This window comes from Streptomyces sp. DSM 15324, assembly GCF_001514285.1.
GTDB lineage: Bacteria > Actinomycetota > Actinomycetes > Streptomycetales > Streptomycetaceae > Streptomyces.
Window position 1 is genome coordinate 454,972 of the sequence record NZ_KQ949023.1, and the last position, 115,343, is coordinate 570,314.

Below are 115,343 nucleotides of genomic sequence, written 5' to 3' on the forward strand. Positions count from 1 at the left end.
CATCGACTACGCCGAGCAGAGCGACTTCGAGTTCGACGCCCAGCTGCGCGCCTCCCACAAGGAGGGCATCGAGAAGGTCGGCCAGGACGTCGGCACCCCGGTGATCGCCGTCCCCGGCCCGGACGGCGAGCAGATCGCCTTCTTCGGCCCGGTCGTCACCCCCGCCCCGAAGGGCGAGGAGGCCGCCCGCCTCTGGGACGGCACCGTCGCGGTCGCCTCGGTCCCCGGTTTCTACGAGATCAAGCGCACCCGTACCAAGGGCCCCGACTTCAGCAACCTCTGACGGCTCCCGCGCGGAACCCGCCCCCGCGAGCAGCCCTCGCGGGGGCACCAGCGCCTCGCAGGGGTGAGACGGGCAGAAAAGCCCAGTGGGCGGCCCCTCCGCCGCCGCGGAGGGGCCGCCCACGATCCGGACGCGTCCGGTACGCAGCGTGTCTAGGCCGCTACGGCCGTGTAGTGCGCGGCACTGCCCTCGATCGAGTGGCTCTCCTTCCCGTCGACGCCCACCGGCACGTCTCCCGCGGCCGTCACCCGGTGCAGCCGGCGCGGCGCGCCGTCGTAGTTGTCGATGGCGTAGTGCTGGGTGATCCGGTTGTCGAAGATGACGAGCTGGTTCTTCGACCAGCGGTGGCGCAGGACGTTCTCGGGCCGGGTCACGTACGACTGGAGCAGATCGAGGATCTTGCGGGACTCGGCCACCGACAGCCCCACGATCCGCTGGGCGAACCCGCCGATGAACAGCCCGCGCTCACCGGTCAGCGGGTGGACGCGGACCACCGGGTGGACCGTGCGGTACTTGATGGAGGTGAACTGGGCGCGGGCGGCGGCCTGGGCCTCGTCGACGGCCTCGTCGGGCACCGCGTAGTCGTAGTCGTTGGTGTGCTCGGCCCACAGGGTGTCGGCCAGCAGCCGCAGCGGCTCGGGCAGGTCGCGGTAGGCGGCCGCGGAGTTGGCGATCAGCGTCTCGCCGCCGTACGGCGGGACGGTCAGGCTGCGCAGGGTCGTGGCCTGGGGCGGGTTCAGGACGAAGGTCACGTCGGTGTGCCAGTGGTTGGCGGCCCGGCCGCGCTCGCTGTCCACGGGCAGCACGTTCGGGGCGCCGTCGACCGAGGCCACGGTCGGGTGGGCGGTGGTGACCTCGCCGAAGTGCCGGACGAAGGCCTGGTGGGTCTCGTCGTCGAGGTCCACCTCGTCGAAGACCAGCGCCTTGTGGACGTTGAGCGCCTCCCGCAGGGCGGCGTAGGTCTCCTCGTCGAGGGGCTTGGAGATGTCGACGCCGAGGACGTGGGCGCCGATGTGGGCGGTGACCTTGCGGATGTCGAGCGTCATGGTGGTGTCCTCTCAGACCAGGGCGGGTGTCTTGACGTACTGGTTGGCGGGGCGCGGCAGGCCGTAGCGTGCGCGCAGGGTCTGGCGGGGGCCGTACTCCGTGCGGAGCAGACCGCGGGCGCGCAGCAGGGGGACGACCTGGTCGACGAAGGCGGTCAGGCCGGAGGGCAGCACCGCGGGCATGATGTTGAAGCCGTCGGCGGCACCCCGGGTGAACCAGGTCTCGATCGTGTCGGCGACCTGCTCGGGCGTGCCGGCGAAGGTGAGGTGCCCGCGCCCGCCGCCGAGCCGTCCGATCAGCTGCCGTACGGTCAGCCGCTCCCGGCGGGCCAGCTCCACGACCAGGGTGTAGCGGCTCTTGGCGCCCTCGACCGCGTCCTCGGAGGGCAGCTCCGCCGGCAGTTCCGCGTCCAGCTCCAGCGACCCGGGCGGCAGCTGGAGCAGCCGCTCCAGGTTGGCCACCCCGTGCCGGTGGACGATGTGGTCCTCCAGCAGCTGCTCGTTCGCCCGGGCCTCCGCCTCCGTGGAGCCGAGCACCGGCACGATGCCCGGCAGCACCTTGAGGTGCCGGGGGTCGCGGCCGGCCGCCGCCGTGCGCGCCTTGAGGTCGGCGTAGAAGGCCTGCGCGTCGGTGAGCGTCTGCTGCGCGGTGAACACCGCCTCCGCGTACCGGGCCGCGAACGCCTTGCCGTCCTCGGAGGACCCGGCCTGCACCAGCAGCGGGTACCCCTGCGGGGTGCGCGGGACGTTGAGGGCGCCCTCCACGCCGAAGTACGTCCCCCGGTGCCGGGGCGGATGGATCTTGGCGTCGTCGCCCCACACCCCGGACGCCTTGTCGGCGAGGATCGTGTCGTCCTCCCAGCTGTCCCAGAGCTTCAGCGCCACGTCCACGAACTCGGCGGCCCGCGCGTACCGCTCGGCGTGCGCGGGCTCCGCGTCCAGGCCGAAGTTGCGGGCGGCCTCCGCGCCCGCCGTGGTGACGATGTTCCAGCCCGCCCGGCCGCCGCTGATGATGTCCAGCGAGGCGAACGTGCGGGCCAGGTTGTAGGGGGAGTTGTAGGACGTCGAGGCGGTCGCGATCAGCCCGATGTGCCGGGTCGCCGTGGCCAGCGCGGTGAGCAGCGTCAGCGGCTCCAGCGCCCCGGCCGGGCGCTGCGCGACACTGCTCCACAGCTGCGGCCCGTCGGCCAGGAAGAGGGAGTCGAAGGTGCCGCGCTCGGCGGTCCGCGCGAGCTCGACGTAGTGGTCCAGCTCCACGTGGGCGTGCGGGTCGCTCTCCGGGAGCCGCCAGGACGCCTCGTGGTGCCCGGTGTTCATCAGGAACGCGTTCAGGTGCAGCTTTCTCGAACTCACTGGTGGTCCTCCGTGACGCCCAGCGCGGCCAGCAGCCGCTCGCGGTACTCCCCCAGCAGCGGATCGCGGTACGAGCGCGGATGGGGTCGGTCGATGGTCAGGTCGAGGCCGATCCGGCCTCGGTCGAGGACGAGGACCCGGTCGGCGAGCACGATCGCCTCGTCCACGTCGTGGGTGACGAGCAGCACGGACGGGCTGTGCCGCTTCCACAGCTGGCGCAGCAGGGCGTGCATCTTGATCCGGGTGAGCGCGTCCAGCGCCCCGAACGGCTCGTCGGCCAGCAGGAGTTCGGGCTCCCGGACCAGTGAGCGGGCGAGTGCGGCACGCTGTGCCTCGCCGCCGGACAGCTCGTTCGGCCAGGCCCGCTCGCGGCCGGCGAGCCCCACCTCGGCGAGGGCGGCCCGTCCCTTCTCCTCGCCGGCCGTCCCCAGCAGGACGTTGTCCAGCACCCGGCGCCAGGGCAGCAGCCGGGCGTCCTGGAAGACCACCGACACCCGCTCGGGCGCCGTCAGTTCGCCGCTGCCGGCGACCTCGTGATCCAGGCCCGCGACCGCCCGCAGCAGGGTGGACTTGCCGGAGCCGCTGTGGCCGAGCAGGGCGACGAACTGTCCGGCGGGGATGTCCAGGTCGATGCCGTCGAGGACGGTCCGTCCGCCGAAGGACCGGGTCAGGCCCTGCAACCGTACGGCGGGACGGGTCAGTTGCTCAGTGTGCGGCGCCATGACAGCACCCTCCGTTCGACGAGACGGACCGCGCTGTCGGAGACCAGGCCGAACACGCCGTAGATCAGCAGGCCGACCAGGATGACGTCCGACCGGCCGTAGTTCTGGGCCTGGAACATCAGGTAGCCGAGGCCGCTGGTGGCGTTGATCTGCTCCAGGACCACCAGGCCGAGCCAGGATCCGGTGACGCCGAGCCGGAGTCCCACGAAGAATCCGGGCAGGGCGCCGGGGATCACGATCTGCCGGACGAACTGGAGCCTGGACAGCCCCTGCACCTCGGCGAGTTCGACGAACCGGTGGTCGATGCCGGACAGCGCGGCGTGCGTGTTCAGATAGATCGGGATGTAGACGACGATCGCGATGATCGCGATCTTGAAGGTCTCGCCGATGCCCAGCCACAGGATGAACAGCGGGATCAGCCCGAGCACCGGGATCGCCCGGTTGAGCTGCACGGTCCCGTCGATCAGCGCCTCGCCGGTCCGGCTGAGCCCGGACGCGAGGGCCAGCGCCACTCCGGCGGTCAGCCCGATCGCGAAGCCGTACCCGGCGCGTTCGAGGGAGGTGAGGACATCGGTGGGCAGGGTCCCGTCGGTCCACAGCCGGGCGCCGGTCGCGAGGACGGTCCAGGGCGCCGGGATCGCGCCGGGGTCGAGCCGGCCGGCGGCGGAGGCGGCGGCCCACAGGGCCACCAGCAGGAGGGGCCCGGCGAGCCGGGCGGCGGGCAGGCGTTTGCCGGGGGCGAGGCTGCGGCGCCGACGGCGCGGCTGCTCGACGGCCACGGCGACGGGGGCGGCCGTGCCCAGCGTGGTGGTGGTCATGGCGGTCAGCTCCGGTACTCGGCGGGTACGGACTTCGCGGCGATGCCCTCGAAGCGGTGGTCGAAGAGGGAGGAGACGTCGAACTTCTTCACGAAGCCGCCCTCGGCGAGCAGATCGGCGGTCTCCTGCTCCCAGGCGATCGCCTCGTCCCAACGGGGCGGGAACAGCGGCTTGTTGGCGAGATCGGAGATCGACTTGGCCTGGGCGGAGGTCAGGTTCTGCGTCTTGACGTAGAACTCCTCGTTCCAGATGTCGGGGTGCTCGTACTGCCACACCTGGCCCTCGGCCCACTGCGGGATGTACGCGGCGATCGCGGCCGCCTTCGCCCTGTCGTTCAGCACCGACACCGGCGCCCACAGCAGGTTCAGCAGGTCGACGACGTCGGTGGTGATCGAGCGGGCCCCCTTGGAGCCGTACTGCTGGAGGTAGGCGGGGGCCTGGCTGTTGGCGAGCGGGGCGATGTCGACCTGGCCGGACTGGAGTGCGGTCAGGAACTGGTTGCTGGTCAGCGGGACCAGCGTGACCTCGTCGTACGCCAGACCGGCCTTCTTCAGCGCCCGCAGCAGGACGACACCCTGCGCCTGGCCCTGCGAGAACGCCAGCTTCTTCCCCTTGAAGTCCGCGACGGTGCGGATGTCGCTGCCGGGCCTGGTGGCGAAGAGATAGTTCGGCTTCCGGGTGATGTTGATCGCGACGATCTTCGCGTCATAACCCTGGTAATGCGCCTGGATCGGTGGGATGCCCGCGTTGTTCGCCAGGTCCAGGGATTTCGCCCGGAACGCGTTGATGACATCCGGCCCGGCCCCGATGTTCACCCAGCTCGACACCGTGAACGGCAGGTCGGGCAGTTTCGCCAGCTTGAACTGGAGCTGTTGCGCGTTCAGGTACGAGGCGATCTTCAGGCTGGTGCCGGCGGGCACCTTCGTGGCGAGCGGGGCCGTGGCGGCGCCCTTGCCGGCGGTGGCGGCACTGCTCTCGGCGCAGCCGCTGAGCCCGGCGACACCGGCGGCGGCACCGAGCAGCGAGGTGAGGAACAGGCGGCGGTCGAAGCTCGAAGGCATGGGAGTACCCCTTGGGGAAAGCGGTGAAAAATGGCATGCGGAATTCCACGGACGGAAAGGGGAACTCACGCGGGAAGGCAGCAGGAAAAGCTGCGGTAAAAGCCGGGCGGGAAACGCAGGCGGAAGGGCGCGCTCCCGGCGCACCGGGGCGTCAGCAACAGAGAGTGCGACAGCTCATGGAATCATCGTCCGTTCCGCGTGCGATGTCTGTCAACATTCGGAGTTTCTGAATTAATTCGGGACGGGTGACGCGGTGAGCGGATCCCGGTACAGCACGTCGAGGGCCACCGCGCCGCCCGCCACGGCCAGCACGGCGTCCCCGAAGCTCGTCGGCACCACACTCGCGGCCCGCTCCGCCCCCACCTCCGCCCGCAGCGCGGCGAGGCAGTCCTCCCGGTACAGCACGCCCACCTCGGTGACGACGACCCGCTCCGGGTTGAGGACGTCCAGCAGCAGCCCCGCCGCCCGTCCCGTCATCCGGGCACGCTCCCGCAGCAGCCGGACCGCCTCCGCGTTCCCCGCCCCGGCCGCGGCGAGCACCGCCATCGGGTTCACCCCGTCCACTACCCCCGCCTCCCGGGCCCGCCGGCACAGCGTCCGCTCGCTCAGCTCGACCTGGAGGCAGCCGGTCCGGCCGCAGGAGCACGGCTCGGTGCCGCCGGCCAGCGGCAGGTGCGCGACGGCCCCCGCCTGGGAACGGGGGCCGTGGTGCACCTCGTCATGGGTGGCGAACGCGGCGTCGACGACGTTCCCCACGAACAGATGCAGCACGCTGCGGCTGCCGCGCACCCGCCCGAACAGCCGCTCCGCGTTCACCAACGCCCGCGCGTGCCCGTCCACATGGACCGGCAGCCCGGTGTGCGCGCCGAGCAGCTCCCGCACCGGCACCTCGCGCCAGCCGAGCAGCGGATGCTCCACGACGGTTCCCGAGTCCCGGTCCACCCAGCCGCCGACGGCGACCCCGACCCCCAGCGGCCGGCTGTCCGCCGCCTGTGCGAGCAGCCCCGCCAGCCCCTCGGCGGCCCGCTCCAGCACCTCGTACGGCTCGGTGCCGCGGTGCTTGACCTCCCGGCGGGCCAGCACCCGTCCGCGCAGATCGAGCAGCGCGACTGTGGTGTACGGCACGGCCACGTGCACCCCGCCGACCACGAACCGCGACGCGTCCAGGTCGACGGGGACGTGCGGCCGGCCGGCCCCGTTGCTGCGCCGGGGTGCGGCCGACTCCCGGATCAGGCCGAGGGCTGTGAGCCGGGTGCAGTGGTCGGTGACGGTGGCCGGGGACAGCCCGGTCAGCCGGGCGATGGTGGAGCGGGCGACCGGTCCGTGCTCCAGCACGGATCGCAGGATCACACTGGCGCTGGTGCGCCGCCGGTCGCTGTCGGCGACACGGGGGACGGGGGACTCGCGGGGGGCGGGGGGTGCCGCGGTGCGGGGCATGGTTGACCGTCCTCGGGAACGGGGCCGACACGTCTCGGAAGCCGAGGCGGGTCGGGGCCCGCCTCAGACCGGGCGGCGACAGGTGGCCGTGCCCTGGCGTCGCAGGTCGACGTAGCGACGCGACGTGAGGTTCAGGGACTGGGCGGCAACCATGGCTGGAAGGGTAGGGCAGGAAAGGCGAATCCGACCAGAGCACTAGGATTGCTTTGGTGAGTGTTCACAATCCGTCGACCAGGTGCCGGGTGAGCGAAACCTCGCCACCTCAGTGATCGTCGTCACGCCCGGGCCGGTGTAGCGGACATCCTTTGTGAAGATCCCATCAAGCTTCCGTCGCCCTCTTTGTCGACCGCTGACGGTGGGCGGCCCGGGACCGCTGGGATAGCGTCACTCCGTCCCCAACCTCCCCTCCTCTCCGCGGAGTCCCCATGAGCACCGCCGCCGCCAGCGCCAGCCCCGGACGGGTCCTCGCCGACCTCCTGCCCGCGTCCCGCGTCCGTGACGTCGCGCTCGTGCTCGGCGGAGCCGCGCTCACCGGCCTCGCGGCCCAGATCGCGGTGCCCGTCCCCGGCTCCCCGGTCCCGGTGACCGGCCAGACCTTCGCCGCGCTCCTCGTCGGCACCTCCCTCGGCGCCCGCCGCGGCGTCTTTGCACTCGTGCTGTACGCGCTGGCCGGCCTCGCCGGTGTCCCGTGGTTCGCGGACGGCTCCGCCGGCCTCTCCGTCTCCTTCGGCTACATCCTCGGCATGGTCCTCGCGTCCGCCGCCGTGGGTGCCCTGGCCCGCCGGGGCGCGGACCGCAGCGTGTGGCGCACCGCGGGAGCCATGCTGATCGGCGAGGCGATCATCTACGCCGTCGGCGTCCCCTACCTCGCCTACGCGGCCGGCATCCCCTTCGCCACCGCGGTCTCCGTCGGCCTCACCCCCTTCCTCGTCGGCGACGCGGTCAAGGCGCTGCTGGCGATGGGCCTGCTGCCCACGGCCTGGAAGTACGCCGACCGCTGACGCTGCACGCCTTCGCCGGGTGCTGGACGCCCGGCCGGTGCCGACGCTCCCCGACCCGCGCCCCGCGTGGCCCCACCCGGCCCGAGGTGTCTGCGCGGACGCCGGGTCGGCTGGCGGGGGTCCGAGGCCCCGGACACGCGAGCGGGTACGGCCGCCTCCGGTCCTCCGCCGCCTCCCGGCGGAGGGGACGGATCCTGGCCGGGACAAGGGGCCCACAGGGTGTTTCGAAAATCCCGTGCGGCGCCCGCGCCCCGGCGCCGCCCCCTCGGCCGCCGTCGACCGCGAGGTCCCCTGACTTGCGGGAGGGCGAGCGCGGCCCCCCGGCGACCCGCATGACACACTCGTCCCATGCGCGTGTATCTCGGCTCGGACCATGCCGGCTTCGAACTCAAGAACCACCTCGTCGAATGGCTCAGGGCGGCGGGCCACGACCCGGTCGACTGCGGCCCCCACATCTACGACGCCCAGGACGACTACCCGCCCTTCTGCCTGCGCGCCGCGGAGCGCACGGCCGCGGACAAGGACTCCCTCGGCATCGTGATCGGCGGCTCCGGAAACGGCGAGCAGATCGCCGCGAACAAGGTGAAGGGCGTCCGTGCGGCCCTCGCCTGGAGCGAGGAGACCGCGTCCCTCGGCCGCCAGCACAACGACGCCAACGTCGTCGCCGTAGGCGCCCGGATGCACACCACGGACGAGGCCACGAAGTTCGTCGAGACCTTCCTCGCCACCCCGTTCTCGGGCGACGAGCGCCACATCCGCCGCATCGACATGCTGGCCGACTACGAGACGACGGGCGACCTCCCGGCGATCCCGGCCCACCACCCGCAGCAGGACTGACAGCAGGACCGAGCCCGGCAGGCGGCGGGGGAGGGGGCCGGCTCCGAGGCCCCCTCCCCTCCCACCGGGGAAGGACACGGCGACCGTGCCAGAGGGGCACACGATCCACCGGCTGGCGCTGGACTACGGTGAGCGGTTCCGCGGCACGGCACCCCGGGTGACCAGTCCCCAGGGCAAGTTCTCCGACGCCGCCGCGCTCCTGGACGGCGCCGAACTCACCGGCACCGAAGCCCACGGCAAGCACCTCTTCCTCGGCTTCCGCGACGACGAGTGGATCCACATCCACCTCGGTCTCTTCGGCAAGGTCGCCTTCGGCCCGGCCCCCGCGCCCCCGCCCACCGACACCGTCCGCCTCCGCCTCGCGCACACCACCGCCTACGTCGACCTGCGCGGCCCCACGACCTGCGCCCTCGTCACGGATGCCGAGAAGCAGGCCATACACGCCCGCCTCGGGCCCGACCCCCTCCGCCCCGACGCCGACCCCGCCACGGCGTACGCCCGCGTCTCCCGCAGCCGTACGACGATCGCCGCGCTCCTCATGGACCAGAAGGTCATCGCCGGCGTCGGCAACGTCTACCGCGCCGAGGTCCTCTTCCGGCACCGCATCGACCCGTACCGCCCCGGCCGGGACGTCACCCCCGCCGAATGGGACGCGATCTGGGCCGACCTGGTCGCCCTCATGCGCGAGGGCGTCCGCAACAACCGCATCGACACCGTCCGCCCCGAGCACACCCCCGAGGCGATGGGCCGCCCGCCGCGCGTCGACGACCACGGCGGCGAGGTGTACGTCTACCGCCGGGCCACCCTGCCCTGCCACCTCTGCGGCGACGGGATCCGCACCGCCGACCTCGCCGCCCGCAACCTCTTCTGGTGCCCCACCTGCCAGCAGGACTGACGACCGGCGCGGCCGGCGGAGCCTGCGGGACGGGCCGGACGCGGCCTCAGAAGCCGTGCGGCAGCCAGGGCGCCACCGCCGACCCGAACCCCGCGGCCGCCGCCGCCAGCGCCCCCTCCCGCAGCTCACGCACCCGGCCGGCCGCCCCGAGCGCGGCCAGGCTCACCCCGCCCAGATACGCCGCCCCCAGCTCCCGCACCGACAGGGCCAGGTCGGCGGCGTCCGTCGTACGTTCACAGACCGCGCCCTCGGGATCGCCGGAGAGCCGCCAACGCCCCGCGTTCCACGGGCAGAACGCGTCCTCGACCTCCAGCACCACGTCCACCGGCGCCTGGTAGGTCCGCGCCTGGAGCGCCGCGCCCAGGTCCACCAGCCGCACGTACAACTGGTCCCGCACCCGCAGCCCGCACCGGCGGATGTCGGACACCTGGTACTGCCACGCCTCGTCCAGCGGGCGCCCCCGTACCTTCAGCGAGCTCGTCAGGTCGATCCCGAACAGGAACCGCCACAGCGCCGCCTGCGACAGCGGGTCCAGCGCCGCGAGGTCCTGGAGCTGCACCTCGCCGTTGTGCCCGCTGTCCGTGTACCGCGGCTGCACCCGGAACCGGACGTAACCGCTGACGCGCCCCTCCCGCTCCGCGAGCACGCACTGCAGAGGCGACGCCCCGTCCCCGGTCTGCGCCCCCAGCACCGCCACCTCCTCCCAGCCGGGCCGCCGGTCGAGCATCCCGGGCCGCAGGGCCACCGTGCGCGCGTACACCGCCTCGCAGGCGTCCAGCGTGGCGCGCGGATCGGCGTACGTCAGCCGTACGTCGTCCGTACCCTCCGGTACGGACAGCCGGACCCGGCCGGTGTCGATCTCGGCGTGCAGACCGAAGGTCGCCGCCGCGTAGCCGAACCGGCCGTAGATCTCCGGCTCCGAGGCCGTCAGGACGGCGAGCGGCTCGCCCCAGGCCCGGACGTCGTCCAGCTGACGCCGCATCATCGACGTCAGCAGCCCGCGCCGCCGGTGCGTGGCGCTCACCCCGACCATCGTCACGCCCGCCGCCGGCACCGAGGCCCCGCCCGGCACGGTCAGCCGGAAGTCGAACGCCCCCGCCGTGCCGACGAGCTCCCCGCCGTCCCAGGCGCCCACGGACCGCTCGCAGGAGGTGAGCCGCCGCCACAGCTCCCGCTCCTCGGCCTGCTCCGGGACCCCGCCGAAGGCGCGCAGCAGGACGTCGTACCACCGGTCCCAGTCCTCGGCGCGCAGCACGCGCAGCTCGGCCCCCGGGGCCTTCGCAGCGTCAGAAGAGGTCGCGCGGCCCGTGGACCGTGGCGTCGTCGTCCCAGTCGTCATGCGTCCATGCCTAGCAGCCCGATGCGGGACGAGCCAGGGAATTTCTCCCTCCGTGCCACGTCAGCGCTTTCCATGAAGTTCACTGTGAAGTTGAACCTCGGACGGGGGACAAGTGGGACCTCCCGTGCCAAGCGGTGGGTTGGATGGATAGGGTCCCGAACTAATGGCAGAAGGACGACAGCGGCGCGCGGAAGCCGAGACGTTGACGGCCCGGTTGAAGCACTTGATGCACCGGGTCCGCACCGGCGTGCGCCGAAGCGCCGTCGACTACTTCCGCGGCGACGGTTCGGACTGGATCGCGCTGGCCTTCCTGCTGCTCACCGTCCCGCTGATCGCGGCCACCACCCTCGCCAACTCGGTGTGGTGCTCACCGGCCGCGCTCGTCCTGCCGATCGTCGCCGGCGGTCTGCTGCTGCGCCCGTCCAGCCTGCTCGGGCTGTACGCGGCGGCCGCCACCGCGCTGATCGTCGAGTCCGTGCAGCTCGGCCCCTACACCCAGGGGCCCTCCCGGGTCACCCCGGGCGTGGTCCTGGTCGTGGCCGCATGCGGTTTCTTCGGCCTGCTCATCGCCCAGTTCCGCAGCCGGGTCGGCGTGCCCTGGAGACGCGGCGGCACCATGCTCTTCGACCTGCGCGAACGCATCCGGGTGCAGAGCAAGCTGCCGAAGCTGCCGCACGGCTGGCACCGCGAGATGGCCCTGCGCCCGGCCGGCGGGCAGTCCTTCTCCGGCGACTTCGTCGTCGCGGCCCGCACCAACGGCGGCCGCACCATGGAGGTCGTCCTGACCGACGTCTCCGGCAAGGGCATGGACGCGGGCTCCCGCGCCCTGCTCCTGTCGGGCGCCTTCGGCGGCCTCCTCGGCTCCCTGCCCCCGCACGCCTTCCTCCCGGCGGCCAACGGCTACCTCCTCCGCCAGGACTGGGACGAGGGCTTCGCCACCTCCATCCACCTGGTCCTGGACCTCGACTCCGGCGACTACGAGCTCTACTCGGCCGGACACCCGCCGGGCCTCCAGCTCAGCGCGGGCAGCGGCCGCTGGGAGGAGAAGGCCGCCGAGGGGCCGTTGCTGGGCGTCTACGAGGGCGCCCAGTTCGACCCCGTGAAGGGCTCCCTGCGCCCCGGTGACGTCCTGATGCTCTTCACCGACGGCCTGGTGGAGACCTCGGACCGCGACATCGTCGAGGGCATCGACCGCCTCACCGGCGAGGCGGACCGCTATGTCGCCGGCGGCTTCCAGGGCGCGGCGTGGCACCTCATCGAGGCGGTCGCGAAGGACGTCAACGACGACCGGGCCCTGCTCCTGGTGTGCCGCGAAGGCCCGACGGCGGCGGCCCCGACGGCGCATCCGGTCCCCTGACCCTCCGTTTGTGCCACCCCTGTAACTCCTGCCGCTTCGCGATTGCACTGGCGTTCGAGGACTTGGTACAGATGGAGGTGCGTACGGTCACGGACGGGACGGACGGACCCCACCGGGGGAGGCGGTTTCGACATGAAGTTCGACATGGGTGCGCAGACGCTGTCGACGTTGCAGCGTGATTCGCGTGGGTCGAGTGATGATCTGGGTTCGCTGATCAGGCAGTTGGTGCAGGCCGCGACGCCGTTGGAGGGGAAGTTCAACGGTGCGGGCCGGGTGATGTTCGATCAGTTCAAGGCGCGCGCGGATGAGATCACGAACGACTTGAACGCGTCCTTGTCGGCGATCCTGGGTGGTCAGTCGGGGATGGACTCGGCGTTCTCGTCGGGTGACCAGGAGCAGGGTGACAACGCGCGGCAGCAGATGTCCGCGGCGAACTTCGACGCGGCGCGGTTCGGCGCTCGCTGAATCCCGAGGGGAAGTGGTTCGTTTCGGGATGAACCGGCCTGTGTGTCCCCATGTGTTGGTCACGGACTTGTGGTGGCTCTGTGGGGATGGCCACCCTCGATTGCACGGGCAATCGGTCAGTTGATAGCAATGACTCTGCGCGCAGTGCGCGTGAGGTGAGACGAGTGAGCCGAACGGGGGCCTTCATGAAGTTCGACATGGGTGCGCAGACGCTGTCGACGTTGCAACGTGATTCGCGTGGGTCGAGTGATGATCTGGGTTCGTTGATCAAGCAGTTGGTGCAGGCCGCGACGCCGTTGGAGGGGAAGTTCAACGGCACGGGCCGGGTGATGTTCGATCAGTTCAAGGCGCGCGCGGACCAGATCGCCGGCGACCTGAACGCCTCCCTCTCCGCCATCCTGGGCGGTCAGTCGGGGATGGACTCGGCGTTCTCGTCCGGTGACCAGGAGCAGGGTGACAACGCGCGGCAGCAGATGTCGGCGGCGAACTTCGACGCTGCGCGGTTCGGCGCTCGCTGAGGTTCGCACGTCCGGTTCGGTCGGGTTCTTTCTTCTTTCCACGGGGAGTGTGTGATGGCTGGTGCGGGTTCGGATCGTCGGTCGTACGACACGGGTGCGTCTGCGGACGCGCAGGGGAACATCCAGGCGGTGGTGGCGCGGCTGGAGGAGGTCATCGGTCAGCGTGACCGTCAGGTGAAGGCGGCGATGGCGGACTTCACGGCGGACGGGGTGGCCGAGGAGTATCACGGCAAGGAGCAGCGGTGGAACCTCGCGTCGAATGAGGTGCGGAACATCATCAGTCTGCTGAAGTCGACGCTGGAGCAGAACGACGGTACGGCGCAGTCGACGATCCAGCGCGCGAAGGCCGCCGTCGACAACATCGGCTGAGGCAGTCGTCGGGCAGGGAACGGGGGTTGACGGATGCCGGGCTGGGACCTGCAGCCGCAGGGTATTTCGGGTGTGGTGAAGACGACGGGGGAGACCGCGTCGCACTTGCAGAAGCACGCGACCGCTTTCGGTGAGCACCTGACGTCGGCGGCGTCGAGTGCCGGGACGATCTCGGCGGATGCGCCGGCCGCGGGTGGTGAGCAGGCGCAGGGCGGCCTGGTGGCCCTTGCGCTGTCGCAGTACGCGGAACGCGCGTCGAAGGATCTGTCCTTCGTCGCGGCGCGCGCCGGCAAGTCGCTCCAGGGCGTGGTGGACGCGACGACCGCGTACCTGAACGGCGACGAGCAGATGGCGCTGGAGGCGCAGCGCAACACGCTGAAGGCGCCGAAGCCGGACATGCCGGGGACGGGCAAGGCGTGATCAAGCCCGAGCAGATCCCCCAGTTCACCGGCGACCTGGCGCAGTTGGAGCTGGACCACGCGCGTCTGAAGAAGGACGCCGGGAACGTCCGGGACACCGGCAAGGACGTCAACACCCAGTTCCAGGGCCTGTCGGCGTTCTACAAGGCACCCGAGGCCGAGCAGCTCTTCGGCACCACCAAGCCGGTGCAGGACCGGGCGGACGATTTCGCGACGGACCTGGAGACGGTGTCGTCGGCCCTGTCGTCGTATGCGACGGAGATCCGTCCCCTGGTCTCGAAGCTGCGGGAGCTGAAGACGCAGGCGACCACGTTCGTCGCGTCGGTGAAGGACGACGACGAGTGGGAGTACGACGAGGACAAGGTCGACGAGCACAACCGGCTCCGGGACGACATCACGGCGACGGTGGCGGCGTTCTGGGCGGCGGAGCGGACCTGCCACAACAAGATCACCGGGATCTGGGGCGGGACCCAGATGGTCGCGGGGGACGGCTCCGAACGCAAGGACCAGTACGGCTTCAACGCCGCGGACCTGAAGAACGCGAAGCTTCCCTGGGGTGACCCGGTGGAGGAGAAGCACCACTGGTACGAGGTCGGCCACTGGGTGAAGTCGTTCGTGTGGGACGGCCTGATCGTGGACGGCATCTGGGGCACCATCAAGGGCCTGGGCACGCTGGTGGGCTTCGGCGGCTGGGACGCGATGGGCCAGGCATGGAAGGGCCTCGCCCAGCTCGCGACCGGCCTCGCGCTGGCCTCCATCCCCGGCGTGGGCACCGCGTTCTGGCTCATCCCCGACGACAAGCTTCCCTCCTGGATCCGTGACTCGCGGACCGCGATGAAGGAGACCGGCAAGGCGCTGGTGGCGTGGGACGAGTGGGGCAAGAACCCCGGCCGGGCGGCCGGCGCGGTCACCTTCAACGTCCTGACGACGGTCTTCACCGGCGGCGCGGGCGGCGCCGCGGCGGGAGCGGGCAAGGCGGGCGCGGTCGCCAAGGCGCTGTCGATCGCGGGCAAGGCGGGTCGCGTGATCGACCCGATGACGTACGTCGCCAAGGGCGCGGGCGCGGGCCTGTCGAAGATCGGCGACATCGCCAAGGGGCTGAAGGGCCTCGGCAAGATCGAGATGCCCACACTGCCGGACGGCTCGGTCCACCTTCCCGACGGCCGTCTGCTGGATCCGAACGGCAACCTCGTCTCGCCCGACGGCACCATCGACACCACGCCGGTCCCGCACGAGTCCGTACCGGCGTCGTACCAGACCCCCTCCGGGCTCCCGTCCCACTGGACGATCCAGACCCCGGACGCGACACCCTCGTACGCGGCCCATACGGCCGACAGCGGCTCGTACGCCGGGGCGCACGCGACGAGCGACGGGATCCACGGGGGTACCCCGCACCCCACGGCGGCCACGGGGTCGTACACCGGCGGCGTCCCCGCGACGGGCGACGGGATCCATGGCGGCATCCCGCACTCCACGGGGGCCACGGGGTCGTACACCGGCGGCCTGCACGCCACCTCGGACGGCATCCACGGCGGCATCCCGCACAGCACGGGCGACGCGGTCTCGACGGGCGCGCACGCCGGTACGACCCCGTCGGCCTGGTACCACGACACGGCGGCGACCGGCGCGGCACACGACGTGCCGACCACGACCCCGCACGACACCGCCCCGCACACGGGCGGCCACGACACCCCCGCCGCCCACCCGCACGACGGCTCGCACGGCGCCGGTCACGACGGAACCGGTCACGACGGCGCGGGGCACGCGGACGACGCGGCGCACACCGGCGACCACGCGGGCGCCTGGGACCACGTGGACGCCGGCGACGGGGGCCTGGACGCCGCCGGTCACCACGTCCCCGACACCCCTGTCGTTCCGGGCCACTCGGGCACGGACCTGCCGGGACATCCCGGGGCCGGGGAGCCGTTCGAGTACAAGCCGGTCATGTCGGCGGACGAGTTCGACAGCCTCTCCACCGACGCGGAGAAGCACGCGGCGGCCGCAGCGGAGCTGGAGCGGGGCACGAATCCCTGGCCGAGCAGCAGCGACACCGCGGGGCAGACGTACGGCGACGCATACTGGAACGACTTCCTGGACCACCTCGAACCCGAGCCGAGGGCGGCACTGCGCAAGTACAGCGACTTCTACTACACGTCCATCAACGGCCAACTACGGGCCGGCATGGGGCTCGAGGACTCCATCTCCAAGATCGTCGACGACATGGACAAGGTCATGGGAACCCGGCCCGTGCCGGAGGACATCATGGTCGTACGCGGCACGGGAGTCGATCACCTGCCCATCCGGCACGAGATGGAAATGCAGGGCCGCGAATTCTCGGACGCCGGCTACACGTCGACGTCCCTCGGTTCGACCCCGGCGTTCGAGCACAAACCGGTGATCATGCATCTGCGCGTGCCCAAGGGCACACCCGCCCTCTGGATCGACCACATCTCCGCCAACCCCGGAGAGCGGGAACTGCTGCTCGCCAAGGGTACGACGTACAAGGTGACGCGCGTCTTCTTGGACGAGGCCGGGAAGTGGCAGGTCTACGGCGAGGTGCTGCCGAGGGCGACGCCGTAGCCTTCCTCCTGGACGACCAAGACATTGAGGAATGTGGATTTCATGAGCAGTGAGCAGCAGCCTGCCCCCTCTCGCTTCGAGGAGGACATGCACTTCACGGAGCAGCCGGGCGGTCCGGCGCGCTACCGGGACTGGACCGAGAAGCCGGTGCGGTACTTCACGGTCGTGGACAAGGAGAGCGGCGCGGTCCTCGGGTACCTCTGGGCCGGTGACGAGGACGACGCCGCCGCCTTCGAACCGCGACGGGCCGGGGGGCCGCGAGCGGTGAACGAGAGCGGCTTCTGGATCCGTCGACTGCGCAGCGCCAAGGAGCGGGGGCTGCTGCCGTCCCAGGCACTCGCCGAGTTGGCGGCCGACCCGGAGCCCGCCGGCAGGGGCCGCGTCCTGCCGGACTCCCTCACCGACGCGCCCAACGCCGCCGCGGTCGACGCCCTGGCCAAGGGTGACTAGCGAACAACCTCGTGTGAACCCGCGCTTGGCCGAGGACCTGCCGTTCACCGAGGTGGACGCCGCTCCGAGGTACAACCGGCAGACCGGTGGGCCGGTGACGCACCTGAGCGTCGCCGACAGGACGGGCACGGTGATCGGGTACGTGTGGGCGAACGACACGGACGACGCCGCCGGTTGGGTGGTGCCGCCCGGACTCCCGTCCGCCGCCGTCAACGCCGGTGGACCATGGGTGCGGGCTCTGCGCGACGGCAAGGCACGGGATCTCGCGCCGACCGCTCTGCTGGCGGAGCTGGCGCGAGGCGCCGAGGACGGCGAGCACAGCCACGTCGTGCCGGACTCTCTCACCGAGGCCCCGTCCCTCGTTGCGCTGAAGGAGCGGGCCGCGGTGGCCGAACCCGTGCCGGTCAACCCCCGCTTCGACGACGACATGCATCTCCACCTCGTCGCGCCGGGGCCGCCGCGGTACCGGACCGGGACGGACGGGCCCGTGCGGTACATCACGGTGGTCGACAAGCAGGGTGGCGCGGTCCTCGGCCATGTGTGGGCGAGCGACGAGGACGACGCCGCCGCATGGAAACCCCGGCAGGCGGCCGGAAACCGGGCGCTTGCCGAGGGCGGTCACTGGCACGCCCGTCTGGAGGAGGCCAAGGGGCGGGGCGTTCCGCCGTCCCAGGCCCTCGCGGAGATGCTGTCCCGCCCGGAGGGCAACCGCGGCCGGGTCCTGCCGGGTTCGCTCGCCGATGCCCCGAACGCGAACGCCGTCACGTCCCTCGCCGAGGGCGGCCCGGACCCACGGGTGAGCGCCCCCGCGGCCCCCGAACGACCCACGGAGAATCCCCACCCCATGACCACCCCGCCCCCCGGCAACCCCTACGCCACCCCCGCCCCCCAGGCCGTCCCCAACCCGTATGCGCAGCCGGGCGGTCACCTGCAGCCGGGCGGTCACCCGCAGCCGGGCGGTCACCCGCAGCCGGGCGGTCACCCGCACGCGGGCGGTGTGCCGCAGCAGGCCGGGCCGTACGGGTATCCGGCCCCGCACGGCGGGCAGGGCTACGCCGCCTACCCGGGGCACCCCCAACCTCCCGCCCCCACCTGCATGTTCTGCGCGGGCGCCCCCGCCGTGCACGTCACCTTCCGGGCCCATCGCGGGCTCCTGATCCTGATGACCTTCGGGAAGCAGAGCGGGATGATGTGTGCGACCTGCGGGATCGCGGTGTACCGGGAGTTGACCACGCGGACGTTGTGGCAGGGGTGGTGGAGCCCGTTCTCGCTGTTCCTGTTCACGCCGTTCACGCTCGTCCACAACCTCGTCGTCGCCCGCAAGGTGAAGAAGCTGCAGGCCCCGGCGCCCGGGCAGCACGGGCCCCAGGTCGACCCCGGAGTGCCCGTCCACCGGCGGCCGTTGGCGTATGTCGCGTTCGTCCCGGTGCTCTGGGTGCTGTTCATGATCGTGACGGGTCTGACGCAGGGCTCCTGACGGGGACCGCCGGGGCATACGACCCGCACCCCGGGTGTACGCCCCCGCCTCCCGTGCCTTATGTTGCACGGGCAAAGTAAGGGGGAATTTGCATGCTGCACCACGGGCACGACCCGAGGCGCGCGCCGTGACGATGAGTCTCGCCGAGATCGAGGCCGTCGCGTGCGCCGCGCACGCCGGGCAGACGGACAAGGCAGGGCGGCCGTACACCGAGCATCTGCGGGCCGTCGCCGAGGGCGTCCGCGCCCGGGGCGGCGGTGCGGAGCTGATCGCCGCGGGCTGGTTGCACGACGCCGTCGAGGACCGGGCGCTGAGCGAGGAGTGGCTGCACGAGGCCGACCTCGACGCACGCACCAAGGACGTCGTCCTCGCCGTGACCAAGCGGGCGGGCGAACCGCCCGAGGCCTACGCGCGGCGGATCCTGGCCACGCCCGGCGCCCGGCTCGTCAAGGCGGCCGACCTCGCGCACAACGCCGACCCGGACCGTCTCGCCGTTCTCGACGAGGCGACCCGCGCCCGGCTGGAGCGGAAGTACAGCGCCATGAGGCAGTACCTCGGCCTCACCCCGCACGACTGACGGCACACCACAGAAGCTACGCACAGGACGACGACGAATGGCACGGGACTACGACAGCCAACTCCTCGAGTCGGTGGCGGTGCGGCGGCGCCGGATGCGTGACGCGCTGCTGTTCGGCGCGCAGCGCGGCCGGCGCACGCTGGACGAACGGCTCGGCAAGGTGTTCGCGGGCATAGCGATCGCGGCCGTGCTCTGCGCCGGCTGCGTCGGCTGGTCCTTCCTGCAGGCCACGCTGGCCAAGCAGAAGGCCGAGCAGGAGAAGCAGCAACAGCGGCAGGAGCAGCTCTACGATCCCGCGAGCAGCAGCCCGTCCACAGGCGCGAGTGGGGAGAAGCGGTGAAGAGGACGAGCATGGGTGTCGGATGCACGGCACATCGGCCGGATGGCCGGAAAGACGCGATGATAGGTTCCGGTGAGTGGTGAGCACTGCGACGACGTCTCGGACCCAACTCAGCCGTATCACCCTGATCGGTGAACGGCGGCGCGCCGACCTCGTACTTCCGTCGGACACGCCCATCGGCCAACTGCTCCCCGACATACTGCGGTTGCTCGACGACCGGGTCGCGTCCCGGCCGACCACCCGCCAACTGGTCACCTCCGACGGCTCGGTGCTGCCGAACGACGCCACGCTGTCCTCGGCCCAGGTCGCCGACGGCGCCGTGCTCCAGCTCGTCCGGGCGCACGCCGCGCCCCCCGCGCCCGTCGTGCACGACGTCACCGACCTCGTCGCCGACGATCTCGACCTGCACGCCTGGCGCTGGCGCCCGGCCGCCCGCCGGGTCAGCGCCGGGGTCGCCACCGTCGTCTTCGCCGTGGCCGCCGCCGTCCTGGCCCGGCGCGAGTTCGCACCGGCGTCCGTCGCCACCGCGCTCGCCGTCACCACCGCGGTGTTCCTGCTGGCCGGCGCCGCCGTCGCGAAGATCGGCGACGGCAACCGGGGCCTGGCGACCGCGCTGCTGGCCGCCTCCGGCGGACTCGGCCTGCTCACCGCGTGGACCGCGGCCGACGCCCACGACTGGTCCGGCGAGGCCCGCCTCGCCGGTGTCGTCGCCGCGGCCGTCCTCACCCTGGTGCTGCTCGCCTACTTCTCGCCGCTCGGCCGGGGCGGGCTCATCGGCGCCGGGGCGGCCGTCGGCATGGCCGCCGTGTGGGAGGCCGTCGCCGCCGTACAGGACCGTCCGGACCGGCTCGGCGCCGTGATGACCGTGTTCTCCGTGGTGCTGCTCGGGCTGCTGCCCCGGCTCGCGCTGATGGCCTCCGGGCTCACCGGACTGGACGACAAGCGGTCCTCGGGGGTGTCGGTGAGCCGGCACCAGGTCTCCAACGCGCTCGCCGCGACCCACCGCGGCCTGGCGCTCGCCACCGTCGTCACGGCCGCCTCGGCCGCCGCCGGCGGCTGGCTGCTGACCACCGCCGACCGGCCGAGCGTCTGGACGGTGACCCTGGCCTCGCTCACCGCCGTGGTGCTGCTGTCCCGGGCCCGGGCCTTCCCGCTGGCCGCGGAGGTCGTGGCGCTGTTCACGGCGGCCGGCGTCCTCGTCGTACGGCTCGCCGTGCTCTGGCTGGACCACGCCGGCGGCGCCGGCGCGCTGGCCCTGCTGGGGGCCGCCGCGCTGCTGCCGCTGCTGGTCCTCGCGATCGAACCGCCCGAGCACGTCCGGATCCGGCTGCGGCGACTGGCCGATCTCGTCGAGTCCCTCGGGGTGATCGGTCTGTTCCCGCTGGCCGTCGGGGTGTTCGGCATCTACGGGCAACTGCTCGACAAGTTCTGAGGTCTGGGAGAAGGGCGACATGCCGAGCGGTGAGAACTGGCAGAACGACGTGCTGCGCGACCTGAGGGGCGGCGGACCGGGGGGTCCCGGGCCCGGCGTACCCGCGCAGCAGCCCGCGGCGGACAGCGCCCGGGCACCCGGCCCGCAGGCCGAGAACCCGGGCTACGGCTACCCGCCCCAGCAGTCCCAGCAGTCCCAGCAGCATCAACCGCAGCCCGCCTACGGCTATCCCCCCCAGCACCAGCACCAGCACCAGCACCAGCAGCCGCAGCCGTACCCGGAGCAGCCCTCGCAGCAGCAGCCGCAGCCGTACGCCGAACAGCCCGCCCCCGCCCCCCAGCGCACCCCCCGCCGCGCCGCCCCCGACACCCGCCCCGTCGTCGACAAGCGGCTCGCCGCCACCGGGCTCAAGCCGCGGCACGGCGAGCCCTTCGCCGCCCGCGCCCTGCGCGCCGTACGCCGGACCGTCTCGTCCTCCGCCGCGCGCGAGGTCGCCGAGACCACCGCGACCGCCGAGACGCTCCAGCGGACGGTCACCACCGGCCGCCAGATCGCCGTGACCTCCATCCGCGGCGGCTCCGGCAAGACCACCGTCGCCGCGCTGCTGGGCGCGACCTACGCCCACTACCGCCAGGACCCGGTGCTCCTCGTCGAGGCGGACCCGGCGCTCGGCTCGCTGCCGCTCAGGCTCGGCGCGGAGAGCCTGCGCTGGACCACCGGCGACCTCGCCGCCCTGGTCGAGCCGCAGATGTCGCTGCTCGACATCACCGGCTACCTCGTCCAGCTCCCGGAGAACGCCTGGCTGCTGCCCGGCAGCCAGGGTCAGGTGGGCGCGATGCTCGACACCCGCGGCTACGAGCGGGTCATGGTGTCGCTGCGCCGCTACTTCGGGGTGACCGTCGTCGACTGCGAGACGCTGCCCGCCGAGGTGGCCCGTACCGCGCTGTCCGCCGCGCAGGCCCGGGTGCTCACCGCGCCCGCCACCCTGGAGGGCGTCGCCAGCACCCGCTCGGTGCTGGAGTGGATGCGCGGACTGCCCCGCGACATCACCACCACGACCGTCGTCGTCCTCACCGAGACGTCCCCGCACCCCGGCCTCGACCTGGACAAGGCCGCCGAGCAGCTCAAGGCGACCGGGGCGAGCGTCCGCGTCCTGCCGTACGACCGCCATCTCGCGGCCGGCGGCGCCATCCGCACCGATCTGCTCGCCCGCCCGACCCGGCAGGCCGTCACCCGGCTGGCCGCCGAGGTCTTCGAACTGTCCCAGAAGCGCCGTTGACCTCCCTCGACCGGACCCCTCGAAAGGCCCCCTCGCAGGGAACCCCGAAGGACAGACGATGAGTACCCGACTGATCCACCGCCCGGCGCGCACCACCCGCCCGCCGGCCGCCTCCGAGCCGCGCACCATAGAGGCCCCGCCCAACCTGCCCGAGGGCAAGGCGGGTTCCATCGCCACCTCGCTGCTGCCCGTCGCCGGCGTGATGTCCTCCGTCGTGATGATGACGGTCGTGCGCAACAGCCAGTTCGCCGGGCTCGGCGCGATCATCCTCGTCGTCACCCTGGTCGGCTCCCTCACCCTGGTCTTCTCCCAGCGCGGCAAGGCCCAGCGCACCCGTCGCACCCAGCGCGAGGCCTACCTCGCCTATCTGGAGGACCTGCGCGAGGAGCTCAGCAAGGAGGAGCGGGAGCGCGCCGAGACCGCGCAGGTGCTCAACCCGCCGCCGGACGCGCTGTACGACATCGTCCGCGACCCGGCGCGGCTGTGGGAGCGCCGCCGCGTCGACGGCGACTTCCTGCGGGTGCGGGTCGGCACCGGCGAGATGCCGGTCCGGGACCTGAAGGTGGGCCAGCAGGGCTCCTCGGTGCTGACCCCGCCGGACCGGTTCATGCTGAACGAGGCGTCCGCGCTGATGTCCCGCTTCCGCACCGGCACCGACCTGCCGCTCACCGTGCCGCTGGACCGCGTCGGCAACATCAGTGTCGTCGGCGCCCGCGAGGACACCCTGCGGGTCGCCCGCGCGCTGCTCGTCCAGGCCGCCGCCACGCACGCACCCGACGACGTGGCGTTCGCGCTCGCCGCGCCCGGCGACCGGATCGCCGACTGGGAATGGGCGAAGTGGCTGCCCCACCTCCTCGACCCCGAGCAGTACGACGGCCCCGTCGCCGCCCGCCGGATCGCGCCCTCCGTGCCCCAGCTGGCCCGGCGGATCGGCCCCGAGCTGCGCCGCCGCGCCTCCTTCGCGGCCGAGGTGCGCCGTGGCCTGTCCGGCAAGGACGCCCTCGGTATGACCTCCCGGCTGCTCGTCGTCGCCGACGCGCACGGCGACGACGCCGTCGACCTGCCCCGCCCCGACGACGCCGTCGGCCTGCGGGAGATGGGTGTCACCATCCTGCACCTGCTCGACGAACGGGTGCAGGAGCCCGGCAGCGTCGGCGTGCGGATCACCGTCGACGGCGAGCGGATCGCCATCGAGGACCTGCGCGAGGAGGAGCCGATCGGCGCCCACGGCACGGTCGACGAGATCGGCGTCCCGTTCGCCGAGGGCTTCGCCCGGATGCTCGCCCCGCTCAGGCTGTCCGCCGACTCGATGGCCGCCGACGCCCCGCTCTCCGGCCCGGTCGACTTCGCCGAACTCCTCGGCATCGAGGACGTGGCCGACCTCGACCTGACCCGGCTGTGGGCGCCGCGCGGCGAACGCGCCTTCCTGCGCGTGCCCATCGGCGTCAGCGACTCCCACGAACCCGTCCTGCTCGACCTGAAGGAGTCCTCCGAGCTGGGCATGGGCCCGCACGGCCTATGTGTCGGCGCCACCGGCTCCGGCAAGTCCGAACTGCTGCGCACCCTGGTGCTCGCCCTCGTCGCCACGCACCCGCCGGAGGACCTCGCCATGGTCCTCGTCGACTACAAGGGCGGCGCGACCTTCGCCCCCTTCGCCGGCCTCCCGCACGTGGCCGGCGTCATCACCAACCTGGAGAACCAGGCAGGGCTCGTCGAACGCGTCCACGCCTCCCTGGCCGGCGAGGTCAAGCGCCGCCAGCAGGTCCTCAAGGACGCCGGGAACGTCGCCGACATCGGCCACTACGCCGCCCTGCGCGCCGAGAAGCGCCCCGATCTCGACCCGCTGCCGCACCTCTTCGTGGTCATCGACGAGTTCGGCGAACTCCTCACCGCCAAGCCCGACTTCATCGACCTGTTCCTCTCCATCGGCCGCATCGGCCGCTCGATCGGCGTGCACCTGCTGCTGTCCAGCCAGCGCATCGAGGGCGGCAAGCTCAAGGGCCTCGACACCTACCTGTCGTACCGGCTCGGCCTGCGTACCTTCTCCGCCGACGAGTCCCGCACGGTCCTCGACACCACCGACGCCTTCCACCTGCCGCCGCTGCCCGGCTTCGGCTACCTCAAGGTCGACACCAGCCACTACGAGCGCTTCAAGGCCGGCTACGTCTCCGGCGCCTACAGCGGCCCGGTGCGCCGCGAGCAGGAGGACACCGGCCCGCTCGCCCTGGAGTACGAGGCCTACAACACCCTCGGCCAGGAGGAGGGCGCCGCCCCGCAGGAGCCGCAGATGCGGCGCCGGGAGACCGGGCCCACCGAGATGGGCGTCATGGTCCAGCAGATCGAGGGCGCCGGCGCCCGCCCCGTACGCCAGATCTGGCTGCCCCCGCTGCCCGAGGCGATCGCCCTCGACAAGGTGGCCGGTCCCCTCGAGGTCGGCCCGCGCGGCACCCAGCTCGCCAAACGGCGCGGACCGCTCCAGGTGCCGTTGGGCGTCCTCGACGACCCCACCAAGCAGTGGCAGGGCCAGTGGTACCTGGACCTCACCATGGCGGGCGGCCACGCGGCGGTCATCGGCGGCCCGCAGTCCGGCAAGACCACCCTGCTGCGCACCCTCGCCCTCTCCCTGGCGCTCACCCACACCCCGCAGGAGGTCGGCGTCTACGGCCTCGACCTGGTCGGCGGCGGACTCCAGGCGCTCGCCGGGCTCCCGCACGTCGGCGGGGTCGCCGGCCGTGCCGACCGGGAGCGCGCCGCCCGCACCATCGACTCCGTGCGCGGCATGCTCGACCAGCGCGAGGAACTCTTCCGCGTCCACACCATCGACTCGCTGGAGCAGCTGCGCACCCTGCGCGCCGCGGGCCGCCTCCCCGAGCTGGCCTCCACCGAGATCGTGCTGCTCATCGACGGCTTCGGCGCGCTGCGCGACGACTTCGAGGAACTGGACGACGCGGTCGTCGACATCCTCAAGCGCGGCGGCGGCTACGGCATCCACGTCGTCGCGGGCATGCTCCGCTGGAACGACGTCCGCATCGCGACCCAGTCCCAGTTCGGCACCCGCGTCGAGCTGCGCCTGAACGACCCGAGCGAGTCCAGCATCGAACGCAAGCTCGCCCAGACCCTCGCGCCCGACGAGAAGGGCCGGGTCCTCACCGACGGCAAACTGTTCGCCCAGGTCGCGCTGCCCCGCACCGACGGTCTGGCCGACACCGCCGACCTCGGCGCGGTCCTGGAGCGTGCCGCCCGGACGATCCGGGCCACCTGGACCGGCGAGGTCGCCCAGCCCGTACGGGTCCTCCCGCACCTCCTCGAACCGCACATGCTGCCCGGCCCGTCCGCCGAACCCCGCCGGGTCGCCGTCGGCCTGGACCAGACCCACCTGGCGCCGGTCCTGCTCGACCTGTTCCACCACGACCAGCACCTGCTGATCATGGGCGACAGCGAATGCGGCAAGACCAACCTGCTCAAGGTGATCGCCCAGGGCCTGATCGAGCGCTACGGCGACGACGAGCTGGTCTTCGGCATCATGGACCCGCGGCGCGGGCTGCGCGGCGCGATCCCGGAGGAGTACCGGGGCGGCTACGCCTACAACGCCAAGCTCGCCGCCGGCCTCGCCGCGGGCATCGTCACCGAACTCGACAAACGGCTGCCCGACGAGAGCACGGACGCCTCCGACCTGGAGCCCGGCAGCTTCTCGGGCCCGCGGATCGTGATCCTGGTCGACGACTACGACGTCCTCACCACCGCCGGGCAGCAGCCCCTCGCCCCCTTCCTCCCGTACATCCCCTCGGCCCAGGACATCGGTCTGCACTTCGTCCTGACCCGACGGGTCGCGGGCGCCTCCCGCGGTCTGTACGAGCCGCTGCTGATGGGCCTGCGCGAGTCCGGTGCGGCGGCGCTGGTGATGTCCGGCGACCGCAGCGAGGGCCAGCTCTTCACCGGTGTCTACGCCTCCCAGCAGCCGCCCGGCCGCGGTGTGCTGGTCCGCAGGGGCGAGCCGAACCGACTGATCCAGACCGTCCACGCGGGGACGAGGTAGAGGGACCCATGACGAAGGACGTCGTCGCGCTCACGAAGAAGATGCCCGACCCGCTCAGCGTGATCGCCGGCCTGCTCTCGGGCGGCCCCGACACCCTGGTCGGCGCGGAGGAGGACGGGGCGCTGGTCCGGCTGCACGACGAGCAGGGCCGCCCCCTGCTCTCGGTGGAGGCCCCGCTGCTCGTCCAGGTCAGGGGAGAGGCCCGGCGGCTCCTCGGCGCCGACGAACCGGAGGTCCCGTACTGGTGGACCGAGGCCCGCGCCACCACCGGGGTGCGCGAGGCGGAGGCCCTGGCCGGCACGTTCGCGGCTCGGGTCGCGACCCTGGTCGGCGGCACCGCCTGGCCCCCGGAGGCCGCGTCCTCCCTCGCCGTGGTGAACACCGAGGGGATGACCGCCGTCCCCGTACCGGCCGCCGCGCAGCCCGCCGTCGACGTGCTCACCGACAAGGTGGCCGTGGTCATCCAGGACCGCCCGGTGGTGGCGATGACGGCCTGGCTCGCGGACACCTTCCGCGCCGCCGCCGAAGCCGAGCTCGGCCTGCAGATCGTGACGCCGGCCGGCACCCGGCTCTCCCCGGCGGTCCGGGGAGCGCTGCCCGGCTGGCCCTCGCGCTGGGTGGTGCAGGACGAGGGGTGCGGCTACTACGACGGCCTGTCCGGCGCGGTCCTCACGTGGGCGAACGGCGCGTTCGTGACGGTCGGGTCCCCGGAGGCGACCCCCGAGGACCCGCGCACCCCGGTCGCCGAGTCCTTCACCCACGAGATCGCCGACTCCGGCGAGCGCCAGCTCGCGATCTCCTTCCGCTGTGTCCACCCGGCCGACGACCGGCTGGTCCTCGGCGGCGCCCTGGAGGCGGTCTGGCGCGAGATCACCGGTGAGCCGCCGGCCGGCTGGGGCACCGAGGAACCCGCCAACCTGCCCTGGTCGCTGCGCCAGGTGACGGACGTGGCGTTCGAGCGCGCACCGGCGCCGACCTGGCTGGTGGTCGTCGGCACCCCGGAGCGCCCGGCGCTGGCGACGGTCCGGGTCTCCCGTACGAAGGGGGGCGTGGAGGAGGACGTCACGCTGGCCTTCGGCTACGGCCCCGGCGAGACCGTCCCCACGGACGCCTCGATCATGAGGGCGGCGGAGATCCTGGCCACCCGCCACGACCTGCAGTCGATGCTGGTCCAGGTCCGCAGGGCCCGCCGCGACCTCGCTGTCCCGCCCCGCTTCGAGGGCCCGGGAGTCCCGTACGCCTTCGTCCTCGGCGCCGAGGAGGTCCGTACGATGCCCGGCGACCGGGCCAGGCGTACGCCCCTGCGCCAGAAACCCCGCGAGCTGGGTCCGAAGACCCGGCCGGCCCTCTACTACCCGTTCCCGGGCAACCCGTCGGACCTGTCGGGCTGGAAGGACTTCGAGGAACTGATGAGGCACCTGAAGGGCTGAGGAGACCCTGAGAAGACCCTGAGAAGACCCGTACCTCAGGCGGACGCCTTCCCTCTCTCCCGGGCGCCCCGCAGGGGATCCTCCCGGAACGCCCACTCCATCCGGGGCTCGATCACCACCCGGAACACCCGCCGCACGGGCGAGGTGCACAACAGCGTGACGGCCACGGCGATCAGGACACTGACGGCGATCTCCCCGACATGCCGGTGCAGCCAGGGGTGGTCGAACCACCCCCGGTACTCCGCTGCCTTGAGCAGGAACCCGTGCAGCAGATAGCCGTACAGCGTCCCCGCCCCGAGCGAGGTGAACCACAGCGTCCGCCCCGGCACCCAGGAGAGGAAACCGGCGGTCAGCACCAACGAGCATCCGAACAGCGCGAGTTGCATGACGGGCCCGACCCACCACGGAGCGCCCAGCTCCTGGGCGGAGTCACGGTGGTAGAACCACGCCGCGTTCATCCGCGGCACCGCCCACCAGGCGAAGCCCAGCGCGAGGACGAACACCGGCACGGCCGCGACACGCACCGAACGGCGCCGCACCAGCCGGACGTGCTCGGCCCGCAGACACAGCCCCAGCACGAAGAACGGCAGGAACTGCAGCACCCGCTGCAGATCGAGGTCGTCCCCGATGCCGGGGCTGACGGACGCCAGCACGGCGATGCCGAGCGCGACCGGCAGCGGATGGCGCAGGGTCTTCCACAGCGGAGTGGTCAGCCGCCAGATGAACAGCGCGATCAGGAACCAGGTCAGGTAGTAGGGCTCGAGGAGACTGATCTCCTGGCCGGGGCTGTGATCGCCGTAGCGCTTGAAGAGCGAGTAGCCGGTCTCGAACACGACGTACGGTACGACGAGCCCGGTGACCAGCCGCTTCACCCGGCTCGGGCTCGCGTCGAAACTCCGGGAGAAGTACCCGGAGACGATGATGAACGCCGGCATGTGGAAGGCGTACACGACCAGGTACGCCGCCTGGAGCAGTCGGCTGTCGCCCTTGAGGGGCTCCCAGGCGTGGGCCACGGCCACCAGCACGATCGCCAGGTACTTGGCGTTGTCGAAGAACGCGTCACGCCGGCCCGACGGCCGCTGCGACGGTCGCCCGGCGGATCTGTCCGGGGCCGGGCGGTGCTGGTCGTTCCGGTTCTGGGACGAGCGCGGGCTCCGAACGAGAGACGAGACGGCGTGGAACATTTGAGGCACCCTAGTGCCGCTCGTGCGTATGCGTAAAACATCGCAGGTCATTCTCGTAAGGACGCAAGCGGTCCGCCGATCACACCGCTCGTCTGCCCGAGATGTCATGATTCATACCGACTAAAAGGCGCATAACGCCCTGCCGCGTGCGGGTGTTGACGTGCTGTCGGCCCTCATTGCGAAATAGCCGCGCCCATGGTGGGTGGAGAGGGAAACGATCTCCCGCAATTCCCGTGCGGGGCGCGCCTCGAATTACCGCGCGGCACAACCGTTCCCGAACGGTCACCGCGATGATGCGTCACGGGCCGCATGGGAAGCCCGTGTTGGTGGCACGATGGTCTCGGGAGTGCGGACCAATCGAGGGTGTGTGATCAGTCGTGGCGATTTCACTGTCAGTGGTGCTGCTGTTGGCCATCATCCTGGTGGTGCTGATCCGAGGAGGCAGCATCAAGGCGGGCCCCGCCATAGTCGCCATCCTCTTCGGCTTCTTCCTCGCCTCCAGCGGCATGGCGCCGTCGATCAACCGGTTCCTCAACTCGCTGGCCGACACCATCAACTCGATCAGCTTCTGAGGCCGCGGCGGCTACGGACGGCGGTAACCGTCACTCTGGGTCGGCGAGGTGCCGTGCATCGACATCGCGTTGTAGGAGACGCGGTCGTGGTGCGCCCGCAGCCGGCGGTCCTGCTCGATGAGGAGCCCGTCCGCGTTCTCGGTGGCGCGGTTCCCCCGGCGCAGCAGCTTGACGATCAGGAAGACCGCCAGCGCGATCATGACCCCGAACACGACCCCCAGCTCGACCACCGCAACCCCCGTCCGCGCGCGACCCACTCCCGCGCCCCACGGTAGCGGCGACGCCGGGGCGCACTGAAGACGCGGGGAACGAATCAAGCCACCGGCCCGGTCGGTCACCACCGGCCCGGTCGGTCACCGATCCGGCAGGGGCATGCCACCCGTCACGGTGATCATGAATGATGGGCACATGGATCCTCGATTAAGCCGCATCGTCGGCACAGTGCTCCTGCTGCTCGGCATCACCGTCGTGCTCTGGCGGGCCCTCGGCAGCCCCCGGGACTGGGAGGGCGACATGAGACTGCTCCGCAGCGCCCTCATGCTGGGGGCCCTCGGGGTGATCGGCCTCAGCGCACGACTGATCTTCCCCGGCACCCGGAGCGAGGCACCGGACGACACGTCCGAGAAGGCCGACAGCTGACGGCGCCCCCGCCCGGACCCCGGGAACGACCGAAGGCCCAGGGAGAGGATTCCGACCTCTCGCCTGGGCCTTCGGCGTGAAGAGCGGGCGACGGGAATCGAACCCGCGTAGCTAGTTTGGAAGACTAGGGCTCTACCATTGAGCTACGCCCGCACAGCGCGCGCCGCAGGTCAGCGGACCACGGCACTGCACGCATCGTAGCGGGTCGACGCCGCCGCCCGCACATCCCTTCCCGGTGCGCGCCCCCGCCCGCTCCCCGTGCTCCGCAAATGCGGCGGTCAGGCGGCCTGCGGGCATGTACCCTACGTGTCGCACCAGACGGGGTGTGGCGCAGCTTGGTAGCGCGTCCGCTTTGGGAGCGGAAGGCCGTGGGTTCAAATCCCGCCACCCCGACCACCTGCGCGATCACCCGCGCCGTCCACCTGTGTGATCACCCGCGCCGTCCACCTGTGTGATCACACCCCGTGCCTGGCCAGTGATCGACTTTTGGGCGGTTCACCCGCTGCGGTTACTATGCAAGCTGCGCGCTCGTGTGTCCCGGCCCACCCGGCCGGTGAAACCTCCCGGGCGGCGAATCGCCGGGCCTGTCGGGCTCCGGCGAACCCCAAGAAGTCAGCCACAAGGAGACCGAACCGTGAAGAGCGCCGTGGAGACCCTGAACCCGACCCGGGTTCGGCTCACTGTCGAGGTGCCCTTCGAGGAGCTCAAGGACAGCCTCGACGCGGCGTACAAGAAGATCAACCAGCAGGTCACGGTGAAGGGCTTCCGCAAGGGCAAGATCCCGGCCCGGGTCATCGACCAGCGGTTCGGCCGCGGTGCGGTCCTGGAGGAGGCGGTCAACGACGCGCTTCCGAAGTTCTACACCGAGGCGGTCAACGAGGCGGAGATCGACGTCCTCGGCCAGCCCGAGGTCGACATCACGGAGCTGAAGGACGGCGAGACGCTGAACTTCACCGCCGAGGTCGACGTGCGCCCCGCCCTGGAGCTTCCCGAGGACTTCTCCTCGATCGAGGTCGAGGTCGACGCCGTCGAGGTCGACGACGAGGACATCGACAAGTCGGTCGAGCAGCTCCGTGAGCGCTTCGCCTCCACCTCCCCGGTCGAGCGCGCCGCCGAGGACGGCGACGTCGTGACCGTGGACCTCGAGGCCAAGGTCGACGGCGAGGTCCTGGAGGACGGCGTCGCCAACGGCGTCTCCTACACCATCGGCTCCGGCGAGCTGCTCGACGGCATCGACGACGCCGTGAAGGGCCTTCAGGCCGGTGGCGAGGCCACCTTCACCTCCGAGCTCAAGGGCGGCTCCGCGGCCGGCAAGGAGGCCGAGGTCACCGTCAAGGTCACCCAGGTCGCCGCTCGCGAACTGCCCGAGCTGGACGACGAGTTCGCGCAGCTCGCCTCCGAGTTCGACACCCTGGAGGAGCTGCGCGCGGACAGCCGCAAGCGCCTCGAGAACATGAAGCAGTACGACCAGGCCACGCAGGCCCAGGAGCGCGTCCTGGAGAAGCTGCTGGAGCTCGTCGAGGTGCCCGTCCCCGAGAAGCTCCTCGAGGACGAGATCAACACCCGCAAGCACAACCTGGAGCACCACCAGCTCGGCCAGATGGGCCTGACCCTCGACAAGTACCTGGAGATCCAGGGCAAGACCGTCGAGGAGTTCGAGACCGAGACCCGCGAGGCCGCGGTCAAGGGCATCAAGACCCAGTTCGTCCTGGACGAGCTCGTCAAGCGCGAGAAGCTCAACGTGAACCAGGAGGAGCTCACCGAGCACCTCATGCGCCGCGCCGCCTCCTCCGGCATGTCCCCCGACCAGTTCGCCCAGGCGGTCGTCGAGGGCGGTCAGGTTCCGCTGCTCGTCGGCGAGGTCGCTCGCGGCAAGGCCCTGGCCACGGTCGTCGAGTCCGCCACGGTCAAGGACACCAACGGCGAGATCATCGACCTGGACGACGAGGACGAGGTCGAGGCCGCCACCGAGACGGTCGAGGCCGCCGAGGGTGCCGCCGAGACCGAGGCCGAGCCCGAGGCCGAGGGCGACGAGAAGGCCGACGCCTGATCCCCACCCCGCTTCGCTGTGACGGGCCCCGGAACCTTGTGTTCCGGGGCCCGTTCCGTTATTCGGGCGACTACGCGCCGCTACGCCCCCGGCGAACACCCACCTCTCCGGGATTCTCCGGCGGGACCCGCGCGTTAGGGTCCATGAATACGAGGGCAGGGGAGTCCCCGTTGCCCCCGGCAGTACACGTGAGACGGCCCGGCGCCGTCGTAAGACGAGCAGGTGGAGACGTGACGAATCTGATGCCCTACGCCGCCGGCGAGCCTTCCATCGGTGGTGGCCTCGGCGACCAGGTCTACAACCGGCTGCTCGGCGAGCGGATCATCTTCCTCGGCCAGCCGGTCGACGACGACATCGCGAACAAGATCACCGCACAGCTGCTGCTCCTTGCCGCGGACCCGGACAAGGACATCTACCTGTACATCAACAGCCCCGGCGGTTCGATCACGGCCGGCATGGCGATCTACGACACCATGCAGTTCATCAAGAACGACGTGGTGACCATCGCCATGGGCCTCGCCGCCTCGATGGGCCAGTTCCTGCTCAGCGCGGGCACCCCCGGCAAGCGCTTCGCGCTGCCGAACGCCGAGATCCTGATCCACCAGCCCTCCGCCGGCCTGGCCGGCTCGGCCTCGGACATCAAGATCCACGCCGAGCGGCTGCTGCACACCAAGAAGCGCATGGCCGAGCTCACCTCGCAGCACACCGGCCAGTCGGTCGAGCAGATCACCCGTGACTCGGACCGTGACCGCTGGTTCGACGCGTTCGAGGCCAAGGAGTACGGCCTCATCGACGACGTCATCCCCACGGCCGCCGGCATGCCGGGCGGCGGCGGTACCGGGGCGGCGTAGGAACACGACCGACGGCAGCGGTCCCCGCGGGTCCACGGCCGGCCGAGGCCCGGGTGATCCCCGGGACGCGGGTCGCACGCTCCCACCCCCCAGGTCGACGGAGACTTGTCGGGTGGCACGTGATCCCACCGGACCCCGCAGGTCCCTCCGGACCTCACCGGCCCCGGCAGCCCCGCGGCTCGCGGTCCGACGGGTCCGCCCGACGGCGGCCCGCGGCGCCCGGAGGGTCGCGCACCCCGCGGGGGCCGACCCGGAAGGGCACCGGTTCCGCAAGGGCCGGCGCGCCCCGCAAGGGCTCGCAGGTCCCGGAAGGACCATCGGCCCCGCAGGCGGCGGGTCCCGCGAGGGCACGGCAGGCCCGAAGGGCCCCAGGAGCCGCGTGAAGGCCTGCACGGGCCCCTCAGGGGTCACGAGGCACCCGCGGGAGCCCGTGGAACCCGCCAGGGCCCCCACGGAGTCCCGAGGCCCTCGTGAAGCCCGACAGGGCCCACGGGGTTCGCGGAGCCGACCGGGAACCAGCCGCAGTCGGCATCCGGTCTCGGTCGAGCGTCCGGCCCGCCGGGACCCCGCCCGCCCCGCCCGTGAGGACGCCGCCGTCGCCAGACCCAGAGGGACCCTGCCGTCAGAGTCCCGCCCGCCCCTCCCAGCCCACCGCCCCACCCTCTCTCCAGGAGACACCGTGAACGACTTCCCCGGCAGCGGCCTCTACGCCCGCACGGCGGCCGAGTACACCGGCCCCCGCGCCGAGTCCCGCTACGTCATCCCCCGCTTCGTCGAGCGCACCTCCCAGGGCATCCGCGAGTACGACCCGTACGCGAAGCTCTTCGAGGAGCGCGTGATCTTCCTCGGCGTGCAGATCGACGACGCCTCCGCCAACGACGTCATGGCGCAGCTGCTGTGCCTGGAGTCGATGGACCCCGACCGCGACATCTCGGTCTACATCAACAGCCCCGGTGGTTCCTTCACCGCGCTGACGGCCATCTACGACACGATGCAGTTCGTCAAGCCCGACATCCAGACGGTCTGCATGGGCCAGGCGGCCTCCGCCGCCGCGATCCTGCTGGCGGCCGGTACGCCGGGCAAGCGCATGGCCCTGCCGAACGCGCGCGTGCTGATCCACCAGCCGTACAGTGAGACGGGCCGCGGTCAGGTCTCCGACCTGGAGATCGCCGCCAACGAGATCCTCCGGATGCGCGCGCAGCTGGAGGAGATGCTGGCCAAGCACTCGACCACGCCGATCGAGAAGATCCGCGAGGACATCGAGCGCGACAAGATCCTCACGGCCGAGGACGCCCTGTCGTACGGCCTGATCGACCAGATCATCTCCACCCGGAAGATGAACAACAGCTCTCTGCGTTGACGCACAGGGCCCTCTCGTCCGTACCCCTTGGCACGGTGTGACACGGTCCACGCGGAAGTGAACCGTGCCAAGGGGGGCCCGAACGGGGGTCCCGGCAAGGTACCGTCGGAATAAGGCAGCACCAGGAGCCGCTGGATTCGAAAGTGTCCAGGCGTCTCCCAGGCGAAGGGGAAGCACACCGTGGCACGCATCGGTGACGGCGGCGATCTGCTCAAGTGCTCGTTCTGCGGCAAGAGCCAGAAGCAGGTCAAGAAGCTCATCGCAGGGCCCGGTGTGTACATCTGCGACGAGTGCATCGATCTCTGCAACGAGATCATCGAGGAGGAACTCGCCGAGACGAGCGAGGTGCGCTGGGAGGAACTCCCCAAGCCCCGCGAGATCTACGAGTTCCTGGAGGGGTACGTCGTCGGCCAGGAGGCCGCGAAGAAGGCCCTCTCGGTCGCGGTGTACAACCACTACAAGCGGGTCCAGGCCGGTGAGAACGGCGGAGCCCAGGGCCGCGACGACGCCATCGAGTTGGCGAAGTCCAACATCCTTCTGCTCGGCCCCACGGGCTCGGGCAAGACCCTCCTCGCACAGACCCTCGCCCGCATGCTGAACGTGCCGTTCGCCATCGCCGACGCCACGGCGCTGACCGAGGCGGGGTACGTCGGCGAGGACGTCGAGAACATCCTCCTCAAGCTCATCCAGGCCGCCGACTACGACGTCAAGAAGGCCGAGACCGGGATCATCTACATCGATGAGATCGACAAGGTCGCCCGGAAGAGCGAAAACCCCTCCATCACGCGCGACGTGAGCGGCGAGGGCGTACAGCAGGCGCTGCTGAAGATCCTGGAGGGCACCACGGCCTCCGTCCCGCCGCAGGGCGGACGCAAGCACCCGCACCAGGAGTTCATCCAGATCGACACGACGAACGTGCTGTTCATCGTGGGCGGCGCCTTCGCGGGCCTGGAGAAGATCATCGAGTCCCGGGCCGGCGCCAAGGGCATCGGCTTCGGCGCGACGATCCGCTCCAAGCGCGAGCTGGAGGCCAAGGACCAGTTCGAGGACGTCATGCCCGAGGACCTGGTGAAGTTCGGCATGATCCCGGAGTTCATCGGCCGCCTCCCCGTCATCACCAGCGTCCACAACCTCGACCGCGAGGCCCTGCTCCAGATTCTGGTCGAGCCCCGCAACGCGCTGGTCAAGCAGTACGAGCGGCTGTTCGAACTCGACGGCGTGGAGCTGGACTTCGAGCGCGAGGCGCTGGAGGCCATCGCCGACCAGGCCATCCTCCGCCAGACCGGCGCCCGCGGTCTGCGCGCCATCATGGAGGAGGTGCTGATGTCGGTGATGTACGAGGTCCCGTCCCGCAAGGACGTGGCCCGCGTGGTCATCACGGCCGACGTCGTCCGCTCCAACGTCAACCCGACCCTGATCCCGCGCGAGCAGCGCGGCGGCCGGGGCCCGGGCGAGCAGAAGACGGCGTAAGGCAGAGACGGCACATGCGAGGGGGCCCCGGTCGACCGACCGGGGCCCCCTCGCATGTGCCGTCTCTGCCTTACGCCTTGACGCGGACCTCGTCGCGCAGCTTCTCGGTGATGTCGGCCGCCACGTCCTTGGTGACGCCCTTGGTGACGTCACCCGGCGAGACCATGGCGATGGTGCTGTAGTCGGCCCAGGCGCAGAACCAGTCGGTCTTCTTCTGCTTGGTCGCGAGGATCGTGCCGGCGGCCGCCTGGCACTTCATGACCGCGCCGTCCAGGTCGACCTCCTCGGCCTCGCCGAGGAGTTCGACGTTCGAACCGCTGCTGCTGGAGGAGCTCTGCGCGGAGGACTTCTTGAAGTTGGCGAAGAACGTGTCCAGCGCCTTCTCGGGGTCGGCGATCGAGCCGTACGCGCCGACGAAGGTGATGCCCTTGGCGGTGGCCATGGCGGTCGGGTCGGGCGCGGTGCTCGGGTCGGAGGGGTCGTAACCGCTCAGGTCGGCCGTGGAGTACATGCCGAGCACGGTCTTGCCGTCCTTGACACCGCTCTTCTCCAGATCGGACGCCGAGTCTTCACCGGCGTTCGCGCCGTCGTCGGAGACCCGCTTGTACTCGGAGAGCACGGTGGCCGGAGTGGTCAGTTTGTGGGCGCCGTCGTCCGTCAGGCCCCCCGAGCCGCCGTTCGTGCCGAGGACGAAGAACGCGCCCACGCCGATCGCCACGACCACCGCGACCGCGCCGAGGACGATGCCGACCTTCTTGCCGCCGCCCCCGCTGGGCGCGGGGGGCTGCGGGACGCCGTAGGGGGCCTGGCCGTACGGGGGCTGCTGGCCGTAGCCGGGGACGGTCGCCGGCTGGCCGTACGCCGGCTGCTGCCCGTAGGGCCCGGCCTGCGGGGGCTGCGCCGGGTAGCCGTAACCGGGCTGCGGGGCGGGGGGCTGCGCCGGGTAGCCGTAACCGGGCTGCGGGGCGGGGGGCTGCTGGGGGTAGCCGTAGCCGGGCTGGGGAGCCTGCGGGGGCTGGCCGTAGGGGCCGGGCTGCCCGCCGTAGGGTCCGGGCTGCTGGGGCTGCCCGCCGTACGGACCCGGCTGGTGCTGACTCATTCTGGGTTCCCCTCCAGATGCTTATGTGATTTTCACATCCTGGCTTAAACCTGATGCCTGCTCGGCGGCGGGGGCCCGACCGTTACACGGCAAACACGTTTCGGGACGGCCCCGTGACACCCCTAAACTGGCCCCGTGACCGAGAACGCTCATCAGCAGCCATCAGCGCCCCACACCGAACTGCCGACCCAGTACGCGCCGGCCGACGTAGAGGGGCCGCTGTACGAGCGCTGGGTGGAGCGGGGTTACTTCGAGGCGGACGAGAAGAGCGACAAGCCGCCGTACACCATCGTCATCCCGCCGCCGAACGTCACGGGCAGCCTGCACCTGGGCCATGCCTTCGAGCACACCCTCATCGACGCCCTCACCCGCCGCAAGCGCATGCAGGGCTTCGAGACGCTGTGGCAGCCCGGTATGGACCACGCCGGCATCGCCACCCAGAACGTCGTCGAGCGCGAGCTGGGCAAGGAGGGCAAGTCCCGCCACGACCTCGGCCGTGAGGCGTTCGTCGAGCGCGTCTGGCAGTGGAAGGGCGAGTCCGGCGGCCAGATCAGCGGCCAGATGCGCCGCCTCGGCGACGGGGTCGCCTGGTCCCGTGAGCGCTTCACCATGGACGAGGGCCTCTCCCAGGCCGTCCAGACCATCTTCAAGCGGCTCTACGACGACGAGCTGATCTACCGCGCCGAGCGCATCATCAACTGGTGCCCGCGCTGTCTCACCGCCATCTCGGACATCGAGGTCGAGTACCAGGACGACGACGGCGAGCTCGTCTCCATGAAGTACGGCGAGGGGGACGACACCATCGTCGTCGCCACCACCCGCGCCGAGACGATGCTCGGTGACACCGCCGTCGCCGTCCACCCCGACGACGAGCGCTACCGGCACCTGGTCGGCAAGGAGATCCGCCTGCCGCTGACCGACCGCTCCATCCCGGTCGTCGCCGACACCCACGTCGACCCGGAGTTCGGCACCGGCGCCGTCAAGGTGACCCCGGCGCACGACCCGAACGACTTCGAGATCGGCCAGCGCCACAACCTGCCGTCCCTCACCGTCATGGACGAGCACGCCGTCATCACGGCCCACGGCCCCTTCCAGGGCCTGGACCGGCTGGAGGCCCGCTCCGCCATCGTCGCCGCCCTGCGCGCCGAGGGCCGGATCGTCGCCGAGAAGCGGCCGTACGTCCACTCCGTCGGCCACTGCTCCCGCTGCAAGACGACGATCGAGCCGCGCCTGTCCATGCAGTGGTGGGTCAAGGTCGGCCCGCTCGCGAAGGCCGCCGGTGACGCGGTCCGCGACGGCCGCGTCAAGATCCACCCGCAGGAGATGGAGAAGCGGTACTTCGACTGGGTCGACAACCTCCACGACTGGTGCATCTCGCGGCAGTTGTGGTGGGGCCACCGCATCCCCGTCTGGTACGGCCCGAACGGCGAGGTCGTCTGCGTCGGCCCCGACGACGAGGCCCCGAGCGGCGAGGGCTGGCGCCAGGACACCGACGTCCTCGACACCTGGTTCTCCTCCGGCCTGTGGCCCTTCTCCACCCTCGGCTGGCCCGAACGGACCGAGTCGCTCGCGAAGTTCTACCCGAACTCCGTCCTGGTCACCGGCTACGACATCCTCTTCTTCTGGGTCGCCCGGATGATGATGTTCGGCCTGTACGCGATGGACGGCACCCCGCCGTTCCACACCATCGCCCTGCACGGCATGGTCCGCGACCAGTTCGGCAAGAAGATGTCCAAGTCCTTCGGCAACGCGGTCAATCCGCTCGACTGGATGGACAAGTACGGCTCCGACGCCCTCCGCTTCACCCTCGCGCGCGGCGCCAACCCGGGCGTCGACGTCCCGATCGGCGAGGACTGGGTCCAGGGCTCCCGCAACTTCGCCAACAAGATCTGGAACGCGACCCGCTTCGCCCTCATGAACGGCGCGACGGTGGACGGGCCCCTCCCGGACGCCTCCGCGATGTCGGCGACGGACCGCTGGATCCTCTCCCGCCTCAACTCGGTCGTCGCCGAGGTCGACGCGTTCTACGAGGACTTCCAGTTCGCCAAGCTCTCCGACGCCCTCTTCCACTTCGCGTGGGACGAGGTCTTCGACTGGTACGTCGAGCTGTCCAAGACGACGTTCCAGGCCGGCGGCGAGCCCGCGAAGGTCTCCCAGCGCGTCCTCGGCGAGGTCCTCGACGTCACCCTGAAGCTGCTGCACCCGGTGGTCCCGTTCGTCACCGAGACCCTCTGGACCACGCTGACCGGCGGCGAGTCGGTCGTCGTCGCCGACTGGCCGACCGACTCGGGCTTCCGGGACCCGGCCGCCGAACAGGAGATCGAGAGCCTCCAGTCGGTGATCACCGAGGTCCGCCGCTTCCGCGCCGACCAGGGCCTCCAGCCCGGCCAGCGCGTCCCGGCCCGGCTGACCCTGGAGGGCACGGCCCTGGCGCCCCACGAGGCCGCCATCCGCCAGCTGCTGCGCCTGCAGCCGGAGGGCGAGGCCTTCTCGGCCACCGCCACCCTCCCGGTGGCCGGCGCCACGGTCGCCCTGGACCTCTCCGGCACGATCGACGTGGCGGCCGAGCGCAAGCGCCTCGCGAAGGACCTCGCGGCGGCCGAGAAGGAGAAGGCCCAGGCCCACGCCAAGCTCGGCAACGAGGCGTTCCTGGCGAAGGCCCCGGACCAGGTGGTCGACAAGATCCGAGGCCGCCTGGCCAAGGCGGACGAGGACATCGCCCGTATCACCGCCCAGCTGGAGCGCCTGCCGGAGGCGTGAGCGCCCTGTAGGGGCGCGGGGAACTGCGCGACCAGCCATCATGTTCCCCGCGCCCTCAGGACGGGACCAGTCACCCTCCTCCATGGACACCGGCTTAGACTGAACCCCGTGAGCGACAGCGACTCCTTCGACGAGATCATCGAGGCCACGCAGACATCAGCCGCTGACGCGGCGGGCGAGCGCGACCCGGATCTCGCGGTCATCGAGGCCGGCAGCCGCACCCTCCGCACCCAGGGCGGAGCCCCGAGCGCCGACGTCCCGACCCGCCCCGAGGACCCCGAGGTCGACAAGGCGCTGCGCGCGGTCGAGGCCGATCTGGCCACCCGCTGGGGCGAGACCAAGCTGGAGCCGTCCGTCAGCCGGATCGCCGCGCTGATGGACGTCCTGGGCGAGCCGCAGCGGACGTACCCCTCGATCCACATCACGGGCACCAACGGCAAGACCTCCACCGCCCGCATGATCGAGGCCCTCCTCGGTGCCTTCGACCTGCGCACCGGCCGCTACACCTCCCCTCACGTGCAGTCCGTCACCGAGCGCATCAGCCTCGACGGCGCCCCGATCTCCGCCGAACGCTTCATCGAGACGTACGACGACATCAAGGCGTACGTCGAGATGGTCGACTCCCAGCAGGAGTACCGGCTCTCCTTCTTCGAGGTGCTGACCGGCATGGCGTACGCCGCCTTCGCGGACGCGCCGGTCGACGTCGCCGTCGTCGAGGTCGGCATGGGCGGCTCCTGGGACGCCACCAACGTCATCGACGGCGACGTCGCCGTGGTCACGCCCATCGACCTCGACCACACCGACCGGCTGGGGGAGACCCCGGGCGAGATCGCGGGCGAGAAGGGCGGGATCATCAAGCAGGACGCCACGGTCATCCTGGCCCAGCAGCCGGTCGACGCGGCCCAGGTCCTGCTGAAGAGGGCCGTCGAGGTCGACGCCACGGTGGCCCGGGAGGGCCTGGAGTTCGGTGTCGTGGCGCGCCAGGTCGCCGTCGGCGGACAGCTGGTCACCCTGCGCGGGCTGGGCGGCGAGTACCCCGAGGTGTACCTCCCGCTGCACGGCGAGCACCAGGCGCACAACGCGGCCGTCGCGCTCGCCGCCGTCGAGGCGTTCTTCGGCGTCGGCTCCCAGCGGCCCGAGCCGCTCGACATCGACGCCGTCCGCAAGGCCTTCGCGGCCGTGTCCTCGCCGGGCCGGCTGGAGGTCGTACGGCGCTCCCCGACCGTCGTCCTGGACGCCGCCCACAACCCGGCCGGCGCGCGGGTGACCGCCGACGCCGTCCGCGAGGCATTCGACTTCAGCCGGCTGATCGGCGTGGTCGGGGCGAGCGGCGACAAGAACGTCCGCGGGGTGCTGGAGGCCTTCGAGCCGATCTTCGCGGAGGTCGTCGTCACACAGAACTCCAGCCACCGCGCCATGGACGCCGACGAGCTGGCCGCGATCGCCGTGGAGGTGTTCGGCGACGAGCGCGTCCAGGTCGAGCCGCGGCTGCCGGACGCCCTGGAGGCGGCGATCACGCTCGCCGAGGAGGAGGGCGAGTTCGCCGGCGGCGGCGTGCTGGTCACCGGTTCCGTCATCACGGTCGGCGAGGCCCGGCTGCTCCTCGGGAAGGGCTGAACACCCCGCCATGCGTACGCTCTGTTCCTCGACCCTGATCGGCGAGTTCTTCATCATCGGATTCGCCGGTCTGGTCGCCATGAAGGACCCCGACCTGTCCATGACCACGGTGTGGACGGTGTGCGGGATCGCGATGTTCCTCAGCGTGCTGCTGTGTGCCGTGGTCACCCGGCCCGGCGGCGTGGCCCTCGGCTGGGCGCTCCAGATCGCGCTGGTCGCGTCCGGTTTCTTCGTCCCGATGATGTTCGTCGTCGGGGTCCTGTTCGCCGGCCTGTGGTGGGCCTCGGTGCACTATGGGCGCAAGGTCGACGAGGCGAGGGCGCGCTTCGCGGCACAGGCCGGGACCTGACCGCCGGTCCTGCTGACGCTGTGTGACAGGTTCACGGACAATCCCTGTAATCTCGTCCCACCGCACCCCGGCAGTAGTGCACCTCAGCAGTCCCTAAGGAGTCCCCCGTGAGCCAGCGCACCCTCGTCCTCCTCAAGCCCGACGCGGTCCGTCGCGGCCTGACCGGCGAGATCATCAGCCGTATCGAGCGCAAGGCGGGCTGGCGGATCACCGCGCTGGAGCTGCGCACCCTGGACCAGGACACGCTGGAGCAGCACTACGGCGAGCACAAGGGCAAGCCCTTCTACGAGCCGCTGGTGGAGTTCATGGCGTCCGGTCCGGTCGTCGCGCTGATCGTCGAGGGCGACCGGGTCATCGAGGGCGTGCGCGCGCTGGCCGGCCCGACCGACCCCATCGCGGCCGCTCCCGGCTCGATCCGCGGCGACTACGGCGTCATCGTCCGCGAGAACCTGATCCACGCCTCCGACTCCGAGGAGTCCTCCGAGCGCGAGATCAAGATCTTCTTCCCGGGTCGCGCGTAACCGTTCCGAGACGACCGGACGGGCGATCGAGGGAACGAGACTCCCCGAACGCCCGTCTCCGGAAGCGAACCCGCACAGCATCTGCTGACAATGGCCAAGACCCTTCCGCAGTGTCCGAGAAGGCGCGTCTACGATGGAAGCCTTCACGTCACCGCACCCACCTCGCCGACCTGAAAAGCCCTCAAAAGCTCAGGGAAGGCCAGTCGAATCCTGATGGGGAACTCAATGTCGTTCATCGGCCGTGACATGGCTGTCGACCTCGGGACCGCCAACACGCTGGTGTACGTCAGGGGTCGCGGGATCGTACTCAACGAGCCGTCCGTCGTCGCGATCAACACCAACACCGGTGGCATCCTCGCGGTCGGCGCCGAAGCGAAGAAGATGATCGGGCGCACGCCGGGCAACATCGTGGCCGTGCGGCCGCTGAAGGACGGCGTGATCGCCGACTTCGAGATCACCGAGCGGATGCTCCGCTACTTCATCCTGAAGATCCACAAGCGGCGGTATCTGGCTCGTCCGCGGGTCGTCGTCTGTGTGCCGTCGGGCATCACGGGCGTCGAGCGCCGCGCCGTCATCGAGGCGTCGACCCAGGCCGGCGCCCGTCAGGTGCACATCATCGAGGAGCCCATGGCCGCGGCCATCGGTTCCGGCCTGCCGGTCCACGAGGCCACGGGCAACATGGTGGTGGACATCGGCGGCGGCACCACGGAGGTCGCGGTCATCTCGCTCGGCGGCATCGTCACCGCCCAGTCCATCCGTGTCGCGGGCGACGAGCTGGACAACGCGATCATCCAGCACATCAAGAAGGAGTACAGCCTCCTGCTGGGTGAGCGCACGGCCGAGCAGATCAAGATCACCATCGGCTCGGCGTACGACCTCGACTCCGACGAGCACACCGAAATCCGTGGCCGGGACCTCGTTTCCGGGCTGCCCAAGACCGTCGTCATCTCGGCCGCCGAGGTGCGCAAGGCGATCGAGGAGCCCGTCAACGCGATCGTCGACGCCGTCAAGACCACGCTGGACAAGTGTCCGCCGGAGCTGTCCGGCGACATCATGGACCGCGGAATCGTTCTGACCGGCGGCGGAGCGCTGCTGCGCGGTCTGGACGAGCGGCTGCGCCGCGAGACGGGCATGCCGATCCACATCGCCGAGGACCCGCTGGACAGCGTGGCCCTCGGTTCCGGCAAATGCGTCGAGGAGTTCGAGGCGCTCCAGCAGGTTCTGGACGCCGCCCCCCGCAGATGACGTAACGCTTCGGTTCCGCCGTACGGGATGATCCCCTCTCGTACGGCGGATCGTTGACATTCCGGCATAAGCTCCCACAAAGCGCCCTTGGTCATCCTGGCCAGGGGCTACCCGAATTCCTGTAGAGATTTCCCTATCGAGGAAGGGCACGGCCGCCGCACGTGAGGGACACACGAGAGAGCCGGCTGCTCCTGGTGCTGCTGATCGCCATCGCGTTCGCACTGATCACGGTGGACATCCGCGGTGGTGAGGACTCCCCGGTCGACGGTGCCCGGCAGGCCGCGGCCGCGGTCTTCGGTCCGATCGAGGAGGGGGTGTCCTCGGCGGTGGACCCGGTCGGCAACGCCGTCTCGGCGGTCCGCGACTCCGGTGAGCGCCACGACCGGATGGCGCTGCTGGAGAAGGAGAACGCGGCCCTCAAGGCGAAGCTCGGCAGCGACGACCGCAACCGCAGCCGGCTCGCCCAGCTCGACAAGATGCTCAAGATCGCGGGCGAGGGCCAGTACGGCATCAAGGGCGCCGAGGTCATCGCGATCGGAGCGGCCCAGGGCTTCTCCTGGACGATCACCATCGACGTCGGCGCGAACGACGGCATCAAGCGCGACATGACCGTCCTCAACGGCGACGGGCTCGTCGGCCGGGTCACCACGGTCGGCCCGAACACCGCGACCGTGCTCCTCGCCAACGACCCCGACTTCACCGTCGGCACCCGCATGGAGGGCAACGACGAACTGGGCTTCGCCTCCGGACAGGGCGACAGCCCGCTGCGCGTCGAACTCCTCAACGGCAAGGCGGACGTGAAGAAGGGCGACCGTCTGGTCACCTTCGGCTCGCAGGCCGACAAGCCGTTCGTGCCCGGGGTCCCGGTCGGTGTGGTCTCCCGGGTCGACCCCTCCGGCGGCGACCTCACCCGCACCCTCTACGTCACGCCGTACGTCGGCTTCACCAAGCTGGACGTCGTCGGGGTGGTCGTCGAGACCCCGAAGAAGGACCCGCGCGACACCGTGCTCCCGGCCAAGCCCAAGCCGGTGCCCACCCCGACCGTCACCGTCACCGTGACCCCGAACGCCGACGGCCAGCAGCAAGAGCAGCAGTAGGAGCTGACAACCCCCATGCGCGTCAACCGGATCCTGCTCTCCGTCCCGCTGGTCGTCGTCGCCCTGGTGGTCCAGGTGAGCGTCCTCGCCCGCCTCCACCTCCCGGGCGCGGTCCCCGATCTGCTGCTCCTCACCGTCCTCGGCCTCGCCATGGTGTACGGCCATGTCGGCGGCGCCCTCATCGGCTTCGGCGCCGGCCTCCTCGCCGACCTCGCGCCGCCCGCCGACCATGCGGCCGGGCGCTACGCCCTGGTGCTGTGCGTGATCGGGTACCTCGCCGGGCTGGTCAAGCCGGAGACCGGGCAGATCAAGTCGGCCACCGGTCCGATGGCCGTGGTGGTCGCCGCCGCGGTCGGCTCCACCCTGCTGTACGCGGGCGTCGGCGCCCTCGTCGGCGACACGGCGGCCCGTCATGTCGGCCTGACCGGGCTGCTGTTCTCGGCCGCCCTGTACGACCTGCTGCTCGCCCCCTTCGTGGTCCCGGGCGTGATGTTCCTGGCCCGGCGGGCCGACAACGATCCGCTCGCGGAGACCAACTCGGCGGCCAAGGGCTCGGACATCTCCTCGGGCTGGCTGTCCTCCGGGACGGGCCTGAAGATCGGCGGCCAGCGCGGCGGCCTCAAGATGAGGGCCGCGAAGTCGCGGGCGACCCGGGCGGGGCGCATCAAGGGGGTCAAGCGGCTGTGAGCACCCAGGAGTTCACCCGAACGGGTCACTTTCGGCGGAACGCGGCCTCACAGGCCGATCGTTCATCATTCGTACGCACGGCCAGCCGCGCACATGTGTTCGCTCACTGAGAGGGGGAGGCAGCCGCAGTGACCAACATTCCCGAGACCGGCCGGACGCCACGCGTCCAGATCCGGCTCGTCGTGATCCAGATCCTCGTCCTCTCCCTCCTCGGCACCCTCGGCGGCCGGCTGTGGTACCTCCAGATCCGCGAGGGCGCGGCCTACGCCAAGGAGGCCTCCGGCAACCACGTCCAGCAGGTCGTCCAGCCCGCCGTGCGCGGCTCCATCCTGGACGCCCGCGGAGTGCCCCTCGCGGACAACGAGACACGGCTGGTGGTCTCCGCCTCCCGCACCGACCTCCTCAAGCAGCAGGACGACGGCAAGGCGGTCCTGACCAAGCTCGCGGGCGTCCTCGGCATGGACCCCGCCGAGGTGATGCAGAAGGTCCGGCTGTGCGACGCGAAGACCCCCCAGCCCTGCTGGAACGGCTCGCCCTACCAGCCGATCCCCATCACCGACGAGGCCACCGCCAAGCAGGCCCTGCAGATCCGTGAGCGCGCCGAGGACTTCCCCGGCATCACCGCCGAGCCGGAGGCCGTGCGCCGCTACCCCGCGCCCGGCAAGTCCAACACCGCCCAGGTCCTCGGCTACCTCTCGCCGGTCACCGACGACGAGATCACCAAGGCCCAGGACACCGACTCGCCCTACCTGCGGTCCGACCAGGTCGGCCGCTCCGGCCTGGAGCGCCAGTACGACAAACAGCTGCGCGGCAAGGCCGGCGTCACCCGCTACGAGGTCGACAACCTCGGCCGGGTCATCGGCCAGGCCGAGGCCACCCCGGCACAGCCCGGCTCCAACCTGGTCACCAGCATCGACTCCCGCGTCCAGCGCGTCGCCGAGTACGAACTGAACAACGCGATGAAGGTCGCCCGCCAGCAGTTCGACAAGATCACCGGCACCAACTACAAGGCCGACTCCGGCGCCGTCGTCGTGATGGAGGCCAAGACCGGCCGGATCGTCGCCATGGCCTCGGCGCCCACCTACGACCCGAACGTCTGGGTGGGCGGCATCTCCGCCAAGGACTACAAGAAGCTCACCGGGAAGAACTCCGACTACCCGCTGCTCAACCGGGCCATACAGGGTCAGGCCGCGCCCGGCTCGACGTTCAAGGTGGTCTCCACGGCCGCCGCGGTCGAGGCCGGTTACGTGTGGGACGGCGGCTACCCCTGCACCAGCTCGTACTCGGTGGGCGGCCAGGTCTTCAACAACTTCGAGGGCGAGAACTTCGGCCCGATCTCGCTCGGCCGGGCCCTTGAGGTCTCCTGCGACACCGTCTTCTACGCCCTCGCGGACCGCGAGTGGAAGAAGGACGGCGGCATCAACCCCAGGAAGGGTGAGCCGAAGGACTACTTCTACAAGGCGGCCCACCAGTTCGGCCTCGGCAAGGAGACCGGCGTCGACCTGCCGAACGAGGTCACCGGCCGGGTCCCGGACCGCCAGTGGAAGGAGTCCTACTGGAAGGCCAACAAGGGCGCCTGGTGCAAGTACGGCAAGAAGAACGGCACCTACGTCGAGAAGATCGCCTACGAGAACTGCCTCGAGGGCAACAAGATGCGTGAGGGCGACTCGATCAACTACTCCATCGGCCAGGGCGACACCCTCGTCACGCCGATCCAGGAGGCGGTGATCTACGGCGCCCTCGCCAACGGCGGCACCATGTACCAGCCGTCCATCGGCAAGGCCGTCGTCAGCCCCGACGGCAGGACCGTCACCGAGCTCAAGCCGAAGAAGACGGGCAGACTGCCCATCAGCAAGGCGACCCTGGCCGGCATGGACGACGCCCTCGCGGGCGTGGTCACCCGGGGTACGGCCGCCTGGAAGTTCGGCGGCTGGCCGCAGGACAAGATCGAGCTGCACGCCAAGACCGGTACCGCGGAGGTCTACGGCAAGCAGACCACGTCCTGGCTGGCCACCTACAGCAAGGACTACACGGTCATCATGACCATCGCCCAGGCCGGTACCGGTTCGGGCGCCTCCGGTGAGGCCGTGCGCCACATCTACAACGCCCTCTACGGCGTCTCCGCGGACGGCACGATCGACACGAAGAACGCCCTGCTGCCCACCCCGCAGAAGGCCCTGCCGGCCATCCAGACGGACGGCACGATCAAGTCCCCGAAGGTCGCCAAGGACCCGGCCAAGGACCAGCGCGCCAGCCAGGAGAAGGCCCCCGAGCCGGACGCCTCGCAGCCCGCCGCGACCACCGGGCAGAACACCACGAACCAGAACACCCGCAGACGACGACGGCGGCGACGGGACGGATGCGGGAAGGCCGCGGGCCGGCGGTCGGTCGGCAGGAGGTCGCTCGCATGACCGGTGTCAACAGCTTCTCCGTCTCCGGATACGGGCCCGAGCGGGCCGGCTGGACCCGGGTCCTCGCCCGTGACTCGCTGGCCCGCCGGCTGGACTGGCCGATACTGTTGTCGGCCGTCGCCCTCTCCCTGATCGGTTCGGTGCTGGTCTTCTCCGCGACCCGCAACCGCACCGAGATCAACCAGGGCGACCAGTACTACTTCCTGATCCGCCATCTGATGAACACCGGCATCGGGATCGCCCTGATGATCGGCACCATCTGGCTCGGCCACCGCACCCTGCGCAACGCGGTACCCGTCCTCTACGGCCTCTCGCTGCTCGGCATCCTGCTGGTGCTGACCCCGCTGGGCTCGACGGTCAACGGCGCGCACTCCTGGATCGTGTTCGGCGGCGGCTTCTCGCTCCAGCCCTCGGAGTTCGTGAAGATCACGATCATCCTGGGCATGTCGATGCTGCTCGCGGCCCGGGTCGACGCGGGCGACAAGATGTACCCCGACCACCGCACGGTCGTGCAGGCGCTCGGTCTCGCCGCCGTCCCGATGCTGATCGTGATGCTCATGCCCGACCTCGGGTCGGTCATGGTGATGGTGATGATCGTGCTCGGGGTGCTGCTCGCCTCCGGCGCGTCCAACCGCTGGGTCTTCGGCCTGCTCGGGGCGGGCGCGGCCGGCGCGGTCGCCGTCTGGCAGCTGCACATCCTCGACGAGTACCAGATCGCCCGCTTCGCCGCGTTCGCCAACCCCAGCCTCGATCCGGCCGGCGTCGGCTACAACACCAACCAGGCGCGCATCGCGATCGGATCCGGCGGGCTGACCGGTGCGGGCCTGTTCCACGGCTCGCAGACCACCGGCCAGTTCGTCCCCGAGCAGCAGACGGACTTCGTCTTCACCGTGGCGGGCGAGGAGCTGGGCTTCGTCGGCGCGGGTCTGATCATCGTGCTCCTCGGGGTGATCCTGTGGCGCGCCTGCCGTATCGCCCGCGAGACGACCGAGCTCTACGGCACGATCGTCGCCGCGGGAATCGTGGCGTGGTTCGCGTTCCAGTCGTTCGAGAACATCGGGATGACGCTCGGGATCATGCCGGTGACCGGTCTGCCCCTGCCGTTCGTGTCGTACGGCGGCTCGTCGATGTTCGCCGTGTGGGTGGCGATGGGGCTGTTGCAGTCGATCCGGGTGCAACGGCCGATGTCCGCCTGAACGAGGGTTTTCCAGCCGTTGGTCGTGAATTCAACGGAAGTTGACCCTGCCATCGCGGGCGGACTGCGACTAGATTCATTTCATGGCGGAGACGAAACGCGAGATCGAGCGCAAGTACGAATCCGACGACAGCGGCCTGCCCGACCTGACCGGCGTCGCCGGCGTGGCGAGCGTCCTGGACAAGGGCACCACCGAGCTGGACGCCACCTACTACGACACCTCCGACCTGCGCCTGGCCTCGGCCTCCATCACCCTGCGCCGCCGCACGGGCGGCTCCGACGCCGGCTGGCACCTGAAGCTTCCGGTCGGGCCCGGCGTCCGGGACGAGATCCGAGCCCCGCTCTCCGACACCGTCCCGGACGAGCTGGCCGCACTGGTGCGCTCCCGGGTGCGCGAGGGCCAGCTGGTGGCAGTGGTCCGGCTGCGCTCCGCACGGGACGTGAGGGACCTGGTGGACACCGAGGGGAGACTGCTCGCCGAGGCGAGCGTGGACACCGTACGGGCGGAGCGGCTGTTCGGCGGGCAGGGCAGCGCCCAGTGGAGCGAGATCGAGGTCGAGCTGGCCGACGACGGTCCCCCTGCCCTCCTCGACAAGGTGGAGAAACGGCTGCGCAAGGCTGGCGTACGGCCCTCGCGGTCGCCGTCGAAGCTGGCGCGGGCACTCGCGGAGACCAAGGGCGGACATCCGCGCCCCGTGGACGACGGCCCCGGCGAGCCCGTCACCGCCCTGGACCACGTCATGGCGTACGTCCGCGCCCAGCGCGACGCGATCGTCGCGCTGGACCCCGAGGTGCGCCAGGACGCCGAGGAGGCGGTGCACGACATGCGGGTCGCCACCCGGCGGCTGCGCAGCACCTTCCGCTCCTTCGGCAAGGTCCTCGACCGGGACGTCACCGACCCGGTCGCCGCCGAGCTGAAATGGCTGGCCGGCGAGCTGGGGGTGGGCCGCGACCACGAGGTGCTGGCCGAGCGCCTGACGGCGGCCTTCGACGAACTGCCGCCCACCCTGGTGGCCGGCCCGGTCCACAAACGGCTGAGGACATGGTCGAAGGCCGGGGAGAAGGGGTCGAGGCGCCGGCTGCTCGGGGTGCTGGACTCCGCGCGCTATCTGACGCTCCTCGACACCCTGGACGCGCTCGTCGCCGATCCGCCGGTGCGAAAGGCTGCCGGCAAGAAGCCGAAGAAGGTGCTGTCCAAGGCCGTGCGCAAGGACTTCGCGAAGGTGTCCGCGCTGATCGAGGAGGCCGTCGAGCAACAGCCGGGCGCGGACCGCGACCTCGCCCTGCACGAGGCCCGCAAGAAGGCCAAGCGCACACGGTACGCGGCGGAGACGTCCGTGCCCGCCCTCGGCCGTCCGGCGAAGGACCTGGTCAAGTCCATGAAGTCGCTCCAGAGCCTGCTCGGCGACCACCAGGACAGCGTGATGGCCCGGACGACCCTGCGCGAGCTGTCGGCCGTGGCCCACGCGGCGGGGGAGAACGGCTTCACGTACGGCGTGCTGTACGCCCGTGAGGAGCGGCGCGCCCAGCGGGTCGAGGAGGCGGTGCCGGGGCAGTGGAAGGAGACCAGCGGTTCGATGGAGGTTTAGAACGGTGCCGCTCGTGATTTTCGCGGGCGGGGGAGTGCTCCGGGCGCGTTAGGCTGGATGGCCACCCTGTCAGCTCACGAAGGTAACGCCGCGATGTCTGTCGAGTCGGTCTTCCCGCAGCTCGAAGCCTTGCTCCCGCACGTGCAGAAGCCGATCCAGTACGTCGGGGGCGAACTCAACTCCACGGTCAAGCCGTGGGAGTCCTGTGACGTCCGCTGGGCGCTCATGTACCCGGACGCCTACGAGGTAGGCCTGCCCAACCAGGGCGTCATGATCCTCTACGAGGTGCTCAACGAGCAGGAGGGCGTCCTCGCCGAGCGCACGTACAGCGTGTGGCCGGACCTGGAGGCGCTGATGCGGGAGCACGGCGTCCCGCAGTTCACGGTCGACAGCCACCGCCCGGTGAAGGCCTTCGACGTGTTCGGCCTGTCCTTCTCCACCGAGCTGGGCTACACCAACATGCTCACGGCCCTGGACCTGGCGGGCATCCCGCTGGAGTCCAAGGACCGCACGATCGACGACCCGATCGTCCTCGCGGGCGGCCACGCGGCCTTCAACCCCGAGCCGATCGCCGACTTCATCGACGCGGCGGTCATCGGCGACGGCGAGCAGGCCGTGCTCGACATGACGCGGATCATCAAGGAGTGGAAGGCCGAGGGCCGTCCCGGCGGCCGCGAGGAGGTCCTCTTCCGCCTCGCGAAGACCGGTGGCGTCTACATCCCGGCGTTCTACGACGTCGAGTACCTCCCCGACGGCCGTATCGCCCGCGTGGTCCCCAACAAGTCGGGCGTCCCGTGGCGTGTCTCCAAGCACACGGTCATGGACCTCGACGAGTGGCCGTACCCCAAGCAGCCCCTCGTCCCGCTCGCCGAGACGGTGCACGAGCGCATGTCGGTGGAGATCTTCCGCGGCTGCACGCGCGGCTGCCGCTTCTGCCAGGCCGGCATGATCACCCGCCCGGTGCGCGAGCGCTCGATCACGGGCATCGGCGAGATGGTGGAGAAGGGCCTGAAGGCGACGGGCTTCGAGGAGGTCGGTCTGCTGTCGCTGTCGAGTGCGGACCACTCGGAGATCGGCGACATCGCCAAGGGCCTCGCCGACCGCTACGAAGAGGACAAGATCGGCCTGTCCCTCCCCTCCACCCGCGTCGACGCCTTCAACGTCGACCTGGCGAACGAGCTGACCAGGAACGGCCGCCGGTCCGGCCTGACCTTCGCCCCCGAGGGCGGCTCGGAGCGGATGCGCAAGGTCATCAACAAGATGGTGTCGGAGGAGGACCTGATCCGCACCGTCGCCACCGCCTACGGCAACGGCTGGCGCCAGGTGAAGCTGTACTTCATGTGCGGCCTGCCGACGGAGACGGACGACGACGTCCTCCAGATCGCCGACATGGCGATGAACGTGATCGCCAAGGGCCGCGAGGTCTCCCGCTCCAACGACATCCGCTGCACGGTCTCGATCGGCGGCTTCGTCCCCAAGCCCCACACCCCCTTCCAGTGGGCCCCGCAGCTCTCGGCGGAGGAGACGGACGCGCGCCTGACCAAGCTCCGTGACAAGATCCGCGGCGACAAGAAGTACGGCCGTTCGATCGGCTTCCGCTACCACGACGGCAAGCCCGGCATCGTCGAGGGCCTGCTCTCCCGCGGCGACCGCCGCATCGGCGCCGTGATCCGCGCGGTCTACGAGGACGGCGGCCGCTTCGACGGCTGGCGCGAGCACTTCTCCTACGACCGCTGGATGGCCTGCGCCGACAAGGCCCTCGCCCCCTTCGGCGTGGACGTCGACTGGTACACCACCCGCGAGCGCACCTACGAGGAGGTCCTCCCCTGGGACCACCTGGACTCGGGCCTCGACAAGGACTGGCTCTGGGAGGACTGGCAGGACGCGCTCGACGAGACGGAGGTCGAGGACTGCCGCTGGACGCCGTGCTTCGACTGCGGCGTGTGCCCCGCCATGGACACGACAATCCAGATCGGCCCCACCGGCAAGAAGCTGCTGCCGCTGACGGTCAAGAAGGAGCCCGCGACCAGCGGACACACACACGGGCACGGACACTGAGGCGAGCGAGGAGGCGCCGCGACCGAGGAGGCCGCGGCGCCCGGTCTGCCCATGACTGAGGCGTCCGTCTCCGCCGTACCAGGCCTGGTCGTCTCCTTCTCGATCCTCGCCGCGCATGGCTGCCGGTCTGGCGGGTCGGCGTCGCCCGGCGGGCCGTCACGATCGATGCCGTCACCGGCGAGCGCGTCGTCGACGAGGGGTGACGGTCCTGGCGGCCGCTTCCCGGCCGTCAGGCCGGTGGACGCGACCGGTCCAGCTCGCTCCCGATCCCGTCCCGCAGCACGTCGTGGTGCGGACCCAGCCTGAAGCGCTCGTCGCTCCACCGGTCGCCCGGATACAGCCACACGGGCCTGCCCACCAGCTCGGCCGGCTCCCAGGCGAACCGTGGCCAGACGTGGGCGTGCAGGAACGGATCGGTGTTGCCCAGGATCTCCAGGTTGACCCGGCGGAAGGCGGGGTCGAGGCGTCGGCAGACCCGCTCCACGGCCTCTCCGAGCCGGTCCATGTCGGACAGGAATGACAGCCGCCTCGCCCTCGGCAGATCGGTCAGCCGCTGGACACCGGGTTCGTCCACGAGCAGAACCGAGTACCCCGGCAGGAACTGGACGTCGCCGATCACCGCGAACCCCGACTCGAGCCGCCGTATCACCGTCGGGTTCTCGCCCCGCAGGGCCGCCCCGATCCGATCCGTCCTCCAGTCATCCGTCATGACCGTCAACCTAAAGCCGGAGCGTGCCGGGCGGCGGGGAACCACCCGTGGCGGGTGAGGCCGGGGAAGGCATGCGCGGTGATGCTGCTGGAGGGGATCGGGGGACTCGGCGGCGAAGGGCGAGCGGGCGATGGGCGACGAGAGGGCCGAGCGGATCGCGGAGTTCGTCCGTCCGTTGCGGGTCGAGCCCGGCCGCAAGGTGCGGCTGGAGCAGGACTTCGACCCGCGGTACAAGGCGGGCATCCGCAGGAAGCGGGACGGCGTCGAGCTGCTGCGGAGCGGGGTCGAGCTGCTCGCCGACTACCAGCGGCGGCTGGCCGCGCAGGACACGCACGGGGTACTGGTCTGTCTCCAGGCGCTGGACGCCGGCGGCAAGGACGGCACGATCCGGCATGTGATGAGCGGCGTCAACCCGCAGGGCGTCCGGGTGGCCGGCTTCAAGGTGCCCTCCGACGACGAGCTCGACCACGACTTCCTCTGGCGCTACCACCGCGAACTGCCCCGGCGCGGCGAGATCGGCATCTTCAACCGGTCCCACTACGAAGAGGTCCTGGTGGTACGGGTGCACCCGGAGAACCTCCTGCGCCAGAAGCTGCCCGGCGCGGCCCGGGGTCCGGGCGTCTGGAAGCGGCGCTACCGGGAGATCAACGACTGGGAGCGCTACCTCACCGACAACGGCTTCACCATCGTCAAGATCTTCCTGAACCTGTCGAAGGAGGAACAGCGCACCCGTTTCCTCAAGCGCATCGACGTCCCCGAGCGGAACTGGAAGTTCTCGCCCGCCGACGTCCGTGAGCGCGCCCACTGGGACGACTACCAGAAGGCGTTCTCCAAGATGCTGTCGGCCACCAGCACCGCCTGGGCGCCCTGGTACGTCATCCCCGCCGACCGGAAGTGGTTCGCGCGGGTGTGTGTGAGCGCGGTGCTGGCCCACACCCTGATCGGCATCGACCCCCGCTACCCGGAGGTCGGCGGCGAGACCCGGCGCGAGCTGGCCGAGGTCAAGCGCGAGCTGGAGCGCCAGGCCCCCGAGGGCGAGCCGGCCGACCCCTTCGCCGCGAAGGAAACGGGCGAGGGAAAGGCCGAGGGGAAGGCCAAGGGAAAGGCAAAGGGGAGGGGCAAGGGAAGGGGCAGGGGCAAGGCCGCGGGCAAGGGTAGGGGCGGGAAGCATGGGGGGCGGGCATGAGCGCCCCGGCTCGCGTCCCGCAGCCGCAGCCCCGGCCGCGGGTGGCAGGCGATCGGTCCTGGTACGCGCTGCCCCCGGACGAGGTCGCCTCGGCCCTCGGGGCCGAGCCCGAGCGGGGGCTGTCCGCCGACCGGGCGGCCGAGCTGCTCCGGGCGAACGGCCCGAACGCGCTGCCGGAGGAACAGCCGGTGCCGGGCTGGCGCCGCTTCCTCGCCCAGTACAGCAGCTACATGCAGATCGTCCTGGTGGCCGCCGCGGCGGTCTCCCTCGCGATCAAGGAGTGGAGCACCGGCGTCCTGCTCCTGGTGCTCACGGTCCTCAACGCGGTCGTCGGGATGCGGCAGGAGGGCAAGGCGGAGAGCGCCATGAACGCCCTCAAGTCGATGATGAGGGCGACCGCGCGGGTGCGCCGGGACGGGGCGGAGTCGGAGATACCGGCCGAGGAGGTCGTCGTCGGTGACGTGGTGCTGCTCGCGGCGGGCGACGAGGTGCCGGCCGACGGGCGGATCGTCACCGCGAACGCCCTCCAGATCGACGAGTCCGCGCTGACCGGCGAGAGCGTGCCCGCGGTGAAGGACCCCGGGACGCTCACCGGCGCGGATCTGCCCCCCGGGGACCGCACGAACATGGCGTTCATGAACACCCCCGTCACCCACGGCAGCGCGACGGTGATCGTCACGGCCACCGGGGCCGACACCGAACTCGGCCGTATCTCGGGGATGCTGTCGAGCACCACCCGGGAGGCCTCCCCGCTGACCCGGGAGCTGGACCGGCTCACCCTGTGGATCGCGGGGACGGCCGGGCTGACGATGATCGTGATGTTCGTGCTGGGGCGCGGCCGCGGTACGGCGTGGGACGCGCTGTTCGTGAGCGCGGTCTCGCTGGCCATCGCCGCCATCCCGGAGGCGCTGCCGACGGTGACGCAGACGATCCTGTCGATCGGCGCGGTCGACCTCGCCCAGCGCGAGGCCATCGTCAAGGACCTGCCGTCGGTGGAGTCGCTGGGGTTCACCTCGGCGATCAACTCCGACAAGACCGGCACGCTCACCATGAACCAGATGACCGTGGTGGAAGTGCTCGATCCCGGTGACCGCTACACCGTCTCCGGCACCGGGTACGGCCTGGAGGGCAGGATCAGTCACCCCGTCGGCTCGGCGCCCGACATGGAGGAGGCGATCCTGCCGTACCTGGTCGCCAACGACGCCGCACTCGTCGGGGGCGCGGTGGTCGGCGACCCCACCGAGGGCGCGCTGCTGGTGCTCGGGCACAAGGCCGGCCTGGACATCGACGCCACCCGGGAGCGGCTGCCCCGGCTGGCCACGCTGCCCTTCGACCCGTCGTACAAGCTGATGGCCACCTTCAACCGGGCGACGGACGAGACGGGCCGCCCCGTCGTGCGCTGCTTCGTGAAGGGGGCGGCGCCCGCGGTGATCGGCCGGGCCGCGACGGCGCTCTCGGGCGGGAAGGCGGTGCCGTGGGACGAGGACGCCGGGGCGCGGGCGCAGACCCACATCGAGCGCATGGGCGGGGAGGGCCTGCGGGTGATGGCGGCTGCGCGCCGGGACCTCGACCCGGCGGACTTCGACGCCGACGGCGACCTCCTCGGGTACGTCACCGAGGTGCAGATGACCAGCCTGGTCGGCATGGTCGACCCGCCCCGCGAGGAGTCCCGGGCCGCGGTGGCCGACGCCCAGGCGGCCCACATCCGGGTGCGGATGGTCACCGGCGACGACGTCGTCACGGGGGCCGCCATCGCCCGGCAGCTCGGCATCGAGGGCGAGGCCGTGCTCGGCGCCGACTTCGCCGCGCTGCCGGAGGAGGAGCGGCTGGCGCGGATCGACGACATCGGCGTGGTCGGGCGGGTCGCCCCCGAGCACAAGGTGCTGCTCGCCGACACGCTGAAGGCGAAGGGGCATGTGGTGGCGATGACCGGGGACGGCGTCAACGACGCTCCGGCCATCAAGGCCGCCGATGTAGGGATCGCCATGGGGTCGGGCACCGAGGTCGCCAAGAACGCCGGCCGCGTGGTGCTGTCCGACGACAACTTCGCGACGATCGTCTTCGCCGTCGAACAGGGCCGCAAGATCTACGACAACCTCACCAAGTACATCCGGTTCGTGCTGGTGCTGCTGGTCGTGTTCGTGCTGACCTTCCTCGGCGCGACGCTGTTCGACATCGCCGCGGGGGAGCCGTTCACCCCGGCGCAGGTCCTGTGGATCCATTTCTTCGTCAACGCCGCCTTCGGTTTCGCGCTGGGCTTCGACCGCCAGAGCCCGGGACTCATGGCGCGCCGGCCCCGCCCGCGCGGCGAACCGGTGCTGACCACAGGGGTGATGGTCACCGTCGGGCTGTCCGGGCTGGCGATCACGGTCGGCCTGCTCTGTCTGATCCAGCTCGGCACCTCGCGCTTCGACAGCGTCGAGATCGGCCAGTCCATGGCGTTCACGTCCTTCGCTCTGTGTCTGATCGTGGCCGCGCTGGAGTGCCGCAGCGAGACGGAGACCGTGCTCACCACCGCCAGCTTCGACAGCAGGCAGATGAACATCGCGATGTTCGTGGAGTTCGTGCTTGCCGTGCTGGTGACCCAGATGGACGGCTTCCAGCGGCTCCTCGGGACGACCGACCTCGACCTGGAGCAGTTCGGCTGGTCGCTGCTGCCCGCGGTGGCCCTGCTGGCGCTGTGGGAGCTGGGCAAGGCCCTGGTCAGGCGCATCCGCGCCTGACATCGACCCCGCCCAACTCAGAAAGCCCACTCAGAAAGCCCAACTCAGAAAAGCACAACTCAGAAAGCACCACTCAGAAAGGTGATCCCGCCATGGCAACTGCATCCGAGACCCCTGTCCTCGACACGCTCGCCGCCATGACCATCGACTCCGTCGAGCGTTGTCACATGGACGACCGGACGCTCATCCTGACCCGTATCGCGGCCCTGGTGGCCGTCGATGCGCCGGCCATTTCGTACCTGGCGCACATCGACCCGGCGGTCAAGGCCGAACTGACCGTCGAGGAGCTCCAGGACGTCCTCGTCGCGATCGCGCCCGTCGTGGGCAGCGCGCGCGTGATGTCGGCGGCCGGCCACATCGCGCAGGCCTTCGGCGTCGCCATCGAGCTGGCCGAGGCCGAGGCGGAAGCCATCGCCACCGCCGAGGCGCAGAGCCGCGGCACGTCCTGAACTGCGCACGCCGGTCACACTTTTGTCGTCCGTCCGGCTGATGCGGTGCATCCGGTGAGCGGTCCGCGGCGTCTACACCTGTATGGACCTGCAGAAACCGCCCGCCGAGCCGCGTCAGCCGGAGGGATGTCTCGTCGTCGCGATCCGGCTGCCCGTGCGGATCGTGGTGCTCGTGCTGGTCGTGCCCGTGCGGATGGCCTGGGACGCGCTGGTCGTCACCGGCCGCTTCCTGCGGGACACCCTGCTCCGGCCCCTGGGCCGGGCCCTGCTCCGGCTGGGGAAGGTCCTGGTGATCGCCCCCGCCGTCGCCCTTCACCGGTACGTCCTCACCCCGCTCGGCCAGGCCGCCCGGTGGCTGGCCGAGGGGGTCGCGGCGGGGCTCGCCCGGCTGTACGCGCGCGTGCTGACGCCCGTGGGGCACGCGGTGGTGTGGCTGGTGCGGTACGGGATCGTCCTGCCGGTGCTGTGGACCGTGCGGTACGCGGTCGTCGTACCCGTGCGGTGGCTCGTCCGGTACCTGGTCGTCGTCCCGGCGCGGTGGGCGTACGCGTGGATCCTCGCCCCTGTCGGACGGGCCGCCGCCTGGTGCGCGGTCGGGCTGTGGCGGCTGCTGGGACTGCTGGTCACGGGGCTCGGGACGGCCGTTTACTGGATCGCGCGGGTGCTGCTGGTGCTGCCCGCGCTCGCGCTGTGGCGCTGGGTGCTCGTCCCCGTCGGGCGCTTCCTCGGCGTCCTCGCCCGCGAGGTCGGGGACGCGCTCGGACACGCCTGGCGGATCGCGGGGCACCTCTCGCGCGCCGTCGGACGGTTCCTCGCGACCCTCTTCCGGTGGGTCGTCGTCGAGCCGGTGCGCCTGGTGTACCGGACCGTCCTCACCCCGGTCGGACACGCCGTGCGCGACGCCGTCCTGAAGCCCGCCGCGCAGGCCGCGCGCGCCGTCGGCCGGGCGACCCGGCAGGCCCTCGCCTCCGCGCGCGAGACGGCCCGGCAGACCCGGGCCGACGTACGGCGGCTGCTGTTCGGGGAGTCACGGGAGGGGGCCGTGCGGACCCGGGAGAGGGAAGCGGTGCTCCGGCGGGAACCGTCGCCGCTCGGCACACGTACTCTTGATAGCAGTACGACCGCTCTCACGAACCTCACGAAGGACTGAACGACACTGGGCAAGCGACAGCCCGAAGGCCCGCCGCCCGCACCCGCGGTGCAGCGCATCCGACTGCGCTACACCAAGCGCGGCCGCCTCCGGTTCACCAGCCACCGTGACTTCCAGCGTGCCTTCGAGCGCGCGCTGCGCCGTGCCGAGGTGCCGATGGCGTACTCGGCGGGGTTCACGCCGCACCCGAAGGTGTCGTACGCCAATGCCGCGCCCACCGGCACGGGCAGCGAGGCGGAGTACCTGGAGATCGCGCTCACCGCGGCGCGCGAACCGCAGACGCTGCGTGCGCTGCTCGACGAGTCGCTGCCCAGCGGGCTCGACATCGTCGACGCGGTCGAGGCCCGCACCTCGGGCCTCGCCGACCGGCTCACGGCCTCCGTGTGGGAGCTGCGGCTCGACGGAGTCGACCCGGCCGACGCCGAACGCGCCGTCCAGGCCTTCAACTCCGCCGGGTCCGTCGAGGTCCAGCGCATGACCAAGAACGGCGTGCGCACCTTCGACGCCCGCCCCGCGGTCGTCCGTCTCGAAACACAGAGTGATGCGGCTGATAGGCCGACCGACCGGGCCTGTGCGATACTGCGCCTGGTTGTTCGGCACGTGACGCCTGCCGTACGACCCGACGACGTCCTGTCCGGTCTCCGCGCCGTGGCCGACCTGGCGCCGCCGGTCCCCGCAGCGGTGACCAGGCTGGCGCAGGGGCTGCTCGATGAAGAGACCGGCGCCGTGACCGACCCGCTCGCGCCCGACCGCGAGGCAGCCGAGGCCCTCACAACGGCCTAGCGACTGCCGCCGCGAAGGCGTCGACGCACGGAAGGTTCCGCATCGGGACGGGCGTCGTAGCGCAGCCCTCGGACTCGGGAGCCACCTGGGTCGGGCGGCGCACCCACCAGAAGACTTTCGCCAGGCCGTCGCAACAGGGCTACGGAACCGGCGAGACAGGACACAGAGAGCTCCCGTGCGGCGGCCGCGCCCCGGACGGCGGCAGCGCGCAGGCGCGCGAGCCGCGGACGTCAACGGCGACCGATCCCTCGTGATCGGCGCCGGGCCCGGTGCGGCGCCCGGGAGCCTGACGGGAGACACACCCGCATGCTCGAACCGACCGAACCCACCCAGGGTTCCGAAGAACAGAACAACACCCCCAGCGACACCCTGCCGCCGCGTCGTCGGCGCCGTGCCGCTTCCCGCCCGGCCGGCCCGCCGAGCGGCGCCGCCGAGGCCCCGGCCGAGATCACCGCGCCGGCCATACCGGCCGTGGAGACCGCCGAGCAGCTGGCGGACGAGGTCGACGAGACCGAAGAGGTCGCCGTGACCGGCGCGACCGAGGAGGCCGTGGCGGAGAAGGCCGAGGAGGCCGCTCCCGCGCCCCGTGCCCGGCGTCGGGCCACCCGTCGGGCGTCGGCGCCCGCCGGTGCCCCGGCCGAGGCGGCCGAGGCCGCCGCTGAGACGGTGGTGCCGGTGACCGCTGCCGCCGATGCCGCCGAGGTGACCGAAGCCGCCGAGGTGGAGGCCGTGGCGGAGAAGGCCGAGGAGGCCGCTCCCGCGCCGCGTTCCCGGCGTCGGGCCACCCGTCGGGCGTCGGCGCCCGCCGGTGCCCCGGCTGCTGCCGAGGCGGCCGAGGCGGAGCCCGCGACCGAGCCCGTGACCGAGGTCGAAGCCGAGGTCGCCGCTCCCGCCGAGGCCGAGGTCGAGGCCGAGGAGGCCGCTCCCGCGCCGCGTTCCCGGCGTCGGGCCACCCGTCGGGCGTCGGCGCCCGCCGGCGCTCCGGCCGAGACCGCGGCCGGCGAGGAGACGGTCAGCGAGGAGACGGTGCAGACGGAGCCCTCCGCGGCCGAGGAGCCCGCCGAGGCCGCGCCCGCCGTCCCGGAGGTCGCCGAAGAGGCTGCCCCCGCGCCCCGTGCCCGGCGTCGTGCCACCCGCCGGGCGACCGCGCCCGCCGGTGCCGCCGCCGAGAGCGAGGCCGAGCCGGCCGTGACCGCCACGCCCGCGCCCGCTGCCGAGGCCGCCGTGACCGAGCCCGCCGCCGTCGAGGCGACGGCCCCTGCCGCCGCCCAGGCCCCGGCCGTCGATGCCACCCCCCGTACCCCGGCCGTCGCCGAGGCGCCCGCCGACGAGGAGACCGGTACCCGACGGGCCCGTCGGCGCGTCGTGCGCCGGGCCGCCGGCGGCTTCTCCGAGCCCGCGCCCGTGCGCAACGGCGAGGGCGACGCACCGCGTCGGCCCGCGCGACCCGCGGTCGCCGTGTTCCAGGCGCCCGTGTTCGCCGAGCCGCAGTTCCAGACGCCGCAGCGCGCCGCCGCCGAGGCTGCCGCCGCGTCCGCCGAGGAGCCGGTCGAGGCCGAGGAGACCGAGGAACTGCCCACCGAGGAGGTTCCCGCCGAGGAGCAGGCCAGCTCGCGCCGTCGCCGTCGTCGCCGGGGTGCCGCCTTCGCGGAGGAGACCGAGGCCGCCGAGCCGACCGTGACCGCCACGCCCGCGCCCGTCGCCGAGGCGCCGGACGAGACCGAGCCCGAGGAGGCCGACGAGGCCGCCGAGGACGGGGTCGAGGGCGACGAGGAGAGCGAGGAGACCGGTTCGCGCCGTCGCCGTCGCCGCGGTGGGCGTCGTCGCCGCCGGGGCGAGGCCGCCGACGGCGAGAGCGACGGCGTGGACGCCGAGTCCGACGAACTCGCCGCCGAGCAGGCCGCTCAGGACGCCGAGGACACGGCCGAGCAGACGGAAGAGGACGCCGAGGACGCCGAGGACGAGGCCGGCGGGTCCACCGCGGGCAGCCGTCGCCGGCGCCGCCGCCGTCGTCGCGCCGGAGACAGCGGCACCGACACCGAGCCGGGCGACGGCGACCCCGAGCGCACCGTCGTCAAGGTCCGGGAGCCGCGCAAGCCCGCCGAGCCGTCCGACGAAGTGCAGTCCATCAAGGGCTCCACGCGTCTGGAGGCCAAGAAGCAGCGCCGCCGCGAAGGCCGCGAGCAGGGCCGCCGACGCGTCCCGATCATCACCGAGGCCGAGTTCCTGGCCCGCCGCGAGGCCGTCGAGCGCGTGATGGTCGTCCGCCAGAGCGGCGAGCGCACCCAGATCGGCGTCCTGGAGGACGGCGTGCTCGTCGAGCACTACGTCAACAAGGAGCAGTCGACCTCGTACGTCGGCAACGTCTACCTGGGTAAGGTCCAGAACGTCCTGCCGTCGATGGAGGCCGCCTTCATCGACATCGGCAAGGGCCGCAACGCCGTCCTGTACGCCGGTGAGGTCAACTTCGAGGCGCTCGGCATGGCCAACGGGCCGCGCCGTATCGAGTCCGCGCTGAAGTCCGGGCAGTCCGTCCTCGTCCAGGTGACCAAGGACCCGATCGGGCACAAGGGCGCTCGGCTGACCAGCCAGGTCTCCCTCCCGGGCCGCTACCTCGTGTACGTCCCCGAGGGCTCGATGACCGGCATCAGCCGCAAGCTGCCCGACACCGAGCGGGCCCGGCTGAAGACGATCCTGAAGAAGATCGTCCCCGAGGACGCGGGCGTGATCGTGCGCACCGCCGCCGAGGGCGCGAGCGAGGACGAGCTGCGCCGTGACGTCGAGCGCCTCCAGTCGCAGTGGGAGGACATCCAGAAGAAGTCCAGGAACGGCGGCGGCTCGAACGCCCCGTCGCTGCTGTACGGCGAGCCGGACATGACCGTCCGGGTCGTCCGCGACATCTTCAACGAGGACTTCTCCAAGGTCGTCGTCAGCGGCGACGAAGCCTGGTCGACCATCCACGGATACGTCTCGCACGTCGCGCCCGACCTGGCCGAGCGGCTGTCGAAGTGGACCTCCGAGGTCGACGTCTTCGCCACCTACCGGATCGACGAGCAGCTCGCCAAGGCGCTGGACCGCAAGGTCTGGCTGCCCAGCGGCGGTTCGCTGGTGATCGACCGGACCGAGGCGATGGTCGTCGTCGACGTCAACACCGGCAAGTTCACCGGTCAGGGCGGCAACCTCGAGGAGACGGTCACCAGGAACAACCTGGAGGCGGCCGAGGAGATCGTGCGCCAGCTGCGGCTGCGCGACCTCGGCGGCATCATCGTGATCGACTTCATCGACATGGTGCTGGAGTCCAACCGGGACCTGGTGCTGCGCCGACTGCTGGAGTGCCTGGGCCGCGACCGTACGAAGCACCAGGTCGCCGAGGTGACCTCGCTGGGCCTCGTGCAGATGACCCGCAAGCGGGTGGGCCAGGGTCTGCTGGAGTCCTTCTCCGAGACCTGCGTCCACTGCAACGGCCGCGGTGTCATCGTCCACATGGAGCAGCCGACCTCCGTCGGTGGCGGCGGCAAGCGCAGGAAGCGCGGCCGGGGCGGCGACGCCCACGAGCACGAGGCCGTGGCCGTCGAGACCGCCGAGCCGCTGGTGGACGTCGAGGAGGAGACCGAGAGCGAGGCCGAGGTCGCCGCCGAGGTGGCCGAGCCGCTCGTGCTGACGCCCCCGGAGTTCGCCCCCGACGAGGAGCTGTACAGCAGCGTCGCCGAGGCGGAGGCCGCGGCCACGCGTGGGCGGGGCCGTCGCAGGACGAGCCGCCGGGCGTCCGCTCCGGCCGGTGCGCCGAGGGGTGCCGGGCGCCGGGGCCGTGGCGAGGTGTTCGCCGCGGAGGAGCCGGCCGAGCAGCTCGTCGAGGAGGCTCCCGTCCGGACGCCCGTCGAGGCGCCTGTCGAGACGCCCGTCGAGGAGCTCGCGGAGGTGCCCACCGCGCAGGACGTGACCGCCGAGGCGGAGGCCGCGCGTCCGGTGCGGCCGGCCGAGACGCTCGCCGCACAGGCCGAGCCGGTCGCGGTGGAGGACCCGGTCGTCGAGGCCCCCGTCGCCGAGACGCCCGCTGCCGAGGAGGCCGCGCCCAAGGGCCGTACCCGTCGTCGCGCCACCCGCAAGGTGTCCGCGCCGGCCGGTTCGCCCGCCGGGGCCGAGGCCGCCGTGGTGACGGTCGTCGAGCCCGCCGTGGAGGCCCCGGCCGCCGAGGCGGAGCCCGTCGTGGCCGAGCCGGTCGCCGAGGCCGAGCCGGTCGCCGAGAGCGCGGCCCCGGCCCGCCCGCGGCGCCGTGCCGTGCGCAAGGCCACCGCGCCGACCGCGCCCGAGGAGACGGCCGTCGTGGTCGTCCCGTCGGCCGCGGCGGAGGCCACGGAGACCGAGGCCACGGACGAGCCCACGGAGGCCGAGCCCACGGAGACCCGGGCCCCCGAGGCTGAGGTCACCGAGGCTGAGGCCCCCGAGGCCGAGGGTGTCGTCGGTGAGGAGGCCGCTCCCGCCAAGAAGACGGCCGCCCGCAAGACGGCCAAGAAGGCCACGGCGAAGAAGGCCGCCACCAAGAAGACGGTGACGGCCAAGAAGACCGCGGCGAAGAAGACCGCGGCCAAGAAGACGACGGCCAAGAAGGCCGCCAAGGCGACGGTCGCGAAGAAGGCGGCTGCGCAGACGACCGAGGACTGACCCCCTCACCTGCGGTGCGACACGACGCGGGCGTCCGGCTCTCACCGGGCGCCCGCGCCGTCGTCCGTACGCCCCTCGGCCCCTCACCTCGTGTCGCACTGTGTTCACCGGAGAGTTACGCTGTGTCTTGCTTGTGATCGAGGGCACCCGGGGTGGTGGTTTCTCTGTGGTAACACTCGGGAAAATCGCCGTCCGCGTGCTGGTAACGTGCAGTCTGGTCCCGGTGGCCAAAGACATGCACACCGTGACCACAGCCGATGAGCACACCCGGTCCCGCACCGGGTACGGCTGACTTCCCGCAAGGAACCCTCGGGGGGCGGGGTCCTGTGTACAAGCCGTCCATCCGCCCACAGGCGGCCATGGACAACCAGGGATGCGGCCGTGCTGAGCATCGACATGGCCCTTCCCGACCGCATGACGTGGTGCGCCTTCGAGGTCGCCGTAGAGGAGGGGTACGTCGATGACCGACGCCCATGAGTTCATACCGGCCGCCAAACCCGTGATCGACGAGGACGAGATCGAGGCGGCGGTGCGCGTGCTGCGCAGCGGCCGGGTCGTCCAGGGTCCGGAGGTGGCCGCCTTCGAGGAGGAGTTCTCGGAGCTGGTAGACGGGCGTCACTGCGTCGCCGTCAACTCCGGCACCTCCGCCCTCCACCTGGCGCTGATGGCCCTCGGCCTCGGCCCGGGCGACGAGGTGATCGTGCCCTCGTTCTCCTTCGCGGCCTCCGCCAACGTGGTGCGGCTCGTCGGGGCCGACGTGGTCTTCGCCGACATCGACGCCGACACCTTCTGTCTCGACCCCGCCGCGGTCGAGGCGGCCATCACCCCGCGCACCGCCGCGATCATGCCGGTCCACCTCTACGGCCACCCCGCCGCGATGGACAGGATCATGGCGATCGCCGCGCAGCACGGCCTCGCCGTCGTCGAGGACGCCTGCCAGGCGCACGCCGCCGCCCTGAACGGCACCCCCGTCGGTGCCTTCGGCGCCGCGGGCACCTTCAGCTTCTACCCGACGAAGAACATGCACAGCCTCGAGGGCGGCATGATCTCCACCGGTGACGCCGAGGTCGCCCGCACCCTGCGCCTGCTGCGCAACCAGGGCATGGAGCAGCGCTACGCCAACGAGATCGTCGGCGCCAACGTCCGTATGACGGACGTCTCGGCCGCGATCGGCCGTGTCCAGCGCGGCAAGCTCGACGGCTGGACCGAGCAGCGCATCGCCAACGCCGCGTACCTCACCGAGCACATCAGCGCGCCGAACGTGGTCGCGCCGAAGGTCGCCGAGGGCGCCCGGCACATCTACCACCAGTACACCGTCCGCGTCCAGGGCGACCGCGATGCCTTCATGACCGGGCTGACCGAGGCCGGCATCGGCAACGCCGTGTACTACCCGACCCCCATCCACCGGCTGAAGCCGTACTGGGAGCCGGACCAGAAGGCCGGCCGCACCTGGGACCTGCCCGAGACGGAGCGCGCCGCCGCCGAGGTCGTGTCGCTGCCCGTGCACCCCTCGCTGTCCACGAACGACCTCGAGCGGATCGTCGCCGCCGTGAACACGCTGGGGGAGCAGCTGTGAGCAACGGGAAGCCGCTGCGCGCGGGACTCGTCGGCCTCGGTTCCATGGGCCGCCACCACGCCCGCGTGCTGGCCGGACTGGAGGGCGTCGACCTGGTCGGCGTCGTCGACCCGATGGGCGACAAGTTCGGCGCCGCCCAGGGGACGCCGGTCCTGGACACGGTCGAGGAGCTCATCGCCCTCGGGGTCGACTACGCGGTCGTGGCCTGCCCCACCCACCTGCACGAGCAGGTCGGTCTGGCGCTCGCCGAGGCCGGGGTGTGCGCGCTCATCGAGAAGCCCGTCGCGGAGACCGTGGAGGGTGCCCGCCGCCTCGTCGAGGCGTTCGAGTCCCGCTCCCTGGTCGCCGGTGTCGGCCACATCGAGCGCTGCAACCCGGCGCTGCGCTCGCTGCGCGCCCGCCTGGAGGCCGGCGAGCTCGGTGACGTCTACCAGGTCGTGACCCGCCGCCAGGGCCCGTTCCCGCACCGCATCGCGGACGTCGGCGTGGTCAAGGACCTCGCCACCCACGACATCGACCTGACCGGCTGGGTGACCGGACGCGAGTACGTGTCCATCGCCGCCCACACCGTCTCCAAGAGCGGCCGTGTGCACGAGGACATGGTCTCCGCGGTGGGCCGCCTCGACGACGGCACCATGGTGAACCACCTGGTGAACTGGCTCAGCCCGCTCAAGGAGCGCTTCACCTCGGTGACCGGGGAGCGCGGCTGCTTCATCGCCGACACCCTCACCGCCGACCTGACCTTCCACTCCAACGCCGCGGTCACCACCGAGTGGGAGGCCCTCCAGGCCTTCCGCGGGGTGTCCGAGGGCGACATGATCCGGTACGCCATACCCAAGCGGGAGCCGCTGCTCGTCGAGCACGAGCTGTTCCGGGACGCGGTGCTGGGCAAGGAGGCCGACATCTGCACGCTGCGCCAGGGCATGCGTACGGTCGAGGTGGCGGCGGCCGTGCTCGAGTCGGCCACACAGAACCGCAGCGTCTCCCTGCAGGTGAAGGACCTGGCAACTCATGGTAGTTGAGCATCGCACAACGGGGGAAGTGGAGCAGGGGAATGAGCGCTGCGCCTGAGGTCACCGTGGTCGTCGCGGTGTACAACACGATGCCTTACCTGACCGAGTGTCTGAATTCCCTGGTCGGGCAGAGCATCGGCCGGGAGCGCCTGGAGATCGTCGCCGTGGACGACGGCTCCACGGACGACAGCGGCGCCGAACTCGACCGGTTCGCGGCGCTGTACCCGGACACCGTCAAGGTGATCCACCAGTCGAACTCCGGCGGCCCGGCCGCGCCCAGCAACCGCGCGCTGGACGTCGCCACCGGCCGGTACGTGTACTTCATCGGCTCCGACGACTACCTCGGCGAAGAGGCGCTGGAGCGCATGGTGAAGTGCGCCGACGACAACGACTCGGACGTCGTCGTCGGCAAGATGGTCGGCACCAACGGCCGGTACGTGCACCAGGCGCTGTACAAGGAGAACGCCGCGGACGTCAGCCTGTACGACTCCGCGCTGCCGTTCACCCTGGCGAACACCAAGCTGTTCCGGCGGGACATGGTGGAGAAGTACCACCTGCGCTTCCCCGAGCACCTGCCCGTGGGCAGCGACCAGCCGTTCACCATCGAGGCGTGCGTGCGCGCCCGGAAGATCTCGGTGGTGGCCGACTACACCTGCTACTACGCGGTCAAGCGCGGCGACGCCAGCAACATCACCTACCGCGCCGACCATCTGGCGCGGCTGCGGGCGGCGGCCGAGATCATGGACTTCACGGCCGGGCTGATCGAGGCGGGTCCGGGCCGGGACGCCGTGCTGCGCCGGCACTTCACCTGGGAGCTGGCCAAGCTCGTCCAGGACGACTTCCCGTCCCTGGACCGGGAGTTGCAGCGGCAGATCTGCACGGGCATCGGCCGGCTGGCGGACGTGTACTTCACCGACGGCCTCCGTGACGCCATGGACGTCAAGCGCCGGGTGCGGATCGCGCTGGCGCAGGCCGTGGCCATCGACGACCTCGCCGAGGCGATCTCCTCGGAGGCGGAGCACGGGGCGCCCCCGTTCGTGGTGGAGGGCGAGCGCGCCTACGCCCGCTACCCGGGCTTCCGTGACCCCCGCATCGGGGTGTCCGACCGGGTCTACGAACTGGTCGGGGAGGCCGTACCGGGCCGCCTCGCCAAGGGCACCGTGCTGCTGGACTCCGCCTGGGAGCAGCAGGGCGAGAAGCTCGCCTACACGGCGTCCGTTCAGGTGCCGGTCCTCGGTGACGTGGAGGGGGCCGGCTTGGCGTTGCGCCTGGTCAAGGGTGCGATGCCCAAGTCGGCGGACAAGCCGGGCGCGCGCCGGCTGAAGCCCGGGCACGAGCTCGGGCCCGTGGTGGGCGAGATGAGGGTGGAGCCGGCCGTGCACGGCACCGCCGCCACCGTGCTGCACGCCCGTGTCCCGCTGGAGCCGGCCACCGGCAAGTGGGGCGTGCGGGTGTACGTCGACGTGGCCGGTTCGACGTACGAGATCCCCGTGAGCGGCAAGGGTCTGCCCATGCCGCTGGCCCGCAAGTGGGGCAGGGACGACGACCCGTACCGGGCGTCGGCACTGGTCAACCCCAAGGGACGCGTGGTGGTCGACACGGCCCAGATGTACCCCCCGAAGAGGACTGTGGTCCGGCGGGCGCTGGGGGGCCTTGTCCGGAAACTGAAGTCCCGTTCCAAAAGGAAGAAGTAGCGACCCTCCATGAACATCTGTGTAGTAGCGCTCGGCAAGATCGGGCTTCCGCTGGCGGTGCAGTTCGCCTCCAAGGGCCACCGGGTCATCGGCGCGGACGTCAACGAGAAGGTCGTCGAGCTGGTCAACGCCGGTGTCGAGCCGTTCCCCGGTGAGCACGACCTCGACGTCAAGCTGAAGCAGGCCGTCGACGCCGGTCTGCTGAGCGCGACCACGGACACCGCGTCCGCGGTCGCCGAGTCCGAGGCCGTCGTCGTGGTCGTCCCGCTGTTCGTGGACGCCGAGGGCACCCCGGACTTCGGCTGGATGGACGCGGCGACCAAGGCGATCGCGCACGGCCTCAAGCCCGGCACGCTGGTCTCGTACGAGACGACCCTCCCGGTCGGCACCACCCGCACCCGGTGGGCTCCGATGCTCGCCGAGGGCTCGGGCCTGACCGCCGGCGAGGACTTCCACCTGGTCTTCTCCCCGGAGCGCGTCCTGACCGGCCGGGTCTTCGCCGACCTGCGCCGCTACCCCAAGCTGGTCGGCGGCATCGACGAGGCGTCGACGGCCCGCGGCGTGGAGTTCTACGAGCAGGTCCTCGACTTCGACGAGCGCGCCGACCTGCCGCAGGCCAACGGCGTGTGGGACCTGGGCACCGCCGAGGCCTCCGAGCTGGCCAAGCTGGCCGAGACGACCTACCGGGACGTCAACATCGGGCTCGCGAACCAGTTCGCGCGGTTCGCGGACAGCAACGGCATCGACGTCAAGAAGGTCATCGAGGCCTGCAACTCGCAGCCGTACAGCCACATCCACCAGCCGGGCATAGCCGTCGGCGGCCACTGCATCCCGATCTACCCGCGGATGTACCTGTGGAACGACCCGTCGGCGACCGTCGTGCGCTCCGCCCGTGAGGCGAACGCGGCGATGCCGCAGTACGCGGTGGACCTGCTCGCGGCCGCCTACGGCGACCTCACCGGTGTGAACGTCCTCGTCCTGGGCGCCGCCTACCGCGGCGGTGTGAAGGAGACCGCGTTCTCGGGTGTCTTCCCGACCGTCGAGGCCCTCAAGGCGCGCGGCGCGGTGCCGTACGTCTCGGACCCGATGTACACGGCCGAGGAGCTGGCCGCGCACGGCCTCCCCCCGCACGCGGGCGAGAAGGTCACGGCGGCGATCCTCCAGGCCGACCACGCCGAGTACCGCACCCTGACCCCGGCGGACCTGCCGGACGTCACGGTCCTCGTCGACGGGCGCCGTACCACGGACCCGGAGGCCTGGAAGGGCGTGCGTCGGGTGGTCATCGGCGGCTGACGCCACTCGGTAAGGGACAGAACTCAAGGCCCCGCCCCGGTGTCGGGGCGGGGCCATTTCAGGAAGGCTTTGCATGACCTGGCTGATCACGGGTGGGGCCGGTTACATCGGCTCCCACGTGGTGAAGGCGATGGTGGGCGCCGGTGAGCGGGTCGTCGTCCTCGACGACCTGAGCACGGGCCGTGCCGAGCGGCTGCCGGACGGCGTCGTCCTGGAGGTCGGCACGGTCCTCGACCGGAACGTGCTCGACCGGGTCCTTCGCGAGCACGGCGTGACCGGCGTCGTGCACATCGCGGGGAAGAAGCAGGTCGCCGAGTCCGTGGCGCGACCCCTGTACTACTACCACGAGAACGTCGAGGGCCTGCGGACGCTGCTCGACGCCGCGGCCGAAACCGGCGTCGTCCGTTTCCTGTTCTCCTCGTCCGCCGCCGTGTACGGAATGCCGGACGTCGACCTGGTCACGGAGAAGACGCCGTGCGCGCCCATCAACCCCTACGGTGAGACCAAGCTCGCCGGGGAGTGGCTCGTGGCGGCGGCGGGCGCCCGGTACGGCCTCGCGACGGCCTCTCTGCGCTACTTCAACGTGGCCGGGGCGGCCACGCCGGAGCTGGGTGACGACGGCGCGTTCAACCTCGTCCCTATGGTCTTCGAACGCCTCGACCAGGGCGAGGCGCCGTGGATCTTCGGCGACGACTATCCGACGCCCGACGGGACCTGTGTCCGTGACTTCATCCACGTCGAGGACATCGCCGCCGCGCACGTGGCGGCGGCCCGCAGGCTGGTCGTCGATCCCGCCGCCCGACTGGTCCTCAACGTCGGCCGCGGCGAGGGCGTTTCGGTCGCCGAGATGATCCGCATCATCGCGGAGATCACCGGCCGCGGCGACCTCGAGCCCCGGGTCCGGGAACGCCGCCCGGGTGATCCGGCACGGGTCGTGGCCTCGGCGGACCAAGCCCGCGAGGAGCTCGGCTGGACCGCGCGGCACAGCGTACGCGCGATGGTCGAGTCGGCCTGGACGGGCTGGCGGCTGCGGCATCCCTAGACCGCGGACGCGACCGGCGCAGGGCACGGAGAAAGGGGCCCCGGGACACTTTCGGGGCCCCTTTCTCCGTGGCTCAGCTCTCGTCGAGGAACAGCCGCTCGAAGTGCTTCTGCACCACGGGCCAGTCCCACACCGTCAGCGCGTGCTCCGCCGCCAGCTTGCCGGCGGCGCGCCAAGACTCCTCTGTGGCCGTCGTCTTCAGGATCTGCTCGGCCGCCGCCGCGGGTGAGGGGACGACCCAGCCCTGCGGGTAGAGGGTGCGGGCACTGTTGGGCTTGCCCGCGTAGAAGGGCCAGTCGCGGACGACCGGAACGGCACCGCTCGCAGCGCCCTCCATGAGACCGACGTGGCAGCCCTCGCGCACGGAGGAGCTGAGGATCGTACCGATGTCGACGAGCTTGGACGGGACGTCGTCCGTGGGGCCGAGGCGGACGACCGCGCCGGACTCCTCGAGCGGCTCCAGCAGCGCCTCGAACTGCTTGAGGTACTCCTTGGTGGCCTGGCTGGTCTTCGGATCCATGTCGCCACCCACCAGGATCAGCCGGTAGCGCTCGTCGTGCTTGCGGACCCGCTCCAGGACGTCCAAGGCCCACTTGGGGTCCTTGGCTACCTGGCTGATGCCGATCAGGCCCAGGTTGAAGCGGGCCTCGGCCGGCTTCGGCCGGTTGAAGCCCGACAGGTCCATCGCGTTATCGATGAAGTGCATGCGGGGTGCCTGCTTGCCGCGGAGCACCGGCACCAGCGACGTCGTCAGGTCCTGCACATGCGGTGCCACGAAGACGAGGTCGTCGACGCGCGAGAAGTCCGTCAGGTGCGGCCAGCGCGTGAACGCCTCGTAGCTGTGCAGGCGTACGACGATCCGGGTGTCGCCCGGGTCGATGGTGGTGAGCATGCCGGCCGGTCCGGCCGCCCACTCGAGGAACACCGTGTCGGCCCAGTCGAGGTGGGGGCGCATCAGGCGCTCCACCTCTTCCTGGTAGTCGGTGGTGCCGTCCGCCAGCCGGTCCTTGAGCATCCGCGTGGCCGCCCACGAGATGCGCTTCAGGTGCTTGTTCGCGGCCAGGTCCAGATAGCGCAGCTCGACGCCGGGGTGGTCGGCGAAGTGTGCCTTGATCAGATGCAGGAAGTTGTCGTTGGCGCTCGTCGTCACCAACAGCCGCAGCGGGCGGTCGCCGGGCAGCGGAGCGGCGGGAACCTTGCGGCCGCGGGGGCGGCTGAGCGCCTGGAACGCCTTCGACGTGTGCAGAACGGCGGCGAACCCCTCGGCGTCCTTGGCCAGCGGCGAGGACAGCTGGTCGATGTGCAGCACGCGGTGGAAGTGCAGAAACAGCGCCCGGTTCAGCGCGTCGGCCGCCTCGTCGGTTCTTCCCTTGGCGAACTCCGCGTCGGCGAGTGTCAGATGGGCCTTCACCGCCTTGTCGCAGTCGCGGGGGCTGATGCCCTTCTTGATTTCCTGCATGGCGGACTCGTAGTACAGGTCGGCCCGCAGGGACAGATCCGGGATCTTCGCGGCGGCATCCGCGAGGGTCAGTGCGGCCCCGCTGACGCGGCCCGCCCACTGCATGCCCTCCGCGACGTACCGCGAGGTCGCGGCGCGCACCTTTATGGGCATGCCGGGCGCGGTCACGGCCGAGCGCCACAGCCGGGCGCCGACACCGGAACGCATCACGGGCCGCGGGGTCGCCGCCCGCACCAGCTGGGCGGGAAGCTGGTCCACCCCGCGGCGTACGTCACGGGCGACGGCATGCAGCGGTGGCAGGACGGAGGAACGCCGGGCCGTGGTGCCGCCCTGGGCCTGCAACTCCGCCACGGCTCTCAGGGCGGGCGCGATCCCGAACTTTGCGGGCGCGGTGCGGTTGTACTCGGCCAGTCGCCAGACCGTGTACACGGCGCCGGCGTCCAGGGCGACCAGCACGTCGGCCTTGCGGGCCCGGGAGCGCAGCCAGGAGTCCCCCTTCACCTGGATCCACTGGCGCAGTCCGCGCGGGGCCTTGCCCACCCGGCGGCGCAGTGCCTGGCTGCGATGGCGCAGGTTGCGCGGCAACTGGTGCGCCTCGGCCAACGCGACTTTGGCGAGCTCCTCGGGGACGCCCTCGGCCTCCAGGTGGAAGCTGCCGGCCAGGTGCACGCGGGCACCCTGGGCGTTCAACTTGGCCACCGCGTCGGCGAGCACGCCGAACTGAGGGCGGGAGGTGGCGACGAGCAGGACTTCGGTCACTTGGCGAGCTCCTCGACAAGGTTCTTGACGGCGACGGACATCAGCGCCTCACGAGTGAACTGGTCGGCGTGGGCCATCGCGTCCGCGTGCTCCTCGTCGGTCGTCTCCACGGCCATGTGGGCGGCCTTGACGAACGATTCCGTCAGACCGGCCTCGTCGATGCCCGGAGCGCCCGTCCACAGCGGATGCCCCTTCAGCACATTAGAGGCGTCGTGCTCGACGGCGTGCGCCGACACGATCGGCAGCCCGGTTGCCATGTACTCGTACACCTTGCCGGAGGTGACGTAGCGGCCGCCGATGAGAACCAGCACCATGGCGTCCCAGCGGGCGTAGATGTCGGCGACCTCGGCCTTGGCGGCGGGCCCGCCGTAGAAGACGCCGTCGGCCTCGGCCTCCTTGAGGACCTCGGCGTGCCGGTTCGCCCCGCGGCTGGCTCCGTTGCCGAGGTGGCCGCGCAGCTCGAAGCGGGCGTTCGCCAGCAGCGGCTCCTTCGCCCGGGCGGCCCGCCAGGCGTTCAGGACGATCTCCAGGTGCTGAACGGTGAAGTTGACCGTGCCGAGGTAGCCGAAGACCAGACCGGACTCGGGGTCCGGATTGTGCGCACGGCCCGGCGAGCTGTCCGCGTCGTAGCCGTTACGGACGACGTGCACGCGGGAGGTGAGCTCGGGGTACCGCTTGCGGTAGTGCTCGGCGATGGGATCGTTGACCACCCACAGGGAGACCGCCTGGTCGAGGACCTTCTTCTCCCAGCGGCCCTCCTCGGAGTCCCGGGCGAACGCCTCGACGCCGTCGATGACGTCGATGGACCAGCCGTCGCGGAAGTCCACCGCGAAGGGGACCTTCGCCTCCTCCCACAGTTTCCAGGCAGCTGCGAGGTTCACATAGGGAACGCAGCTGGCCAGCACCAGGTCCGCCGGCTGCCTGCGGTGGATGCGCAGCACGGCCTGCTCCAGGTCGCCGCGCCACTCGCCGAAGTTGGGCTCGGGGAAGGTCTGGGTCTGACGACGGCGGAGCTCGGAGACCCAGCCGTGCGGATCCAGGGCACGCGCCTCGTCGTAGAGGCGGATGTCCGTCTCCAGGTCCTCGCGGACCAAGGGCAGTTCCTCGATCTTCACCCTGGGGTCGACCTGGTCGAGCAGGGAGAGGTCGATGCCGGAGTCGAGTTCCCAGGACTCACGGGCGATGTTGACGACCGTGACGTCCCAGCCGGCCTTGGCGAACTGGTTGGCCGTCTCGCGCATCCGGTACGTGGAGCTCTTGGCGGCCGGCGGAAAACCGATGGCGAGGTAGATGACGTGGGGTCGTCTGCCCTTCGCAGGCGACGCGGGCGAGGGAGCGGATGACATAGCGATTGACGCTAGCACGCTGATGTGCGCGGGCTGTGGGACGCATGTGACCGACGGTGTGCTTCGGCCGCCCCACGGGTCCGCATCAGCCGCGCCGGCTGCCTCCCTTCGCTTCTTCCATGAGACGGATGACGTTGCGTGCCGCGGTGCCGTCGCCGTACGGGGTGCCCGGGTCGTTCGTCGGAACGGGACGCGTCACGGTTTCGGACCACTCCTGCGGCGACAGGCTGTGGGGGTCGGGAACGAGGACGTTCCAGCCCGTGTTGACGGTCTCCACCCATTCGGTCTCCGGACGGATGGTGGTGCAGATGCGCTCCAGCAGGAACGCCTCCTTCTGCAGGCCACCCGAGTCGGTGACCACGCCGACGGAGGCGAGGACGGCGGCGACCAGGCTCGCGTAGGGCAGCGGGCGGCCGACGTGGAGGTTGCCCTGCGCCAGGTCGATGCCGTGCTCCTCGGCACGGGCGACCAGACGCGGGTGGGCGGCGAGCGCCACCGGCACCGGCAGCTTGGCCAGCGAGCCGACGATCGCGGCGAGCCGCTCGGGATCGTCGGTGTTGTCCGGGCGGTGCAGGGTCGCCAGCAGGAACGGCTGCGCCGGGTCGATGCCCTCGGGGAGCTCGGGAGCCGGGAAGGCGCCAGCCCGCACCTGGTCGCGGATGCGCAGGCAGATGTCGACCATCACATCGCCGGCCAGTCGGGTGCGGTCGGCGAGGCCCTCGTTGGCCAGGTGGCGCACGGCCTCCTCGGTCGGGGCCAGCAGCAGGTCGGCGCAGTGGTCGGTGAGGACGCGGTTGTGCTCCTCGGGCATGCGCCGGTTGAAGGAGCGCAGGCCCGCTTCCAGGTGGGCGACCGGCAGGTGCATCTTCACGGCGGACAGCGCCCCGGCGATGGTCGAGTTGGTGTCGCCGTAGACGAGCACCCAGTCCGGCTGCTCGCGCTCGAGTACCGGGTCGAGCGCGGAGAGCACGGCGCCGGTCTGTACGCCGTGGCTGCCGGAACCAACGCCAAGGTGGACATCGGGGTCGGGGATGCCCAGGCCGGAGAAGAAGACGTCGGAGAGATCGGCGTCATAGTGCTGCCCCGTGTGCACGATGACGTGCTCATGGTCGGTCTCGGCGAAGGCGGCCGCGATGGGGGCCAGCTTCACCAGTTGGGGGCGGGCACCGACGATGCTGATTACTTTCACAGAGCAACTCTTCTTCTGGGGTCTGCTGGGTTTGCTGGAACGGTTTCGGGCAGGGAAATGGCTGGCAAACCTTTGGACGCGTCAGATCCGTGGCAGGTTGCGCCCGGAGCGGCGCATCGTGTCCGCATCGTGATGGGAGTCGGGGCGGACCGGGTGGCCGTCAGACACCGCGCTCGACCAGCGTGCCGTCCTTCTCGTCGTGCAGGGAGCCGGTCCGCGGGCACTCCCAGACGCCCGGCTCGTCCGCCTGTTCGACCAGTCGTACTCCCGCCCGGCCGACCCAGCCGATGCGGCGGGCGGGGACACCGACGACCAGGGCGAAGTCGGGCACGTCCTTGGTGACGACGGCGCCCGCGGCCACCATGGCCCACCTGCCGATGGTGAGCGGCGCCACGCAGACCGAGCGCGCGCCGATCGAGGCGCCGTCGAGGATCTTCACGCCGACGGCCTCCCAGTCGCCGCCGCGCTTCTGCTTGCCGTCGGGGTCCACGGAACGGGGGTTGTGGTCGTTGGTGAGGACCACGGCCGGCCCGATGAAGACGCCGCTGCCCAGCTCGGCGGGCTCGTAGACGAGGGCGTAGTTCTGGAGCTTGCAGTTGTCGCCCATGCGCACGCCCGATCCGACGTACGCGCCCCGGCCGATCACACAGCCTTCGCCGAGCCGGGCGCCCTCGCGGATCTGTGCGAGGTCCCAGACGCTGCTGCCGGCCCCGATCTCGGCGCTCTCGTCTACCTGCGCACTGGGCTGGACCCTGTAGTTCACTTCGTCGCCTTCCGGTATCCGGGTTCGGGGTTCGGGGTAATGCGCAGCATACGGGCCGGAGGCGAACGGGCCGTGGCGAGCGGGGAGGGGAGGCGTCCCGGTACCGGCCTCGACAGCGACGTACGGGATCTTTGTGACCGATATCACGTTCGTTCGGCGTCGAGCTCGAGCGGTGACCATCCGGAAGTCCCGGCCGGCTTGGCCGGGAAGAGGGTCCCTTGCTCGCGCGGATGCCCGGGTGCACCTTGAGGTTGCGTATGCGTCGCCTGTGATTCTTGTCATGTTCCGGGGGACTCGGGGGGTATTGCATGTGCACTTCACGCAAAGGGATGATCCCTTGACGTTCTTTAGGTTCTCTTTATCCACGGGGTGCTTGTGTCAAGGGTGGGGAAAGTGTGGCGGCGTGCTGCCGCCACCGCTGTGGCAGGGACCTTACTGGCATGGGGCGTCGGGACCGGCGGTGTTCCCGCCGCGGCCGCGGTCGCATGTCCGTCAGGCGTCGAGTCCGACTTCAACGGTGACGGTGTCAGGGACATGGCAATCGCCGATCCCGAGGCGACCGTCGACGGCGTGGCCAAGGCCGGTGCCGTCCACGTCGTGTACGGCGGCGGCAAGGGCAGCGTGACCATCTCCCAGGCCCCGGACAACATCCCGGGCGCCCCCGAGCGCGGCGACCAGTACGGCTACGCGCTGGCCGTCTACGACGCCAATCTTGACGGATGCAGCGACCTGGTGGTCGGCGCCCCGTACGAGGACCTCGGCACCGTGCCCGACGCCGGACTCGTCCAGGTGATCTACGGCGCCACGACCGGGCTGGGCAGTGGCACCGCCGCCAAGGAGTTCCTCCAGGGCACCGACAAGCCGCTCGGCGGCGCCGCGGAGGCGGAGGACTGGGTCGGTTACGCCGTCGCGGCCGGGAAGACCGCGGCCGGCACGCCCTACCTGCTGATCGGCAGCCCCGGCGAGTCGATCGGCACGGTCGAGGACGCGGGTGCCTTCTACTACGTCAGCGGCACCGCCCAGACCGTCGCCGGCGTCAACCAGAACACCGAGACCGCAGGGCCCGTGTCCGGCACCGCCGAACAGGACGACCGGTTCGGCGCCACTCTCGCCGCCACCCCGACCCACTTCGCCGTCGGCGCACCGGGCGAGGCACTGGGCACCGTGGCCTTCGCCGGTGGCGTCGGCTACTTCAGCCACACGCTGACCTCCAACTCCCCCAAGCCGCTGGGCGGTCTGGGCCAGGACCAGGACGAGATCAGCGGAGCCGAGGAGGCCGGCGACCAGTTCGGCGCCGCGCTCGCCATGGTCCCGTACCGGCCTTCGGGCGCCACCTCCACCACCGAGTCGCTGCTCGTGGTGGGCGTCCCCGGCGAGGACCTGTCGACCACCGTCGACGCCGGGGCCGTCCAGGTCTTCCGGCTCACCGCGAGCGGCGCCTTCAGCCAGCTGGCCTGGATCGACCAGAACACGGAGAACGTGGAGGAGGTGGCCGAGGCCGGCGACCTGTTCGGCAAGCGCCTCACCGCCGTCAACACCTCCCCGAACGCCACCTCCACGGCCACGACCACCAAGGTCGCCATCGGTGTGCCCGGCGAGGAGTCCTCCGAGGAGTACGCGGACAAGGGCGGTGTGCAGATCGTCCCGCTGGTCGGCGCGCCCGGCGCCTCCGACCAGTGGCTCGACCCCGGTTACGGCGTGCCCTCCACGCCCGCACCGCGCATGCTCACCGGCCTGTCCCTGGCCGCCACGCCTTCCCTGCTCTACGTGGGCGTGCCCTACGGTCCGGCCGACGGCCACGCGGTCTACGGCTTCCCGTGGAACGTGACCTCCGGCGGGGCGCCGACGACGACGGTCAAGCCCGGTGAGGGCGGCATCCCGGCGGGCGACGTGGCCTTCGGGGCGACCGTCCGCTGACGCGGCCTCAGGACACGGTGCCCGGACGGCCCAGCCGCCGTCGGGCACCGTGCCCCACCGGCCGCGGGTGTCCCCGGTGAGGGGTCTCGGCGCCACCGCCGACGTGGGCCCCACCGGACCGACCGGAACATCGACGGGGCCGAGGGGGAGGCCGGAACCGGCGACTTCTCCGGCCGGCGGCACACCGCCGTCGACACCACCGCCGACATGGTCGGTACGGCATCCAGGCCCTCCCCCCAGATGACGTAGAAGCCCGGTGAGGGCGGCATGTGCGCAGGTGGCGTCGCCTTCGGCGCGACCGTCCGACGACCGGACCCGAGACAGACATGAAGCAACGGGAGAGTGGACGCGTGTCCGCAGACAGACAGAGACCGATACGGCGTGGCGTGCTCAGGCGCGTCGCCGTCGCGGCCGCCGTCGCCGGCGCGATGACGGCCGGCACCCTGGCGGTCCTGCCGGACGGTGACCCGGGCCGGAACCAGACGCCCATCGCCGCCGACCAGCCGACGGTGACCGAACAGCAGGCCATGGCCGTGGCCAAGGAGAGCGGCAAGAAGACCGAGGTCGTCGGCGCGCGCACCGAGCGCCGGGAGATCTTCGCCGAGCCCGACGGCACCTTCACCGCCCGCGAGTACACCGAGCCGGTGCGCACGGTCAAGAACGGTACCTGGGTCCCGGTCGACGCGACGCTGGTGAAGCGGGCCGACGGCACCTGGGGGCCCAAGGCCGCCACCGTCGACCTCGCCTTCTCCACCGGCCAGGCGGACAAGCCGTTCGTGACGATGCGCAGGGCGGGCCGTGAGTTCGCCCTGACCTGGCCCTACGGCAGGCTGCCGGCGCCCCGGGTGGAGGGGGACACCGCCACCTACGCCGAGGCCCTGCCCGGCGTCGACCTGACCGTGCGGGCCGAGGCCGACGGCTTCGGCCACCTGCTGGTCGTCAAGACACCCGAGGCCGCGGACGATCCGCGACTGGCCCACATCGACCTCGGGATGACCACCGACGGCCTCAAGGTGTCGGAGGACACCACCGGGGCGATCCTCGCCCAGGACGCCGCCGTCGGCGGAACCGTCTTCCAGGCGGGCAAGCCATCGATGTGGGACTCGGCCGCCGTGAAGGAGGCTTCCACCCGGAAGCAGGGTCCCCAGGCCGTGGCGAGGGCGCTGAAGTCCGCCGCCGCGGGCACGGACGCGACCGCCGCCACCCCCGCGGCCGGCCCGGGCCCCGGGGCGGCCGTCGAACCCGCCATGGAGGGACCGGGCGGCGGCGGCCGGGTCGCCCCGCTGGGCGTCGAGGTCGGCAAGGGCAGGCTGAGCCTGGTCCCCGACCAGAAGCTCCTCCAGGGCGCGGACACCGTCTTCCCGGTCGTCATCGACCCGATCTCGCGCACCACCTCGCGCACCTCCTGGACCGGCGTCATGTCCGGGATGCCCACCGAGCAGGACTGGAAATACTCCGGCAGCGCGGGCGCCGGCAAGTGCCCGACCGACTACAACCCGGTCTCCTGCAACGGCGTGGGCGTCCGCCGCGTGATGTTCACGATGCCGCTCTCCTTCTACAAGGGGAAGCAGATCCTGGGCGCGACCTTCTCCGCCCGGGTCGAGCACATCTACAGTGCCAGCCCGACCGCGGAGCCCATCCGGCTCTACCGCATCGGCGGCAAGAACTACTCCCTCTCGTCCTCCAGCAACTGGTCCAACACCTCGGACGACTGGGACGACCACATCGCGACGGTCGACAAGGCGATCTCGCCGACCTCCTGCTCCAGCCAGGCCAACCTGAACTTCGAGAGCAGCGAGAAGACCAACCCCGAGCTGACCAGCGAGATCAAGACGGCGGCCGCCGACGGCTGGAACTCGATGACGCTGGGTCTGCGGGCCGCCGACGAGTCCCGCTTCGCCGAGTGGAAGCGGATCTGCGGCAACGCCTACCTGTCGGTCAAGTACAACAACCTGCCGCGGCAGATCAAGACGTCCGACATGACCACCGACCCGGGCGGTCTGTGCAAGTGGGGCGGCAGCCGCGAGTACACCGAGGTCCCGCCGAAGCTCCAGGCCATCGCGAGCGACCCCGACCACGGCAACGGCCAGACCGACAAGGTCAAGGTCGAGTTCAAGGTGGAGTGGACCGACCCCACCACCAAGGCGGCCAAGTCCTACACCTACCTGACGCCGGACTGGCTCTCCCCGACCACCGGCACCAGGTTCACACACACGGTCAAGTCGTCCATCCCGCAGAACACCGTCATCTACTGGAGCGCACGCGCCACCGACGGTGACGGCTACGGCCCGTGGAGCTACGACGGCGATCCCGCCCAGCGCTGCGAGTTCATCTACGACAAGACGCTGCCCGGCAAGCCGAACGTGCTGTCCAAGCAGTACCCCTCCGACACCGTCTACCACGACGGCGTGGGCACCTACGGCACCTTCACCTTCGCGCCCAACCCGAACGACTCCATCCCCGACACGGACGTCGTCAAGTACCGCTACGCGTTCGACAGCACCGCGAGCCCGGCGACCGTCGCCACCCCGTCCGCGGCGGGCGGCTCCGTCTCCGTGCAGTGGATGCCGACCCGGGCCGGGCGGCACTGGGTCGACGTGATCGCCGTCGACAAGGCGGAGAACCCCAGCACCAAGGCCCACTACGAGTTCCTGGTCAGCGAGGGAACCCCGGTCGTGGCCCAGTGGAACCTCGCCGACCAGGCGGGCGACACCGAGGCCCACGACGAGAGCGGCGAGTTCTCGGCGACCGCGGGTACCGCCGTCTCCTTCGGCGCCGAGGGCCCCGGCGGCAAGGTCGACAAGGCAGCGCACTTCGACGGCACCACCGAGTCCTACCTCGACGCCAGCGAGACCGTCCTCGACACCGCCAGGAGCTTCTCCGTCAGCGCCTGGGTGCGGCCCACCGCCCTGGACAAGGACATGACGGTGATCAGCCAGGACGGCACCGGTGAGCCCGGGTTCACCTTCGGCTACGACGCCTCCGCGCAGACCTGGAAGTTCGCCGTCCCGGTCGACGACGTGGACTCGCTCGGCGAGTGGAAGGCCGTCTCCACCGGAGTCACCCCGGTCAAGGACCAGTGGGTGCTGCTGACCGGCGTCTACGACGCCCAGAAGAGCACCGGCCCCGAGCTCCAGCTCTACATCAACAAGGACCTCAAGGGCTCGGCCACCCGGCGCTCCACCTGGAAGTCGTACGGACCGCTGCAGATCGGCCGCGCCACGGCCAAGAGCGGCTACCGCGACAACTTCACCGGTGACCTCGCCGAGGTCCGCGTCTTCGACCGGGTCCTGCCGGCGGCCCAGGTCGCCGAGCTGATGACCGTCAAGCCGCAGCGCAAGGCCTACTGGCAGCTCGACACCGCCACCGGCGGTGCCTCCGCCGAGACCGGTGGCGGCCAGCCGCTGACCCTCGCGGGCAACGCCTCGATCTACCGCCCGGCCGACCCGCTGTTCGACACGGCCGCCCTGGTCGGCGACGGCAACCTGGTCCTGGACGGCGACGGGGACTACGCGTCCACCGCCACCGCCCCGGTCACCGGCAACAGCAGCTTCACCGTCACCGCCCGCGCCCAGCTCACCTCGCTGGACCCGGCGAAGTCGCAGACGGTGCTGTCCCTGCCGGGCGCCAGCGCCAACCGCCTTCAGGTCCGCTACCAGGCGACCACGCAGCAGTGGGAGCTGGTCGTCGCCAAGACCGACGCGGCCTCCCCCGAGGTCGTCACCTTCACCGACGACCAGGAGCTGCCCGACACCGGCGGCTCCGGCCAGCACCTGGCGGTCGTCTACGACGCCTTCGCCAACTCGATCCGCCTCTACGTCGAGGGCCAGCTCGTGGCCGGTGCCTACGGCACCAACAACACCCTGTGGTCCGCCACCGGCGGCCTCCAGGTGGGTCGTTCGCTGCGCGGGGCGAGCGAGTACTTCGCCGGCGCGATCGACGAGGTCCGTGTCTACAGCGGTGCGGCCGACCAGATCGCGGTGCAGCAGATGGCCGCGCTGACGGCCCTCCCCGATATGTGACCGAGCGTCACTTGTGGTGTGTGCCGGGTCCGTACAGGGCCCGGCACACCTGGTCCTGCCTCCGACCCCGCCCTCTGCCCCCGCCCCCGTGCACCTTCATGACGTCTCCCTACGATCAGGAAGTTGTCGAATGTTCTTCCGTGGCCGCTCCCTGAGCCGCCGCATGCCTCGACAGACGGTCGTCGCCACAGTGCTGGGGCTCTCCCTCGCGCTGTCCGCGTCGTCGGTCCAGGCGGCGGCGCTCGACGGCGACCGGGGCCGTACCAGCCGCCCCGGTGTCCAGGACGACGGTGATCCCGCCGAGGGATCCGATGCGAAAGCGAAGCCCCGTCCCTCCGACCCGGCGCGCAAGGCGGCGGTCAAGGGCCTGGAGAAGGCTGCGTGGCCCAAGCGCGGTGGCGCCGAGCTGAAGGTCGGCGCCACCGCGGAGGCCGGCGGTCTGCCGGTCGGGGTCACCAGGGCGAAGGCCGCGGTCAAGGCGGCACAGGCGGCCGGTAAGGTCCGGGTCGACGTCCTCGATCCGAAGCGGGCCGCCCGGCTCGGTGCCGATGTGCTGCTGGGTGTGGAGCGGGCGGACGGTGCCGCGCGAGCGGGCAAGGTCCGCCTCACGGTGGACTACTCGCAGTTCGCGGAGGGCTTCGGCGGCTCGTACGGCTCGCGGCTTCGGCTGGTCCAGCTTCCCGCGTGTGCCGCTCTTGGCACGCCGGGTAGCAAGGAGTGCCCGGAGCGGCCGAAGGTGCTGCCGACGGTCAACGATGTCAGGGCGGGTACGGTCTCGGCGGACGTGACCGCCGCTCCGGCCGCCGCCGGGGGCGTCTCGACGATGGCGGCGACAGCGACCTCGCTGGTCGCGGTCGCGGCGGGTCCGTCGAGCGCGCAGGGCACCTACAAGGCCACGGCGCTGGCCCCCTCCGCCAGCTGGACGGTCTCGAACTCCTCCGGTGGCTTCTCCTGGAACTACCCCTTCCGTTCGGTGCCGACCCCGGGCGGTCTGAGCCCGACCGTGGGTCTCGGCTACTCGTCGCAGTCGGCGGACGGCCGTACCGCGGCGACGAACAACCAGGGTTCGTGGGTCGGTGAGGGCTTCTCCTACGACCCGGGGTACATCGAGCGCCGCTACAAGCCCTGTTCCGAGGACGGCCATGACGGCTCCGGCGAGCAGTGCTGGGCGTTCGAGAACGCCACGGTCATGCTCAACGGCAGCTCCGGTGAGCTGGTCAAGGACGACACCACCGGCAAGTGGCACATGTCGTCGGACGACGGCTCGAAGGTCGAGAAGCTGACCGACGGCATCAACGGCGACAACGACGGTGAGTACTGGCGTATCACCACCTCGGACGGCACGGAGTACTACTTCGGCAAGAACCGGCTGCCGGGCTGGGCGTCGGGCAACGAGGAGACCAACTCGGTCTGGACGGCGCCGGTGTTCGGCGACGACTCCGGTGAGCCCTGCTACAACGCGACGTTCACGTCCGCGTACTGCCAGCAGGCGTGGCGCTGGTCGCTGGACTACGTCAAGGACACGCACGGCAACGTGATGTCCTACTTCTACGAGCGTGAGACGAACTACTACGCGCTGAACGGCAAGACGGACGTCAACGGCACGGCGTACCACCGTGGCGGCTGGCTCAAGCGGATCGACTACGGCCAGCGCGACGGCCAGGTCTACGCCGCGAAGGCCCCGGCGCGGATCGTGTTCAACACCGCCGAACGCTGCCTGCCCACCGCCGACTTCGACTGCGCGGAATCCAAGCGCACCAAGGCGAACGCCTCGCACTGGCCGGACGTCCCGGTCGACCAGGAGTGCAAGTCGGGCACCAAGTGCACGGTCGGCCAGACCTTCTGGACGACGAAGCGGCTGACGTCGGTCGTCACGCAGATGCGCAAGGACGCCACGACCTACGACGACGTGGACGCCTGGACCTTCACGCATCTGTTCACCGACAACGGCGACGATTCCAAGACCCTCTGGCTGTCGAAGATCGAGCACGAGGGCCGGGCGGGCACGGCCGTCAAGCTGCCGTCGGTGGAGCTGTTCGGTGAGCAGCTCGCCAACCGGGTCGACGCGGTGGGCGACAACATCGCCCCCTTCTACCGCTTCCGCCTCTCCATGGTTCTCAGCGAGACGGGCGCCCAGCTCGACGTCACCTACGCCCCCGCCGAGTGCACCAAGGCCGCTCTGCCGAAGCCGGGGGAGTCGACGAAGCGCTGCTACCCGGTGAAGTGGTCCCCGCCGGGCTACACCGACCCGATCACGGACTGGTTCCACAAGTACGTCGTGTCGGCGGTCATCGAGACCGACCGCACCGGCGGCAGCGACCAGCTCGTCACCCGCTACAGCTACCAGGGCGACGCGGCCTGGCGTAAGGCGAAGCCGGACGGCATCACCGACGAGAAGTACCTCACCTGGGGCGGCTGGCAGGGCTACGGCAAGGTCACCGTGACCTCCGGCAGCGCCGACGAGCAGAAGACCCGGGTCGACTACACGTACCTCCAGGGCATGAACGGCGACGCGAAGCCGGACGGGGGCACGCGCTCGGTCTCGGTGACGGACTCCACGGGAGTCTCCTACACCGACTCCGAGGAGTTCACCGGACACGAGCTGGAGGTCGCGACCTACGACGGCGGCAAGCTGATCTCCAAGGCGATCAGCGAGCCGTGGAAGCACACGACCGCGACCCAGACCAGGAGCTGGGGCACCACGCGGGCGGCCATCGTCAAGGCGGACACGGAACGCGGGTACAGCCTGCTGTCCAACGGCACGTGGCGGCAGACCAAGTCGACCACGAAGTACGAGACGGACCTCGGCACCGGCCGGGCGACCGAGGTCGACGACCAGGCCGACGTCTCGAAGAGCGACGACGACACCTGCACCCGCCTCTGGTACGCGGACAACACCGCGAAGAACATCCTCTCGCTGCCCTCGCGCAGCGAGTCCGTGTCGGTGAAGTGCGCGACGGCGCCCGACCGCAGGACCCAGGTCCTCGCGGACGAACGCACCTCCTACGACGACCTCGCCTTCGGCGCGGCGCCCACCAAGGGCGACGCGACGAAGACCGAGCGCCTGACGGCCCACAACGGCACCACGGCCACGTACCAGGTGACGGGCACCACCACGTACGACGACTTCGGGCGTCCGAAGATACAGAAGGACGCCAAGCAGAACCCGACGCGGACGGACTACGTCGAGACGAACGGTCTGCTCACCCAGACCAAGCTGACGAACGCCCTCGGCCACATCACGACCACCGACTACGCCTCCGCGTGGGGCCTGTCCAGGGGGCAGACCGACCCGAACGGCAGGCGGACGGACCTCGCCTACGACAGTCTCGGCCGGCTGACCTCGGTCTGGCTGCCGGACCGCGCGGCGTCGCAGACGCCGAGCATCAAGTACGTGTACAACGTCCGCAAGGACAAGGTCACCTCGATCAAGACCGAGAAGATCGAGAACGACGGGTCCTACGGCGCCGAGTACCAGCTCTACGACAGCCTGCTGCGTCCCCGCCAGATCCAGACCGAGGGTCCGGACGGCACCCGTATGGTCGCGGACTCGTTCTACGACGGCGCGGGCAAGATCAAGCAGACCAACAACACCTACAACGCGGTCGGCGCCGCCTCGGACGAGCTGCTGCTCGTGCACAACGGCGAGGTCGGCGCGCAGACCCGGGTGGAGTACGACGCCCTCGGCCGCCCCACGGCCGACATCTTCGCGGTGTCCGGCGTCGAGCAGTGGCGCACCACGACCACGTACGACGGTGAGCTCACGCACGTCGACCCGCCGGTCGGCGGTGTGCCCACCACGACCGTCTCGGACGCCGAGGGCAACACCACGGAGGTCCGGCACTACAAGGGGGCCTCGCCCGCCCCGCTGACGGCGTACGACTCGACGAAGTACACCTACACGCGGGCCGGCAAGCTGGAGACGGTCACCGACGCCCAGGGCAATGTGTGGCGGTACACGTACGACCAGCTGGGCCGCAAGAAGACGTCGGTCGACCCGGACGCCGGAACCTCCCGCACCGAGTACGACGAACTGGACCGGCCCGTAGCGGCCTGGGACGGGCGCGACAAGAAGACGTCCACGGCCTACGACGCGCTCGGCCGGGTCACCAGCACCTGGACCGGTGACGTCGACACCGGGACGAAGCTGACCGAGACCCGCTACGACAAGGCCGGCTGGCTGGGCCAGCCGTACGCCCAGCTCAGCTATGTCTCCCCGACCGAGTACTTCGCGTCGGTCGTGCAGTCGATGGACGAGTTCTACCAGCCGCTGAAGACGGCGTACTCGGTGCCCGCGTCGCAGGGCTCCCTGGCCGGCACCTATGTCTTCACGTCGACCTACAACCGCGACGGCACCCTCCAGTCGGCGGGTCTGCCCGCAGCCGGCGGCCTGTCCGCCGAGGCCATGACCTACGGGTACGACGCGCTCCAGCGCCCGACCACGATGACGGGCACGACCTCGTACGTCACCAACACCGTCTACTCGAAGAACAGCCTGCTGCAGCAGCTGGAGCTGTACACCGGCTCGGGCAAGAAGGTGTGGCAGACCTTCGACCACGAGACGGGCACCGACCGCCTCACCCGGTCCACCGTCGACGTCTACGGCGCGACGGCCCCGGCCAAGCAGTCGTCCTACTCCTACGACCAGGCCGGCAACGTCCTGTCGATCGCGGACACCGCGAACACCTCGTCGCCGGACGTGCAGTGCTTCGCCTACGACAGCCAGCAGCGGCTGGCCGAGGCGTGGACGCCCGCGGCCTCGGTGGCGAACGCGGCCGGCTCCGGCACCGTCGGCTCGGCGGCGCCCGTCGAGGGCTCCCGCCCGAGTGCCTGCACCGCTGCCCCGGGCACGAGCGCGCTGGGCGGCCCCGCCGCGTACTGGAAGTCGTACGAGACGGACGCCATCGGCAACCGGAAGACGGAGACCATCCACGACACCGGGCTGAACGCGTCCAAGAACATCACGCGCAGCTACGAGTACGGCGGCGCGGGCGCCCTCGGCGACGGTCCGCACCAGTTGACCAAGGTCACCGAGAAGACCCCGACCGGCACCAGGCAGTACGCGTACGAGTTCAACGACGCGGGCGCCACCACCAAGCGGACGATCGGCGGAGACGCCCAGTCGCTCGATTGGGACGACGCGGGCCGGCTCACCAAGGTGAAGGAGGCGAACGGCTCCGAGACGACGTACCTGTACGACGCCTCCGGCAGCCGGATCCAGCGCAAGGACACCTCGGGCACCACGGTCTACCTGCCCGGCATGGAGCTGAAGCTCTCCGCGGACGGCACCAAGAAGTCGGCGACCCGGTACTACTCGTACGCCGGCCAGACCGTCGCGGTCCGCACCGACGACGGCAGGCTGTCGTTCCTCGCGGCCGACCACCACGGCACGGGCGAGCTCGCCGTCGAGGCGGCGACGGGCGCGGTCTCCCAGCGCCGCTTCGACCCGTACGGCGTCCAGCGCGGCACGGCCACCGGCACCTGGCCCGGCGAGAAGGGCTATGTCGGCGGCACCACCGACACCTCCACCGGCCTGACCCACCTGGGCGCCCGGGAGTACGACCCGGCGATCGGCAAGTTCATCTCGATCGACCCGGTCATCGACTACACGCAGCCGCAGCAGATCAACGGTTACGCCTACGCCGACAACAGCCCCGTCACACTGTCCGACCCGAGCGGACTGCTGTCCTCGACGACGTGCAGCCTCTTCCCCGGGGCGCTCGGCTGTGGGACGTCCGGCTGCGACCTGCTGTGCGCGCCGGGCTCCGAAGGCGCGAAGGTCACCGAGGCGCAGAACGAGGTCAACCAGGCCCAGAAGCAGCAGTCTTCGGCCAAGCAGCGCATCGGTTCCGCCGGCAAGGCGCTGGTCAAGATCGTCCGGGACATCCTCGGTGTCGACGCGGCGCTCGACTGTATCTCCACGGGTGACGTCGGCGCCTGCGGCGAAACGCTGCTGAACATCGCCGGCAGCTTCGCCGGCGGCCTCGCCGGCAAGATCATGGCGAAGTACGGCATGCCCTGGAAGTGGGCGAAGGGAGTCAAACTCGCCAAGCGGGTCGTCAATCTCGTCGGTGATCTCATCGGCGGGGTCAAGGACCTGCTCAAGGCCAACAAGGCACTCGCCAAGGCCAAGGACGGCCTGGCCATGGCCCGCAAGAAGGCCGCGGACGCGCTGCGCAAGCTGCAGAAGGGGAAGTGCCACAGCTTCCTGCCCGGCACCAAGGTCCTTCTCGCCGACGGCTCCACCAAGCCGATCGAGGACGTCGAACTCGGCGACAAGGTGGTGGTGACCGATCCGGAGACCGGGGAGACCACCGTCCGCGAGGTCGCGGGGACCATCGTCACCGAGGCGGACAAGCAGTTCTCGGACCTCACGGTGAAGCCGGACTCCGGTCGCGAGGAGACGCTGGTCGCCACGACCACGCACCCCTTCTGGGTCGAGTCCGAGCAGGCGTGGATCCCGGCCGGCGCTCTCGAACCCGGTATGAAGCTGCGCACCCCTTCCGGCGACACCGTCGAACTCACGGCCAACCGCCACTTCGACAAGCGCCAGCGCACCCACGACCTGACCATCACGGGCATCCACACGTTCTACGTGCTGGCGGACGTGACACCGCTGCTGGTGCACAACTGCCCCACCGCCTCCGACGCCCCCGACACGTCCGGATCGGCCACGGTCTACCTGGACGCCGGTGCCAACCCCAAGCACGCCTCGGTCAAGGTCGAGTACAACGGGGAGTCCCTCCACAGCGAGCAGCTGGGCACGCCCGGTACGGACGCCGTGGGGGCCTTCTACGAGGGGGAGGTGTCCAGCCTGTCCTTCGCCATCAGGATTCCCCTGCCCAACGCGAAGAACGCGCAGGCGTTCCAGCGCGCCACCGAAGGACATGTCTTCGATCCCTACGATCTCGACACGCGGAGTTGCGTCACGTACTGCGCGGACGTGTTGCGCGCCGGTGGGATCGGCCCTCAGGACCTGCCCAAGGGAATGAAGACCGACGAGATCGAGCGATGGCTGCTCAGCAAGTTCTGACGGCCGCGAAGAAGCGAAGGGAGGACAACCGTGGAGAAGACCGCGGACGGGACGTTCGACACCGCCGGTGAAGCGCTCTGCTGCGCCGCGGCCGTGCGACTGGGCGGAGCACTGCGCGTGCTCGCCGCCCTGGGCGGGCTTTCGGACCGCTACGACAAGGTCGAGGCGGGACTCGGGAGCATCAGGGCCTTCGTCGGTGGGCGGGAGCGTGACGACGCCGCGCTCGCCGACGCCTTCGTCGCCAACTGGTCGCTGGGCACCAGGTACGGGGAGCAGTTGCCGGGCGCGGCCTTCTTCCGGGCCGGGACGCGGATCGCGGACGTCGCGATCATCGTCGCCCGGACGGAACAGCCCGTGGACCCCGTGCAAGGGCTGAGCCAGGCCCTTGAGGCGGCCGCCGCCTGGCCGTCCGAGATCCGCATCGGCTCCTTCACCCGGCTGGCCGACTTCGAGCGGGCCTGCCAGGCGGAGGCGGAGGACCGGCTCCGGACGGGCGGTCTGCCTGCTTTGTGGGAGCTGGCCGAGGCACAGGCCGTCCCTTACCGCCGCGCAGCGGAACTGCTCGTCGCGTAACGCGGATCACGGGAGACGGGGCTCGGTTTGTTCCCTCAAGCCGGGCCCCTGTCCGTGTGATGCTCCGTCACTCCGCCTTCCGGGGCGGCTTTTCGACGCCCCGCTCGACCCTTCATCCCTCTCCCTTTCCTCACACGCCCGACGATCAGAGAGGTGACAGATGTTCTTCCGTGGCCGCTCAGTGAGCCGCCGTATGCAAGGCGGCGCAGGCCGCGGACAGCGTCCGGGCCGAGGTGGTCGACCCGAAACGGGCCGACCACCGCACCCCGGGCCGCTCCTGGGACATCGGGCGCGCCGACCTGTTCGCGCAACTCCGCTCCGTATCCCCTGACCTCTTCTCTCTTCCTGCCGCGGCGCGAGCCCTGCGCCGCGGCCGGTACTCCCTGTCCACAAACGGAGATCATTGATGTATTGGAAGAGTCGGCCCTTGAGCCGACGAATACCCAGACGCATTCTCGGCACGACGGTGCTGAGCCTGGCCCTGGCGCTCTCCGCGTCCACGGTCCAGGCCGTGCCGCTCGCCACGGACGCCAAGGGCCGCACCAGCCGCCCCGGTGTCCAGGACGACGGCGATCCCGCCCGGGGGCGGGACGCCAAGGCGAAGTCCCGCCCCTCGGACCCCGCGCGCAAGGCGGCGGTGAAGGGGCTGGAGAAGGCGGTGTGGCCGAAGCGGGGCGGCGCCGAGGTGAGGCTGGGCGCCACCGCGGAGGCCGGCGGTCTGCCGGTGAAGGTCAGCAGGGCGAGGGCCAAGGTCAAGGCGGCGCAGGCCGCGGACAGCGTCCGGGTCGAGGTCCTCGACCCGAAGCGGGCCGACCGGCTCGGTGCCGAGGTGCTGCTGGATGTCGAGCGGGCGGACGGAGAGCGGCAGGCGGGCAAGGTCCGCCTGACGGTGGACTATTCGGAGTTCGCGGAGGGCTTCGGCGGCTCGTACGGCTCGCGTCTTCAGCTGGTCCAGCTTCCGGCGTGTGCCGTCGTGGCCGTGCCCGGCAGCAAGGACTGCCCCGAGCGGCCGAAGGTGCTGCCGACGGTCAACGACGTGAAGACGGGTACGGTCTCGGCGGACGTGACCGCCGCTCCGGCCGCCGCCGAGGGTGTTTCGACGATGGCGGCGACAGCGACCTCGCTGGTCGCGGTCGCGGCGGGTCCGTCGAGCGCGCAGGGCACCTACAAGGCCACGGCACTGGCCCCGTCGGCGAGCTGGAGCGTCGCCACTTCTTCCGGCGCCTTCAACTGGAACTACCCCTTCCGATCGGTCCCGACCCCCGGTGGTCTGTCCCCGACCGTGGGTCTCGGTTATTCCTCGCAGTCGGCGGACGGCCGTACGGCGGCGACGAACAACCAGGGTTCGTGGGTCGGTGAGGGTTTCTCCTACGACCCGGGGTACATCGAGCGCCGCTACAAGCCCTGCTCGGAGGACGGCCACGACGGCTCGGCCGAGCAGTGCTGGGCGTTCGAGAACGCCACGGTCATGCTCAACGGCAGCTCCGGTGAGCTGGTCAAGGACGACACCACCGGCGAGTGGCACATGTCGTCCGACGACGGCGCGAAGATCGAGAAGCTGACGGGTGCCACGAACGGCGACAACGACGGCGAGTACTGGCGTATCACCACCTCGGACGGCACGGAGTACTACTTCGGCAAGAACCGGCTGCCGGGCTGGGCGTCGGGCAACGAGGAGACCAACTCGGTCTGGACGGCGCCGGTGTTCGGCGACGACTCGGGTGAGCCCTGCTACAACGCGACGTTCACGTCCGCGTACTGCCAGCAGGCGTGGCGCTGGTCGCTGGACTACGTCAAGGACACGCACGGCAACGTGATGTCCTACTTCTACGAGCGTGAGACGAACTACTACGCGCTGAACGGCAAGACGGACGTCAACGGCACGGCGTACCACCGTGGCGGCTGGCTCAAGCGGATCGACTACGGCCAGCGCGACGGCCAGGTCTACGCCGCGAAGGCGCCGGCGCGGATCGTGTTCAACACCGCCGAGCGCTGCCTGCCCACCGCCGACTTCGACTGCGCGGAATCCAAGCGCACCAAGGCGAACGCCTCGCACTGGCCGGACGTCCCGGTCGACCAGGAGTGCAAGTCGGGCACCAAGTGCACGGTCGGCCAGACCTTCTGGACGACGAAGCGGCTGACGTCGGTCGTCACACAGATGCGCAAGGACGCCACGACCTACCAGGACGTGGACGCCTGGTCCCTGACCCACCTCTTCACCGACAACGGCGACGACTCCAAGACCCTCTGGCTGTCGAAGATCGAGCACGAGGGCCGGGCGGGCACGGCCGTCAAGCTGCCGTCCGTCGACCTCTTCGGTGAGCAGCTCGCGAACCGGGTCGACGCGGTGGGCGACAACATCGCCCCCTTCTACCGCTTCCGCCTCTCCATGGTTCTCAGCGAGACGGGCGCCCAGCTCGACGTCACCTACGCCCCCGCCGACTGCACCAAGGCCGCTCTGCCGAAGCCGGGGGAGTCGACGAAGCGCTGCTACCCGGTGAAGTGGTCCCCGCCGGGCTACACCGACCCGATCACGGACTGGTTCCACAAGTACGTCGTGTCGGCGGTCATCGAGACCGACCGCACCGGCGGCAGCGACTCGATGGTGACCCGTTACGACTACCAGGGCGACGCGGCCTGGCGTAAGGCGAAGCCGGACGGCATCACCGACGAGAAGTACCTGACCTGGGGCGGCTGGCAGGGCTACGGCAAGGTCAAGGTCACCAGCGGCACCTCGGACGTCCAGAAGACCCGGGTCGACTACACGTTCCTTCAGGGCATGAACGGGGACAAGGACGCCGACGGCACCACCCGTTCGGTGTCGGTCAAGGACTCCACGGGTGCGTCGTACCCGGACGACGAGGAGTTCACCGGCCACCAGCTGGAGGTCGCCACCTATGACGGCGCCAAGCTCATCTCCAAGTCGATCAGCACCCCTTGGAAGCACTACAGCGCCACCCAGACCAGGAGCTGGGGCACCACCCGCGCGGTGATCGTCCGCAGCCAGGTCGGCCGCGGCTTCAACCTGAAGTCCGACGGCACCTGGCTGGAGACGAAGTCCACGACGACGTACGACACGTCGAACGGCACCGGCCGCGTCCTGACGGTCGACGACCAGGGCGATGTCTCCACCACCAAGGACGACAGCTGCACCCGCACCACCTACGCGGACAACCCGGCGAAGAACATCCTCTCGCTTCCGGCCCGCAGTGAGTCGGTGTCCGTGAAGTGCGCGACGACGCCCGACCGCAAGACCCAGGTCCTCGCGGACGAACGCACCTCCTACGACGGCGGCGCGTTCGGCGCGGCGCCCAGCAAGGGCGACGCGACCAAGACCGAGCGTCTGACGGCGCACAACGGCACCACGGCGACCTACCAGGTCACGGGCGCCACGACGTACGACGACTTCGGCCGTCCGCTGACCCAGCAGGACGCCAAGCAGGTCGGGACGACGGACGAGACGAAGACCGTCTACACCGAGACCAACGGCCTGCTGACCAGGACGAAGGTCACCAACGCCCTCGGTCACGCCACCACCACCGACTACGCCCCGGCCTGGGGCATGTCGTCGGGCCAGACCGACCCGAACGGCAAGCGGACGGACCTCGCGTACGACGCGATGGGTCGCCTGACGTCCGTGTGGCTGCCGGACCGGGCCTCGTCCCAGACGCCGAGCATCAAGTACTCGTACAACGTCCGCAAGGACAAGGTCACCTCGATCAAGACCGAGAAGATCGAGAACGACGGCTCCTACGGCGCCGAGTACCAGCTCTACGACAGCCTGCTGCGAGCCCGTCAGATCCAGACGGAGGGCGCGGACGGCACCCGCATGGTCGCGGACACCTGGTACGACGGTACGGGCAACCTCAAGAAGACCAACTCGACGTACAACGCCGCCGGCGCCGCCGCGGACGAGCTGCTGCTCGTGCACAACGGTGAGGTGGGCGCGCAGAGCCTGCTGGAGTATGACGGCCTGGGCCGCACGACGGCACAGATCTTCCAGGTGTCGGGCGTCGAGCAGTGGCGCACGACGACCCGGTACGACGGCGAGCAGACGCACGTAGACCCGCCGGTCGGCGGTGTGCCCACCACGACGATCACCGACGGCCAGGGCAACGTCTCGGAGATCCGCCACTACCGCGGGTCGTCACCGGGTGTCGGCGTGGCGTACGACGCGACGAAGTACACGTACAACAACAGGGGCCTGCTGGAGACGGTCACCGACGCCAAGAACAACGTGTGGCGGTACGAGTACGACCAGCTCGGCCGCAAGAAGACGTCGGTGGACCCGGACGCCGGCACCTCCCGGACCGAGTACGACGAGCTGGACCGGCCGATCGCCACGTACGACGGCCGGGACAAGAAGGTGTCCACCGTCTACGACAAGATCGGCCGTGTCCTGAGCACCTGGCAGGGCGACGCCGACACCGGCACCAAGCTGAGCGAGATCAAGTACGACAAGGCGGGCTGGCTGGGCCAGGCCTACGGCTTCCTCAGCTATGTCTCGTCGACCGAGTACTTCGCCACCGCCGTCCAGTCGATGGACGAGTTCTACCGTCCGCTGAAGACCGCCTACCAGGTCCCCGCCTCGCAGGGTTCCCTGGCCGGCACCTATGTCTACACCGCCTCCTACAACCGGGACGGCACGCTCCAGAGCACCGGACTGCCCGCCGTCGGCGACCTGCCGGCGGAGGCGCTGACCTACACGTACGACGACCTTCAGCGTCCGAAGACGATGACAGGCTCCACGTCGTACGTGACCAACACCGTCTACTCCGGCAAGAGTCTGCTGCAGCAGCTGGAGCTGTCCACGGGCAGCGGCAAGAAGGTCTGGCAGACCTACGGCTACGAAACGGGCACCGACCGGCTGACCCGCTCGACGCTCGACGTCTACGGCGCCACCGCGCCGGTGAAGCAGTCGACGTACTCGTACGACCAGGCCGGCAATGTCCTGTCGATCGCCGACACGGCGAACTCCGCCTCGCCGGACGTGCAGTGCTTCGCCTACGACACCAGGCAGCGGCTGAAGGATGCCTGGACCCCGGCGGCCACCGCCACCACGGCAGCCGGCGTCGGCACCCGCGGCTCCACGGCACCGTTGGACGGCACCGGCCCGACGGCCTGTGACTCAGCCGCCGGTGCGAGCCCGCTCGGCGGCCCCGCCCCGTACTGGAAGTCGTACGAGACCGACGCCATCGGCAACCGCACCAACGAGACCGTCCACGACACCGGGCTGAACGCGGCGAACAACATCACCCGCGACTACGAGTACGGCGGCGCGGGCGCCCTCGGTGACGGACCGCACCAGGTCACCAAGATCACCGAGCAGACCCCGACGGGCCAGCGGCAGTCGACGTACGAGTACGACGACTCCGGCAACACCACCAAGCGGACCATCGGCGGCAACGCCCAGTCGCTGGTCTGGGGCGACTCCGGCAGGCTGAGCGAGGTCACCGAGGCGAACGGCTCGAAGACCAGTTACCTCTACGACGGCTCCGACAACCGGCTTCTGCGCAAGGACTCCACCGGGACCACCGTCTATCTGCCGGGCACCGAGCTGAAGCTGTCGGCCGACGGCACGAAGAAGGAAGCCACCCGCTACTACGAGTACGCCGGCCAGGTGATCGGAGTGCGTACCGCGGGCAAGGTGTCCTTCGTCGCCTCGGACCACCACGGTACGGGCGAGGTGGCGATCGACTCGGCGACCGGGGCGGTCAGCCAGCGCCGCTTCGACCCGTTCGGTGTCGAACGGGGTGAGAAGACCGGCGTCTGGCCGGGCGAGAAGGGCTATGTCGGCGGGACCATCGACGCCCAGTCCGGCCTGACCCACCTGGGAGCGCGTGAGTACGACGCGGCGATCGGCAAGTTCATCTCGGTCGACCCGGTGATCGACTACACGCAGCCGCAGCAGATCAACGGCTACGCGTACGCCAACAACTCGCCGGTCACGCACGCCGACCCCAGCGGCATGATCATCCCGGAGTGCCGGGAGGGCCTGATCGAGTGCCGGGGTGGTCTGCCGGTCATCCATCAGACTCAGGAGGAGAAGGCACAGTCGAACTACGACAGCGCCTCCCGGAACGTGTCGGCGGCCGAGGGGCAGCAGTCCGCGGCGAAGCAGCGCATCAAGTCCGCGGGCAAGGCCCTTGTCAAGATCGCCCGGGACATCCTGGGTGTGGACGCGGCCCTGGACTGCATCTCCACCGGAGACGTCGGCGCCTGTGGGGAGACCCTGCTCAACATCGCGGGCAGCTTCGCGGGCGGTCTGGCGGGCAAGATCCTCGCCAAGTACGGCGCTCCCTGGAAGTGGGCCAAGGGCATCAAGCTCGCCAAGCGGGTCACCGGCCTGGTCGGCGACCTGATCGGCGGCGCGAAGGACCTGTGGAAGGCCAACAAGGCGGTCGGCAAGGCGAGAGCCGGTCTGGCCAAGGCCGCGGACAAACTGGCGGAGGCCAGGAAGAAGGCGGCCGCAGCCCGCAAGAAGAAGGGGGCCGACGACGACATCGGCGGCTCCTGCCCGACTGAGGGGAAGCACAGCTTCCTGCCGGGTACGAAGGTGCTGCTCAAGGGTGGCATGACCAAGCCGATCGAGCAGGTGAAGCTCGGCGACCAGGTCGTGGTGACCGACCCGAAGACGGGCGTCACGAAGGTTCGCGAGGTCGTCGGCACCATCGTCACCGAGGACGACAAGCACTTCGTCGACCTGACGGTCAAGGCCCCGACGGGGGAGCCCGAGACCCTGGTCTCCACCACGACCCACCCGTTCTGGTCGGACTCCGAGCAGGCATGGATCGAGGCCGGCGACCTGAAGCCGGGCATGACCCTGCACACCGCCGACGGCGCCCAGGTCACCCTCACGGCGATCCGTGCGTTCGACCGGCGCCAGCGCACGCACGACCTCACGGTCGAGGACGTCCACACGTACTACGTGCACGCGGGGGCGATCCCGCTGCTCGTGCACAACTGCGGAACGGCTACCGTCAACTGGGACGACGACATCAAGCACGCCACGATCAAGGTGGAGTTGGACGACGGCCGATCGTTCGAAACGGAGCAGGTGCACTTCGGGGAGGAGGGCGTCGATCCCACGGGGGCCGACACGACCGCCCAGTTCGTCACCGAGAAGCTGGGACCGAACACGAAGCAGCTGACGTTCCGCCTTCCCGACGCCCGAGCTGCCGTCAAGGCCCAGTTCAAGTCCATCAATGCGGATCTCGGCCCGTACAGCACGGGAAGCAACAGCTGCGTCACCTATTGCGTAGGCATTCTGCGAGCGGGCGGGGTCGACATACCTGCGGGCAGGGCCGGAGCTGTGACACTCGCCAGAATGGCGAGGGAATCCTGAATGGGGAAGAAAGATGCTGGACGGAGAAGAGCACTGGAACGCCACGCTGGCCGAAATTTTGCTGAGCCGGAAGATCGGAGCTGCCCATGTGAAACTGCTGGGTGATCTCATCTCGGTCACCGCTCAGCTGGACATGGCCGCACAGCGCCGTCAGCCGGCCTTCGGGCTGGACGACATCATCGAGTTCGACGAGAAGGTCGGCCCGCTGGAGGAGGCGTATCAGTCCGCTTGGCGGGCGGTGGACGCCGCACCGGACAGGGAGCGGCGAGCCCCTGAACTGCAGAGGCTCGCGACCGCGCTGACGGAGGCCGTGGAAGGCATCGTGGACGTGGCTCGGCGGCGCGGAATTCCGGTCGAGCTGCACCGTTTCGGCGACTCCGAGGGCTGATTGAACCGCCGCATACCCAGACCGGCGTTCGCCGCGACAGTGCTCGGGCTCACGCTCGCGCTGTCCGCATCGTCGGTCCGGGCCGTGGCGCCCGACGGCGACCGGGGCCGCACCAGCCGCCCCGGCGTCCAGGGCACGGGGATCCAGTGAAGGGTCCGACGCGAAAGTGAAGTCCCGCCCTTCGGGTCCGGCGCGAAAGGCGGCGGTCAAGGGGCTGGACAAGGCGGTGTGGCCGAAGCAGGGCCGTGGAAGAGGGCGGCGGAGGCCCTCAAGAAGCGGAAGAAGACCGAGGAGGCCGAGACGAGATTCACCACTGAGGTGGAGCGTGTACTGCGTCTTTCCGGCTGGTCTCCCGGCCGGCGGACGGACATCGCGGTGTGGAAGGAGCAGCTTTCCGGCTTCAGCTGGCACCCGGCCGCCGAGCGGTTCCTGACCGAGTTCGGCGGAGTCTCGGTGGACGTGAGCGGCCCCGGCGTCGATGTCGCACGGGAGCCGTTCACCATCGACCCGGAACTGGCCGTCGGGGAGGAAGAAGCGTTCGAGGAGCTCTCGGAACGCTTCGGCCGCAGGTTCTTCCCCCTCGGGGAGATCGGGCAGGGAGAGTTCTTCCTGGCACTCGACGAGGACGGAGTCCTGTACCTGCTCGCGGCCTGGGCCTTCCGTCTGGGCCCGGTGGAGCAGGGGCTGGAGAACTTGGTCACCGGGGTCAAAGCGGTGAAACTGTCCCTTCCCGAGTGAGGGCCGGGGCCCGGTTTGACCCCTCAAGCCGGGCCCCGTAGCCTTGACCCTCGGCGTGTTCCCTAGACGCGCCACATCCCCGTAAACCTCTTCCTCCCGGACACCGGTCCGCCGGTGGCACAGGGAGAGGCCGTCCGTGACTCTTCCCGGGCGGCTGGACTGCGGGGGTGCCGTTTCCGAGCGAGAGAGTGAGATCCGCGTGTACGCCATCGTGCGCAGCGGTGGTCGCCAGCACAAGGTTGCTGTCGGCGACATCGTTGAGGTTGACAAGATTTCCACCGCCCAGGTTGGCGACACGGTCGAGCTCTCGACCCTGCTCGTTGTCGACGGCGACGCCGTGACCAGCGACCCGTGGGTGCTGGCCGGCATCAAGGTCCAGGCCGAGGTCGTGGACCACCACAAGGGCGTCAAGATCGACATCCTTCGGTACAAGAACAAGACCGGCTACCGCCGTCGTCAGGGCCACCGCCAGCAGTACACGGCGATCAAGGTCACTGAGATCCCCGCGGCTGCGAAGTAAGGGACTGAGGAGACATGGCACACAAGAAGGGCGCATCGTCCACCCGGAACGGTCGCGACTCGAATGCCCAGCGGCTCGGCGTGAAGCGCTTCGGCGGTCAGGTCGTCAACGCGGGTGAGATCCTGGTCCGCCAGCGTGGCACCCACTTCCACCCGGGCGCCGGTGTCGGCCGCGGTGGCGACGACACGCTGTTCGCGCTCGAGGCCGGTTCGGTGCAGTTCGGCACCCACCGTGGCCGCAAGGTCGTGAACATCGTTCCGGTCGCCTGAGTCTCTGCTCAGGGCTACAGACCGAACGTTTCGCGAGGCGGACCTCACTTCCCTTCCGGGAAGGCGGGTCCGCCTTTCGCGTGTTAACCCAGTAATACCCGTACTGCTCTGGAGGCACTGAACCATGACCACCTTCGTGGACCGCGTCGAGCTGCACGTCGCCGCGGGTAACGGAGGCCACGGCTGTGCCTCCGTCCACCGTGAGAAGTTCAAGCCGCTCGGCGGCCCCGACGGGGGCAACGGCGGACGCGGCGGCGACGTCATCCTCACCGTCGACCAGTCGATCACCACGCTCCTCGACTACCACCACTCCCCGCACCGCAAGGCCACCAACGGCAAGCCGGGCGAGGGCGGCCACCGCTCCGGCAAGGACGGACAGGACCTCGTCCTGCCCGTGCCGGACGGCACCGTGGTGCTCGACAAGGCGGGCAACGTCCTCGCCGACCTCGTCGGTCACGGCACCTCCTTCGTCGCCGCCCAGGGCGGCCGCGGCGGTCTGGGCAACGCGGCCCTGGCCTCCGCCCGCCGCAAGGCGCCCGGCTTCGCGCTGCTCGGTGAGCCCGGCGATCTGCGGGACGTCGTCCTGGAGCTGAAGACCGTCGCGGACGTGGCCCTGGTGGGCTACCCGAGCGCCGGAAAGTCCTCGCTGATCTCGGTGCTCTCCGCCGCCAAGCCGAAGATCGCCGACTACCCGTTCACCACCCTCGTGCCGAACCTCGGGGTGGTGACCGCGGGTTCCACCGTCTACACCATCGCCGACGTCCCCGGGCTCATCCCCGGTGCCAGCCAGGGCAAGGGCCTCGGCCTGGAGTTCCTGCGGCACGTCGAGCGGTGCAGTGTGCTGGTGCACGTCCTGGACACCGCCACCCTGGAGTCCGACCGCGACCCCGTCTCCGACCTCGACATCATCGAGGAGGAGCTGCGGCAGTACGGCGGCCTCGGCGACCGGCCGCGGATCGTCGTCCTGAACAAGATCGACGTCCCGGACGGCAAGGACCTGGCCGAGATGGTGCGGCCGGACCTCCAGGCGCGCGGGTACCGCGTCTTCGAGGTGTCCGCCGTCGCGCACACGGGCCTCAAGGAGCTGTCGTTCGCGCTGGCCGAGCTGGTCGGGCGGGCGCGTGCCGCCAAGCCCAAGGAGGAGGCGACCCGGATCGTCATCCGGCCCAAGGCCGTGGACGACGCCGGCTTCACCGTCACGCTGGAGGAGGACGGCCTCTACCGCGTCCGGGGCGAGAAGCCCGAACGCTGGGTCCGCCAGACCGACTTCAACAACGACGAGGCCGTGGGCTACCTCGCCGACCGCCTCAACCGCCTCGGTGTGGAGGAGGAGTTGATGAAGGCCGGCGCCCGGGCGGGTGACGGGGTGGCGATCGGTCCCGAGGACAACGCGGTCGTCTTCGACTGGGAGCCGACCGTCATGGCCGGCGCCGAGATGCTGGGCCGCCGCGGCGAGGACCACCGCCTCGACGAGACCCGCCCGGCCGCCCAGCGCCGCCGCGACCGCCAGGCCGAACGCGACGAGGCCACCCAGGAGTTCGAGGGCTTCGAGCCCTTCTGAGTCACGCGTCCCTTCAGGCCTCGCACATCCGCATGAAGGCTGTGCCCGTACGCGGGCAGGGCCGTGGAGGTGCGCTCCGGCGCACGGAGGAGGCGAACCGGGAGTCGGGCGAGATCTCCCACTGCACGGCGACGTTCTGCCGCGGCATCCCGCCCCCGTGCAGCGGGTCGGGGGCGAGTCGGGTCCAGAGCACGATCCCCTCGGGCAGGGGGGCGCCGGAGGCCACGCCGAGGCTGAACATGTTCTCTGGGAGGGTGTGCGCGGCCGTGTGCGCGGCGGCGTGCGCGGCGGCGGGCAGCAGAGCTGGGCGGAGGCGGCGGCACCGAGCACGGCGGCACCGGCGGTGAGGAGACGACGGCGGGCCGGGACTACTGGTACCGCTTCCGCGCCGGCGGCGCGGATCTCCCCGGTCGGCCGCACCCGCACGGCGCCCCGGCCCCTGGCCTCGGGCGGTTCGCTGCGCCTGGCGCTCGCCTCCTGCCAGAACTGGCAGCACGGGTACTTCACCCCGTACGCCGACATGGCGGCCCAGGACCCGGACGTCGTCCTCTTCGTCGGCGACTACGCGACCGCCCGTACGCCGGCGGGACTCAGGGTCGCGGACGGCGGGCCGGGTGTCCGCACGGTGGGGGGATGATCGCCCGAGTGAAATGCCGCGGAATCTCAATAAAAAAGAATTCCGTGGCAATGGACTGCCGGACGAACTTTATTCGAAACTTATCCGCAACGGCGTCGTGATGCATATGAAGAACGCGTGCAGCCCCACGTCACGGGACGTGAAGATCTCCACCCCCACCGGGTGGGCGGTGGAGGCGGCCGCCGGGATCGGCGCCGAGACGGCCGAGAGCGTCACCGCAATGGGCGTACGGGGCATCGGTGATCCGGCGCTGCTGTCCGGGGGGCGGAAACCGGCCGCCTGCCACGGCCGCGAGGAGCCCCGGACGGCTCCCGAGGTGGCCGCTCAGGCCCGGTACGGACCGCCCGGCTTGCCCCAAGCGGCTGCGCCGTCGCTGAACGACGTTCACCGTTACTCTCAGGTATCGCACAGCTCCTGTGGAGTTACTCACAGGATTTCCAGGGAGCATCCTCATGGGTCTTGTACACGTCTTACGAATCACCAGCGGTTCAAGGTGAATGACAGGTGGCGCGCACATATGCGGTGAAGGGCGCTCACCTTGCATCGCGGTAACCGCAAGTGGGACCATTTCCCCGTTCCCTGTCGCCCCAAGGTAGGTCTTCTGGTGTCCCAGCACATAGCCAAGCCCCGTACGACCGCAGTGATCCTGGCCGGTGGCACCGGTCAGCGCGTGGGTCTGTCGATCCCCAAGCAGCTGCTGAAGATCGCAGGCAAGGCCGTCATCGAGCACACCCTGACCACCTTCGAGAAGGCCGACTCCGTCGACGACGTCATCGTGCTGATGGCGCCGGGCTATGTGCCCGACATCGAGAAGATCGTCGCCAAGGCCGGGTTCCGGAAGGTCTCCCGGATCATCGAGGGCGGCGCCACCCGCAACGAGACCACCGAGCGCGCCATCACGGCCCTGGGCGAGGGTCTGGCCGAGGGCGAGGACCTCAACGTCCTCTTCCACGACGCCGTACGCCCCCTGCTCTCTCAGCGCGTCATCGACGACTGCGTGACCGCCCTGGAGCGCTACCAGGCCGTCGACGTGGCCATCCCGTCCGCCGACACCATCATCGTCACCCGGACGCACGGCGAGGACGGCGAGTTCATCACGGAGATCCCGGACCGCTCCCGGCTGCGCCGCGGCCAGACCCCGCAGGCCTTCAAGCTGTCCACCATCAAGCGGGCCTACGAGGTGGCGGCCGGCGACCCCAACTTCCAGGCCACCGACGACTGCACGGTCGTCCTGCGCTACCTGCCGGACGTGCCGATCCACGTCGTCGCGGGCGACGAGTACAACATGAAGGTGACTCAGCCGGTCGACGTCTTCATCGCCGACAAGCTGTTCCAGCTCGCCTCCACCGCCACCCCCGAGCAGAACGGCGAGGAGGTCTACCGCGAGCTGCTGACCGGCAAGACCGTCGTCGTCTTCGGCGGCTCCTACGGCATCGGCAAGGACATCTCCGAGCTCGCCGAGTCCTACGGCGCCACGGTCTACGCCCTCGGCCGCTCCACCACCGGCACGCACGTCGAGAACCCGGAGGAGGTCGACGACGCGCTGTCCAGGGCCTACAGCGAGACCGGACGCATCGACTACGTCGTCAACACCGCCGGGGTGCTGCGCATCGGCAAGCTGGCCGAGACCGACAACGCGACCATCGAGGAAGCGCTGAAGGTGAACTACCTGGCGCCGGTGCAGATCGCCCGCTCGGCCTACAAGTACCTCGCCGAGACCAAGGGCCAGCTGCTGCTCTACACCTCCAGCAGCTACACCCGCGGCCGCGCCGAGTACAGCCTCTACTCCTCGACCAAGGCCGCCATGGTGAACCTCACCCAGGCCCTGTCCGACGAGTGGGCCGCCGACGGCATCCGGGTGAACTGCGTGAACCCGGAGCGCACGGCGACCCCCATGCGCACCAAGGCCTTCGGGCAGGAGCCCGCGGGCAGCCTGCTCTCCTCCGAGGCCGTCGCCCGCACCTCACTCGACGTCCTCCTCTCCGAGCTCACCGGGCACGTCATCGACGTCCGTCAGCAGGACCCCACGGCCCCGGCCGGCAAGGCCTCCGGCTTCGAGCAGGCCCTGGCCTCGGTGCTCGACCGACAGGACGGCGTGGCATAATCAACCGCAAATAGCCATCGAATTTCAGGCCTCTGTGGCTCCCTGTTTACGGAGAATTCACAGAGGCCTGAAGCGTAAGAATCCCGAAACCTTCACAAAGGACCTTCCGGACTTTTCGGCTTCTATGACCGGCACCCCTCCCAGAGCAGGTTTCTCCGTGATATCCACTGCCATTCGCGTGGCCCGGGTGGGCAGCGCGGCCGAACTGGCCGCGGCGGTCCTCATGATGCTGGGTTACCCCGGCCTCATGCTGGCCGCGCTCGTCCCGAGCACCCCCGCCTTCGCCGCCGCGGCCGCCGTCACGTACCTGGCGGACCTCTATCTCCACCGCAAGGGCACCTACCTCATCAGCCTGCTGAACAAGGTGAGGGCCGGCCTGTCCACCCGGTTCCTGGTCCGCGAGCTGCTGCTGATCCTGCTGCTGGCCCGGCTCGACCTGTCGGAGGAGCCGGTCTTCTACGCGGCGATCGCCTGCTTCACGGTCTTCTTCGGTCTCCAGGCCCCGCACGGCGCCCTGGTCACCCTGATCGGCAAGCGCCGCCAGATGCCGGTCGTGACCCGCAACGTCGACCTGGCCTCCCGGCTGACCGTCCCGGACGCCCCGCCGCGCGCGCTGCTGGCCGGGGCCGGGGAGAAGATGCTCCACCTGGACCTGGCGGCCATGGCCGGCCTGCTCGTCTGGGCCCTCACCGGCGTCGACCTCGCCGGTTACGCGGGCGTCGCCGTGACCACGGTCCTCGGCGCGCTGTACGTGGCCCTGCTGGTGCCGCACCTGCGCGCCCGCCGGCTGCCGCCGAAGCCCGACAAGGTGCTGTCCACGGTGAGCGCCTGGCTGCGCGAGTACCGCCCGGAGACGGTGCTGTACTTCTCCGGCTCCAAGGAGTCCGCCTACCAGGTCAACATGTGGCTGGAGACCATGGAGCAGCTGGACAGCCGGCCGCTCATCATCCTGCGTGAGCGCCCCGTCCTGGAGCGGATGGCGCCCACGACGGTTCCCGTCATCTGCGTGCCCGGGGGGGTGCACCTGATGAACATGGACCTCTCCATGGTGCGGGTCACGCTGTACGCCGCGAACGTCGGCAAGAACATCCACATGCTGCGCGTGCCCACCATGAAGCACGTCTTCATCGGTCACGGCGACAGCGACAAGCTCGCCAGCGTCAACCCGTTCAGCAAGGTGTACGACGAGGTGTGGACCGCCGGCCGGGCCGGCCGCGACCGCTACGCCATCGCCGACGTCGGCATCCGCGACGAGGACATTGTCGAGGTCGGCCGCCCGCAGCTCGCGCCCATCAGGACCTGGGAGGGGGCGCCTGCCGACCGCATCCCGACCGTGCTGTACGCGCCCACCTGGGAGGGCTGGGACGACAACCCCGGCAACACCTCCCTCCTGCTGGCCGGCGAGAACATCGTGAAGAAGCTGATCGCCGCCGAGCCCCCGGTCCGCGTGCTGTACAAGCCGCACCCGTTCACGGGCACCCGCAGCGCCGCCGCCGGGGCGGCGCACCGCCGGATCACCGCGCTCATCAAGAAGGCCGCCGAGCAGCGCGCCGGCGACTCGCGCTTCCGGGGCGACGCCGCCGCCCAGGCCGCGGCGAAGGCCGAGCTGACCCGTCTCAAGGCCCGCCTCGAGGACCTCTCGCTTGCCTTCGACGAGAAGGCCGACGAAGCGGTGACCAGCCGCGACGGCATCGTCGACATCCGCAAGCACGAGGAGGCGGCCCGGCTGCGCGCCGAGTGGAACGACGCCTACTGGCGGAGCTTCCCCGACTTCGAGCACCGGGTGATCACCGGCGTCGAACCGCGCCTGTACGACTGCTTCAACGCCGCCGAGGCGATGGTCTCCGACATCTCCAGCGTCGTCTCCGACTTCATCGCGAGCGGCAAGCCGTACGCCGTCACGGACTCCGCGCAGCTGGGCGCGGAGGAGTTCCGGCGGCAGAACACCGCGGTGCGCGCGGCGGTGATCCTCACCAACTCCGCCGACGAGCTGGACCAGCTGCTCGGCGCGGTGCGCGACCCGGCCGCCGACGCGCTGGCCCAGGACCGCAAGGAGCTCAAGGAGTACCTGCTCGGCCCCGACGAGCCGACCTCCCTCGAGCAGTTCAACACCGCCGTCGCCGACCTCGCCCTCAAGGCGGAGGCCCGCAATGTCGGCCAGGCCACCCGGGCCGCCGCGGCGGAGGGCGCGGCCGGCGCGGCGCCCGGTGACGGCGCGGAACTGACCAAGGGTGTTACGGCCGGCTGACGGGCGTGTGACGAAGGGCCCGGCCCCCGGGAGGCATTCTCCGGGGGCCGGGCCCTTCGGGTTTTTGTGATGTGGAACACCTTCGGGAACCGGGACAACCCCTTCACGGGGCCGACCGTCTATGGGGTTGCTGGAACATGGAACAAAGGCAACCGTTGCGTGATGAGAGGGAAAAGTGACTCGTGCGCAGCCTGACGTCACGGTGATCATCGGGGCGTACGAAGCGATGCCGTATCTGGTCGAGTGCCTCGCGTCGGTCGAGGCACAGACCCTGGACCCCGCGCGGATCGAGGTCGTCGCCGTCGACGACGGCTCCCGGGACGGCACCGGGGAGTACCTGGAGGAGTTCGCCGCCCGCGCCCCCATGCCGGTCACCGTGATCCGCCAGGAGAACTCCGGCGGGCCCAGCGGCCCGCGCAACGTCGGGCTGGAGAGGGCCACCGGACGGTACGTGTTCTTCCTCGACGCCGACGACCGGCTCGGCGCGGAGGCGCTGGAGCGGATGGTCGCCCTGGCCGACCGCAACGGCACCGACGTCTGCCTCGGCCGGGTCGAGGGCGTCAACCGCAAGGCGCCGCGCTCGATGTGGGGCCGGAACGAGGACCGTACGGACGTCTTCTCCTCCAACATCAAGTTCACGCTCAGCGCCCAGAAGCTGTTCCGCCGCGCCCTGCTGGAGCGCCATCACATGCGTTTCGACGAGTCCCTGTGGACCGGCGAGGACGCGCTGTTCACGATGGAGGCCTATCTGCGGGCCGACGGCGTCTCGATCGTCGCCGACTACACCTGCTACTACCTGGTGGGCCGCGACGACGGCAAGCACGTGACCAAGAGCGGCGGTTACCAGCTGCGCTTCGACTCCGCGCGGGCCCTCATGGGCCTGCTGGAGCGGATGGTCCCGCCCGGCCCGAAGCGGGACGTGCTCATGGTCCGGCCCTTCCAGGTCACGCTGCTGCCGCAGTTCGGCCCGGTGTTCCTCCGGCAGGACGAGGAGATCCGGCGCACCAAGTTCGAGATGGCCGAGCCGCTGATGGACGCCTACTGGAACGAGGGCGTCGCCCAGCGGCTGACGGTCCAGGAGCGGCTGCGGCTCCAGCTGGTCGCCATGCGGCGCCCGGACCTCCTGGTGGACGTCCTGGAGTTCCTCAAGGCCAAGCGCGAGCCCACGCCCGTCCTGAAGAAGGGCGGCAGCCAGCTCTATCTGGCCTACCCCGGCTACCGCTCCCGCAAGGACGGCGTCCCTGACCGCGTCTACCTCGCCGAACCGCGCGAGGCGAAGGCCTACCCGGGCTGGCGCCAGACCCCCGCCGAGACGTTCCTGCGCGGCGCGACCCGCAAGGTGCGGCGCCGGCTGGGACGGCTGAGGAGGCGGGTGCGCGGGCCGCGTGGCCGGCTGGCCGCCTGAGCGCCCCCCGGGTCCTCACTTGGAGGGCTTCAACGCCCTGCCCATCACCCGGCGCGCCCTGCGGTACATCGAGGGCGTCGGGACCGCCTTGGCAGCGGCCTTGGCGGCCGCCTTGGCCCCCGCCCGGGACTTCGCCAGCTCCCGCTGCAACTGGGTGTTGTGGGTGTCCAGTTCGGTGATGCGCTGCTGGAGCCAGCCGAACCGGCTCGTCAGCGAGGCGGGGTCCGCGTCGATCCACGGGCGCACCCCCTCCGGGAAGCGCAGGGCACGCAGCCGCTCGTCGAAGGCCTTGCCGCCGTCGCCGTGCGTGAAGGTGTTCTCCAGCCCGTTCTTGTCCAGGAACGCGGTGAACCGGTCGAAGCGCTCCTGGTGGTTGCCGGTCAGCGCGCTGAAGTCGGCCTCCTCGTACAGCTCGGCCGGGTCGAGGTCGGCGGGCACCTCGCTCAGCAGCCGGTGCGGTATCTCGAAGTAGCGGCACAGCTCCAGCGTGCGCGAGTCGAAGGCCAGCACGGTGGCCGGCGTGCCCGCCAGCAGGGCGGCGATGTTGCCGTGGATGCGCGAGCCGAAGGAGTAGTCGAACTCCTTCAGGTCGTCGATCCAGGTGACCGGGTCGATGTACACCCGGACCTTGTCCTCCCGGTACATCGGGTGGTCGGGGTGGGTGGGCATCTCGCGGATCCGGCCGGCCGGGGAGTCGGTGTCGCGCCAGTGCAGCTGGCGGGCGTCGGTCAGGTTCTGCCCGATGTAGCGCAGGTGGGGGTAGTTCGCGTGGGCCCGGCCGATGATCCTGCCGAGGCCGGCGCGCACCGCGGTGTGCGAGCCGTTGGTGGAGATCCTCGACTCGGGGGTGATGGCCGCGGCCCTCTTGGTCACCTCGAGCCGCTCGCCGTGCAGGAACAGCGACGGGCAGCCGATGATCTCGACGTCCTTGAAACCCAGGTCGGTGAGGTACTTGGCGGTGAACTCGCCCCGTACGCCGATGGAGGCGCTGTGGTCCAGCACCGCGGAGACGAACTCCCGCACGGTGGACTCCATGGACTTCAGCCGCGCCGGGTCGTTGTCCAGGCCGGCCTGGGCGCCGACGCCGACCACCACGACCGGGATCTTCAGCTTCGAGATCAGCTGCGTCAGCCGCTTGAGCGGACCCTCGAACGTCGGCCGGAAGGCGTTGGCCAGCGGTACGACGAACGCGTCGTACTCCTCGTTGATCCGCCCCGCGGCACTGACCTGGGTCGCGATGCCGTTGGAGACCACCTCCGTGCTGCCGGGCACACTGAGGATCTTGTGCGTGGCGTCGCTGAAGATCAGATTGCCGGAGTTGGTGGCAAAGACGTCGCGGTGGAGGGCTTCCTCGACGGGCACCACGTCGAAGGGGCTCTTCCCCGACCTGAGGAGTATGCGCTTCACAGGGCGAACTGTAGGTGACACAAACTTCAAAATAAATTTGTAATCCCTTCAGTTTCTCTGTGGAACCAGGGCAACCTTTTTGCCGTCGGCGAAGCGTGACGGAGCGACTACGGAGGGGAACTGTCCGGGGAGTGGAACTCGCGCGCGGCCCCGGGGCGCGTTCGCGTAGATTGCGTAAGGAGTGGGACAGCCGCGCGAGGGGACGAAGAACAAGGTGGCAGGCGCAAGGCAGGCCGTGGGCGAAGCCCGCAGGATCGTCGTCAAGGTGGGCTCCTCGTCGCTGACCACGGCCGCCGGAGGACTGGACGCCGACCGCGTCGACGCCCTCGTGGACGTCCTCGCCAAGAGCCGCAGCGGCGGCGAACGTGAGATTGTCCTCGTTTCCTCGGGCGCCATCGCCGCCGGCCTCGCCCCGCTGGGCCTGCGCCGCCGCCCCCGCGACCTGGCCCGCCAGCAGGCCGCCGCCAGCGTCGGCCAGGGCCTCCTCGTCGCCCGCTACACCGCCTCCTTCGCCCGCTACTCCGTGCGCGTCGGACAGGTGCTGCTGACCAGCGACGACATGAGCCGCCGCGCCCACCACCGCAACGCCTCGCGCACCCTCGACAAGCTGCTCGCGATGGGCGCGTTCCCCATCGTCAACGAGAACGACACCGTCGCCACCGACGAGATCCGCTTCGGCGACAACGACCGCCTCGCCGCGCTCGTCGCCCATCTCGTCCACGCCGACCTGCTGGTGCTCCTGTCCGACGTCGACGGCGTCTACGACGGCGACCCCAGCAGGCCGGGCACCTCCCGGATCGCCGAGGTGCGCGGCCCCGAGGACCTCGCGCACGTCGAGATCGGCAGTGCCGGCAAGGCCGGCGTCGGCACCGGCGGCATGGTCACCAAGGTCGAGGCGGCCCGCATCGCGACCGGCGCCGGCATCCCCGTGGTCCTCACCAGCGCCGTGCACGCCGCCGACGCCCTCGCCGGCAACGACACCGGCACCTACTTCCACCCCACCGGCAAGCGCTCCGCCGACCGGCTGCTCTGGCTCCAGCACGCCTCCACCCCGCAGGGCTCGCTCACCCTGGACGACGGCGCGGTGCGCGCGGTCGTCGAGCGGCGCACGTCGCTGCTGCCCGCGGGGATCGCCGGCGTCGAGGGCGAGTTCAGCGCGGGCGACCCCGTCGAACTGCGCGACACCGCCGGCCACGCGGTGGCCCGTGGCCTCGTCAACTTCGACGCCAAGGAGATCCCCCGGCTGATCGGGCGGTCCACCCACGAGCTGGCGCGCGAGCTGGGCGCGGAGTACGAACGGGAGGTCGTCCACCGCGACGACCTGGTGATCCTGCACCCCTGAGGCCGTCGAACGGCTGTCTGCGCAGCGCCCCGAACGGTCCGTACCGGTGGGGGACGTTCCGTGAAACCGCCCCAAGGACCCGTGCGGCCTGCTCAACTTTGTCTCAGGGAGACCAGCCGCACGAGCGCTGCGTATAAGGAGGCCGTCGTGAGACGAGTGCGCCCCGGGGTGGCAGCGGCGCGTGGCAGTACCGGCGCGGCGGGCGAGGAGCGCGCGCTGACCAGCGTGGCGGCGGGGGAGCGGTACGAGGAACCGGCCGAGCTGCCCCGGCTCTGGCATGTCACCCTCAGTGTCTCCGGCGAGGAGGCCCCGCTCGGGGAGGTCCGGCGCGCCCTCGAACAGCTCGCCCACGACCATCCCTTCCTCCTGACCAGCCGCTACGCGGTCGATCACGCGGAGATCCGCTACTGGGAGGAGGCCCGCGACCTCCACGACGCCGCCGCCGTCGCGCTGCGCCTGTGGGGCGAGCACCGGCGCACCTCCCGGCTGCCGCCCTGGGAGATCGTCGGCCTCGAAGTGATCGACCGGGAGACCTACCACCAGCGCATCGCCGAGGGCTACGGCCCACGACCGGCCAGCCCGGTCGGCGTTCACCCCTTCTGACCTCACCGTATGGGGCCGCCGCCCCTTGGGGGACGTCTCGGTGCTTGGGACGGCCCGTGGACGACCATGGCGCCCTCCGCCCGGCGCACTACCCTTCCGGTATGACCACGCTCTCCCCGTACGACGCCATGTCCCCGGTCACCCAGGCCGCCTACCGTGCCAAGGCCGCCGCCGCCGATATCGCGCCACTGCCCCGGGCCGCCAAGGACGACGCGCTGCTCGCCATCGCGGACGCGCTGGAGGTCCGTACGAGCGAGATCGTCGAGGCCAACGCCAAGGACATCGCCAAGGCCCGCGAGGCCGGCACCGCCGAGTCCGTCATCGACCGGCTGACCCTCACCCCGGAGCGGATCCGGGCCATCGCCTCCGACGTGCGGGACGTCGCCGCCCTGCCCGACCCGGTCGGCGAGGTCGTCCGCGGCTCCACCCTCCCCAACGGCATCGACCTGCGCCAGGTCCGCGTCCCGCTGGGCGTCGTCGGCATCATCTACGAGGCCCGCCCGAACGTGACGGTGGACGCCGCCGCCCTCTGCCTGAAGTCCGGCAACGCGGTCCTCCTGCGCGGCTCCGCCTCCGCCTACGAGTCCAACACCGCCCTCGTCCGGGTCCTGCGGGACGCCGTCGGCGGCGCCGGGCTGCCCGCCGACGCCGTCCAACTGGTGCCCGGCGAGGGCCGGGAGTCCGTGCACGAGCTGATGCGGGCCCGCGGCCTGGTCGACGTCCTCATCCCGCGCGGCGGCGCCTCCCTCATCCGGACCGTGGTCATGGAGTCCAAGGTCCCCGTCATCGAGACCGGCACGGGCAACTGCCACGTCTACGTCGACGCCCACGCCGACATCGACATGGCCGTCGACATCCTGATCAACTCCAAGGCCCAGCGGGTCAGCGTCTGCAACGCCGCCGAGACCCTGCTGGTCCACCAGGACATCGCCGCGGAGTTCCTGCCCCGCGCCCTCGACGCCCTCGCCGAGGCCGGGGTCACCGTCCACGCCGACGACCGGGTGGCGGCGTACGCCAAGGACTCCAAGGCCACCGTCGTGGAGGCCACCGCCGAGGACTGGGAGACCGAGTACCTCTCCTACGACATCGCCGCCGCCGTCGTCGACTCCCTGGACAAGGCCGTCGAGCACATCCGGCTGTGGACCTCCGGCCACACCGAGGCGATCGTCACCACCTCGCAGCAGGCGGCCCGCCGGTTCACCCAGCTGGTCGACTCCACCACGGTCACCGTGAACGCCTCCACCCGCTTCACCGACGGCGGCCAGTTCGGCTTCGGCGCGGAGATCGGCATCTCCACGCAGAAACTGCACGCCCGGGGCCCGATGGGCCTGCCGGAGCTGACCAGCACCAAGTACATCGTCACCGGCGACGGACACGTGCGGCGCTGACCGCCGCGGGGGCGGCCGTGAGAGGCGTCTCATCCGGTGGACGAATTTCCCCGTCGCCTGCCCAAATTGACCCCCCAGGTCTACTCTGGATCCGTGCCGGAGGACGTGGGGGGCATGCCGTTCCCTGACGGCTGGGAGCCCGACGACGACCACGACCGCGGGGTGTCGGACGAAGAGTTCGCCTCCGTGGTCTTCGACGAGGCCTTCGTACGGGCGGCCGTGGTGCACGAGCCGTCCGCCGTGGAGCGCCTCCTGGCCGCCGCCGAGGCGAGAGCCGAGGCCGAGGCCCGCCGCGCCCGCGCGCGCCGCGACCGCTACGACGACGCCTACGGCTCCGACGGACCCGGCGATTTCGGCCATGATCCGGACTTCGACGACCTGGACGACGACGACCCGGACGGCCACCACAGCCCCTTCGGGGCGTACGGCAGACAGATCCGCTGGCACCGCCCCGTCGCCTGGATGCTCGCCGTCGTGATGGGCGTCGGCATGGTCGCGCTGGCTTTCGCCGCGGTCTACCGGGGTTCCTCCTCCAGCAGCCGGGACCAGGTGCCGCCGCCCGCCTCGACCGGGCTGGAGCAGGGCGGGCCCGCGACACCCTCCGCCTCCCTCGACCAGTCCCGGCCTGCGGTCTCGGCCGTGCCCCGCACACCCTGAGGCCCGGCTCCGTCCGACCCGGCGAACCTGGTGAGAACCTGTCAGAACTTGTCGCGCAGCGGGGCGTTTACCCGAGCCCCGCGCGACCTACCCTGAAAGTATGAGCGGGCCTGGCGACCCACCGGAGGGAACCCCCGAGGGCGCTCCCGGAGGGGGAGAGGACGAGTACCGATCCGTCGTCTTCGACGAATCGTTCGTCCGCGCTGCCCGCCTCCAGGAGTACTCGGCCCTGGAGCGGATGGCCGACCACGCGCCCGCCGTACGCCGCCGCCCGCCCCTGCACCGGGGTCTGTCCCGGCAGGCCCTGGTCCTGTTCCTGCTGATCGCCGTCGCCTTCGGCACCGCGATCTACATGGGTGTGCGCAACCCGTACCAGAGCTCCGCCGCACGGCGGGCCGTGGACCCCCTGCGGATGACCGTCGTCCCGCTGGCCCCGCAGGGAGCGGTGCCCGGCACCGCCGACACCGCCTCGCTGTTCGCCCACAGCCCGGCCGCGAAGTTCCGCGTCGGCGCCGAGGGGATCCCGCTGCCGGCCGCCCGGCGCACCGCGCACTTCTCCGACAGCCAGGTGGTCACCGCCCTGACCACCGCCAAGGAGTACCTGGTGCGCTCCTCCCTCTACCCGGAGGTGCTCACCGGGCAGGAGGTGCAGCCGGTGCGCGGGCTGATCGCCGCCGAGCAGCTCGACCAGTTCGACGAGAGCTTCAGCCGGCCGGCCGCCGACGGGCGGCATGCCCCGACCGGCTGGCTGGTGCGCTTCGACCCCGCCCGGGTGGAGCTGGCCGACCGGGGGGTCCGGGTCCAGGGCACGCTGACGGTCACCGAGACCGACCCGGCGACGCTGGAGGTCGCCGCGGAGCACACCTTCGTGTACGCGCTGCGCCCGGCCGGAGCCGACGCCAAGGCCCCGGCCTCCCTGTTCACCGTCCGCCGTGAGCTGCTGTTCCGGTTCGACCGGGCGGACCTGCGGACCCGCCAGACGCAGATCGTCGCGGCGACCGTGCAGGCGGGACCGCTGTCCTGCGCGGAGGACTCCGCGAACCGTCTGCGACCGCTGCTGGCGGGCCGGACGGCGGCAGGCCGTCCGGCCGGTACCGATCCGTATACGACCGGGAGCGCGGTCGGGTTGTGCGGGGTGCTGGCCCCGAGTGCCGAACCGAAGTTCTGATCCGCTCGGTCCGCTCGGTCCGCTCGATCCGCTTACGGGGCGCTCTCCGCCGGAGGTTCCTCGTTCCGCCCCGGCGTGCTGGTGAAGCCGTCGAAGCCACGGCGGACCCGTCCGCCCAGGCCGCCGGCGCCGCCCGCGATGTCGGTGACCAGCTTCATCAGCGGGTCCTTCGAGGTCTTGATGGTGCTCGCGTAATGCGAGGCGGACTCACGGAAGGAGTCGGAGACCGAGGTGCTCTTGTCCTCGTCGCGGCGCGGGTAGTGGCCGTCCATGATCCGCTGGTGGTCGCGGGACTCGGCCCACTTCTTCAGCTCCGCCGCCCGGACCGTGGCGAAGGGGTGCGTGCGGGGCAGGACGTTCAGGATCTTCAGGACCGAGTCGCGCAGGTCGCCGCTCTCCTCGTACTCCTCGGCCTGCTTCAGGAACGCGTCCACGTTCATCTCGTGCAGGTGGTTGCCGCCGGCCAGCTTCATCAGGCCGCGCATCGAGGCCTGCAGGTCCTGGCCGACGAGGAGGCCCGCGCGGTCGGCCGACAGCTCCGACTTGCGGAACCACTCGCGCAGCGCCGTGACGATCGCCATGATCGCGACGGTGCCCAGCGGGATCCAGGCGACCCGGATGGCCAGATTCGTCAGGAAGAGCAGGATCGTGCGGTACACCGCGTGCCCGGACAGGGCGTGGCCCACCTCGTGGCCGATGACGGCCCGCATCTCCTCCTCGTCGAGCAGCTCGACGAGACCGGTGGTGACCACGATGATCGGCTCGTCCAGGCCGATGCACATCGCGTTCGGCTGGGGGTCCTGGTTGACGTACATCGGCGGGACCTTCTCCAGGTCCAGGATGTAGCAGGCGTCCCGCAGCATGTCGTTGAGGTGCGTGAACTGCTGGTCGGAGACCCGCACCGAGTCGGAGAGGAACAGCAGCCTCAGGCTCCGCTCGGGCAGCAGCCCGCTGAGCGCCTTGAACACCGTGTCGAACCCGCTCAGCTTGCGCAGCGCCACCAGGGCGGAGCGGTCGGCCGGGTGCTCGTACGCGCGCGAGGAGATCCCGGGGAACCGGGTGCGCTGCCTGCTCGGCACGTTCTCGGAGCCGTGGTTCTGGCGGCCGTCGTCGGACATGTACTCCCCCATGTGCGTCTGTGTGGCCCTCGTGGTGCGGCCCGCCCTTTGCGGACCCTTGTGCGGCCCTTTGCGCCCCCGAAGCAGAGCCCAGCCTAGGCGGAGTTACCGTGGACGGGCACTACACCGAAGGAGTCCCGAACCATGGAGCAGTACCCCGCGGCCGCCTGGCTGACCGAGGCCGCCCAGCAGCAGGGGGCGGGGAACCTTCTCCGTGTCGTACTGATCGTGATGATCCTGGGCTGTGTGCTCACCGCGTGGTTCCTGCTGCGGGGCTACAAGCGGAAGGACGACTGAGTCCGCGGGAAGGTTCCCATGGGCGGAGTCGGCGTGATCGCCGCCGAGCGCCCCGCTTACCATGGGCCGACATCTTTTATCCCGCCCCCATCGGATAGGTCGTCCCGAAGATGAGCCTTCACAGCGCCGCCGCCCAGCTGGTCACCCTCGCCGCCGAGGGCGAGGAGCACGGTGGTAACCACGAGAGCCTGAACCCGCTGCTCACCGGCGGTGGCGCCTTCATCATCCTGATGCTCCTGCTCTGGATCACCACGCGCTTCAATCGCGACCGCTGAGGCACTCGTGGTCATACCGGGGTGGATACCGGGGTACTTCGGGCACCGGCCGTCCGGTGCCCTCAGGACGGGCCGGTAGGGTCTGCACGCATGGGAGAGCAGGACATGCCTACCGGCCGGTCGAACCGGGGCAAGCGTCGCCTGGGCGTCATGGGCGGAACGTTCGATCCGATCCACCACGGACACCTCGTGGCGGCCAGCGAGGTCGCCGCGCAGTTCCACCTGGACGAGGTCGTGTTCGTCCCGACCGGTGAGCC

Annotated in this window: 84 protein-coding genes, 2 tRNA genes and 2 pseudogenes (2 of these 88 only partly in view); 69 read left to right on the forward strand and 19 right to left on the reverse strand. The window is 70.8% G+C overall.

The window, feature by feature from the left end; all coding sequences use genetic code 11:
- A protein-coding gene (locus AQJ58_RS01980) for a mycothiol-dependent nitroreductase Rv2466c family protein (protein ID WP_067244185.1) crosses the window boundary here: on the forward strand, nucleotides 1-283 show its 3' end. Its footprint begins 362 nt before the window's first position; 283 of the gene's 645 nt are visible here — the last part of the coding sequence; its start codon lies off the left edge, out of view; it ends in the stop codon at nucleotides 281-283.
- A gap of 152 nt (nucleotides 284-435) precedes the next feature.
- Here AQJ58_RS01980 and AQJ58_RS01985 read toward each other — a convergent pair whose 3' ends face one another.
- The 6 genes from AQJ58_RS01985 to AQJ58_RS02010 form a co-directional block, all read right to left on the reverse strand.
- Nucleotides 436-1,329, reverse strand: a complete 894-nt coding sequence (locus AQJ58_RS01985) for a TauD/TfdA dioxygenase family protein (protein ID WP_067244187.1) — start codon at nucleotides 1,327-1,329, stop codon at nucleotides 436-438.
- Nucleotides 1,330-1,341: 12 nt separating this feature from the next.
- Nucleotides 1,342-2,682, reverse strand: coding sequence for an LLM class flavin-dependent oxidoreductase (locus tag AQJ58_RS01990; protein WP_067244189.1), 1,341 nt, complete (start codon nucleotides 2,680-2,682; stop codon nucleotides 1,342-1,344).
- A complete protein-coding gene (locus tag AQJ58_RS01995) occupies nucleotides 2,679-3,404 on the reverse strand; it encodes an ABC transporter ATP-binding protein (RefSeq protein WP_067244191.1) in 726 nt (241 codons plus the stop codon). Before AQJ58_RS01995 ends, AQJ58_RS01990 begins: the two co-directional genes overlap by 4 nt.
- Entirely contained in the window at nucleotides 3,380-4,222 is an 843-nt protein-coding gene (locus AQJ58_RS02000) for an ABC transporter permease (protein ID WP_067244193.1), read from the reverse strand. The genes AQJ58_RS01995 and AQJ58_RS02000 overlap by 25 nt, the downstream gene beginning before the upstream one ends.
- Nucleotides 4,223-4,227: 5 nt before the next feature.
- Entirely contained in the window at nucleotides 4,228-5,283 is a 1,056-nt protein-coding gene (locus AQJ58_RS02005) for an ABC transporter substrate-binding protein (RefSeq protein WP_067244194.1), read from the reverse strand.
- Nucleotides 5,284-5,514: 231 nt separating this feature from the next.
- Nucleotides 5,515-6,720, reverse strand: a complete 1,206-nt coding sequence (locus tag AQJ58_RS02010; RefSeq protein ID WP_067244196.1) for an ROK family transcriptional regulator — start codon at nucleotides 6,718-6,720, stop codon at nucleotides 5,515-5,517.
- 425 nt (nucleotides 6,721-7,145) lie between these two features.
- Between AQJ58_RS02010 and AQJ58_RS02015 the strand changes: the two genes are divergently transcribed.
- The 3 genes from AQJ58_RS02015 to AQJ58_RS02025 all read left to right on the forward strand — a co-directional run bounded on the left by AQJ58_RS02015 (nucleotide 7,146) and on the right by AQJ58_RS02025 (nucleotide 9,453).
- Nucleotides 7,146-7,721: a biotin transporter BioY gene (locus AQJ58_RS02015; RefSeq protein WP_067244198.1), complete on the forward strand. Its 576-nt coding sequence runs from the start codon at nucleotides 7,146-7,148 to the stop codon at nucleotides 7,719-7,721.
- Nucleotides 7,722-8,069: 348 nt separating this feature from the next.
- A complete protein-coding gene (locus AQJ58_RS02020) occupies nucleotides 8,070-8,558 on the forward strand; it encodes a ribose-5-phosphate isomerase (protein WP_067244199.1) in 489 nt (162 codons plus the stop codon).
- An 85-nt stretch (nucleotides 8,559-8,643) separates the two neighbouring features.
- The gene (locus AQJ58_RS02025; protein WP_067244201.1) at nucleotides 8,644-9,453 is read left to right on the forward strand and encodes an Fpg/Nei family DNA glycosylase; all 810 of its coding nucleotides are present in this window, start codon (nucleotides 8,644-8,646) and stop codon (nucleotides 9,451-9,453) included.
- A gap of 46 nt (nucleotides 9,454-9,499) precedes the next feature.
- Here the strand turns inward: AQJ58_RS02025 and AQJ58_RS02030 are convergent, their stop codons facing one another.
- Entirely contained in the window at nucleotides 9,500-10,708 is a 1,209-nt protein-coding gene (locus AQJ58_RS02030) for a GNAT family N-acetyltransferase (protein ID WP_234359963.1), read from the reverse strand.
- A gap of 247 nt (nucleotides 10,709-10,955) precedes the next feature.
- Here AQJ58_RS02030 and AQJ58_RS02035 point away from each other — a divergent pair, with 247 nt between their 5' ends.
- From AQJ58_RS02035 to AQJ58_RS02105, 14 genes are all read left to right on the forward strand, one after another.
- Complete coding sequence (locus AQJ58_RS02035; protein ID WP_067244202.1) at nucleotides 10,956-12,149, forward strand: PP2C family protein-serine/threonine phosphatase; 1,194 nt, start codon at nucleotides 10,956-10,958, stop codon at nucleotides 12,147-12,149.
- Nucleotides 12,150-12,281: 132 nt separating this feature from the next.
- Complete coding sequence (locus AQJ58_RS02040; RefSeq protein WP_067244204.1) at nucleotides 12,282-12,614, forward strand: hypothetical protein; 333 nt, start codon at nucleotides 12,282-12,284, stop codon at nucleotides 12,612-12,614.
- 185 nt (nucleotides 12,615-12,799) lie between these two features.
- On the forward strand, nucleotides 12,800-13,132 hold the full coding sequence (locus tag AQJ58_RS02045) for a hypothetical protein (protein WP_067245649.1): 333 nt from the start codon (nucleotides 12,800-12,802) through the stop codon (nucleotides 13,130-13,132).
- 54 nt (nucleotides 13,133-13,186) lie between these two features.
- The gene (locus AQJ58_RS02050) at nucleotides 13,187-13,501 is read left to right on the forward strand and encodes a pore-forming ESAT-6 family protein (protein WP_067244206.1); all 315 of its coding nucleotides are present in this window, start codon (nucleotides 13,187-13,189) and stop codon (nucleotides 13,499-13,501) included.
- A gap of 33 nt (nucleotides 13,502-13,534) precedes the next feature.
- On the forward strand, nucleotides 13,535-13,921 hold the full coding sequence (locus tag AQJ58_RS02055) for a DUF6507 family protein (RefSeq protein WP_067244208.1): 387 nt from the start codon (nucleotides 13,535-13,537) through the stop codon (nucleotides 13,919-13,921).
- Entirely contained in the window at nucleotides 13,918-16,500 is a 2,583-nt protein-coding gene (locus tag AQJ58_RS02060; RefSeq protein WP_067244210.1) for an ADP-ribosyltransferase, read from the forward strand. Before AQJ58_RS02055 ends, AQJ58_RS02060 begins: the two co-directional genes overlap by 4 nt.
- 42 nt (nucleotides 16,501-16,542) lie before the next feature.
- Nucleotides 16,543-16,950, forward strand: coding sequence for a hypothetical protein (locus tag AQJ58_RS02065; RefSeq protein ID WP_067244211.1), 408 nt, complete (start codon nucleotides 16,543-16,545; stop codon nucleotides 16,948-16,950).
- A gap of 13 nt (nucleotides 16,951-16,963) precedes the next feature.
- Nucleotides 16,964-18,427: a hypothetical protein gene (locus tag AQJ58_RS44170; RefSeq protein WP_234359932.1), complete on the forward strand. Its 1,464-nt coding sequence runs from the start codon at nucleotides 16,964-16,966 to the stop codon at nucleotides 18,425-18,427.
- 133 nt (nucleotides 18,428-18,560) lie between these two features.
- Nucleotides 18,561-19,004: an HD domain-containing protein gene (locus AQJ58_RS02080; protein ID WP_067245655.1), complete on the forward strand. Its 444-nt coding sequence runs from the start codon at nucleotides 18,561-18,563 to the stop codon at nucleotides 19,002-19,004.
- A gap of 37 nt (nucleotides 19,005-19,041) precedes the next feature.
- On the forward strand, nucleotides 19,042-19,344 hold the full coding sequence (locus tag AQJ58_RS02085; protein WP_067244213.1) for a hypothetical protein: 303 nt from the start codon (nucleotides 19,042-19,044) through the stop codon (nucleotides 19,342-19,344).
- Nucleotides 19,345-19,420: 76 nt separating this feature from the next.
- Entirely contained in the window at nucleotides 19,421-20,776 is a 1,356-nt protein-coding gene (eccD, locus tag AQJ58_RS02090) for a type VII secretion integral membrane protein EccD (protein WP_067244215.1), read from the forward strand.
- Between the two features lie 19 nt (nucleotides 20,777-20,795).
- The gene (locus tag AQJ58_RS02095) at nucleotides 20,796-22,055 is read left to right on the forward strand and encodes a MinD/ParA family ATP-binding protein (protein WP_067244217.1); all 1,260 of its coding nucleotides are present in this window, start codon (nucleotides 20,796-20,798) and stop codon (nucleotides 22,053-22,055) included.
- Between the two features lie 58 nt (nucleotides 22,056-22,113).
- Nucleotides 22,114-26,091 (forward strand): type VII secretion protein EccCa, encoded by a 3,978-nt coding sequence (gene eccCa, locus AQJ58_RS02100; RefSeq protein WP_067244219.1) that lies wholly within the window; start codon nucleotides 22,114-22,116, stop codon nucleotides 26,089-26,091.
- A gap of 8 nt (nucleotides 26,092-26,099) precedes the next feature.
- On the forward strand, nucleotides 26,100-27,521 hold the full coding sequence (locus tag AQJ58_RS02105) for a DUF6177 family protein (RefSeq protein WP_067244220.1): 1,422 nt from the start codon (nucleotides 26,100-26,102) through the stop codon (nucleotides 27,519-27,521).
- Between the two features lie 35 nt (nucleotides 27,522-27,556).
- Here AQJ58_RS02105 and AQJ58_RS02110 read toward each other — a convergent pair whose 3' ends face one another.
- Nucleotides 27,557-28,705 carry an acyltransferase family protein gene (locus tag AQJ58_RS02110; RefSeq protein ID WP_067244222.1) on the reverse strand — a complete coding sequence of 383 codons (1,149 nt, stop codon included), beginning with the start codon at nucleotides 28,703-28,705 and terminating at the stop codon, nucleotides 27,557-27,559.
- 377 nt (nucleotides 28,706-29,082) lie between these two features.
- Between AQJ58_RS02110 and AQJ58_RS02115 the strand changes: the two genes are divergently transcribed.
- Nucleotides 29,083-29,277: a hypothetical protein gene (locus AQJ58_RS02115; RefSeq protein WP_055635087.1), complete on the forward strand. Its 195-nt coding sequence runs from the start codon at nucleotides 29,083-29,085 to the stop codon at nucleotides 29,275-29,277.
- 11 nt (nucleotides 29,278-29,288) lie between these two features.
- Here AQJ58_RS02115 and AQJ58_RS02120 read toward each other — a convergent pair whose 3' ends face one another.
- Complete coding sequence (locus AQJ58_RS02120; RefSeq protein ID WP_067244223.1) at nucleotides 29,289-29,507, reverse strand: hypothetical protein; 219 nt, start codon at nucleotides 29,505-29,507, stop codon at nucleotides 29,289-29,291.
- Between the two features lie 178 nt (nucleotides 29,508-29,685).
- On the opposite strand from AQJ58_RS02120, the gene AQJ58_RS02125 reads away from it, so the two are divergent.
- Complete coding sequence (locus tag AQJ58_RS02125) at nucleotides 29,686-29,916, forward strand: hypothetical protein (RefSeq protein WP_234359933.1); 231 nt, start codon at nucleotides 29,686-29,688, stop codon at nucleotides 29,914-29,916.
- A gap of 82 nt (nucleotides 29,917-29,998) precedes the next feature.
- Here AQJ58_RS02125 and AQJ58_RS02130 read toward each other — a convergent pair.
- Nucleotides 29,999-30,069: transfer RNA gene (locus AQJ58_RS02130), tRNA-Gly, on the reverse strand.
- A 166-nt stretch (nucleotides 30,070-30,235) separates the two neighbouring features.
- On the opposite strand from AQJ58_RS02130, the gene AQJ58_RS02135 reads away from it, so the two are divergent.
- The 5 genes from AQJ58_RS02135 to clpX all read left to right on the forward strand — a co-directional run bounded on the left by AQJ58_RS02135 (nucleotide 30,236) and on the right by clpX (nucleotide 35,647).
- Nucleotides 30,236-30,312 (forward strand) — tRNA-Pro (locus tag AQJ58_RS02135).
- A gap of 238 nt (nucleotides 30,313-30,550) precedes the next feature.
- Nucleotides 30,551-31,966, forward strand: coding sequence for a trigger factor (gene tig / locus AQJ58_RS02140; RefSeq protein ID WP_067244225.1), 1,416 nt, complete (start codon nucleotides 30,551-30,553; stop codon nucleotides 31,964-31,966).
- A gap of 242 nt (nucleotides 31,967-32,208) precedes the next feature.
- Nucleotides 32,209-32,817, forward strand: a complete 609-nt coding sequence (locus tag AQJ58_RS02145; RefSeq protein ID WP_030967072.1) for an ATP-dependent Clp protease proteolytic subunit — start codon at nucleotides 32,209-32,211, stop codon at nucleotides 32,815-32,817.
- Nucleotides 32,818-33,496: 679 nt separating this feature from the next.
- A complete protein-coding gene (locus AQJ58_RS02150) occupies nucleotides 33,497-34,177 on the forward strand; it encodes an ATP-dependent Clp protease proteolytic subunit (protein WP_067244226.1) in 681 nt (226 codons plus the stop codon).
- 180 nt (nucleotides 34,178-34,357) lie between these two features.
- Complete coding sequence (gene clpX, locus AQJ58_RS02155; protein WP_067244228.1) at nucleotides 34,358-35,647, forward strand: ATP-dependent Clp protease ATP-binding subunit ClpX; 1,290 nt, start codon at nucleotides 34,358-34,360, stop codon at nucleotides 35,645-35,647.
- A 70-nt stretch (nucleotides 35,648-35,717) separates the two neighbouring features.
- On the opposite strand, the gene AQJ58_RS02160 is transcribed toward clpX, so the two are convergent.
- A complete protein-coding gene (locus AQJ58_RS02160; protein WP_067244230.1) occupies nucleotides 35,718-36,746 on the reverse strand; it encodes a hypothetical protein in 1,029 nt (342 codons plus the stop codon).
- A gap of 135 nt (nucleotides 36,747-36,881) precedes the next feature.
- On the opposite strand from AQJ58_RS02160, the gene AQJ58_RS02165 reads away from it, so the two are divergent.
- From AQJ58_RS02165 to AQJ58_RS02215, 11 genes are all read left to right on the forward strand, one after another.
- Nucleotides 36,882-39,506 carry a valine--tRNA ligase gene (locus AQJ58_RS02165; protein WP_067244232.1) on the forward strand — a complete coding sequence of 875 codons (2,625 nt, stop codon included), beginning with the start codon at nucleotides 36,882-36,884 and terminating at the stop codon, nucleotides 39,504-39,506.
- A 108-nt stretch (nucleotides 39,507-39,614) separates the two neighbouring features.
- Nucleotides 39,615-41,123: a bifunctional tetrahydrofolate synthase/dihydrofolate synthase gene (folC, locus tag AQJ58_RS02170; protein WP_067244233.1), complete on the forward strand. Its 1,509-nt coding sequence runs from the start codon at nucleotides 39,615-39,617 to the stop codon at nucleotides 41,121-41,123.
- A gap of 10 nt (nucleotides 41,124-41,133) precedes the next feature.
- Nucleotides 41,134-41,472, forward strand: coding sequence for a DUF4233 domain-containing protein (locus AQJ58_RS02175; RefSeq protein WP_067244235.1), 339 nt, complete (start codon nucleotides 41,134-41,136; stop codon nucleotides 41,470-41,472).
- A gap of 107 nt (nucleotides 41,473-41,579) precedes the next feature.
- Nucleotides 41,580-41,993, forward strand: a complete 414-nt coding sequence (gene ndk / locus AQJ58_RS02180; RefSeq protein ID WP_067244237.1) for a nucleoside-diphosphate kinase — start codon at nucleotides 41,580-41,582, stop codon at nucleotides 41,991-41,993.
- A 225-nt stretch (nucleotides 41,994-42,218) separates the two neighbouring features.
- Nucleotides 42,219-43,238 carry a rod shape-determining protein gene (locus tag AQJ58_RS02185; RefSeq protein ID WP_030779466.1) on the forward strand — a complete coding sequence of 340 codons (1,020 nt, stop codon included), beginning with the start codon at nucleotides 42,219-42,221 and terminating at the stop codon, nucleotides 43,236-43,238.
- Nucleotides 43,239-43,399: 161 nt separating this feature from the next.
- A complete protein-coding gene (gene mreC, locus AQJ58_RS02190; protein WP_067244238.1) occupies nucleotides 43,400-44,335 on the forward strand; it encodes a rod shape-determining protein MreC in 936 nt (311 codons plus the stop codon).
- Nucleotides 44,336-44,350: 15 nt separating this feature from the next.
- Nucleotides 44,351-45,022, forward strand: a complete 672-nt coding sequence (gene mreD, locus AQJ58_RS02195) for a rod shape-determining protein MreD (RefSeq protein WP_067244240.1) — start codon at nucleotides 44,351-44,353, stop codon at nucleotides 45,020-45,022.
- A 128-nt stretch (nucleotides 45,023-45,150) separates the two neighbouring features.
- On the forward strand, nucleotides 45,151-47,433 hold the full coding sequence (mrdA, locus tag AQJ58_RS02200) for a penicillin-binding protein 2 (protein ID WP_067244241.1): 2,283 nt from the start codon (nucleotides 45,151-45,153) through the stop codon (nucleotides 47,431-47,433).
- On the forward strand, nucleotides 47,430-48,629 hold the full coding sequence (gene rodA, locus AQJ58_RS02205; protein ID WP_067244243.1) for a rod shape-determining protein RodA: 1,200 nt from the start codon (nucleotides 47,430-47,432) through the stop codon (nucleotides 48,627-48,629). The genes mrdA and rodA overlap by 4 nt, the downstream gene beginning before the upstream one ends.
- A gap of 82 nt (nucleotides 48,630-48,711) precedes the next feature.
- Nucleotides 48,712-50,217 (forward strand): CYTH and CHAD domain-containing protein, encoded by a 1,506-nt coding sequence (locus AQJ58_RS02210; RefSeq protein ID WP_067244244.1) that lies wholly within the window; start codon nucleotides 48,712-48,714, stop codon nucleotides 50,215-50,217.
- 93 nt (nucleotides 50,218-50,310) lie between these two features.
- Nucleotides 50,311-52,275, forward strand: a complete 1,965-nt coding sequence (locus AQJ58_RS02215) for a TIGR03960 family B12-binding radical SAM protein (RefSeq protein WP_067244246.1) — start codon at nucleotides 50,311-50,313, stop codon at nucleotides 52,273-52,275.
- Between the two features lie 229 nt (nucleotides 52,276-52,504).
- On the opposite strand, the gene AQJ58_RS02220 is transcribed toward AQJ58_RS02215, so the two are convergent.
- Nucleotides 52,505-52,984 (reverse strand): HIT family protein, encoded by a 480-nt coding sequence (locus AQJ58_RS02220; protein WP_067244248.1) that lies wholly within the window; start codon nucleotides 52,982-52,984, stop codon nucleotides 52,505-52,507.
- 130 nt (nucleotides 52,985-53,114) lie between these two features.
- Between AQJ58_RS02220 and AQJ58_RS02225 the strand changes: the two genes are divergently transcribed.
- The 11 genes from AQJ58_RS02225 to galE all read left to right on the forward strand — a co-directional run bounded on the left by AQJ58_RS02225 (nucleotide 53,115) and on the right by galE (nucleotide 70,555).
- The gene (locus tag AQJ58_RS02225; RefSeq protein WP_079078647.1) at nucleotides 53,115-54,170 is read left to right on the forward strand and encodes a polyphosphate kinase 2 family protein; all 1,056 of its coding nucleotides are present in this window, start codon (nucleotides 53,115-53,117) and stop codon (nucleotides 54,168-54,170) included.
- Complete coding sequence (locus tag AQJ58_RS02230; protein WP_067244249.1) at nucleotides 54,167-56,893, forward strand: cation-translocating P-type ATPase; 2,727 nt, start codon at nucleotides 54,167-54,169, stop codon at nucleotides 56,891-56,893. Before AQJ58_RS02225 ends, AQJ58_RS02230 begins: the two co-directional genes overlap by 4 nt.
- A 92-nt stretch (nucleotides 56,894-56,985) precedes the next feature.
- Nucleotides 56,986-57,342, forward strand: a complete 357-nt coding sequence (locus tag AQJ58_RS02235) for a carboxymuconolactone decarboxylase (protein ID WP_067244251.1) — start codon at nucleotides 56,986-56,988, stop codon at nucleotides 57,340-57,342.
- 82 nt (nucleotides 57,343-57,424) lie between these two features.
- Nucleotides 57,425-58,492: a hypothetical protein gene (locus AQJ58_RS02240; RefSeq protein WP_067244253.1), complete on the forward strand. Its 1,068-nt coding sequence runs from the start codon at nucleotides 57,425-57,427 to the stop codon at nucleotides 58,490-58,492.
- A 48-nt stretch (nucleotides 58,493-58,540) separates the two neighbouring features.
- Complete coding sequence (locus AQJ58_RS02245) at nucleotides 58,541-59,275, forward strand: TIGR03936 family radical SAM-associated protein (protein WP_067244255.1); 735 nt, start codon at nucleotides 58,541-58,543, stop codon at nucleotides 59,273-59,275.
- A gap of 306 nt (nucleotides 59,276-59,581) precedes the next feature.
- Entirely contained in the window at nucleotides 59,582-63,937 is a 4,356-nt protein-coding gene (locus tag AQJ58_RS02250; RefSeq protein ID WP_067244257.1) for an Rne/Rng family ribonuclease, read from the forward strand.
- Nucleotides 63,938-64,397: 460 nt separating this feature from the next.
- Nucleotides 64,398-65,513, forward strand: a complete 1,116-nt coding sequence (locus tag AQJ58_RS02255; protein ID WP_067244258.1) for a DegT/DnrJ/EryC1/StrS family aminotransferase — start codon at nucleotides 64,398-64,400, stop codon at nucleotides 65,511-65,513.
- Between the two features lie 44 nt (nucleotides 65,514-65,557).
- Nucleotides 65,558-66,535, forward strand: a complete 978-nt coding sequence (locus AQJ58_RS02260) for a Gfo/Idh/MocA family protein (RefSeq protein WP_067245661.1) — start codon at nucleotides 65,558-65,560, stop codon at nucleotides 66,533-66,535.
- Between the two features lie 32 nt (nucleotides 66,536-66,567).
- Nucleotides 66,568-68,220: a glycosyltransferase family 2 protein gene (locus AQJ58_RS02265; RefSeq protein ID WP_067244260.1), complete on the forward strand. Its 1,653-nt coding sequence runs from the start codon at nucleotides 66,568-66,570 to the stop codon at nucleotides 68,218-68,220.
- 9 nt (nucleotides 68,221-68,229) lie between these two features.
- Nucleotides 68,230-69,513 (forward strand): nucleotide sugar dehydrogenase, encoded by a 1,284-nt coding sequence (locus AQJ58_RS02270; RefSeq protein ID WP_067244262.1) that lies wholly within the window; start codon nucleotides 68,230-68,232, stop codon nucleotides 69,511-69,513.
- A gap of 73 nt (nucleotides 69,514-69,586) precedes the next feature.
- A complete protein-coding gene (gene galE, locus AQJ58_RS02275; RefSeq protein WP_067244264.1) occupies nucleotides 69,587-70,555 on the forward strand; it encodes a UDP-glucose 4-epimerase GalE in 969 nt (322 codons plus the stop codon).
- Nucleotides 70,556-70,628: 73 nt separating this feature from the next.
- Here galE and AQJ58_RS02280 read toward each other — a convergent pair whose 3' ends face one another.
- The 4 genes from AQJ58_RS02280 to AQJ58_RS02295 all read right to left on the reverse strand — a co-directional run bounded on the left by AQJ58_RS02280 (nucleotide 70,629) and on the right by AQJ58_RS02295 (nucleotide 76,071).
- Nucleotides 70,629-72,773: a glycosyltransferase family protein gene (locus AQJ58_RS02280; RefSeq protein ID WP_067244266.1), complete on the reverse strand. Its 2,145-nt coding sequence runs from the start codon at nucleotides 72,771-72,773 to the stop codon at nucleotides 70,629-70,631.
- Entirely contained in the window at nucleotides 72,770-74,014 is a 1,245-nt protein-coding gene (locus AQJ58_RS02285; protein WP_079078649.1) for a glycosyltransferase, read from the reverse strand. Before AQJ58_RS02285 ends, AQJ58_RS02280 begins: the two co-directional genes overlap by 4 nt.
- 190 nt (nucleotides 74,015-74,204) lie before the next feature.
- Nucleotides 74,205-75,308, reverse strand: a complete 1,104-nt coding sequence (gene wecB, locus AQJ58_RS02290) for a non-hydrolyzing UDP-N-acetylglucosamine 2-epimerase (RefSeq protein WP_067244269.1) — start codon at nucleotides 75,306-75,308, stop codon at nucleotides 74,205-74,207.
- 160 nt (nucleotides 75,309-75,468) lie between these two features.
- Nucleotides 75,469-76,071, reverse strand: a complete 603-nt coding sequence (locus AQJ58_RS02295) for an acyltransferase (RefSeq protein ID WP_067244271.1) — start codon at nucleotides 76,069-76,071, stop codon at nucleotides 75,469-75,471.
- Nucleotides 76,072-76,605: 534 nt separating this feature from the next.
- On the opposite strand from AQJ58_RS02295, the gene AQJ58_RS02300 reads away from it, so the two are divergent.
- From AQJ58_RS02300 to obgE, 10 genes are all read left to right on the forward strand, one after another.
- Nucleotides 76,606-77,988, forward strand: coding sequence for an FG-GAP repeat protein (locus tag AQJ58_RS02300; protein WP_079078650.1), 1,383 nt, complete (start codon nucleotides 76,606-76,608; stop codon nucleotides 77,986-77,988).
- A 386-nt stretch (nucleotides 77,989-78,374) separates the two neighbouring features.
- Complete coding sequence (locus AQJ58_RS02305) at nucleotides 78,375-82,010, forward strand: LamG domain-containing protein (RefSeq protein ID WP_067244274.1); 3,636 nt, start codon at nucleotides 78,375-78,377, stop codon at nucleotides 82,008-82,010.
- A 163-nt stretch (nucleotides 82,011-82,173) separates the two neighbouring features.
- Complete coding sequence (locus AQJ58_RS02310; protein ID WP_079078718.1) at nucleotides 82,174-89,043, forward strand: RHS repeat-associated core domain-containing protein; 6,870 nt, start codon at nucleotides 82,174-82,176, stop codon at nucleotides 89,041-89,043.
- Between the two features lie 30 nt (nucleotides 89,044-89,073).
- Complete coding sequence (locus AQJ58_RS02315; RefSeq protein WP_067244276.1) at nucleotides 89,074-89,616, forward strand: hypothetical protein; 543 nt, start codon at nucleotides 89,074-89,076, stop codon at nucleotides 89,614-89,616.
- Nucleotides 89,617-90,043: 427 nt separating this feature from the next.
- On the forward strand, nucleotides 90,044-96,961 hold the full coding sequence (locus AQJ58_RS02320; RefSeq protein WP_234359934.1) for a polymorphic toxin-type HINT domain-containing protein: 6,918 nt from the start codon (nucleotides 90,044-90,046) through the stop codon (nucleotides 96,959-96,961).
- A gap of 13 nt (nucleotides 96,962-96,974) precedes the next feature.
- Nucleotides 96,975-97,349 (forward strand): hypothetical protein, encoded by a 375-nt coding sequence (locus tag AQJ58_RS02325; RefSeq protein WP_067244278.1) that lies wholly within the window; start codon nucleotides 96,975-96,977, stop codon nucleotides 97,347-97,349.
- A 228-nt stretch (nucleotides 97,350-97,577) separates the two neighbouring features.
- On the forward strand, nucleotides 97,578-98,087 hold the full coding sequence (locus AQJ58_RS02330; RefSeq protein ID WP_067244279.1) for an SUKH-3 domain-containing protein: 510 nt from the start codon (nucleotides 97,578-97,580) through the stop codon (nucleotides 98,085-98,087).
- A gap of 199 nt (nucleotides 98,088-98,286) precedes the next feature.
- On the forward strand, nucleotides 98,287-98,607 hold the full coding sequence (rplU, locus tag AQJ58_RS02335) for a 50S ribosomal protein L21 (RefSeq protein ID WP_067245664.1): 321 nt from the start codon (nucleotides 98,287-98,289) through the stop codon (nucleotides 98,605-98,607).
- 14 nt (nucleotides 98,608-98,621) lie between these two features.
- Nucleotides 98,622-98,876 (forward strand): 50S ribosomal protein L27, encoded by a 255-nt coding sequence (gene rpmA / locus AQJ58_RS02340; protein ID WP_003990207.1) that lies wholly within the window; start codon nucleotides 98,622-98,624, stop codon nucleotides 98,874-98,876.
- A 124-nt stretch (nucleotides 98,877-99,000) separates the two neighbouring features.
- The gene (gene obgE / locus AQJ58_RS02345; RefSeq protein ID WP_067244281.1) at nucleotides 99,001-100,437 is read left to right on the forward strand and encodes a GTPase ObgE; all 1,437 of its coding nucleotides are present in this window, start codon (nucleotides 99,001-99,003) and stop codon (nucleotides 100,435-100,437) included.
- An 11-nt stretch (nucleotides 100,438-100,448) separates the two neighbouring features.
- Here obgE and AQJ58_RS02350 read toward each other — a convergent pair.
- A pseudogene (locus tag AQJ58_RS02350) lies at nucleotides 100,449-100,767 on the reverse strand (PhoD-like phosphatase N-terminal domain-containing protein); the annotation flags it as partial.
- A gap of 33 nt (nucleotides 100,768-100,800) precedes the next feature.
- Here AQJ58_RS02350 and AQJ58_RS02355 point away from each other — a divergent pair.
- The 4 genes and pseudogenes from AQJ58_RS02355 to AQJ58_RS02370 form a co-directional block, all read left to right on the forward strand.
- A pseudogene (locus AQJ58_RS02355) lies at nucleotides 100,801-101,035 on the forward strand (alkaline phosphatase D family protein); the annotation flags it as partial.
- A gap of 643 nt (nucleotides 101,036-101,678) precedes the next feature.
- Nucleotides 101,679-103,178 (forward strand): bifunctional cytidylyltransferase/SDR family oxidoreductase, encoded by a 1,500-nt coding sequence (locus AQJ58_RS02360; RefSeq protein ID WP_067244287.1) that lies wholly within the window; start codon nucleotides 101,679-101,681, stop codon nucleotides 103,176-103,178.
- Between the two features lie 157 nt (nucleotides 103,179-103,335).
- Nucleotides 103,336-105,426 (forward strand): hypothetical protein, encoded by a 2,091-nt coding sequence (locus AQJ58_RS02365; protein WP_067244288.1) that lies wholly within the window; start codon nucleotides 103,336-103,338, stop codon nucleotides 105,424-105,426.
- Nucleotides 105,427-105,601: 175 nt separating this feature from the next.
- Nucleotides 105,602-106,831, forward strand: a complete 1,230-nt coding sequence (locus tag AQJ58_RS02370) for a glycosyltransferase family 2 protein (RefSeq protein ID WP_067244290.1) — start codon at nucleotides 105,602-105,604, stop codon at nucleotides 106,829-106,831.
- Between the two features lie 15 nt (nucleotides 106,832-106,846).
- Here the strand turns inward: AQJ58_RS02370 and AQJ58_RS02375 are convergent, their stop codons facing one another.
- Nucleotides 106,847-108,238, reverse strand: a complete 1,392-nt coding sequence (locus AQJ58_RS02375) for a polysaccharide pyruvyl transferase family protein (RefSeq protein ID WP_067244291.1) — start codon at nucleotides 108,236-108,238, stop codon at nucleotides 106,847-106,849.
- A gap of 235 nt (nucleotides 108,239-108,473) precedes the next feature.
- Between AQJ58_RS02375 and proB the strand changes: the two genes are divergently transcribed.
- From proB to AQJ58_RS02400, 5 genes are all read left to right on the forward strand, one after another.
- Entirely contained in the window at nucleotides 108,474-109,580 is a 1,107-nt protein-coding gene (gene proB, locus AQJ58_RS02380; RefSeq protein ID WP_067244293.1) for a glutamate 5-kinase, read from the forward strand.
- 156 nt (nucleotides 109,581-109,736) lie between these two features.
- Nucleotides 109,737-110,183, forward strand: coding sequence for a hypothetical protein (locus tag AQJ58_RS02385; RefSeq protein WP_067244294.1), 447 nt, complete (start codon nucleotides 109,737-109,739; stop codon nucleotides 110,181-110,183).
- Nucleotides 110,184-110,284: 101 nt separating this feature from the next.
- Nucleotides 110,285-111,571: a glutamate-5-semialdehyde dehydrogenase gene (locus AQJ58_RS02390; protein ID WP_067245665.1), complete on the forward strand. Its 1,287-nt coding sequence runs from the start codon at nucleotides 110,285-110,287 to the stop codon at nucleotides 111,569-111,571.
- 114 nt (nucleotides 111,572-111,685) lie between these two features.
- Nucleotides 111,686-112,228, forward strand: a complete 543-nt coding sequence (locus AQJ58_RS02395) for an SCO2584 family spore wall biosynthesis protein (protein ID WP_234359935.1) — start codon at nucleotides 111,686-111,688, stop codon at nucleotides 112,226-112,228.
- A 100-nt stretch (nucleotides 112,229-112,328) separates the two neighbouring features.
- Nucleotides 112,329-113,396 (forward strand): SCO2583 family membrane protein, encoded by a 1,068-nt coding sequence (locus AQJ58_RS02400; RefSeq protein ID WP_067244297.1) that lies wholly within the window; start codon nucleotides 112,329-112,331, stop codon nucleotides 113,394-113,396.
- A 32-nt stretch (nucleotides 113,397-113,428) separates the two neighbouring features.
- Here the strand turns inward: AQJ58_RS02400 and AQJ58_RS02405 are convergent, their stop codons facing one another.
- Nucleotides 113,429-114,514 carry a M48 family metallopeptidase gene (locus AQJ58_RS02405; RefSeq protein ID WP_067245668.1) on the reverse strand — a complete coding sequence of 362 codons (1,086 nt, stop codon included), beginning with the start codon at nucleotides 114,512-114,514 and terminating at the stop codon, nucleotides 113,429-113,431.
- A 144-nt stretch (nucleotides 114,515-114,658) separates the two neighbouring features.
- On the opposite strand from AQJ58_RS02405, the gene AQJ58_RS43715 reads away from it, so the two are divergent.
- The 3 genes from AQJ58_RS43715 to nadD form a co-directional block, all read left to right on the forward strand.
- Nucleotides 114,659-114,811 (forward strand): hypothetical protein, encoded by a 153-nt coding sequence (locus AQJ58_RS43715; RefSeq protein ID WP_199844511.1) that lies wholly within the window; start codon nucleotides 114,659-114,661, stop codon nucleotides 114,809-114,811.
- A gap of 110 nt (nucleotides 114,812-114,921) precedes the next feature.
- Complete coding sequence (locus tag AQJ58_RS43720; RefSeq protein ID WP_199844512.1) at nucleotides 114,922-115,086, forward strand: hypothetical protein; 165 nt, start codon at nucleotides 114,922-114,924, stop codon at nucleotides 115,084-115,086.
- A 90-nt stretch (nucleotides 115,087-115,176) separates the two neighbouring features.
- On the forward strand, nucleotides 115,177-115,343 hold the 5' portion of the coding sequence (nadD, locus tag AQJ58_RS02410; protein ID WP_067244299.1) for a nicotinate-nucleotide adenylyltransferase. The gene runs 460 nt beyond the window's last position; 167 of the gene's 627 nt are visible here — the first part of the coding sequence; the start codon lies at nucleotides 115,177-115,179; its stop codon lies off the right edge, out of view.

Coding starts and splice junctions, on each gene's coding strand:
- AQJ58_RS01985 (WP_067244187.1), bottom strand. CDS start 1,329: ATGACGCTCGACATCCGCAAGGTCACCGCCCACATCGGCGCCCACGTC.
- AQJ58_RS01995 (WP_067244191.1), bottom strand. CDS start 3,404: ATGGCGCCGCACACTGAGCAACTGACCCGTCCCGCCGTACGGTTGCAG.
- AQJ58_RS02000 (WP_067244193.1), bottom strand. CDS start 4,222: ATGACCACCACCACGCTGGGCACGGCCGCCCCCGTCGCCGTGGCCGTC.
- AQJ58_RS02005 (WP_067244194.1), bottom strand. CDS start 5,283: ATGCCTTCGAGCTTCGACCGCCGCCTGTTCCTCACCTCGCTGCTCGGT.
- AQJ58_RS02010 (WP_067244196.1), bottom strand. CDS start 6,720: ATGCCCCGCACCGCGGCACCCCCCGCCCCCCGCGAGTCCCCCGTCCCC.
- AQJ58_RS02015 (WP_067244198.1), top strand. CDS start 7,146: ATGAGCACCGCCGCCGCCAGCGCCAGCCCCGGACGGGTCCTCGCCGAC.
- AQJ58_RS02020 (WP_067244199.1), top strand. CDS start 8,070: ATGCGCGTGTATCTCGGCTCGGACCATGCCGGCTTCGAACTCAAGAAC.
- AQJ58_RS02035 (WP_067244202.1), top strand. CDS start 10,956: ATGGCAGAAGGACGACAGCGGCGCGCGGAAGCCGAGACGTTGACGGCC.
- AQJ58_RS02040 (WP_067244204.1), top strand. CDS start 12,282: ATGAAGTTCGACATGGGTGCGCAGACGCTGTCGACGTTGCAGCGTGAT.
- AQJ58_RS02045 (WP_067245649.1), top strand. CDS start 12,800: ATGAAGTTCGACATGGGTGCGCAGACGCTGTCGACGTTGCAACGTGAT.
- AQJ58_RS02050 (WP_067244206.1), top strand. CDS start 13,187: ATGGCTGGTGCGGGTTCGGATCGTCGGTCGTACGACACGGGTGCGTCT.
- AQJ58_RS02055 (WP_067244208.1), top strand. CDS start 13,535: ATGCCGGGCTGGGACCTGCAGCCGCAGGGTATTTCGGGTGTGGTGAAG.
- AQJ58_RS02065 (WP_067244211.1), top strand. CDS start 16,543: ATGAGCAGTGAGCAGCAGCCTGCCCCCTCTCGCTTCGAGGAGGACATG.
- AQJ58_RS02080 (WP_067245655.1), top strand. CDS start 18,561: ATGAGTCTCGCCGAGATCGAGGCCGTCGCGTGCGCCGCGCACGCCGGG.
- AQJ58_RS02085 (WP_067244213.1), top strand. CDS start 19,042: ATGGCACGGGACTACGACAGCCAACTCCTCGAGTCGGTGGCGGTGCGG.
- AQJ58_RS02095 (WP_067244217.1), top strand. CDS start 20,796: ATGCCGAGCGGTGAGAACTGGCAGAACGACGTGCTGCGCGACCTGAGG.
- eccCa (WP_067244219.1), top strand. CDS start 22,114: ATGAGTACCCGACTGATCCACCGCCCGGCGCGCACCACCCGCCCGCCG.
- AQJ58_RS02105 (WP_067244220.1), top strand. CDS start 26,100: ATGACGAAGGACGTCGTCGCGCTCACGAAGAAGATGCCCGACCCGCTC.
- AQJ58_RS02110 (WP_067244222.1), bottom strand. CDS start 28,705: ATGTTCCACGCCGTCTCGTCTCTCGTTCGGAGCCCGCGCTCGTCCCAG.
- AQJ58_RS02125 (WP_234359933.1), top strand. CDS start 29,686: ATGGATCCTCGATTAAGCCGCATCGTCGGCACAGTGCTCCTGCTGCTC.
- AQJ58_RS02145 (WP_030967072.1), top strand. CDS start 32,209: ATGCCCTACGCCGCCGGCGAGCCTTCCATCGGTGGTGGCCTCGGCGAC.
- AQJ58_RS02160 (WP_067244230.1), bottom strand. CDS start 36,746: ATGAGTCAGCACCAGCCGGGTCCGTACGGCGGGCAGCCCCAGCAGCCC.
- AQJ58_RS02175 (WP_067244235.1), top strand. CDS start 41,134: ATGCGTACGCTCTGTTCCTCGACCCTGATCGGCGAGTTCTTCATCATC.
- AQJ58_RS02185 (WP_030779466.1), top strand. CDS start 42,219: ATGTCGTTCATCGGCCGTGACATGGCTGTCGACCTCGGGACCGCCAAC.
- mreD (WP_067244240.1), top strand. CDS start 44,351: ATGCGCGTCAACCGGATCCTGCTCTCCGTCCCGCTGGTCGTCGTCGCC.
- rodA (WP_067244243.1), top strand. CDS start 47,430: ATGACCGGTGTCAACAGCTTCTCCGTCTCCGGATACGGGCCCGAGCGG.
- AQJ58_RS02210 (WP_067244244.1), top strand. CDS start 48,712: ATGGCGGAGACGAAACGCGAGATCGAGCGCAAGTACGAATCCGACGAC.
- AQJ58_RS02215 (WP_067244246.1), top strand. CDS start 50,311: ATGTCTGTCGAGTCGGTCTTCCCGCAGCTCGAAGCCTTGCTCCCGCAC.
- AQJ58_RS02220 (WP_067244248.1), bottom strand. CDS start 52,984: ATGACGGATGACTGGAGGACGGATCGGATCGGGGCGGCCCTGCGGGGC.
- AQJ58_RS02225 (WP_079078647.1), top strand. CDS start 53,115: ATGGGCGACGAGAGGGCCGAGCGGATCGCGGAGTTCGTCCGTCCGTTG.
- AQJ58_RS02230 (WP_067244249.1), top strand. CDS start 54,167: ATGAGCGCCCCGGCTCGCGTCCCGCAGCCGCAGCCCCGGCCGCGGGTG.
- AQJ58_RS02235 (WP_067244251.1), top strand. CDS start 56,986: ATGGCAACTGCATCCGAGACCCCTGTCCTCGACACGCTCGCCGCCATG.
- AQJ58_RS02240 (WP_067244253.1), top strand. CDS start 57,425: ATGGACCTGCAGAAACCGCCCGCCGAGCCGCGTCAGCCGGAGGGATGT.
- AQJ58_RS02250 (WP_067244257.1), top strand. CDS start 59,582: ATGCTCGAACCGACCGAACCCACCCAGGGTTCCGAAGAACAGAACAAC.
- AQJ58_RS02255 (WP_067244258.1), top strand. CDS start 64,398: ATGACCGACGCCCATGAGTTCATACCGGCCGCCAAACCCGTGATCGAC.
- AQJ58_RS02260 (WP_067245661.1), top strand. CDS start 65,558: ATGGGCCGCCACCACGCCCGCGTGCTGGCCGGACTGGAGGGCGTCGAC.
- AQJ58_RS02265 (WP_067244260.1), top strand. CDS start 66,568: ATGAGCGCTGCGCCTGAGGTCACCGTGGTCGTCGCGGTGTACAACACG.
- AQJ58_RS02270 (WP_067244262.1), top strand. CDS start 68,230: ATGAACATCTGTGTAGTAGCGCTCGGCAAGATCGGGCTTCCGCTGGCG.
- galE (WP_067244264.1), top strand. CDS start 69,587: ATGACCTGGCTGATCACGGGTGGGGCCGGTTACATCGGCTCCCACGTG.
- AQJ58_RS02285 (WP_079078649.1), bottom strand. CDS start 74,014: ATGCGCGAGACGGCCAACCAGTTCGCCAAGGCCGGCTGGGACGTCACG.
- AQJ58_RS02300 (WP_079078650.1), top strand. CDS start 76,606: ATGGCAATCGCCGATCCCGAGGCGACCGTCGACGGCGTGGCCAAGGCC.
- AQJ58_RS02310 (WP_079078718.1), top strand. CDS start 82,174: ATGCCTCGACAGACGGTCGTCGCCACAGTGCTGGGGCTCTCCCTCGCG.
- AQJ58_RS02325 (WP_067244278.1), top strand. CDS start 96,975: ATGCTGGACGGAGAAGAGCACTGGAACGCCACGCTGGCCGAAATTTTG.
- rpmA (WP_003990207.1), top strand. CDS start 98,622: ATGGCACACAAGAAGGGCGCATCGTCCACCCGGAACGGTCGCGACTCG.
- obgE (WP_067244281.1), top strand. CDS start 99,001: ATGACCACCTTCGTGGACCGCGTCGAGCTGCACGTCGCCGCGGGTAAC.
- AQJ58_RS02390 (WP_067245665.1), top strand. CDS start 110,285: ATGACCACGCTCTCCCCGTACGACGCCATGTCCCCGGTCACCCAGGCC.
- AQJ58_RS02395 (WP_234359935.1), top strand. CDS start 111,686: ATGCCGTTCCCTGACGGCTGGGAGCCCGACGACGACCACGACCGCGGG.
- AQJ58_RS02400 (WP_067244297.1), top strand. CDS start 112,329: ATGAGCGGGCCTGGCGACCCACCGGAGGGAACCCCCGAGGGCGCTCCC.
- AQJ58_RS02405 (WP_067245668.1), bottom strand. CDS start 114,514: ATGTCCGACGACGGCCGCCAGAACCACGGCTCCGAGAACGTGCCGAGC.
- AQJ58_RS43715 (WP_199844511.1), top strand. CDS start 114,659: ATGGAGCAGTACCCCGCGGCCGCCTGGCTGACCGAGGCCGCCCAGCAG.
- AQJ58_RS43720 (WP_199844512.1), top strand. CDS start 114,922: ATGAGCCTTCACAGCGCCGCCGCCCAGCTGGTCACCCTCGCCGCCGAG.